99 protein-coding genes, 2 tRNA genes and 1 riboswitch are annotated in these 93,758 nt (G+C 69.1%); of the genes, 41 read left to right on the plus strand and 60 right to left on the minus strand.

The window, feature by feature from the left end:
* Positions 1-25: 25 nt before the first annotated feature.
* From ACYVO6_RS43105 to ACYVO6_RS43120, 4 genes are all read right to left on the minus strand, one after another.
* A complete protein-coding gene (locus ACYVO6_RS43105) occupies positions 26-589 on the minus strand; it encodes a Clp protease N-terminal domain-containing protein (protein ID WP_461071338.1) in 564 nt (187 codons plus the stop codon).
* Positions 589-798: a helix-turn-helix domain-containing protein gene (locus ACYVO6_RS43110; protein WP_010984411.1), complete on the minus strand. Its 210-nt coding sequence runs from the start codon at positions 796-798 to the stop codon at positions 589-591. The genes ACYVO6_RS43105 and ACYVO6_RS43110 overlap by 1 nt, the downstream gene beginning before the upstream one ends.
* A gap of 86 nt (positions 799-884) precedes the next feature.
* Positions 885-1,850 (minus strand): zinc-binding dehydrogenase, encoded by a 966-nt coding sequence (locus ACYVO6_RS43115; RefSeq protein ID WP_461071340.1) that lies wholly within the window; start codon positions 1,848-1,850, stop codon positions 885-887.
* A 443-nt stretch (positions 1,851-2,293) separates the two neighbouring features.
* Positions 2,294-3,517, minus strand: a complete 1,224-nt coding sequence (locus tag ACYVO6_RS43120; RefSeq protein WP_461071342.1) for an NAD(P)-dependent malic enzyme — start codon at positions 3,515-3,517, stop codon at positions 2,294-2,296.
* Positions 3,518-4,066: 549 nt separating this feature from the next.
* Between ACYVO6_RS43120 and ACYVO6_RS43125 the strand changes: the two genes are divergently transcribed.
* From ACYVO6_RS43125 to ACYVO6_RS43135, 3 genes are read left to right on the plus strand one after another with little or no spacing between them, the layout of a single operon-like run.
* Positions 4,067-5,029, plus strand: a complete 963-nt coding sequence (locus ACYVO6_RS43125) for an ABC transporter substrate-binding protein (RefSeq protein WP_461071344.1) — start codon at positions 4,067-4,069, stop codon at positions 5,027-5,029.
* Positions 5,030-5,063: 34 nt separating this feature from the next.
* Positions 5,064-6,008, plus strand: coding sequence for an amino acid ABC transporter permease (locus ACYVO6_RS43130; protein ID WP_461071346.1), 945 nt, complete (start codon positions 5,064-5,066; stop codon positions 6,006-6,008).
* Positions 6,005-6,766: an amino acid ABC transporter ATP-binding protein gene (locus ACYVO6_RS43135; protein ID WP_461071348.1), complete on the plus strand. Its 762-nt coding sequence runs from the start codon at positions 6,005-6,007 to the stop codon at positions 6,764-6,766. Before ACYVO6_RS43130 ends, ACYVO6_RS43135 begins: the two co-directional genes overlap by 4 nt.
* A 58-nt stretch (positions 6,767-6,824) precedes the next feature.
* On the opposite strand, the gene ACYVO6_RS43140 is transcribed toward ACYVO6_RS43135, so the two are convergent.
* Entirely contained in the window at positions 6,825-7,583 is a 759-nt protein-coding gene (locus tag ACYVO6_RS43140; RefSeq protein ID WP_461071350.1) for a class I SAM-dependent methyltransferase, read from the minus strand.
* 95 nt (positions 7,584-7,678) lie between these two features.
* Between ACYVO6_RS43140 and ACYVO6_RS43145 the strand changes: the two genes are divergently transcribed.
* Positions 7,679-8,308, plus strand: a complete 630-nt coding sequence (locus tag ACYVO6_RS43145; protein ID WP_461071352.1) for a CGNR zinc finger domain-containing protein — start codon at positions 7,679-7,681, stop codon at positions 8,306-8,308.
* Here the strand turns inward: ACYVO6_RS43145 and sodX are convergent.
* Both sodX and ACYVO6_RS43155 read right to left on the minus strand, forming a co-directional pair.
* Positions 8,212-8,646, minus strand: coding sequence for a nickel-type superoxide dismutase maturation protease (gene sodX / locus ACYVO6_RS43150; RefSeq protein WP_461071519.1), 435 nt, complete (start codon positions 8,644-8,646; stop codon positions 8,212-8,214). The two genes, ACYVO6_RS43145 and sodX, sit on opposite strands and share 97 nt — an antisense overlap.
* Before the next feature lie 50 nt (positions 8,647-8,696).
* Positions 8,697-10,358, minus strand: a complete 1,662-nt coding sequence (locus tag ACYVO6_RS43155) for an IS200/IS605 family accessory protein TnpB-related protein (RefSeq protein WP_461071354.1) — start codon at positions 10,356-10,358, stop codon at positions 8,697-8,699.
* A 288-nt stretch (positions 10,359-10,646) separates the two neighbouring features.
* Between ACYVO6_RS43155 and sodN the strand changes: the two genes are divergently transcribed.
* On the plus strand, positions 10,647-11,042 hold the full coding sequence (gene sodN, locus ACYVO6_RS43160; protein ID WP_461071356.1) for a superoxide dismutase, Ni: 396 nt from the start codon (positions 10,647-10,649) through the stop codon (positions 11,040-11,042).
* A 242-nt stretch (positions 11,043-11,284) separates the two neighbouring features.
* Here the strand turns inward: sodN and ACYVO6_RS43165 are convergent, their stop codons facing one another.
* From ACYVO6_RS43165 to ACYVO6_RS43215, 11 genes are all read right to left on the minus strand, one after another.
* Positions 11,285-12,130, minus strand: a complete 846-nt coding sequence (locus tag ACYVO6_RS43165; RefSeq protein ID WP_461071358.1) for a GNAT family N-acetyltransferase — start codon at positions 12,128-12,130, stop codon at positions 11,285-11,287.
* Positions 12,131-12,385: 255 nt separating this feature from the next.
* Entirely contained in the window at positions 12,386-13,189 is an 804-nt protein-coding gene (locus tag ACYVO6_RS43170) for a phosphatidate cytidylyltransferase (RefSeq protein WP_461071360.1), read from the minus strand.
* Positions 13,186-14,964: an aminotransferase class I/II-fold pyridoxal phosphate-dependent enzyme gene (locus tag ACYVO6_RS43175; RefSeq protein ID WP_461071362.1), complete on the minus strand. Its 1,779-nt coding sequence runs from the start codon at positions 14,962-14,964 to the stop codon at positions 13,186-13,188. The genes ACYVO6_RS43170 and ACYVO6_RS43175 overlap by 4 nt, the downstream gene beginning before the upstream one ends.
* A gap of 460 nt (positions 14,965-15,424) precedes the next feature.
* Positions 15,425-15,775, minus strand: coding sequence for a gas vesicle protein K (locus ACYVO6_RS43180; protein WP_461071364.1), 351 nt, complete (start codon positions 15,773-15,775; stop codon positions 15,425-15,427).
* Positions 15,735-15,929, minus strand: coding sequence for a gas vesicle protein GvpJ (gene gvpJ / locus ACYVO6_RS43185; RefSeq protein WP_461071366.1), 195 nt, complete (start codon positions 15,927-15,929; stop codon positions 15,735-15,737). The genes ACYVO6_RS43180 and gvpJ (ACYVO6_RS43185) overlap by 41 nt, the downstream gene beginning before the upstream one ends.
* Positions 15,926-16,894: a GvpL/GvpF family gas vesicle protein gene (locus tag ACYVO6_RS43190; protein ID WP_461071368.1), complete on the minus strand. Its 969-nt coding sequence runs from the start codon at positions 16,892-16,894 to the stop codon at positions 15,926-15,928. Before ACYVO6_RS43190 ends, gvpJ (ACYVO6_RS43185) begins: the two co-directional genes overlap by 4 nt.
* Positions 16,891-17,331 carry a gas vesicle protein gene (locus ACYVO6_RS43195; RefSeq protein WP_461071521.1) on the minus strand — a complete coding sequence of 147 codons (441 nt, stop codon included), beginning with the start codon at positions 17,329-17,331 and terminating at the stop codon, positions 16,891-16,893. Before ACYVO6_RS43195 ends, ACYVO6_RS43190 begins: the two co-directional genes overlap by 4 nt.
* Before the next feature lie 10 nt (positions 17,332-17,341).
* The gene (locus ACYVO6_RS43200) at positions 17,342-17,593 is read right to left on the minus strand and encodes a gas vesicle protein GvpG (protein WP_461071370.1); all 252 of its coding nucleotides are present in this window, start codon (positions 17,591-17,593) and stop codon (positions 17,342-17,344) included.
* A 3-nt stretch (positions 17,594-17,596) separates the two neighbouring features.
* Positions 17,597-18,373: a GvpL/GvpF family gas vesicle protein gene (locus ACYVO6_RS43205; RefSeq protein WP_461071372.1), complete on the minus strand. Its 777-nt coding sequence runs from the start codon at positions 18,371-18,373 to the stop codon at positions 17,597-17,599.
* A 28-nt stretch (positions 18,374-18,401) separates the two neighbouring features.
* Positions 18,402-18,794 (minus strand): gas vesicle protein GvpJ, encoded by a 393-nt coding sequence (gene gvpJ, locus ACYVO6_RS43210; protein WP_461071374.1) that lies wholly within the window; start codon positions 18,792-18,794, stop codon positions 18,402-18,404.
* A gap of 137 nt (positions 18,795-18,931) precedes the next feature.
* Complete coding sequence (locus ACYVO6_RS43215) at positions 18,932-19,294, minus strand: gas vesicle protein GvpO (protein WP_461071376.1); 363 nt, start codon at positions 19,292-19,294, stop codon at positions 18,932-18,934.
* Between the two features lie 269 nt (positions 19,295-19,563).
* Between ACYVO6_RS43215 and ACYVO6_RS43220 the strand changes: the two genes are divergently transcribed.
* Positions 19,564-20,313 carry a VOC family protein gene (locus ACYVO6_RS43220; protein ID WP_461071378.1) on the plus strand — a complete coding sequence of 250 codons (750 nt, stop codon included), beginning with the start codon at positions 19,564-19,566 and terminating at the stop codon, positions 20,311-20,313.
* A gap of 1 nt (position 20,314) precedes the next feature.
* Here ACYVO6_RS43220 and ACYVO6_RS43225 read toward each other — a convergent pair whose 3' ends face one another.
* From ACYVO6_RS43225 to ACYVO6_RS43245, 5 genes are all read right to left on the minus strand, one after another.
* On the minus strand, positions 20,315-20,644 hold the full coding sequence (locus ACYVO6_RS43225; RefSeq protein WP_461071380.1) for a DUF952 domain-containing protein: 330 nt from the start codon (positions 20,642-20,644) through the stop codon (positions 20,315-20,317).
* Between the two features lie 10 nt (positions 20,645-20,654).
* A complete protein-coding gene (locus tag ACYVO6_RS43230; RefSeq protein WP_461071382.1) occupies positions 20,655-21,887 on the minus strand; it encodes an RNA polymerase sigma factor in 1,233 nt (410 codons plus the stop codon).
* A gap of 13 nt (positions 21,888-21,900) precedes the next feature.
* On the minus strand, positions 21,901-22,314 hold the full coding sequence (locus tag ACYVO6_RS43235) for a YciI family protein (protein WP_461071384.1): 414 nt from the start codon (positions 22,312-22,314) through the stop codon (positions 21,901-21,903).
* Between the two features lie 117 nt (positions 22,315-22,431).
* Positions 22,432-22,659 (minus strand): hypothetical protein, encoded by a 228-nt coding sequence (locus tag ACYVO6_RS43240; RefSeq protein WP_461071386.1) that lies wholly within the window; start codon positions 22,657-22,659, stop codon positions 22,432-22,434.
* Between the two features lie 54 nt (positions 22,660-22,713).
* Positions 22,714-23,298: a dihydrofolate reductase family protein gene (locus ACYVO6_RS43245; RefSeq protein WP_461071388.1), complete on the minus strand. Its 585-nt coding sequence runs from the start codon at positions 23,296-23,298 to the stop codon at positions 22,714-22,716.
* 109 nt (positions 23,299-23,407) lie between these two features.
* Here ACYVO6_RS43245 and ACYVO6_RS43250 point away from each other — a divergent pair, with 109 nt between their 5' ends.
* Positions 23,408-24,019 (plus strand): TetR/AcrR family transcriptional regulator, encoded by a 612-nt coding sequence (locus ACYVO6_RS43250; RefSeq protein ID WP_461071390.1) that lies wholly within the window; start codon positions 23,408-23,410, stop codon positions 24,017-24,019.
* Between the two features lie 24 nt (positions 24,020-24,043).
* On the opposite strand, the gene ACYVO6_RS43255 is transcribed toward ACYVO6_RS43250, so the two are convergent.
* The gene (locus tag ACYVO6_RS43255) at positions 24,044-24,646 is read right to left on the minus strand and encodes a GNAT family N-acetyltransferase (RefSeq protein WP_461071392.1); all 603 of its coding nucleotides are present in this window, start codon (positions 24,644-24,646) and stop codon (positions 24,044-24,046) included.
* A 243-nt stretch (positions 24,647-24,889) separates the two neighbouring features.
* On the opposite strand from ACYVO6_RS43255, the gene ACYVO6_RS43260 reads away from it, so the two are divergent.
* The 3 genes from ACYVO6_RS43260 (at position 24,890) to ACYVO6_RS43270 (ending at position 26,924) form a co-directional block, all read left to right on the plus strand.
* Entirely contained in the window at positions 24,890-25,123 is a 234-nt protein-coding gene (locus ACYVO6_RS43260; protein WP_461071394.1) for a hypothetical protein, read from the plus strand.
* A gap of 192 nt (positions 25,124-25,315) precedes the next feature.
* On the plus strand, positions 25,316-25,906 hold the full coding sequence (locus ACYVO6_RS43265; RefSeq protein ID WP_461071396.1) for an N-acetylmuramoyl-L-alanine amidase: 591 nt from the start codon (positions 25,316-25,318) through the stop codon (positions 25,904-25,906).
* Between the two features lie 82 nt (positions 25,907-25,988).
* Positions 25,989-26,924, plus strand: coding sequence for a 1-aminocyclopropane-1-carboxylate deaminase/D-cysteine desulfhydrase (locus tag ACYVO6_RS43270; protein WP_461071523.1), 936 nt, complete (start codon positions 25,989-25,991; stop codon positions 26,922-26,924).
* A 14-nt stretch (positions 26,925-26,938) separates the two neighbouring features.
* On the opposite strand, the gene ACYVO6_RS43275 is transcribed toward ACYVO6_RS43270, so the two are convergent.
* The 5 genes from ACYVO6_RS43275 to ACYVO6_RS43295 form a co-directional block, all read right to left on the minus strand.
* Positions 26,939-28,195: a glucarate dehydratase family protein gene (locus tag ACYVO6_RS43275; protein ID WP_461071397.1), complete on the minus strand. Its 1,257-nt coding sequence runs from the start codon at positions 28,193-28,195 to the stop codon at positions 26,939-26,941.
* Positions 28,192-29,109 carry a 5-dehydro-4-deoxyglucarate dehydratase gene (locus ACYVO6_RS43280; protein WP_461071399.1) on the minus strand — a complete coding sequence of 306 codons (918 nt, stop codon included), beginning with the start codon at positions 29,107-29,109 and terminating at the stop codon, positions 28,192-28,194. Before ACYVO6_RS43280 ends, ACYVO6_RS43275 begins: the two co-directional genes overlap by 4 nt.
* 177 nt (positions 29,110-29,286) lie before the next feature.
* Positions 29,287-30,234 (minus strand): carbohydrate ABC transporter permease, encoded by a 948-nt coding sequence (locus tag ACYVO6_RS43285; protein ID WP_165341777.1) that lies wholly within the window; start codon positions 30,232-30,234, stop codon positions 29,287-29,289.
* On the minus strand, positions 30,231-31,181 hold the full coding sequence (locus tag ACYVO6_RS43290) for a carbohydrate ABC transporter permease (protein ID WP_461071401.1): 951 nt from the start codon (positions 31,179-31,181) through the stop codon (positions 30,231-30,233). The genes ACYVO6_RS43285 and ACYVO6_RS43290 overlap by 4 nt, the downstream gene beginning before the upstream one ends.
* The gene (locus ACYVO6_RS43295) at positions 31,178-32,515 is read right to left on the minus strand and encodes a sugar ABC transporter substrate-binding protein (RefSeq protein ID WP_461071403.1); all 1,338 of its coding nucleotides are present in this window, start codon (positions 32,513-32,515) and stop codon (positions 31,178-31,180) included. The genes ACYVO6_RS43290 and ACYVO6_RS43295 overlap by 4 nt, the downstream gene beginning before the upstream one ends.
* Before the next feature lie 166 nt (positions 32,516-32,681).
* On the opposite strand from ACYVO6_RS43295, the gene ACYVO6_RS43300 reads away from it, so the two are divergent.
* Complete coding sequence (locus ACYVO6_RS43300) at positions 32,682-33,467, plus strand: IclR family transcriptional regulator (RefSeq protein ID WP_461071405.1); 786 nt, start codon at positions 32,682-32,684, stop codon at positions 33,465-33,467.
* Positions 33,468-33,486: 19 nt separating this feature from the next.
* On the opposite strand, the gene ACYVO6_RS43305 is transcribed toward ACYVO6_RS43300, so the two are convergent.
* On the minus strand, positions 33,487-35,085 hold the full coding sequence (locus tag ACYVO6_RS43305; RefSeq protein ID WP_461071407.1) for a Na+/H+ antiporter: 1,599 nt from the start codon (positions 35,083-35,085) through the stop codon (positions 33,487-33,489).
* A 61-nt stretch (positions 35,086-35,146) separates the two neighbouring features.
* Between ACYVO6_RS43305 and ACYVO6_RS43310 the strand changes: the two genes are divergently transcribed.
* From ACYVO6_RS43310 to ACYVO6_RS43320, 3 genes are all read left to right on the plus strand, one after another.
* Positions 35,147-35,407 carry a UBP-type zinc finger domain-containing protein gene (locus ACYVO6_RS43310; protein WP_165341782.1) on the plus strand — a complete coding sequence of 87 codons (261 nt, stop codon included), beginning with the start codon at positions 35,147-35,149 and terminating at the stop codon, positions 35,405-35,407.
* Between the two features lie 251 nt (positions 35,408-35,658).
* Positions 35,659-36,072, plus strand: a complete 414-nt coding sequence (locus ACYVO6_RS43315) for an ATP-binding protein (RefSeq protein ID WP_328768733.1) — start codon at positions 35,659-35,661, stop codon at positions 36,070-36,072.
* Positions 36,069-37,160 (plus strand): RNA polymerase sigma factor SigF, encoded by a 1,092-nt coding sequence (locus ACYVO6_RS43320; RefSeq protein WP_461071410.1) that lies wholly within the window; start codon positions 36,069-36,071, stop codon positions 37,158-37,160. Before ACYVO6_RS43315 ends, ACYVO6_RS43320 begins: the two co-directional genes overlap by 4 nt.
* Positions 37,161-37,387: 227 nt before the next feature.
* Here ACYVO6_RS43320 and ACYVO6_RS43325 read toward each other — a convergent pair whose 3' ends face one another.
* Positions 37,388-37,837 (minus strand): hypothetical protein, encoded by a 450-nt coding sequence (locus ACYVO6_RS43325; protein ID WP_461071412.1) that lies wholly within the window; start codon positions 37,835-37,837, stop codon positions 37,388-37,390.
* 91 nt (positions 37,838-37,928) lie between these two features.
* Here ACYVO6_RS43325 and ACYVO6_RS43330 point away from each other — a divergent pair, with 91 nt between their 5' ends.
* Both ACYVO6_RS43330 and ACYVO6_RS43335 read left to right on the plus strand, forming a co-directional pair.
* Positions 37,929-38,897, plus strand: coding sequence for a diacylglycerol/lipid kinase family protein (locus tag ACYVO6_RS43330; protein ID WP_461071414.1), 969 nt, complete (start codon positions 37,929-37,931; stop codon positions 38,895-38,897).
* 317 nt (positions 38,898-39,214) lie between these two features.
* Positions 39,215-39,472, plus strand: coding sequence for a WhiB family transcriptional regulator (locus tag ACYVO6_RS43335; RefSeq protein WP_016639615.1), 258 nt, complete (start codon positions 39,215-39,217; stop codon positions 39,470-39,472).
* A 191-nt stretch (positions 39,473-39,663) separates the two neighbouring features.
* On the opposite strand, the gene ACYVO6_RS43340 is transcribed toward ACYVO6_RS43335, so the two are convergent.
* Positions 39,664-41,130, minus strand: coding sequence for a sensor histidine kinase (locus ACYVO6_RS43340; RefSeq protein WP_461071525.1), 1,467 nt, complete (start codon positions 41,128-41,130; stop codon positions 39,664-39,666).
* A 512-nt stretch (positions 41,131-41,642) separates the two neighbouring features.
* Here ACYVO6_RS43340 and nagB point away from each other — a divergent pair.
* Positions 41,643-42,428 (plus strand): glucosamine-6-phosphate deaminase, encoded by a 786-nt coding sequence (nagB, locus tag ACYVO6_RS43345; protein WP_461071416.1) that lies wholly within the window; start codon positions 41,643-41,645, stop codon positions 42,426-42,428.
* A 98-nt stretch (positions 42,429-42,526) separates the two neighbouring features.
* Here nagB and ACYVO6_RS43350 read toward each other — a convergent pair whose 3' ends face one another.
* The 4 genes from ACYVO6_RS43350 to ACYVO6_RS43365 form a co-directional block, all read right to left on the minus strand.
* On the minus strand, positions 42,527-44,026 hold the full coding sequence (locus tag ACYVO6_RS43350; RefSeq protein WP_461071418.1) for a glycoside hydrolase family 3 protein: 1,500 nt from the start codon (positions 44,024-44,026) through the stop codon (positions 42,527-42,529).
* An 8-nt stretch (positions 44,027-44,034) separates the two neighbouring features.
* Positions 44,035-44,949 carry a carbohydrate ABC transporter permease gene (locus tag ACYVO6_RS43355; protein WP_461071420.1) on the minus strand — a complete coding sequence of 305 codons (915 nt, stop codon included), beginning with the start codon at positions 44,947-44,949 and terminating at the stop codon, positions 44,035-44,037.
* Positions 44,946-45,941: a carbohydrate ABC transporter permease gene (locus ACYVO6_RS43360; protein WP_461071422.1), complete on the minus strand. Its 996-nt coding sequence runs from the start codon at positions 45,939-45,941 to the stop codon at positions 44,946-44,948. Before ACYVO6_RS43360 ends, ACYVO6_RS43355 begins: the two co-directional genes overlap by 4 nt.
* A gap of 88 nt (positions 45,942-46,029) precedes the next feature.
* Complete coding sequence (locus ACYVO6_RS43365; protein ID WP_461071424.1) at positions 46,030-47,331, minus strand: sugar ABC transporter substrate-binding protein; 1,302 nt, start codon at positions 47,329-47,331, stop codon at positions 46,030-46,032.
* A 342-nt stretch (positions 47,332-47,673) separates the two neighbouring features.
* Between ACYVO6_RS43365 and ACYVO6_RS43370 the strand changes: the two genes are divergently transcribed.
* The 9 genes from ACYVO6_RS43370 to ACYVO6_RS43410 all read left to right on the plus strand — a co-directional run bounded on the left by ACYVO6_RS43370 (position 47,674) and on the right by ACYVO6_RS43410 (position 58,597).
* Positions 47,674-48,438 carry a GntR family transcriptional regulator gene (locus ACYVO6_RS43370; protein ID WP_461071426.1) on the plus strand — a complete coding sequence of 255 codons (765 nt, stop codon included), beginning with the start codon at positions 47,674-47,676 and terminating at the stop codon, positions 48,436-48,438.
* 128 nt (positions 48,439-48,566) lie between these two features.
* A complete protein-coding gene (locus ACYVO6_RS43375; RefSeq protein ID WP_461071428.1) occupies positions 48,567-50,705 on the plus strand; it encodes a carbon starvation CstA family protein in 2,139 nt (712 codons plus the stop codon).
* Complete coding sequence (locus ACYVO6_RS43380; RefSeq protein ID WP_461071430.1) at positions 50,677-50,877, plus strand: CstA-like transporter-associated (seleno)protein; 201 nt, start codon at positions 50,677-50,679, stop codon at positions 50,875-50,877. Before ACYVO6_RS43375 ends, ACYVO6_RS43380 begins: the two co-directional genes overlap by 29 nt.
* A gap of 129 nt (positions 50,878-51,006) precedes the next feature.
* Positions 51,007-51,306 (plus strand): DUF3311 domain-containing protein, encoded by a 300-nt coding sequence (locus tag ACYVO6_RS43385; protein ID WP_461071432.1) that lies wholly within the window; start codon positions 51,007-51,009, stop codon positions 51,304-51,306.
* Complete coding sequence (gene mctP, locus ACYVO6_RS43390; protein ID WP_461071434.1) at positions 51,303-52,913, plus strand: monocarboxylate uptake permease MctP; 1,611 nt, start codon at positions 51,303-51,305, stop codon at positions 52,911-52,913. The genes ACYVO6_RS43385 and mctP overlap by 4 nt, the downstream gene beginning before the upstream one ends.
* Positions 52,914-52,982: 69 nt before the next feature.
* Positions 52,983-53,972 carry a nucleoside hydrolase gene (locus ACYVO6_RS43395; protein WP_461071436.1) on the plus strand — a complete coding sequence of 330 codons (990 nt, stop codon included), beginning with the start codon at positions 52,983-52,985 and terminating at the stop codon, positions 53,970-53,972.
* A 395-nt stretch (positions 53,973-54,367) separates the two neighbouring features.
* Complete coding sequence (locus tag ACYVO6_RS43400; RefSeq protein ID WP_461071438.1) at positions 54,368-54,865, plus strand: GNAT family N-acetyltransferase; 498 nt, start codon at positions 54,368-54,370, stop codon at positions 54,863-54,865.
* A gap of 65 nt (positions 54,866-54,930) precedes the next feature.
* Positions 54,931-55,071, plus strand: a riboswitch (cobalamin riboswitch).
* Between the two features lie 143 nt (positions 55,072-55,214).
* Positions 55,215-57,587, plus strand: coding sequence for a ribonucleoside-diphosphate reductase subunit alpha (locus ACYVO6_RS43405; RefSeq protein ID WP_461071440.1), 2,373 nt, complete (start codon positions 55,215-55,217; stop codon positions 57,585-57,587).
* Between the two features lie 2 nt (positions 57,588-57,589).
* Complete coding sequence (locus tag ACYVO6_RS43410) at positions 57,590-58,597, plus strand: ribonucleotide-diphosphate reductase subunit beta (RefSeq protein ID WP_461071442.1); 1,008 nt, start codon at positions 57,590-57,592, stop codon at positions 58,595-58,597.
* Here the strand turns inward: ACYVO6_RS43410 and ACYVO6_RS43415 are convergent.
* Positions 58,510-58,746 (minus strand): hypothetical protein, encoded by a 237-nt coding sequence (locus ACYVO6_RS43415; RefSeq protein WP_352373982.1) that lies wholly within the window; start codon positions 58,744-58,746, stop codon positions 58,510-58,512. The genes ACYVO6_RS43410 and ACYVO6_RS43415 overlap by 88 nt on opposite strands.
* A gap of 200 nt (positions 58,747-58,946) precedes the next feature.
* Between ACYVO6_RS43415 and ACYVO6_RS43420 the strand changes: the two genes are divergently transcribed.
* Complete coding sequence (locus ACYVO6_RS43420; protein ID WP_461071445.1) at positions 58,947-59,924, plus strand: GlxA family transcriptional regulator; 978 nt, start codon at positions 58,947-58,949, stop codon at positions 59,922-59,924.
* 30 nt (positions 59,925-59,954) lie between these two features.
* On the opposite strand, the gene ACYVO6_RS43425 is transcribed toward ACYVO6_RS43420, so the two are convergent.
* From ACYVO6_RS43425 to ACYVO6_RS43455, 7 genes are all read right to left on the minus strand, one after another.
* A complete protein-coding gene (locus ACYVO6_RS43425; protein WP_461071447.1) occupies positions 59,955-61,328 on the minus strand; it encodes a bifunctional albaflavenone monooxygenase/terpene synthase in 1,374 nt (457 codons plus the stop codon).
* Positions 61,325-62,410 (minus strand): epi-isozizaene synthase, encoded by a 1,086-nt coding sequence (gene cyc1 / locus ACYVO6_RS43430; protein ID WP_461071449.1) that lies wholly within the window; start codon positions 62,408-62,410, stop codon positions 61,325-61,327. The genes ACYVO6_RS43425 and cyc1 overlap by 4 nt, the downstream gene beginning before the upstream one ends.
* A 358-nt stretch (positions 62,411-62,768) precedes the next feature.
* Positions 62,769-63,419: a peptide deformylase gene (gene def, locus ACYVO6_RS43435; RefSeq protein ID WP_461071451.1), complete on the minus strand. Its 651-nt coding sequence runs from the start codon at positions 63,417-63,419 to the stop codon at positions 62,769-62,771.
* Between the two features lie 125 nt (positions 63,420-63,544).
* Complete coding sequence (locus ACYVO6_RS43440; protein ID WP_461071453.1) at positions 63,545-64,525, minus strand: tetratricopeptide repeat protein; 981 nt, start codon at positions 64,523-64,525, stop codon at positions 63,545-63,547.
* 218 nt (positions 64,526-64,743) lie between these two features.
* Positions 64,744-65,133: a roadblock/LC7 domain-containing protein gene (locus ACYVO6_RS43445; protein WP_461071455.1), complete on the minus strand. Its 390-nt coding sequence runs from the start codon at positions 65,131-65,133 to the stop codon at positions 64,744-64,746.
* A gap of 474 nt (positions 65,134-65,607) precedes the next feature.
* A complete protein-coding gene (locus ACYVO6_RS43450) occupies positions 65,608-66,468 on the minus strand; it encodes a DUF4388 domain-containing protein (RefSeq protein ID WP_461071457.1) in 861 nt (286 codons plus the stop codon).
* On the minus strand, positions 66,465-66,623 hold the full coding sequence (locus ACYVO6_RS43455; RefSeq protein WP_461071459.1) for a hypothetical protein: 159 nt from the start codon (positions 66,621-66,623) through the stop codon (positions 66,465-66,467). The genes ACYVO6_RS43450 and ACYVO6_RS43455 overlap by 4 nt, the downstream gene beginning before the upstream one ends.
* A 368-nt stretch (positions 66,624-66,991) precedes the next feature.
* On the opposite strand from ACYVO6_RS43455, the gene ACYVO6_RS43460 reads away from it, so the two are divergent.
* Entirely contained in the window at positions 66,992-67,357 is a 366-nt protein-coding gene (locus ACYVO6_RS43460) for a hypothetical protein (protein ID WP_461071461.1), read from the plus strand.
* Between the two features lie 106 nt (positions 67,358-67,463).
* Here the strand turns inward: ACYVO6_RS43460 and rsrA are convergent, their stop codons facing one another.
* The 4 genes from rsrA to ACYVO6_RS43480 form a co-directional block, all read right to left on the minus strand.
* Positions 67,464-67,778: a mycothiol system anti-sigma-R factor gene (gene rsrA, locus ACYVO6_RS43465; protein WP_461071463.1), complete on the minus strand. Its 315-nt coding sequence runs from the start codon at positions 67,776-67,778 to the stop codon at positions 67,464-67,466.
* Entirely contained in the window at positions 67,775-68,458 is a 684-nt protein-coding gene (sigR, locus tag ACYVO6_RS43470; RefSeq protein ID WP_461071465.1) for an RNA polymerase sigma factor SigR, read from the minus strand. The genes rsrA and sigR overlap by 4 nt, the downstream gene beginning before the upstream one ends.
* A gap of 290 nt (positions 68,459-68,748) precedes the next feature.
* Entirely contained in the window at positions 68,749-69,390 is a 642-nt protein-coding gene (locus ACYVO6_RS43475; protein WP_461071467.1) for an alpha/beta hydrolase family protein, read from the minus strand.
* Position 69,391: 1 nt separating this feature from the next.
* Complete coding sequence (locus tag ACYVO6_RS43480; RefSeq protein ID WP_461071469.1) at positions 69,392-70,207, minus strand: SOS response-associated peptidase; 816 nt, start codon at positions 70,205-70,207, stop codon at positions 69,392-69,394.
* A 51-nt stretch (positions 70,208-70,258) separates the two neighbouring features.
* Between ACYVO6_RS43480 and ACYVO6_RS43485 the strand changes: the two genes are divergently transcribed.
* The 4 genes from ACYVO6_RS43485 (at position 70,259) to ACYVO6_RS43500 (ending at position 73,952) form a co-directional block, all read left to right on the plus strand.
* Positions 70,259-70,981: a M50 family metallopeptidase gene (locus ACYVO6_RS43485; RefSeq protein WP_461071471.1), complete on the plus strand. Its 723-nt coding sequence runs from the start codon at positions 70,259-70,261 to the stop codon at positions 70,979-70,981.
* 192 nt (positions 70,982-71,173) lie between these two features.
* The gene (gene aroA / locus ACYVO6_RS43490; protein ID WP_461071473.1) at positions 71,174-72,490 is read left to right on the plus strand and encodes a 3-phosphoshikimate 1-carboxyvinyltransferase; all 1,317 of its coding nucleotides are present in this window, start codon (positions 71,174-71,176) and stop codon (positions 72,488-72,490) included.
* Positions 72,491-72,506: 16 nt separating this feature from the next.
* Positions 72,507-73,517, plus strand: a complete 1,011-nt coding sequence (gene rsgA, locus ACYVO6_RS43495; RefSeq protein WP_461071475.1) for a ribosome small subunit-dependent GTPase A — start codon at positions 72,507-72,509, stop codon at positions 73,515-73,517.
* A gap of 111 nt (positions 73,518-73,628) precedes the next feature.
* Positions 73,629-73,952, plus strand: a complete 324-nt coding sequence (locus ACYVO6_RS43500; RefSeq protein ID WP_461071477.1) for a DMT family transporter — start codon at positions 73,629-73,631, stop codon at positions 73,950-73,952.
* Between the two features lie 7 nt (positions 73,953-73,959).
* On the opposite strand, the gene ACYVO6_RS43505 is transcribed toward ACYVO6_RS43500, so the two are convergent.
* A complete protein-coding gene (locus ACYVO6_RS43505; protein WP_461071479.1) occupies positions 73,960-74,571 on the minus strand; it encodes a TetR/AcrR family transcriptional regulator in 612 nt (203 codons plus the stop codon).
* Between the two features lie 197 nt (positions 74,572-74,768).
* On the opposite strand from ACYVO6_RS43505, the gene hisN reads away from it, so the two are divergent.
* The 6 genes from hisN (at position 74,769) to ACYVO6_RS43535 (ending at position 79,584) form a co-directional block, all read left to right on the plus strand.
* On the plus strand, positions 74,769-75,569 hold the full coding sequence (gene hisN / locus ACYVO6_RS43510; protein ID WP_461071481.1) for a histidinol-phosphatase: 801 nt from the start codon (positions 74,769-74,771) through the stop codon (positions 75,567-75,569).
* A 153-nt stretch (positions 75,570-75,722) separates the two neighbouring features.
* On the plus strand, positions 75,723-76,115 hold the full coding sequence (locus tag ACYVO6_RS43515; RefSeq protein ID WP_461071483.1) for a CBS domain-containing protein: 393 nt from the start codon (positions 75,723-75,725) through the stop codon (positions 76,113-76,115).
* 145 nt (positions 76,116-76,260) lie between these two features.
* Positions 76,261-76,677 carry a Fur family transcriptional regulator gene (locus ACYVO6_RS43520; RefSeq protein WP_461071485.1) on the plus strand — a complete coding sequence of 139 codons (417 nt, stop codon included), beginning with the start codon at positions 76,261-76,263 and terminating at the stop codon, positions 76,675-76,677.
* Positions 76,678-76,817: 140 nt separating this feature from the next.
* A complete protein-coding gene (locus tag ACYVO6_RS43525) occupies positions 76,818-77,585 on the plus strand; it encodes an ABC transporter ATP-binding protein (RefSeq protein WP_461071487.1) in 768 nt (255 codons plus the stop codon).
* Positions 77,582-78,454 carry an ABC transporter permease gene (locus ACYVO6_RS43530; RefSeq protein ID WP_461071489.1) on the plus strand — a complete coding sequence of 291 codons (873 nt, stop codon included), beginning with the start codon at positions 77,582-77,584 and terminating at the stop codon, positions 78,452-78,454. The genes ACYVO6_RS43525 and ACYVO6_RS43530 overlap by 4 nt, the downstream gene beginning before the upstream one ends.
* On the plus strand, positions 78,451-79,584 hold the full coding sequence (locus ACYVO6_RS43535) for an ABC transporter substrate-binding protein (protein ID WP_461071491.1): 1,134 nt from the start codon (positions 78,451-78,453) through the stop codon (positions 79,582-79,584). The genes ACYVO6_RS43530 and ACYVO6_RS43535 overlap by 4 nt, the downstream gene beginning before the upstream one ends.
* A gap of 60 nt (positions 79,585-79,644) precedes the next feature.
* On the opposite strand, the gene ACYVO6_RS43540 is transcribed toward ACYVO6_RS43535, so the two are convergent.
* From ACYVO6_RS43540 to ACYVO6_RS43555, 4 genes are all read right to left on the minus strand, one after another.
* Positions 79,645-79,718 (minus strand) — tRNA-Met (locus ACYVO6_RS43540).
* A 70-nt stretch (positions 79,719-79,788) separates the two neighbouring features.
* Positions 79,789-81,612, minus strand: a complete 1,824-nt coding sequence (locus ACYVO6_RS43545; RefSeq protein WP_461071493.1) for a tetratricopeptide repeat protein — start codon at positions 81,610-81,612, stop codon at positions 79,789-79,791.
* 229 nt (positions 81,613-81,841) lie between these two features.
* Positions 81,842-81,915 (minus strand) — tRNA-Met (locus tag ACYVO6_RS43550).
* 65 nt (positions 81,916-81,980) lie between these two features.
* Entirely contained in the window at positions 81,981-84,911 is a 2,931-nt protein-coding gene (locus tag ACYVO6_RS43555) for a UPF0182 family membrane protein (RefSeq protein ID WP_461071527.1), read from the minus strand.
* A gap of 137 nt (positions 84,912-85,048) precedes the next feature.
* Between ACYVO6_RS43555 and ACYVO6_RS43560 the strand changes: the two genes are divergently transcribed.
* Positions 85,049-85,606 (plus strand): PPA1309 family protein, encoded by a 558-nt coding sequence (locus ACYVO6_RS43560; RefSeq protein WP_461071495.1) that lies wholly within the window; start codon positions 85,049-85,051, stop codon positions 85,604-85,606.
* Positions 85,607-85,622: 16 nt separating this feature from the next.
* On the opposite strand, the gene ACYVO6_RS43565 is transcribed toward ACYVO6_RS43560, so the two are convergent.
* The 4 genes from ACYVO6_RS43565 to ACYVO6_RS43580 form a co-directional block, all read right to left on the minus strand.
* Positions 85,623-86,717: a YlbL family protein gene (locus ACYVO6_RS43565; protein WP_461071497.1), complete on the minus strand. Its 1,095-nt coding sequence runs from the start codon at positions 86,715-86,717 to the stop codon at positions 85,623-85,625.
* 106 nt (positions 86,718-86,823) lie between these two features.
* A complete protein-coding gene (locus ACYVO6_RS43570) occupies positions 86,824-87,018 on the minus strand; it encodes a hypothetical protein (RefSeq protein WP_461071499.1) in 195 nt (64 codons plus the stop codon).
* Between the two features lie 176 nt (positions 87,019-87,194).
* Positions 87,195-87,653: a molybdenum cofactor biosynthesis protein MoaE gene (locus tag ACYVO6_RS43575; RefSeq protein WP_461071501.1), complete on the minus strand. Its 459-nt coding sequence runs from the start codon at positions 87,651-87,653 to the stop codon at positions 87,195-87,197.
* 128 nt (positions 87,654-87,781) lie between these two features.
* A complete protein-coding gene (locus ACYVO6_RS43580; protein ID WP_461071503.1) occupies positions 87,782-88,945 on the minus strand; it encodes an SDR family oxidoreductase in 1,164 nt (387 codons plus the stop codon).
* 192 nt (positions 88,946-89,137) lie between these two features.
* Between ACYVO6_RS43580 and ACYVO6_RS43585 the strand changes: the two genes are divergently transcribed.
* Together ACYVO6_RS43585 and ACYVO6_RS43590 are read left to right on the plus strand one after the other, a co-directional pair.
* The gene (locus tag ACYVO6_RS43585) at positions 89,138-90,583 is read left to right on the plus strand and encodes a zinc-dependent metalloprotease (RefSeq protein WP_461071505.1); all 1,446 of its coding nucleotides are present in this window, start codon (positions 89,138-89,140) and stop codon (positions 90,581-90,583) included.
* Positions 90,580-91,101: an NUDIX hydrolase gene (locus ACYVO6_RS43590; protein WP_461071507.1), complete on the plus strand. Its 522-nt coding sequence runs from the start codon at positions 90,580-90,582 to the stop codon at positions 91,099-91,101. Before ACYVO6_RS43585 ends, ACYVO6_RS43590 begins: the two co-directional genes overlap by 4 nt.
* A 56-nt stretch (positions 91,102-91,157) precedes the next feature.
* On the opposite strand, the gene ACYVO6_RS43595 is transcribed toward ACYVO6_RS43590, so the two are convergent.
* From ACYVO6_RS43595 to ACYVO6_RS43605, 3 genes are all read right to left on the minus strand, one after another.
* Positions 91,158-91,913, minus strand: coding sequence for an AIM24 family protein (locus tag ACYVO6_RS43595; protein WP_461071509.1), 756 nt, complete (start codon positions 91,911-91,913; stop codon positions 91,158-91,160).
* A gap of 16 nt (positions 91,914-91,929) precedes the next feature.
* Positions 91,930-92,610: an AIM24 family protein gene (locus tag ACYVO6_RS43600; protein ID WP_461071511.1), complete on the minus strand. Its 681-nt coding sequence runs from the start codon at positions 92,608-92,610 to the stop codon at positions 91,930-91,932.
* 13 nt (positions 92,611-92,623) lie between these two features.
* Positions 92,624-93,758 (minus strand): AIM24 family protein (locus tag ACYVO6_RS43605; protein ID WP_461071513.1); only part of this gene is annotated, 1,135 nt, incomplete at its 5' end.

Raw genomic sequence — 93,758 nt, forward strand, 5'->3', positions numbered from 1 at the left:
GCCGCACCCCAGTTGGCCCTTCGCCTCAGCCGGCCTTCGCCTCGCCGCCGCCGTAGAGCACGCGCGTCACGGTCTCGTACGTCACGCCGTGGTCGGCAAGGGCCTCGGCAGCGACTCCGGGGAGGGCGGTGAGGGCGAGGAGGATGTGTTCGTCGCCGATGTGCCGGTCGCGTCGGCCCACGGCGATGCGCAGGGACTTCTCCAGGGTGTCCTTGGCGCCGCGGGTGAAAGTGCGGTGGCCTGACCACCACCGCTTGTCCTTCTTGTCGCCGCCCAGTGCGCCCACGCCATGGGCCTCCTCAACCCGGGAGACGATCTCCGCGACATCGATGCCAAGACCGGACAGCGCGTCGGCGTCGGCGCGCGACAGACCCCCGCGGCGCCGCACCTCGGCCAGAGCTTCCTTCACCGACTCCTTCTGACGGTCGAGCCCCAGAGAGGCGAGAGCGAACGACCCACGACTGCCCTCACGGTCGAGCAAGGAAAGCAGCAGGTGCCCCTCCTCAACCGTCTCCGCGCCCATCCGCTCGGCGTGGTCGACCGCGCCCAGCACCACCGCGCGGGCGTCCTTGGTGAACCGTTCGAACATCACTGCCTCCCGTACTTCTTGTGGACGGCCTGCCTACTGACTCCCAGTTCCGCGGCGATCTCCTGCCACGACCAACCCTGATTGCGCGCACTGCGCACCTGCACCGCTTCGAGCTGCTCCAGCAGCCGCCGCAAGGCGGAGACGGCCCGCAGCCCGATCCGCGGATCGCGGTCGCCCGCGCGCTCGGCGAGATCTGTTGCTTCGGTCATGACGTCAACGTACGTTGACACACCCCGCGATGTCAACCCAAGTTGACATCGCGGGGTGTGCAAGAGACAGGCGTGAGGCAAACACCTCAGGAGGCAGTGAGGACGATCTTCCCGAACTGCTCGCCCGACTCCATCCGCTCGAAGCCCTCGCGGGCACGATCCAACGGCAGGACTTCATCGACGACAGGACGCACACCGGTGGCGGCACAGAAGGACAACAGGTCCTCAAGCTCGTCCTTCGTGCCCATCGTGGAGCCGACGACCTTGAGTTCGAGGAAGAAGATGCGGGTCAGTTCGGCGTGCGAGGGACGGTCGCCGCTTGTGGCGCCCGAGATGACGAGGGTGCCGCCGGGCTTGAGGGACTTGACGGAGTGGGACCAGGTGGCGGCACCGACGGTCTCGATGACCGCGTCCACGCGCTCCGGCAGCCGGGCACCCGACTCCACGGCCTCCACAGCGCCCAGGTCCACGGCCCGCTTGCGCTTCGCCTCGTCACGGCTGGTGGCGAAGACCCGTAGCCCCGCCGCCTTCCCCAGCACGATCGCGGCGGTGGCCACACCGCCTCCGGCACCCTGTACGAGAACCGAGTCGCCAGGGCGTACGCCGGCGTTGGTGAAGAGCATGCGGTACGCCGTCAGCCAGGCGGTGGGCAGACAGGCGGCCTCCTCGAAGGAGAGCTCCTTGGGCTTCGGCAGTACATTCCATGCAGGCACGGAGACCTGCTCGGCGAACGTCCCCTGATACCGCTCCGTGAGGATGGAACGCGGCTCCTTCGGCCCGACCCCATGCCCCGTCTGCCCGATCACGGAGTGCAGCACGACCTCATTGCCGTCCTCGTCGACACCCGCGGCGTCGCACCCCAGAATCATCGGCAACCGGTCCTCCGCGAGGCCCACGCCCCGCAGCGACCACAGGTCATGGTGGTTCAGGGAGGCGGCCCTGACGTCCACGGTCGTCCAGCCGTCCCGAGCCTCGGGAGCGGGCCGCTCCCCCAACTCCAGCCCGTTCAACGGCTGATCCCGATCAATACGTGCAGCATATGCAGCGAACATGTCCCTGACCCTAGCCGTCGACGGTCGAGCAGGGCGCCTATGGGGGTGGTGGGTTCGGTTCATGGGCGGGTGCGGGCCCGCTATGGCTGGTCGCGCAGTTCCCCGCGCCCCTAGAAAGCCTGCGGCTCCACTCAGCCAAAGCCACAACGAACCCGCAGCTTCCCGCCGGCGGGAGGGGCCGTGGGCCGGTGCGTCGTATGCCCGTCGCGTAGGTTCTGTCTCAGGCCACCTTCGCCGTGTACCAGCAAAGGGCCGTATGCCCGGCCTGCGACGGGCTGACGCACCGGCCCACGGCCCCGACCCACCACCCACCCAGGGGCGCGGGGAACGGCGCGAGCAACCACAAACAACCCGCACCCGCCCAACCGCCGGAGGCACCCGCGGGGAACGGCGCGACCAGCCACAACGCACCCGCAGCCGAAAACGAACCCCCCTGCCGGAGGTCAGCGCCTAGCGACACCCTCCGCCCGAGCCGCCGCAGCCACCGCCGCCGTAACCGCCGGAGCAACCCGCTCATCGAACGGCGACGGAATCACGTAATCCGCGGCAAGGTCGTCCCCGACGACCGCAGCCAACGCCTCGGCCGCAGCGATCTTCATCCCCTCAGTGATCCGAGAGGCCCGCACCTGAAGCGCCCCCGCGAAGATCCCGGGGAACGCCAGCACGTTGTTGATCTGGTTGGGGTAGTCGGACCGCCCGGTCGCCACAACGGCCGCGTACTTGTGCGCGACGTCAGGATGCACCTCGGGGTTCGGGTTGGCCATGGCGAACACGAACGCCCCCTCGGCCATGGAAGCGACGGCCGACTCCGGAACCGTACCGCCGGACACCCCGATGAACACGTCGGCACCGGCGAGCGCGGCCTCCAACGACCCGGACAACCCCGCCTTGTTGGTCAGCACGGCGAGCTCCCGCTTAACCGGAGTCAGATCGTCCCGGTCCTCGGACACGACACCCTTGCGGTCCGCGACAGCGACATCCCCGATCCCCGCCTCGAGCAGGAACTTGGCGATGGCAACGCCGGCCGCCCCCGCACCCGAGATCACCGCACGCAGATCGCCCAGCGACCGCCCCGTCAGCCGAGCCGCGTTCCGAAGGGCGGCCAGCGTGACGACAGCGGTCCCGTGCTGGTCGTCGTGGAAGACCGGGATATCGAGCCGTTCCTGCAGCCGCCGCTCGATCTCGAAGCACCGAGGCGCCGAGATGTCCTCGAGGTTGACCCCGCCGAAGGACGGCGCGAGCCGCACCACGGTCTCGACGATCTCGTCGGTGTCCGTCGTGCCCAGAGCGATCGGCACGGCGTCGACCCCACCGAACTGCTTGAACAGGATCGCCTTGCCCTCCATCACGGGGAGGGAGGCCTCAGGGCCGATGTCCCCGAGCCCGAGCACCGCCGTACCGTCCGTCACCACGGCCACCACGGACGACTTCCACGTGTAGTCGTGGACGAGCTCCGGCTGCTCGGCGATGGCGCTGCACACCTTCGCGACGCCGGGTGTGTACGCCAGGGACAGGTCGTCCTTGTCGCGGACCGGCACGGTTGCCTGCACGGCCATCTTGCCGCCGCGGTGCAGCGCGAACGCCGGATCGAAGGAATCGAGGGGCTCGGCCCCGGCCTCCTGATCCGTACTGCTGTCGCTGCGAGGATTGACGATCTCCGCTGCCACTTTGTTTTACCCCTTAAGTCTTGAACGGTTGAGGGTGTCCACTCCGGGTGAGGGGTGGGCAGGCACCGCGTATGCCCCTGATGTGACGGCCACGTACGGGTACGTACGGGCACATACGCGACGGGCGCGCCGCACACGCGCCCTGAGCCCCGGATGAGGGGTGTAAGGAACCTTCTTACCGGACGGACGGTATCGCCGACGAGTCCATAACACGAAGGTCACATGACGCTGACATGATTTGTACCCGAATGCCTGGACATATCTTGACAGGTCAGAAGGGCGCCGCAAGTGCGGAGATGCGGTCGTTCGCATCGCGCGAAGCACCGAAGATCTTCCGGCCGGAAGGAGAAAAATCCGTACATGATCCGGTCAAGTTGGGCCGGTCCGGCACGGTTCGGGGGTCACCCGTTATCCGATTTTGACATGGCGGGCACCCTGGGGGCATCCGTCCGAATGGCAAGATTGCCGTCATCACACGAGGTCGCGACACCCAAAGGTGTGTGTTCTCTCGACCCATCGGCACTCCACCCTTCCGCCGGAGGAATCACCATGACCGCAAGCTCCACCCGTCGTACGACCGCCGCGCACTCCCGTATAGCCGCGGTCGGTGCGATCGCGGTCGCCGGCGCCCTGCTGCTCACGGGCTGCGGTGACCAGACCGAGAGCGGCAGCTCGGAAAGCACCGACACCCCCTCGGCGAGTGCGGCCCCGCTGGCCGACAAGCTGCCGAAGGAGATCCGTGACGCAGGCGTCGTCAAGGTCGGTTCCGACATCGCGTACGCGCCGGTCGAGTTCAAGGACAGCTCCGGCAAGACGGTCGGCATCGACCCCGACCTCGCGGCCGCGATGGGCAAGCAGCTCGGCGTGAAGTTCGAGTTCGAGAACGGCACCTTCGACACGCTGATCACCGGTCTGCGCTCCGACCGGTACGACATCGCCATGTCCGCGATGACCGACACCAAGGACCGCCAGGAGGGCATCGACTCCGACACCGGCAAGAAGGTCGGTGAGGGCGTCGACTTCGTGGACTACTTCACCGCCGGTGTCTCGATCTACACCAAGAAGGGCGACGACCAGGGCATCAAGACCTGGTCCGACCTGTGCGGCAAGAAGATCGTGCTGCAGCGCGGCACGGTCTCCGAGGACCTCGCCAAGGCCGAGGCGAAGAAGTGCACCGGCGGCCAGACGATCACCATCGAGGCCTTCGACAACGACCAGCAGGCCCAGACCCGCCTGCGCGCGGGCGGCGCGGACGCCGGCTCCTCCGACTTCCCGGTCGCCGCGTACGCCGTGAAGACCTCCGGTGGCGGCAATGACTTCCAGCTGGTCGGCGAGCAGGTCGAGGCGGCGCCGTACGGTATCGCGGTCGCCAAGGACCAGACCCAGCTCCGGGACGCGCTGAAGGCCGCGCTCGACGCGCTCATCGCGAACGGCGAGTACGACAAGATCATCAAGAAGTGGGGCGTCGAGGACGGCGCAGTCAAGGAAGCCACCATCAACGGCGGCAAGTGACCGCGCGGTCGGCGGGCACTGAAAGGCAACACCCGTGACTGTTGACATCGACAAGACGGACGGGCCGGCGGACACCCCGCCGGCCGGCCCGGAGGCCATCAAGGCCATCCCGGTCCGTCACTACGGACGGTACGTCTCCGCCGTCATCGCCCTCGCCCTGCTGGGCGGGGTCATCTACGCGTTCTCCCAGGGCAGGATCAACTGGGACGCGATCCCGGACTACTTCTTCAACGACCGCATCCTCAGCGGCGTGGGCAAGACGCTTCTGCTCACGGTGCTGTGCATGCTCATCGGCGTCGTCGGCGGCATCCTGCTGGCGGTGATGCGCCTGTCGAAGAACCCGGTCACCTCGTCCATCGCGTGGTTCTACATCTGGTTCTTCCGCGGCACCCCGGTCCTGGTCCAGCTGATCGTCTGGTTCAACCTGGGCCTGGTCTTCGAGTACATCAACCTCGGGCCGTTCTACAAGGACGAGTGGTCGCAGTTCATGACCCCGTTCCTGACAGCGCTGCTGGGCCTCGGCCTCAACGAGGCCGCGTACATGGCGGAGATCTGCCGCGCCGGTCTGCTCTCGGTCGACGAGGGCCAGACCGAGGCCTCGCACGCGCTGGGCATGAGCCACGGCAAGACGCTGCGCCGGATCGTCGTCCCGCAGGCGATGCGCGTGATCGTGCCGCCCACGGGCAACGAGGTCATCAACATGCTGAAGACGACCTCGCTGGTGTCCGTGGTCCAGTACTCGGAGCTGCTCCGCGTCGCCCAGGACATCGGCCAGACCTCCGGTGCCCCGGCCGAGATGCTGTTCCTCGCCGCGGCCTGGTACCTGGTGCTGACCTCGGTCTTCAGCGTCGGCCAGTACTACCTGGAGCGGTACTACGCCCGCGGTTCCAGCCGCACACTCCCGGACACGCCGTTCCAGAAGATCAAGGCGAACGTGCTGTCCCTGTCGAACCGTCCGTCGGCGGGAGGTGCCGCATGACCGCCATGGTGAAGGCCGAGGGCGTCCACAAGTCCTTCGGGCTCGTCGAGGTCCTCAAGGGCATCGACCTGGAAGTGCAGTCCGGCGAGGTCTTCTGCCTCATCGGCCCCTCCGGCTCCGGCAAGTCGACCTTCCTCAGGTGCATCAACCACCTCGAGAAGATCAACGCCGGCCGTCTGTACGTCGACGGAGAGCTGGTCGGCTACCGCCAGAAGGGCGACAAGCTGTACGAGCTCAGGGACAGCGAGGTCGCCCTGAAGCGCCGGGACATCGGCATGGTCTTCCAGCGCTTCAACCTGTTCCCGCACATGACGGCGCTCGAGAACATCATGGAAGCCCCGGTCCAGGTCAAGGGCACCAGTAAGGCCCAGGCGCGGGAGCGCGCGGGCCAGTTGCTCGAACGCGTCGGCCTCGCCGACAAGGCGGGCAGCTACCCCTCGCAGCTCTCCGGCGGCCAGCAGCAGCGCGTGGCGATCGCCCGTGCGCTGGCCATGGAGCCGAAGCTGATGCTCTTCGACGAGCCGACCTCGGCCCTCGACCCGGAGCTGGTCGGCGACGTCCTCGACGTCATGCGCGACCTCGCCGAGTCCGGCATGACGATGATCGTCGTCACCCACGAGATGGGCTTCGCCCGCGAGGTCGGCGACAGTCTGGTGTTCATGGACGGCGGCGTGGTGGTCGAGTCGGGCCACCCCCGCGACGTACTGACGGATCCGCAGCACGAGCGGACGAAGTCGTTCCTGTCCAAGGTGCTCTGACAGTACGTACGAGAAGGGGCGATACGGATGTCCGTACCGCCCCTTCCTCATGCCCTCGTCACTTGAGCGCGAGGACCAGCGCGTCCGACGGTGACCGCCACACGGCCCGGGCCTCGGCGAAGCCCTTTTCGCGCAGCACGCGCGCGTGCCACTCGGCGGACGGGGTGTCGCCGTCGGCGTGCTCCCCGTAGATCTCGAAACGGCGGGCGGTCGGCTCGGCGAGTACCGGGTCCTGGGCGGCGAGCTGCCACCACTCGGTCCAGCCGAGTACGTCGGCCTCCTTGGCCCGGTTCATGCGCTCCTGCCGCTGTGCGCTCTCCGCGGCGTTGATCCTCGGCGTCGACTCGTCGATCATATGGTCCGCGTTCATGAACACACCGCCGTCGCGGACCAGTTCCGCGATCTGACCGTAGAGGGCCGCGAGGGGTTCGAGGTGCAGCCAGTGGAGGGCGGTCGCGGTGAGGACGGCATCGTACGAGTCGTACGGCAGCTTTGTCGTCCAGTCGGGGTCCTTCAGGTCGGCCGTGACGAACGTGACGCGGTCGTCGGCCGCGAAGGTGCCCTCGGCGATGGCCAGGAGCGCGGGGTCGAGGTCGACCCCGGTACTGACGGCCTCCGGGAACCTTTTGAAGAGCCGGGCCGTGATACTTCCCGTACCGCACGCGAGGTCGAGTACGCGCGGTGCGGGGCCCACCAGGGCCTCGACCATGTCAAGCATGACCCGGAAGCGTTCCTCACGATCCGGGAGGTACCACTCCTGCTGCGCATCCCAGCTCTCCTGCCATGCAGGCCAGTCGGCTCCGGTCACGGTGGTCATGGAAGCCCCTCCCCTCCAGGAGTAATACCCTGGAATCACAGTCAGCCATTACGCGCTCGCACCACGACCATAGAGCGCCCTCGTAAGGACTACAAGTGGAACTGGCCTATTACTCGGACTACGCCGTACGTCTCGTCAACAGCGAGGAACCGGCCCGGGGCAAGGACTCACTCACCTCGGTCGAGGCCGTCCGCGACCTCTTCGGGGGCAACGCCTCGGCGGCCCGCCGGGCCACGGACGCGGACGTCACCCGCTTCAGGGGCGTACGGGCGCGGCTGCGGGCGGTCTTCGAGGCGGCGGACGGCGGCGACGAAACACTCGCCGTGGACCTGCTGAACTCGCTCCTCCTCGAATTCCCCGTCAGCCCGCAGATCTCCGGGCACGACTTCCGGGACGACGACGGCCGCCCCCTGTGGCACATGCACCTGGCGGACCACCCCTCGAACGCGACCGCCGGCTATGCCGCGATCGCCGCGATGGGCCTGGCCTTCCACCTCACCGAGTACGGCGTGGACCGCCTCGGCCTGTGCGAGGCCGCGCCGTGCCGCAACGCCTACCTCGACACCTCGACGAACCGTTCCCGCCGCTACTGCTCGGACCGCTGCGCGACCCGCGCAAACGTCGCCGCCTACCGCGCCCGCAAGCGTCTGGAGGCCGACCGGTCGGGGAACACCGGCCGCGCGGCCGAGAGCGCCCAGCGCGCGACCGCGAGCGGCGAACGCTGACCCTCCTTCAGGGGCCGGTACCGGAACCACGCCTTCCCGAGGACGAATTCCTCGGGCACGGTCCCGTAGTCCGTGCTGTCTCCGCCCGCGTACGCGTTGTCCCCGAGCACCCACCAGCCGCCCTCGCGCCGCTCCACGGCACGCTTGACGACCAGCAGGTCCTGCTGGAACGGATGACGCAGAACGACCACGTCACCGGGCCTGATCCGCGCCCCGTACTGCACCACGAGCAGATCCCCGTGATACAGCGTGGGCACCATGGACGGCCCGGTCACTTCGGCCACCCCGAAAGGCAAGACAGCCCTCCCGCGCTCGGTCTCCTGCGACAGCTCCGGCATCCCCGGCACCTCCCCGGTCCGATCCTCCACCAGTCTCAGTCTGACCGTTCCTAAAGACCGAGCGGTAGTGAGTCCTGGTGCCAGAACCCGTGCTCAGTCGCGTGCCCCGAACGGTGTTGGGCACGCTGGTCGCCCGCTTTCGCTCCACCACCGGGCGGCGCGCATCCGGTGCGCGGTCCGGGCAGGTGGGGGCGGGGTTCCTCACGCCTTCGGGTCTCCGGTCCGGCCTGGACGGTCCGATGCCCCGCAGCATCACTCCGGTGCTGCGGGGGCGGTGCCGTCCTCCCCCAGCTACCGCTGGGAGGTGCCCCCAGCCGGACCGGGTGCCCGAGGGCGCGTCGCCCGACCGCGATGCTCGCCGCATCGTGCCGGGACATCTCACGTTGTGGGGTGGTCAGGGGCTTCTGCCAGTGCTGGGCACCCCACCGGCTGGTGTAGGCCGGGTCGACCGCGACGACGGCGATGTCCTGCTCGGCGGCCATCGCCACCAGCCGGGCCTTGAGGCGGGCGGTGGGGAAGCGGGAGATCAGGCGGCGGAAGCGTTTGCTGCGGCCGTGCTTCTCCCGGCCCTTCTCCGCCGCGAAGTCGAGGTCCTCGAGGGCTATCGCGGCGGCCCCGCAACGTTCGGTGTAGTGCAGCAGTCGGCTCAGCGCGTGCCGGATCTGCGCATCGCGATGATCGGCACTGCCGCTCAGGTCGTAGAAGTAGCGCTGCGGTTCGCCGACCGGGTTGCCGTGCACGTCGAGCTGCCAGGCGGCCACGTGGTCGTCGTTCATGTCCACCCCGACCACCCCGCGAGCCAGGGCCGCCTGAAGCGGGAGGACGGGGGTGGCGGCGCGCTGCCAGGACGCGGTCACATACCAGCGGCCGCGCGCCACATCGTGGTGGATGCGGTAGGCCACCGCCCGGTTCGCGGTGATCCGGTCGCGCCACTCCTGGCCCCGGTGCTGGAAGCGTACGGTGGCGTCCAGCACGTACCGGCCGTGCGGTGCGTTGGCCCGGTGGGCAAGCGGCGCCGGGAGCTTGAGGGAGATCTGGCCGGTGTCGGTGACGCGGAGAGTCTCGTTGCCGAACGGTTTGCCGGACTCCCCGTCCGCAGCCAGGAACATCCGCGCCGCCTGCCACCGCTGTCGCCACTGCTGCTCGCTCAGCCCGGCCGCCTCCAGGTTGTGGCGGGTGTTGGCGAGGCGCTTGCCGCCGCGCACCACGCGCACCCGGCCCGCCGACCAGTCCGCTTCGACCGCCTCCAGCCGCGCCTTCAAGGCCTGCAGGCGGCGTGCCTTGGCGTGCCACTCACCTCGCGAGGCACAGCCGCGCGGCAGCCCTTGCCGCTTGTCCGCCTTGGCGCCCAGCGGGCGGGCCAGCCGCGCCTCGATCGCTGCGACTTGAGCGCGCAGCCAGTCGAGGTGAGCGGCCTGCCCGCGCCTCGCCAGCGCCCACTGATCATGCGTGGCCTTGGTGATACTGCCCGCCCAGCGCGCCGACGACTTCCCCGTCAGCTCCCGCTTGCGCACCGCCCACGAGGCCGCGTCGTGCGCCACACCCTGCCGGGACCGCTCCGCCAGATCACCCGCGGCCAGCGAACCCAGGAACATCCCGACCTCAAGCAGCACAGCCGCATCCGCCTCGGACACCCGCAGCCGGTCCCGGATGGCCACCCCGGCGGGACCGGACACCACGTACGACGCTGCCAATTCCCGCAGCCCGCCCACCCATTCACCCCCGCCCGGCCGAAGATCCCGTCACGGCAGTCAACGAGCCCCGCCCCCAAAGGTCACCCATTCGACCCAAGAACTCCAGTTCCCCTCCCGGGCGCACAGCGAACACGCGTCCAGCCCCGGCGCTCACTCACAGTCACCGGAAGCCACTGCTGCTTAGTACATCGGCAGCAGTTCCCAACCCGGGACTTTTGTCCTAAGCCCATGGGGGCACTCGCGAAATCCCGTCCAGCACGGAGTAATGTCCCACCTGAGAAGACGATCACGAGGAAGGACAGCTCAATGCTCTCCCGCCTGTTTGCCCCCAAGGTCAAGGTCAGCGCACACTGCGACCTGCCCTGCGGTGTGTACGACCCGGCCCAGGCCCGCATCGAGGCGGAGTCGGTGAAGGCCATCCAGGAAAAGATGGCCGGCAACGACGACCCTCACTTCCAGGCCCGGGCCACGACCATCAAGGAGCAGCGCGCCGAGCTCGCCAAGCACCACGTCTCGGTGCTGTGGAGCGACTACTTCAAGCCGCCGCACTTCGAGAAGTACCCGGAGCTCCACCAGCTGATCAACGACACCCTGAAGTCCCTCTCCGCCGCCAAGGCCTCCACGGACCCGGCGACCGGCCAGAAGGCGCTCGACTACATCGCCCAGGTCGACAAGATCTTCTGGGAGACCAAGAAGGCCTGATCTTCGATCATGCCCTCTGACCTGCGATTACGTTGGTTGCAGCGTCTCCCTTTCCGCACCCGGTCCTCGGGGCGCCCAGAACGGCGGCCTTGATGGATCGGGTGCGGTCTTCTTTGTCTGGCCAGGTATGTCGATGGCGCCGACGTCCTGGGTGGACTTGTACGCGACGGTCCGCTGGGGACTGCGGGCCGGGCTGACAGCCGGGTGCCCCCAACGAGGCCGTCTCTTTCCAGCTTGCGAGCCTACGATCGTGCGGGTTGGTTGGCGATCAGAAGGGTGCTGCCAGCGGGGCGGAAGCCCAGGCGTGAGTAGATGCGAGCGACGGCGTCCTCCGCATAGGCGAGGAAGACGGTGTTCACTCCCTGGTCGCGTGCGTGGGTGACCAGGGCCGCCGTGACGGCGGCGGCCAGGCCCTGGCGGCGGGCGATGGGAAGGGTGCCGATGCCACCGATCTCGGTGGTGCCGTTCGCCGGGTGGTAGTGGCCGACGGCCAGCGGAGTCCCATCCGAGGCGAGGGCGGCGATGAGCGTTTTGTGCCCGGCGCGGATTGTGGGGCGGGTCGTTGCCACGGTGCCGTCCTCGGTCAGCTCCTCGGTCACCGCCGACAGCTCCTTACGGCCCGCAGAGCCCAGCGCGTTGCCTTCCTCCGCGAAGGCCAGGCGGGGCAGGGCGAGGGCTGCGGGCAACGCAGGGTCGTCGCCTTTCAGCGCACGTAGCGTCACGCCCTCGGGCAACGGTTGCGGGCTGATCCGGTGGTGTGCATCCAGAGCCATCAGCGGGCGTTCCGCCACGGGCAGGCCGACGGCCTCGATAGAGGAACGCAGCGTCGGCGCCGCCTCGGCCAGCCACTCGAAAGCCTCTGGCACGCCGAGTTCGCGCTGCCGGGCCCGTACCCGGGCGATGTCCGCAGCGGTAACGGACAAGGCCCCCTCCGCGGTGGGTTGGGCATGGCCGGGGCCGCCGTAGTACGGGGCACCTGGCTTCCTTCGCACGAACAGCCGTAAGGAACCGAACTCTTCGGCGTCAGCGAACAGCAACGGCACGGTGGCGTAGTACTGCTCGATGCGGGCACGCAGCGAGTCGCTCATGCGGCGCATCCCACCACGGGACGGTGCCGCACCGCATCCGAGATTTGCGGCCGGCTGCCGTTAACGCCGCGGAGGAAGACAGTCCAGCCGCCATGTGTTGCTGCCTCACACAGACGCAACCCCCGGCCACCAGTGCAGATCTGATCGCCCACAGCAGCCGATCCTTCGTCGGTGTGAGCGCGGCCTTCCTTACAGAGGTTCGCATCGGCGCAAGTCTTCGTCACCGTGTCCGCTGCCCGGCCAGGGCCGGTGGGGTCAGCGCAGGACAAGCAGGACGGCCAGCGCGATGAGCAGCGAGTCGATCCGGTCCAGCAGGCCGCCGGAGCCGGGTAGCCAACGGCCGGCGTCCTTTGCCTGGGCACCTCTTTTGATCATGGATTCGAGAAGGTCGCCGGCCGGGCCGCCGACCGCCACCGCGACCGCCATCGGCCAGGTCAGCGCGGACAGCACGACGAGCACGCCGAGGCCGGCCACGGCCCCGGCCAGGGTCCCGCTCCACCGCTTGGCCGGTGACAGCGGCGACAGCCGCGGCCCGCCCAGCCGTTGACCGGCGAAGTACGCCACGATGTCGGCGACCGAGACCGCCACGAACAGCGCGAGCGCGCTCGCCCCGAGCGGCACCAGCGCGGCCAGCACACTCAGCCAGACCAGCCCGAGCAGACCGGCGCAGAGCCGGTGCATGCCATGGTCGGCGTCGCCAGACAGGAGCGGCACCGCGGCCACCGCGAGCGCCCCGATCGCAACCGCCCGGAGCTCCTGTCCGGGCGCCAGCCAGGCGGCCAGCACCACGCCTGCCACCGCCGCGGCCAGTACCGCCCGGTCTGCCCAGCCCAGCTGCATCAGCCCGCCGAACTCCATCACCGCAATCACCCCGACGGCGATGGCGATGGCCGCGGCGCCCGGGCTGCCCCACCAGAACGCACCGGTGACCAGTGGCACTCCGACCGCCCAGGCGCACCACCGGATCAGCAGCTCGCGGCGCCGGGACGCCGCCACCGCGAGGCCGCCCAGCGCCAGCGCTCCACCGAGGTAGGGCGCCAGCGAGGCCACAGTGATCACCGGGCGGATCCGGCGGCGGGAACACCCGCAGACATCGAAACGAGCGAGGACGAACCAGGCCGCAGTACATCCAGGGCGACCTGAAAGCCGCCCACAATGCGCGCGTTCTCGGCAGTGTCCTTGACCGCGAGGCGCACCGTGCGTCCCTGGTACGCCGACGACAACGGCGACAGGTCGCGCAGGTAGACGTCGCGGCGGCGGCATTCGTTCACCACCTGTGCGGCACTCGGCCCGCCGGACGGCAGGGTCACGGTGAGGAAGTTCGCCACACCCTCCTCGACCACCACGGCCTCATCCAGCCCGGCCAGGTCGGCGGCCAGCTGCCGGCGCAGCGCGTGGGTCCGAAGCCAGCGGTCGCTGTAGTACGCCGGGTCGCGCAGGGCTGCCACGGCGGCCAGCTGCGCCGGGAGGCTGACCGGCCAGGGCGGTGTTCGCAGGCGTAGCTGCGCTGCAGTGGCCGGCTCGGCCACCAGGTACGCGGCGCGCATACCGGACAGCGCATACATCTTGGACAGTGAGCTGCAGACCACTACCCGCGGGTCCGTCGCGGCGAGGCCGGCGAGCGACTCGGTCAGGTCGACATAGCCCAGGTACGCCTCGTCGATCCACCAGCGGGTCCGGGCCGGCGCGGCGGCGATCACCGAGCGCAGCTCCGCGGCCGGTGCGTGGCGTCCGGTCGGGTTGTTCGGGTTGACCACCACCACGAGGTCGTAGCGGCTGGAGGCGACGGCAGCGGACAGCCGGGCCGGATCGATCCGCCAGCCGTCTTCGCGGCGCAACCGGAACCGGTCCACCCGGCATCCGATCACCCGCTCCGTGACGTGGGCGTACTCGCCGTAGCCCGGGTCCATCAGAAGCACCCTGCTCTGCGGGGTCAGCCATTGGCTGAACGCCCGGAAAATCAAGTCGGATGAACCGGCGCCGACCGCGAGCGTCTGAGCCGGCAGCGCCCGGGCCGCGGCGATTTCCGCCAGCAGGCCCTCGGCGCCGGTCGGCGGCGAGGTCCGGGCGGCCCAGGCTGGATCTTCCGCGAGCGCCGCCCGCACGCCGGGGGCCGGCGGGAACCAGGCGTCCAGTACGTCGGCCGCGACGACCTGATGGCGCCGGTGCAGGCTGCGGAAGTCCGTGCCAATGGCGGTGAACGATGCGCCGCCGTGTTCGCAGCCGTCCGGCCGGGGTGCGAACGGCATGTCCAGCCGCCAGTCCACTTCTGACCGCAGACGCTCCAACATGGTGCCGTAACGGTCCATCGTGACCTTCGTCAGCTCGGTCACGCTGCCGGTCAGCACCTCGAACGTCAACGCACCGCTGTGGACGGTACGGCCGACCGGGCGCAGGCCGGCGGCCAGGTACATGGTGAGCAGCTCGGTACGCCCCATCGCCACCACCCGGCGACCGCCCCGGGCGGCGATCCAGCGCAGCGCCGCGTACATCAGCAGCGGTGCCGCGGCGGTGGCCCGCCAGCGCGGCTCAACGGTGAGGATGCGTACCTCGAAGAGATCGTCCTCGGTCAGCAGCGGCAGTTCGTCGCGGGTCAGGTACTTGTCCAGCGCGTACCGCCCCAACCAGGGCGGAGTCAGGCTGACAAAACCGATCCGGTCCGCGCCTCGCGCCGCGACCAGGTAGACGTTGTGGCCGTCCAGCCCGTCGCGAAGCCGGCCGGACGGATCCGGCACATGCTGGCCCAGCTCCCGTGCGTAGACCCGGTGGCGCAGTTCGTGGATCCACTCCAGATCCTCCGGAGTGGCAGCGCGCAGCTGCAGGTCACGTCCCATGAGCACCTCTTTCGACGCGGGGTGGGGCCGTCCCATCGTGGGGAACGCAGACCGGCCGCGACAGCGCCAAGCGACACAGTCGGTCTGAGTACGCGTACTCAGGCGCAGTCGCCCCCCGCGTGCTCCGTCCACGGAGGTCAGTGGCAGGCGATTTGGGGGGCGTGATCGGCTGCGGTGCGTCCCAGTGCAGCAGCAGGTAGGCAAGCAGCGACTCCGCACGAGCGGAGTCCAGCGGCCCCAGCCGCCGTTCTCCGTTGCGCAGATCCATGCCGCCCAGCAGGCGCGCGCGCAGAGCTGTCCCGTCCATCAGCCGACTCCCGAGCACACAGCCCGGCATCCGGGTACCGTCCGCCACCCCACGGGCCGGCCGAGGATCCCGGTCACCGGTACGGCGTCCACGGTTTCCAGGCTGCGGTCTCCGGTCGGGTCCCGCGAGCCGTCCGGGAATCTGCTGTGGCCTTCAGTCGGCCGGTGGCAGCAGAGTTCCCAGGGGCCCCAGGTCCAGGTTGAGGTCCTCCAGGCGGAGGTCGTAGCGGGCGCAGAGGTCCTGCATGCGGTCGTGGAGAAGCATCAGAGTCAGGCCGATGCGTTCTTCCTGGTCCTCCGTGAGGTCGTTGTTGTCGACTCGGTGGAGGGCTTGGCGTTCCATGAGCTGGCGGAGGAGTTCGACGACGGTCAGGACGAGTTTGACCAGGTCGCGTTCGACGGTGCCCGGGTCGGTGGACAGGCGGTGGGCTCCGGAAGGTGGGGGCGGCGGGGGCATGGCGGCCTCACAACGGCTGGGTGGCGGCGTCGACGGCTGCGGCGGCAACGGGAGCGATGACGGCGCGCAGGTCGATGCGTACGAGATCGACGTCGGCGATGGACAGGACGAGGTCGCCGGTGATGACGACACCGCCCTGGAGGAGGCGGTCGAGGAGGTCGATCAGGGCGACCGGACGGTCGGCGACAGGGGCTGCGGTCACGAGACGGGCTCCGCGGGGAGGGAGAAGGAGTACGGGGCCCAGGGCCCTGTCACTTCCACATGGACGCCGGGGAGGCCCTCGGCCGCTGCCAGGACGCGGGCGCGGAAGTCCTCGACGTGGTCTTCGGGAACGAGGTAGGCGTCGTTGCTGACGTTGGGGCCGGGGACCTGGCCGGCGAGCTCGCCGCGTTGCGGCCGGAAGGCCACGCGGTCGACGGCGAGGGTGCCGGCGAGTTCCGTGAGGCGGGCGGCCGTGTCGATGGCCGCCTCCCAGGCGTCCTCCGTCGAGCGCCTACGGCGGCGGCGTCCGGCCAGATAGGCGCGGCCGACGCCCAGGCCCTTGGCCGGCTCGGGGTCGGGTGACTCGGTGTCGGGAGCCGCGTAGATCTTGACGCCCAGTTCCACGTGGCCCGTGACGCGGTCCAGCAGGGGCAGGAAGTCGTCGCGGCGCGCCTCCAGAGTCTGCCGTACGCGGTCCTCGTCGCGGTAGACGGTGACCAGGCGCAGCGGCAGCACGGCGATGCCGCGCCCGGTGAGCGCGGCGACCACGGCGTGGTGGGCCCGGGCCGTGGCTTCCAGCCAGCCCAGGTCCTCCAGTCCGGCCTTGAGGGACGCTTCGTCGAAGTCCGCGGCAGGGACGGGGCCGACGGCCGCGGCGAGCGCCGGGGGGCGGCGGTCCGGTGCGTCGTCCGTATCCGGGGTGCCATCCGGTGCGTCGTCCCCGAACTCCAGCAGGCGTATCGGCTCACCGGCGACCCCGCGCAGGTCCGCGACCGCACGGGCGGCCTCCGGGGTGCGGCGCAGCACGGCGTAGGCGTAGACGATGTCGGTCTTGGCGGCCTTGTCGACGTCGGTCTTGACGTCGTTGCTCATCTCGGTGCCGATGTCGGACTTGGCGTCGTTGTTGATCTCGGCGTCGATGTCGATGTCGGTGTCGATGGCGGTCTTGATATCGGTGTCGGTCATGGGGCAGGACTCCTGTCGGCGGATCGCAGCGCGGCGATCTCCGCGCGCAGGCGTTCGTTCTCCTCGGCGAGGGAGCGGACGGGATCTTCAGCGAGGGACCCCCGGTCCGGCTGCTCCGCGAGCGCCCCGTCCGGCGGCTGCTCCTCGCGGGACCGGTCCGCGGACCTGGCCCGCGAGGAGAGGGACGGGTCGTGTTCCCACCAGTCGATGCCCATCTCCTTCGCCTTGTCGACGGAGGCGACGATGAGCCGCAACTTGATGGTGAGCAGTTCGATGTCGAGCAGGTTGATCCGGATGTCGCCCGCGATGACCACGCCCTTGTCGAGGACCCGTTCGAGGATGTCGGCGAGGTTGGCGCCCTGGCCGCCGGGCCCCTGGTCGTAGGGGGACGGAAGGCGGGGCGATCCGCCGAGTGCGCCTGCTACCGGTTGCGTCATGGTCATCGCCTCATGGTCGGGCGGCTCGTCTCCAAGCGGTGATCTCGTCGAGTCGGTCCAGCAGTTCGTCCTCGCGGCGGTCGTACTCGTCCTCGTCGATCCGTCCGTCCAGCAGGGCGCGTTCCAGTTCGGTGAGGGCCTGTTGGACGGGGGCCGGGTCGTAGTACTCCGCTTCGGCGGCGTCCCGTACCTGCTCGGCGACCCAGATGGTGGTGCGCAGGGGCGCGAGCGGGAGGCTGAGGATGCCGGTCAGCAGGCCCATGGGTCAGGCCGCGAAGCTGTACGGGGGTAACGGGCCGCGCAGCCGGAAGTCGTAACCGTCGCCGAAGTCGCGCGCCAGCCGCTGTCCCGCTTCGGTGAACTCGTGGGCGTGGGTGCGTGCGACGAGGAACGAGACGTTCAGGAAGTCGTCCTTTGCCGGGGCGCCCTCGACCCTGGCGCGGGCCAGCCCGGACAGCTGCTGGACGACCTGTTCGGCCAGCAGCCGCTGCCGGGCGTCGACCTGCCGGGCCAGCAGCTCGCCGAGGGCTACGCGATCCTCGTAGGTGCCGTTGCCGTCCCGGGTGAGCTGGTTGAGCCGGCGGGCCTCTTCGGACTCGCTCAGCACTTCGCGCAACAGGTCGTCCTGGGCGCGTGCGGCCTTGAGGTTGAACTCGGTGGTGCCGTGCAGTTCGGTGAGCCTGCGGCTGTACTCCTCGCTCTTCTCCTCCAGGGCCCTTCTGACGGTCGCACTGTCGGGGGCGAGCATCCCGAACCGCATGGGCAGGACCGCCCCGTCCGCCATCAGCCGCTCCTGCAGCTCCTGGTGGGCGGTGAGGTCACGGCGCTTGGGGCGCAGCTCGGGGGGTGCGGGGCTGACGACGGCGGCGAGCCCGCCGCGGACCACCGCGCTCAGGGAACCGCCGATGCCGCCGACGGTCCGTAAGCCGTCAAGTCGCAGGGGATGGTCGGAGCTGGTGATGGCGTAGATGTACAGGGGCGAGTCCGGCGCCGGCTCCGAGGCTGCTTGTGCCGGCGATGGGTTCGTCGGGGCGTCACTCACCGCTCTTCCTCTTCCTTCTCTTCCTTGCTCACCGCTTCTCCTCCTCGTCGTCGCCGCCGAAGAGGTCGCCGATCGCGTCGACCGCGCCGCTGATCGCGCCGCCGGTCGTGCCCCTGGCTCCGCTCTCGACCACGTCGCCGACGATGTCGGTGAGCCTGGCGGGCGCCTTGCGGCCCGACTCCAGGTCGAGTCGGTTGCAGGCCTCGGCGAAGCGCAGATACGTGTCCACGCTGGCGATGACGATGCGTATGTCGATCTTGATGAGCTCGATGCCGACGATCGAGACACGGACGAACACGTCGATGACGAGCCCGCGGTCCAGGATGAGTTCGAGAATGTCGTAGAGCCCGGCGGTCCCCGAACCGCTGGAACTGGAGGCGGCAACGGGTTGCGTTCCGCTTGCTTGGGTCATGACGGTCACGGGTTCGGGTTCCCTTCGCTGCGCTCCGCACGGGGCCGTTCCACTGGTACGTACGGGAGTCGCAGCGGCCGTGTTCACGGGCGAGGCCGAAAACCGCCGCCGGAAAGCGGAAGTTGGAGCAGAAGCCGGTCGGGGTCTCAACGCTCCCGGTCGAGCTGGCCGCGGGCGTAGCGGCGCACCCGTTCGTAGCCGAGGAGTTGGCCCCGCGCGTCCAGCGTGACCCGGTAGGTGGCCATGACGGTCATGGTGTCGGGGACCCGTACCAGCTCCACGACCTCCACGTCGGCCGTCCAGCCGTCCTGCGCCGGCCGGAGGGCGGAGACGGAATCCGGGTCGGTGCCGAGCAGCTCGGCGAGCTGAACCGCCGCGCCGCGCATGGCCTGAGCGGCCGTCACACGGCCGGAACTCCCTGCCGTGTCGTCTCCGGAACCCGCTGTCGTGGCGCCTGTCGTGGCGGGGGTCTGCGGTGCGTCGGGGTCGTCCGATTCGGTACTTGCCATGCCCCTACCGTGCCAAGTACGCCACCCGTGTGGGGAGAGGATCTGCCGAAGATCCTGTGTGGGTCGGCTGACCACCAGGAGCCGCCACCCCGACTGGCCTGCGCGAAGGCCCACGGTTTCACCGGCCGCCCTGAATCCACCCTGAAGCCAGCTGAATCCGCCGCCCCGCACTGTCCCCATGACTACTGCAGCAGATCAGCCAGCCCTCCGGCCAGGGACGTTGTCATTGGACCCTGGGTAGGGCGAGCCCTCTGACCTACGATCGCCCGATGACCATCCGCTGGACGTACTCCTTCGTCGACCGTCCCACCGAGTCCTTCGGCAGGGCCTGCGACTTCTGGACGGCGGTCACCAGGACACGCCTGTCACCGCCCCGGGGCGAGCGGGCCGAGTTCGTGACCCTGCTGCCGGAGGACGGCGCCGACGCCTGTGTGAAGGCACAGGGCGTCGCGTCGGGTGACGGAGGCGCCCATCTGGACCTGTGCCCCGAGGACGTTCCAGCGCTGGTGGAGTCGGCGCTGCGGCTCGGGGCGGAGGTGATCTCCGACAACCCGGGCTGGGCCGTACTGCGCTCCCCCGGCGGCCAGTTGTTCTGCGTGGTGCCCTGGCACGGCGAGTCGGCCCGGCCGCCGGTGACCGAGGGCCCCGACGGCTCGACGAGCCGCCTCGACCAGGTGTGCGTCGACCTGGCCCCGACGGCGTACGACCGTGACGTGGCGTTCTGGCCCGCGCTCACCGGCTGGGACTCGCACCCGGGCTCGCGCCCGGAGTTCCACATCGTCCAGTCCCCCGCCGGCCTCCCCGTACGCATCCTCCTCCAGCGCCTCGACGAGGACCGCCCCACCGCCGCCCACCTCGACCTGTCCTGCTCGGACATCGAGACGACCCGCACCTGGCACGAGAAGCTGGGCGCCTCGTTTGTGAGCCGCGGCGCCCGGTGGACGGTGATGCGGGACCCGGCGGGCGGCACGTACTGCCTGACGGGCCGGGATCCCGCGACCGGAGGCCTGCCCGCCTAGCTCACGCGCGTTCCCAGGCCTCCACCGCGATCACCGCGGCCTCCGGTATCGGCCCGTAGATGTGCGGGAACTCCTCGCCGCCCGGCTCCGGGGCCTCGTACTTCACCGGTACGCCGAGCCGTTCGGAGTCGATGACCAGGACCACGAGGTCGTCCGGACCCTCGTACGAGCCGTACAAGAAGGCGGCGATGCGCGGGAGTTGGGCGCGGGTCGAGCAGTGGATGAAGCCCTCCTCCTGGAGGGTGCGGCCGCGCGTCGACATCTCGTACGTGCCGGTCTTGCGGGCCGCGTCCCAGAGGGAGCGTTCGGTGAGATGCAGAAGTTCGGGCATGGGCGACACGCTAAGTGATGTCCTGGAGGCGGGCCGCGCGGGCCCGGAGGTAGCGCTGTTCGGGGAGGCTCAGGGTCTTGGTGGCGGCCGACTCGTAGGCGGCGCGGGCCGCTTCCGGGTCGCCGGCGCGTTCCAGGAGGTGGGCGCGGACCGCGTCGAGGCGGTGGCCTGTCGCCAACTCCGGGGTGAGCGCGTCCAGTTCGGCCAGACCGGCCTTCGGTCCGTGGACCATCGCGAGGGCCACGGCACGGTTGAGGCGTTCGACGGGGCTGGGGACGAGATGGACGAGGACGTCGTAGAGGCCGAGGATCTCGTGCCAGTCGGTGCCGTCGGGCGAGTCCGCCTCGTCGTGGATGGCGGCGATCGCGGCCCTCAACTGGTAGGGCCCCGGGCGGCGTTGGGACAGGGCCCGGGTCACCAGGGCCACACCCTCCTCGATCGCCGCCTTGTCCCACAGCTCGCGGTCCTGCTCGTCAAGCGGGATCAGTTCGCCGTGCGGGCCGGTACGCGCGGCGCGACGCGCGTCAGTGAGGAGCATCAGGGCCAGCAGACCGGTCACCTCGCAGTCGCCGGGCAGCAGGCGGTGCACCGTACGGGCCAGCCGGATGGCCTCCCCCGCGAGTTCGGCCCGCTGGAGGGAGGCTCCGGAGGTGGCCGTGTAGCCCTCGTTGAAGATCAGGTAGAGCGTGTGGAGGACGGCGGGCAGCCGCTCCTCCCAGTGCTCGGGGCGGCCGAAACGCGTGCCCTTCACTCGCTGCTTGGCCCGGCTGATCCGCTGCGCCATCGTCGCCTCCGGCACCAGATGCGCACGGGCGATCTCGGCCGTCGTCAGACCGCCGACGGCCCGGAGCGTCAGCGCGATCTGGGCGGGCGGTGGCAGATCCGGGTGGCAGCAGAGGAAGAGCAGGGTGAGCGTGTCGTCCTCGGAGGGCGCGCGGTCGGGTCCGGGCGGCGGCGCCGTGAAGGCGTCGCGCGGTGTGAGCGCCGCCGCCTTCTCCTCACGCAGCCGCCGCGCCTGATCACTGCGCAGCGCGTCCGTGAGCCGCCGCGAGGCGACCTTGATCAACCAGCCCCGCGGATTGTCCGGCACCCCCGACTCGGGCCACTGCCCGGCCGCGGCCAGCAACGCCTCCTGTACGGCGTCCTCGGCGGCGTCGAAGTGCCCGTACCGGCGGACGAGCGCGCCGAGGACCTGCGGCGCGTGCAGGCGCAGCAGGTCCTCGGTCTCGGTCGTACGTCTCACACGTCTCCCCTGGTCACGCATCGCCTCCGCCGTCGCCAACCGGCCGGATGACGACGGGGTACTCGTTCGCGCCCTCGGGGACGGGGCACGAGATGACGCGCTCGGCGATCTCCGTGACCCGCTCCAGGCTCGCGCACTCCAGGAGCCAGTAACCGGCGATCACTTCCTTGGTCTCGCCGTACGGCCCGTCGGTGATCACGGGCTTGCCATCCGCGCCCCGGCTGACGAGGCGGGTCTTGGCGGGCTCCACGAGCCCCTGGGCGTCGATGAACTCACCGGTCTCGGCGAGGTCGTTGTTGATCGCCCCCATGTGCGCGTACATGGCCTGAATGTCTTCCTTGCTCCAGACCGGGACACCGGCGGTGGGCTTGCCCGCCTGGGCCTCGTAGTCCGCCTGCGTGCCCTGCACCATCACCAGGTACTTCATGAGTCCGCTCCTTCGGCTCGGGCCGCCCGTGGTGGGCGGTTCTCACAGGGGACGTCGGAGCCGGCCCGCGCTTCTCTACACGCTCGCGGAAGTTTTTTCAGGCTCGCGGGAAGAGCGTCAGGAGTCCCGCTCCTCGGCCCTCTCGACCGCCGGTCCGCTCTCCGTCGTGAGGACGGGCTCCGACTTGGCCTCTTCCGCCTCTGCCGCCGCGTACGCCTGGCACTCGGGGTTCTTGCACGGGCCGGGGCGCCACAGGGGCACGAACACGCCCAGGGTCTTGTGCCGGCGCACGACCTGCTCGACGGGGTGGCCGCAAACGGGACAGACGTACTCATCACTGGCCATGTCTCCAGGGTATTGCGGGATGGGCCGGGCCGACAGACGAGCGACGTGACCGGGTCAGCGCTTGCGCTGATACGTGCGGACGAGGACCCCGTTCTTGAAGGTGCGCACCGTGTCGAGCGTGAACTCGGTGAGCGCGAAGCCCGAGCCGAACATCGGCATGCCGGAGCCCAGGACCAGCGGATACGTCTTGATGACGAGCTCGTCCACTTCGTCGATCAGCTCGCCCGCGATCTTCGAGCCTCCGCAGAGGTAGATGCCGAACTCGCTGTCCTCCTGCTTGAGTTCGCGGATCTTCCCGACCACGTCTTCCGAGATGATCTCGACGTTCGGGTCGGGCGACTCCTTGAGGGTGCGCGAGGCGACGTACTCCCTCATGTGTGCGTACGGGCTGGTGACATCGATCGCCAGGGCCAGGTCGTAGCTGGCTCGGCCCTGGATGACCGTGTCGAACTTCTTGTTCTCGCGGTCGTCGATGCCGAGCGCACGGCGGACGTGGGTCGGCAGGGCCTCCGGGTACTCGTCCCAGAACCACGCCGTGTACTCCTCGTCGGCGATCCGCGTGAAGAACTCCGCCTCGCCGCTCGGGTCGCCGATGAAGCCGTCGATCGAGCAGGCGATGAAGTAACTGAGCTTTCGCATGCCGGCCTCTTTCCGTAGGCTGTGTGAACCACTCCATTCATAGTGCTTCACTTGTAGTGGTTGCAACAGTGTTTCCGGTACGAGGACCAAGTGGGAGAGGGGCTTCCGGATGGTCAGGAACCCGGAGCGCAGAGCCGCCCTGGTCGACGCCGGTGTGGAGGTGCTGGCGCGCGAGGGGGCGCGCGGGCTGACGTTCCGCGCGGTGGATGCCGAGGCCGGGGTGCCAGTGGGCACCGCCTCGAACTACTTCACCGGCCGCGACGACCTGCTGCGCCAGATCGACGCACGGCTGCACGAGCGGCTCGCGCCGGATCCGGAGGTCCTGGCCGAGCTGATGAAAGCGCCGAAGGACCGCTCCTTGGTCACGGCGTTCATGCACGACCTCATGGCGCGGGCGCAAGGAGACCGTACGGGTTATCTGGCCCTCATGGAGATGCGCCTTGAGGCCACGCGGCGCCCGGAGGTGCGGGCCTCATTCACGAAGACGGTCCGCGCGGACCTCGAGTACGCCATGGAGTTCCACCGCGACGCCGGGCTCCCCGGCGGCGACGAGACCGTGACGGTGCTGTATCTCGCCATGCTCGGCCTACTCCTGGAGCACCTGACCCTGCCGGGGGTACTGGAGGGCGTACTCCCCGGAGTGAGCGTGCCGGACGGCCTGGTGGAACGGATTGCGGAGACGATCGTGCCGGAGTCCGGCGCCGGGTCCGGGCAGCTCTGAGGGTGGGCGTGCCGGACGCACCCGTCAGGCGCGCGGGGCCGGATCACGCCACATCGGCCACATGGGCGGACCGTCGGGCAGGTCGAGCGTGCGGCCCATGAAGGTGAAGCCGAGGCGTTCGTACAGGGCGCGGCTGCGGGCGCTGCTCGCCTCCAGGTACGCGGGCAGGTGCTCGCGGTCGCAGCGGTCGAGTACGTGCTGGATCAGCGCCGTACCGAGGCCCTCGCTCTGCCGCTCCGGAGCCACACCGATCATCCACAGGTACTCGTGGGCCCTGCCCGTCGGGTGCACCTGGCCCGTCAATTGGCCAATCTGCTCGATCCGTCCGTTGTCCGGATCGACGGCCTCGCGCACCTTCGCACCCCCGTCCTCGTCCTCCTCCTCGTGAGCCTCCGCGGGCACCGGCAGCCACAGCGCACAGGCCGAACCGTCCTCGGTGACATCCACGTAGCCCGCTTCGAGCACGATGCCGAGGAAGGCTCCCATCAACAGGGGATGCGTACGGCGACGATCCTCGGCGTCGGGAAAGACCCAACTGCTCACCGGGTCGTTCTGAAAAGCGTCGTCCAGAAGCCGCGTCACGGCCTCTCGATCGCCTTCCCCGGCTCTGCGAATCGCCACGCCCATGCCCGATACCTCCGCCTCAACTACCCGTCGTCACTTGGCCGTTGCAGCTTATGCGAGCCGCATCGACACCCTCACTCGCAGGGGTCATCCGAAAGGGCAGGATTGGATCTTCGATAAAGGGGGACAACGTAGGACTTGCCGGGCAGGGCCGCCGCCTACCGGGTTCACGGACATTTCCGGCCGGGAACACCAAGATCGAGCCAGGCGTTGGACCAGCGACGGACGAATGACGAGGAGACAGCAATGGCAGGCTTCCTGGACCGCGCCAAGGAACAAGCACAGCGCGGCCTCACACAGGGCAAGCACAAGCTCGACGAGGTGCAGGCGCAGCGAGCGGGCAGCGACCTGCTCAAGAGTCTCGGCGCGGCCTACTACGCCGAGCGGCACGGCACCGGCTCCCCCGACGCGACGCAGCGCGCCCTCCAGGCCCTGGAGAGCCACATCGCGACGCACGGCGACGGGGTGCTCCGCTCCTGACGCGCCCCGCCCGTACCGCCGGCCAAGAACCGCCGATCACTGAATGCTGATTATCCCTCACCGATCAAGCTGACCGAATCGGCTCGCACGCTGTGCGAACAAGTGGTCCCCGCCGTGGAGTTCCGGGTAAAAGCGGCGGTACGAGGCGGCCGCGACCGGTGGCCGTCGCGCCCCCCATGTAAGGAGGCGGCCATGGCCTCACCCATGTCCGCGGGCAGATTCCTGGAGCGGCTGCGGGACGAAGGTTGCACCGTCGTCGAAGTAGGCGACTGGGAGCATCACAACCGCAATCACAAGGGCCCTTGGGGCCCCGTCCACGGCGTGATGATCCACCACACGGTGACATCGGGCAGCAAGCGGACGGTGGAGATCTGCCGCGACGGCTACAGCGGCCTGCCGGGCCCGTTGTGCCACGGTGTCATCACCAAGGACGGCCGAGTCCACCTCGTCGGCTACGGCCGCGCCAACCACGCCGGGTACGGCGACGACGACGTACTGCGCGCGGTCATCGCCGAGAAGGGCCTCCCGCGGGACAACGAGGCGAACACCGACGGCAACCGCCACTTCTACGGCTTCGAGTGCGAGAACCTCGGCGACGGCGAGGATCCCTGGCCCGCGGCCCAGCTGGAGGCGATCGAGCGGGCCGCGGCGGCGATCTGCCGCCACCACGGCTGGACGGAACGCTCGGTGATCGGCCACCTCGAATGGCAGCCGGGCAAGGTCGACCCCCGCGGCTTCACCATGGCCTCCATGCGGGGCCGCATCCGCGACCGCCTGAAGTGACGTACGGGGCGTCCGGGCGTCCCGGCAGCGCCGCCCCGGACACCTGTCCGACAATGGTCGCGTGACCAGCCCAGACGACCCGGTGGCCCCCAAGGCCTCCGACGCCCCCCACGTCCCCGAAGCGCTCGACCCCGCCGTCCTGCGGCCGCGACTGCCGTCGCCGCTGCGGGACGTCGCGGACGAGCGCTTCGCGCGTCACGGCGTACGGCTGCTGCTCAAGCGGGACGACCTGATCCACCCGGACCTGGTGGGCAACAAGTGGCGCAAACTGGCCCCGAACCTGCGCGCCGCGGCGGGCCGTACGGTCCTCACCTTCGGCGGCGCGTACTCGAACCACCTGCGTGCCACCGCCGCCGCGGGCCGCCTCCTGGGCCTGCCCACCATCGGCGTGATCCGCGGCCAGGAACTGGCCGAACGCCCCCTCAACCCCTCCCTCGCCCGGTGCGCGGCCGACGGCATGCGGCTGCGCTTCATCGACAGATCGACCTACCGTCGCAAGAGCGAGCCGGAAACGCTGGCCGCCATCCTCCGGGAGGCCGGCGCCGAGGACGCGTACGTCATCCCCGAGGGCGGCAGCAACTCCCTTGCCGTACGCGGCTGCCGCGCCCTCGGCGAGGAGCTGCGCGGCCACGCCGACGTCATCGCGCTCGCCTGCGGCACCGGCGGCACACTCGCGGGCCTGGCAGCGGGAATCGGCCCCACTCAGCGTGCCCTGGGCATCCCCGTCCTCAAGGGCGGCTTCCTCGACGCGGAGATACGCACACTCCAGCGCCAGGCCTTCGGCGGCCCTCGCGGCGACTGGTCCCTCGACGACCGCTTCCACTGCGGCGGTTACGCCCGCACCACCCCCGAACTCGACGCCTTCGCCACCGACTTCGAGCAGCGTCACGGCCTGCCCGTCGAGCGCCTCTATGTCGCCAAGGCGCTGTACGGACTTCTCGCCCTCACAGAAGAAGGGGCCTTCCCACGCGGGACGAGGCTCGCAGCCGTGATCACAGGAGCGCCCCTCACCCGATAAGTCCGTTCACCCGGTCACCACCGGGGCAGCTTCCGCTCGTACTCCGGCTGAATCCGCTGCATATAACCCGTGTCGTCGCGGTCCTTGATCCCCGAGTCGACGTAGCGGCGGTGTGCCCGCTCCAGGGCTTCCGGGTCGAGTTCGACGCCGAGACCGGGACCGGTGGGGACCTTGACGCAGCCGTCGCTCAGTTCCAGGGCTCCCGGGACGATGATGTCGTCGGCCGAGTTCCAGGGGTAGTGGGTGTCGCAGGAGGTGTCGAGGTTGGGGATGGCCGCGGCGACATGGGTCATGGCGGCGAGGCTGATGCCCAGGTGCGAGTTGGAGTGCATGGACAGGCCGAGTCCGAAGGCCTCGCAGACGGCGGCGAGTTCGCGGGTGCGGCGCAGGCCGCCCCAGTAGTGGTGGTCGGTGAGCAGGACCTGGATCGCGCCCTGCTCGATGGCGGGGCGCAGATGCTCCCAGGCGATGACGCACATGTTGGTGGCCAACGGCATGGGGGCGCTCCGCGCGACCTCGGCCATGCCGGGGATGGTCGGGGTGGGGTCCTCCAGGTATTCGAGGACGCCGTCCAGTTCCTGGGCGACGTGGCGCGAAGTCTCCACGGTCCACGCCGTGTTGGGGTCGAGGCGGAGCGGCCTGCCGGGGAAGGCCTCGGCGAGGGCGCGGATCGCGGCGATCTCCTCGTCGGGCGGGAAGACACCGCCCTTGAGCTTGAAGGAACGGAAGCCGTACCGCTCCTGCATCAGCCGGGCCTGCTCGACGATGCCGGCCGGATCGAGTGCCTCGCCCCAGTCGTCACCGATGGCCGGGCGGCCGTCGAGGGCGGGATGTCCGGCCCACTTGTAGAAGAGGTACGCGGCGAAGGGGACGGCGTCGCGGACGGTGCCCCCGAGCAGGTCGGAGACGGAACGACCGGTCAGCTTGCCCTGCGCGTCGAGGCAGGCGACCTCGACGGCGGAGGTGGTCCAGCCGCGTTCATGGGAGCTGGGGACGGTCGGCAGCAGCGCGGCGTCGATCGCGGCGGCGATGGCGGTGGTGTCGAAGACGTCCATGCCGGGGACGACGCGGGCGGCGATCTGGAACCGTTCGAGGCGGTCGGTGCCGCCCGGAGACTCGCCCAGGCCGACGGTGGTGCCGTCCTCCAGGGCGAGTTGCAGGACGCAGCGCAGGGCGAGCGGCTCGTGCACCCCGCTGGAGTTGAGGAGCGGCGGGTCGCTGAACGCGATGGGCGTGATGGTCAGTTCGCGGATCCGGGTGCCGAGGGTCATGCCTTTACCGCCTCCAGGCCGTGGTCGATCAACTGCGTGAGCCGGGCGAGGTGCTCCGGCGTGGGGTCGAGCAGCGGGGGCCGTACTCCGCCGACGTCCAGCCCCCGGATCCGTACCCCTGCCTTGACCAGCGAGACCGCGTATCCGGGCACCTCGTCGCGGAGCTCGACGAGTGGGGCGTAGAACTCGGTGAGGAGGGTGGCGACCAGGGTCTGGTCGTCCTGCGCCAGGGCCTGATGGAAGGCCAGCGCGATCTCCGGGGCGAAGGCGAAGACGGCCGAGGAGTAGAGCTCGACTCCGATGCCCTGATAGGCCGGTACGGTCATCTCGGCCGTCGGCAGGCCGTTGAAGAACTGGAAGTCGCCGCTGTCGGGCAGGGAGCGCACCGCGCGCACGATGCGGTGCATCAGCTCGATGTCGCCGATGCCGTCCTTGAGCCCGACCACCCCGGGCAGGGCGGCGATCGCGGCCGCAGTCGCGGCGGTGAGCCGGGCGGTGCCGCGCTGGTAGAAGACGACGGGCAGCGCGGTGGCCGCGGTCACGGTTTCGACGTAGCGCAGCAGGCCTTCCTGCGGGGCCGTCACCAGGTACGGCGGCAGCAGCAGGATGCCGTCGGCGCCGGCCCGCTCGATGCGTGCCACCTGGTCGAGGACCGTGGGGACCGGCCCGCCGGCCGCGGACAGGACGGGGACGCGGCCCGCGGTCGTCTCGACGGCCACGCGCGTCGCACGCTCGATCTCCGTCGGCGACAGCGCGTGGAACTCGCCGGTGCCGCAGGCGACGAAGACGCCGCCCGCACCGGCGCGTACGCCGGAGTCGATGTGCTGGGCGAGCAGATCCCCGGTCAGGGCCCCGTCCGTGCCGAACGGGGTGACCGGGAAGAACTGCACGCCTTTGAGCTTGGGGAACTTCATCTCTTCCTCTGGGAGTGGGGCCTAAGCGGACTTGCTGAAGTCCGGTGCGATACCGCGCCCCTATGGAGGCCGCAGGCCTCCATAGGGGCGCGGGGTTGTGTCTATTTGCGGCTCCGCCGCGCGGGCGCGACCAGCCACGACGAACCCGCAGCTTCAAACCGCCCCCTAGCGGAGCGCCTAGCCCTTGGTGGCGCCGGCCGCGATGCCGCTGACCAGCGAGCGTTGGAGCAGCAGATAGACGACGAGGCTGGGTACGAGCGCGATGACGGAACCGGCCAGTACCACGCCCGAGCCGATCTCGGGGTCGTTGCGGAGGACGGACAGAGCGACGGTGACGGTGTAGTCGGTGGGGTCCTTGGCGGCGATCAGCGGCAGCAGGTACTGGTCCCAGATCATGATGAAGCCGAGCACCCCGGCGACGCCGAGTGCGGGCTTGCACAGCGGCAGCACGATCTGCCACAGCATCCGGAACTCGCCGACGCCGTCGATCCGCGCGGCCTCCTCGATCTCCGTCGGTATCTCCCGCATGAACTCGGCCAGCAGCATCACCGAGAAACCCCAGGCCCCGACCGGCAGGATCACGCCGAAGGCGGTGCCCTTCAGGTCGATGCCGACCACCGGCACATCGCCCAGGACGAGCGAGAGCGGGATGGCGATGACCTCTTCGGGGAGCATCATCGTCAGCATGAAGAGGGTCATGACGAGGGCCTGTCCGCGGAACCTGTGCCGGGCCAGCGCGTAGGCCGCCAGCACGGACACGGTCAGCTGGAGCAGGAGCCCGCCGCCCGCGATCACGAGGGAATTCGTGAAGTAGTCCCAGATGCCCCTGTCGCCCGCCACCCTCATGTTGGTGAGCGTGGCGTGGTGCGGATAGAACGACAGCACCGAGCCCCGCGCGTTCTCGTCGAAGGCGCCGGAGATGATCGTCAGGAACGGCGCCGCGAAGACGGCGAGGGCGAGCAGGCAGAGCAGGATCCGCAGCGCCATGCCGAGGCCGGGCCGGTCGCTCCAGCCGAGCGCGGTGTCGAACCGCGCGGGCGTGGTGTGGCGGGGTTCCTTGGCGGTACGTCGTACGGAAGGCCGAGCGGCGGCCGGGGCGGGATCGACGGTGGTGGGGGCGCTCATCGGCGGGCCTCCCCTCTCGTGCGGAGCCGATAGACCGTCACCGTGAGCAGCAGCGTCACGGCGAGCAGCACGGCGGAGGCCGCGGAGGCGCCGCCGATGTCGTTGCGGGTGAAGCCGAGGGTGTAGGCGCGGGTCATCCAGACCTCGGTGGAGCCTGCCGGGCCGCCGCCGGTGAGGACGTACACCTCGGTGAAGACACGCAGGCTGCGGATCACAGCGAGCGTGACGACGATGGCGAGCGCGGGGCGGATGGCGGGCAGGGTGACATGGCGCAGCCGCTGCCAGAGTGAGACGCCGTCCATCGCGGCGGCCTCGTACAGCGTCCGGTCGACGCCCGCGAGACCGGCGAGGATGATCACCATGTTGTACGGGGCGCCGATCCATACGCCCATGGCCATCACGGACCACAGGGCGGTGTCGGGGTTGTCCAGGAAGGGCACAGGGCCGAGGCCCACCACACCCAGCACGCTGTTGAGGAAACCGTCGGAGGTCGGGTAGTACAGCAGCCGCCACATCTCGCCGACCACGGCCGTCGCGGTGACGACGGGCAGGAAGACGGCGGTGCGGAGGAACTTCAGGGAGCGGGTCTGACCTTCGAGCAGCAGGGCGAGCACGAAGCCGACGAGGATCGCGCCGGCCGCCTGACCGATGCCCAGGATCAGGGTGTTGTTGATGGCGTCCAGGAAGCGGTGGTCGGTCAGGACCCGGGTGTAGTTGTCGAGGCCGACCCATTTGTCGCCGAGGAAGGGCCGTACTTCGAAGAGGCTGAGCCAGAGGCCCTTGCCCATCGGGACGAACTTGAAGACGAGGGCGAGGAGGAGACCGGGGGCGAGGAACAGCCAGGGGAGCGCGGCCCGCCGAAAGCCGCCCCGGCGACGGGACTTGGGCGCCTCGGACTTGGGCACCGGGGACTTGGGTACGCCCGCGGGGGTCAGGGTTGCGGTCATGAGATCAGGTCCTGGTCCTTGAGATCACCGGTCAGCGTCTCGTTGAGCTCCTGCAGACCGGCGCGGACGTCGCTGCCGCAGTAGGTGAACACCGCGTTGAGGCTGTCGGCGGTGTCCTGTCTGATCGGGGCGAAGTCCAGAGCGGAGGGGAACTGCTTCGAGGCGTCGCGGTACGCCTTCTGCACGGTGGCCCAGCGTTCGTCGTCCCGTACCTGCGCCGCGTCGAGCGTGGTGTTGACGGGGATGCGGACGACGGGCTGGTTCTCACCGGTCATCGCGAGCTGCTGCGCCTCGGGCGTGATGAGGAACTCGGCGAGGGCCTTCTCCTGCTCGGCCTTGCCGGTCTTCGCGCCGAAGTAGATGTTCTCGCCCTCGGCCAGCGCGGTGGCGCCGTCGGGTCCGGCCGGGGCCTGGACGACCTCGTACTTGTCCTTGCCGGGCGTCGCGTCGAAGGTGGCGATGTTGTACGGGCCGGTGAGGTACATCCCGGCGGTGCCGTCCTGGAAGTTGGTGGCGTTGCCCGTGGTGGAGGTCAGGGCGCTGGGCTGGACGATGTTCTTCGCGCCACAGAAGAGGTTGTCCTTCAGCCAGGTCACGGTGCGTACGGCGGCTTCGGAGTCGGCGACCGCGCGGTACTTGCCAACGTTGTCAGGGTCCGGCTCGACGAGTGAGGCGCCGCCCTGCCAGAGGAAGGTGGCGGCCCACCAGGCGGCGTACCCGTTCTGGGCACTGCCGGGGACGACCATGCCGTATGTGTCGTTCTTGCCGTTGTCGTCCGGGTCACGGGTGGCGAAGGCCTTGGCGAGGGTGAGCAGGTCCTGCCAGGTCCTGGGCTGCGGCAGGCCGACCCTTTCGCGCCAGTCCTTGCGGACCATGAGGGTCATGGCCTGGCGGGAGTACGGGATTCCGTACGTACGTCCGTCAAGTCCGCGAGCCGTGCCCCAGGTCTTGCCGTCGATCTGCTCGTGACCGGTGATCGCGTCGGGGTCGATGGGCTTCAGCAGGCCCTGGCGCTGGTAACTGCCCAGCGAGCCGCTGTCGTTGATCATGACGTCGGGCAGGTCCTTGGTGGAGGCGCGGCTCTGGAGCTGCTGGTCGAAGTTGACGATCGGCTGGTAGTCGACCTTGATGCCGGTCTTCTTGGTGAAGGCGGCGAAGACCCGTTCGTAGGTGGCGGCGGCGTCCGGATTGCTCCGGGTCCAGACCTCCAGGGTGTTCGGATCACCGGAGTCCGCGGTGTCCGATCCGGATCCGCAGGCGGCGGCCGAGAAGACGAGTGCCGTGGCGGCGAGTGTGGCGGCTGTGCGGCGGCCCCGTTGCTGTCGCTGAGCCATGCGCCACCTCCATTCACATACGCGAAAGCGATTCATGAATCTAAAAGGTTGCTGCAACGTAGAATGGTTTCGGCCACGTGTCAAGGAATGTACGGTTCCGTATCAGTCGTCAATCAGTCGTCAATTCAGCCGTCACTACTGACCGCACATCTCGGGAGGAGCGCACATGTCCGCCGTCGCGGAGGAGCCGAGGATGGTGAAGTCGGCGCAACGAGCCCTGGTGGTCCTGGAGGTGCTGGCCGACGCGAAGGGACTCATCCCCGTCACCGAGCTGCACCGGCGCACCGGCTTTCCGCGCTCCAGCCTGCACCAGCTGCTGCACACGATGATCGCGATGCACTGGGTCGAGCCGTCCGCCGACGGTACGTCGGTCCGGCTGGCCAGCAGGGCGCTGCTCGTCGGCACCTCGTACCTCGATGCCGACCAGGCGTTGCCGTACGCCGTCCACACCCTGGAGGAGATCCGCGAGGACACCGGCTACACCGTGCACTACGCCCGGCTGGACGGCTCCCACGTCCTCTACCTCGCGACCCGCGAGACCACCGAACCGCACCGGGCCACTTCACGCGTGGGCCGCCGCCTCCCCGCGTACGCCACAGCCCTCGGCAAGGCCCTGCTCGCCGAACTGACGGCGGCCGAGGCGGACGCCCTGCTGCCGTCGGGCCCCCTCACCGCCCTCACCGAACGCACGGTCACCGACCGGGACACCCTCGCCCGCGAACTGCGGGAGACCCGGGAGCGCGGGTACGCCGTCGAACACGAGCAGAACACCCGGGGCATCGGCTGCGTCAGCGTCACCGTCCCCTACCGCATCCCGGCCACCGACGCGATCAGCTGCTCCATGCCCATCGCCGACGCCGAAACCACCGAGGCGACGGCCAAGGTCGCCACGGTCCTCCAGGAGCACGCCCGGCGCCTGGCGGCCCGGCTGCGCGCGGAAGGCATCCGCTGACCGGCACCCGAGAGCCCCCTCAGGTCGCCGACTCCCGGTAGGCAGCCGCCTCTTCGAGGTCCAGCCGCCGCAGCAACGTCCGCAGCATCTCGTCGTCGATGAAACGACCGTCGCGCAGCTTCACGAACACCTCCCGCTCGGCGCCGATCATCTCGCGCGACAGGCGGCGGTATGTGTCGTCCACGGTCTCCCCGGTCACGGGGTTCACCGAGCCGAGCCGCTCCCACACGGCGTTGCGGCGCCGCTCCAGAACCGAGCGGAGGCGCTCGGCGAGCGGGGGCGGCAGGGCGTTGCGCTCGTCCTCGAGGAGCTCGTCCAGGTGCCGCTCGGCGGCCCGGGACGCCTGCGCCTGGGCGTTCGCCTCCGCGAGTGTCTCCGCCTGTGCGTCGCGCCCGGGCAGCTTCAGCATCCTGATCAGCGGGGGCAGCGACAGCCCCTGCACGACCAGCGTCCCGATGACCGTCGTGAAGGTCAGGAACAGGATGAGGTTGCGTCCGGGAAAGTCCTCGCCGCCGTGCATCGTCAGCGGGACCGAGAACGCGATGGCGAGCGAGACGACACCCCGCATCCCGGCCCAGCCGACGATGAACGGCCCCTTCCAGGTGGGGTTCTCCTCCCGCTCCCGGATCCGCGGGGACAGCATGCGCGGCAGGAACGTCGCGGGATACACCCACATGAAGCGGGCGGCGACGACCACCAGGAAGAGGGCCACCGCATACCAGACGGCACTGACTCCCTCGTACTCCCCGAGCCCCCTCAGGACGACGGGCAGTTGCAGGCCGATCAGCGCGAAGACCGCCGATTCCAGGATGAACGCGACCATCTTCCACACCGCCTCCTCCTGGAGCCGGGTGGCGAAATCGACCTGCCAGGAGCGGTGCCCGAGATAGAGGGCGACGACGACCACGGCGAGCACTCCGGAGGCGTGCACCTGCTCGGCGACCGCGTACGCGAAGAAGGGGATCAGCAAGGAGAGGGTGTTCTGCAGCAGCGCCTCCTTCAGGTGCGTACGCAGCCAGTGGATCGGCACCATCAGCAGGAGCCCGATCCCGATGCCGCCGACCGCCGCGATCAGGAACTCGCCGATGCCGCCCGCCCAGGTCGCGCCCTCCCCTACGGCGGCGGCGAGCGCCACCTTGAAAGCGGTGATCGCAGTCGCGTCGTTCACCAGGGACTCGCCCTGCAGGATCGTGGTGAGCCGCGAGGGCAGCCCGACCCGGCGGGCGACCGCCGTCGCCGCCACCGCGTCCGGCGGCGCCACCACCGCGCCGAGCACCAGGGCCGCGGTGAGCGGCAGGTCCGGCACGATCAGATACGCGGCCCAGCCGACGACGAGCGTCGCGAACAGCACGTACCCCACCGACAGCAGCGCCACGGGCCGTATGGACGCCCTCAGATCGAGATACGAGCTGTCCGTGGCCGCCGTGTACAGCAGCGGGGGCAGCAGCAGCGGCAGCACCACTTCGGGGTCGAGGGCGTACTCGGGCACCCCTGGGACGTACGAGACGGCCAGGCCCACCGTGACGAGCAGCAGGGGCGGCGGGACCGGGGTGCGGCGGGCCACGCCGGCGATCGCGGCGCAGCCCGCGATCAGCAGAAGCAGGGGCATCACATGCATCGGTTCCGGCCCGCCTTCGTTCTTGAAATGTTTTCACCGCGCCCGTCGTAACCTGGCCATCATGAAACAGTGCACGCACACCGCCTCGCTGCCGCGTCCGGAACCCGGACCGCTGAGCGAGACCTGCCTCGAGTGCCGTGCCGCGGGCACGCACCCGGTGCAGCTCCGGCTGTGCCTGGACTGCGGTCACGTAGGCTGCTGCGACACATCGCCGATGCGGCACGCGACAGAGCACCACAAGGAGACGGGACATCCGATGATGCGCTCACTAGAGCCCGGCGAGAGCTGGCGATGGTGCTTCGTCGATCACGTCATCGTGTGACCCTGGATCCGTAAGATTCGACGGTCTGACGCCTGGGTACGTCAACCCGGCGCGCGCTCTTCCCAATTGGGCCCGCAGACCCCTAGCCACTGTGCGTATAACTATGTTTACTATGAGTGACAACAACGGGTTGGGGTCCCGGGGACAGAAAAGCTGAGAGCGCGATAGCGTCACCGCTGAACCAAGTAGCGCGTTACCCCGAGGGGCGACCCTCGGCCCCCGATAGAGCTTGTACCACCTTGGAGGTGAGGGTGTCCCAGTTCGCAGGCGAGCCCGCGACCCAGGACTTCGTGGAAGTCCGGCTGCCGGCTGCGGGTGCCTACCTGTCGGTGCTGCGTACGGCCACGGCCGGCCTCGCGGCGCGTTTGGACTTCACCCTCGACGAGATCGAGGACCTGCGCATCGCGGTCGACGAGGCGTGCGCGATTCTGCTGCAGCAGGCCGTGCCCGGTTCGGTGCTCAGCTGTGTCTTCCGCCTGATCGACGACTCGCTGGAGGTGACGGTCTCGGCCCCGACCACCGACGGCCACGCCCCTTCGCGGGACACGTTCGCCTGGACCGTGCTGTCGGCCCTCGCGGGCAAGGTGTCCTCCTCGGTCGCCGACGACAAGACCGTTTCGATCAGCCTCTACAAACAGCGCGGCGCGGGACCCGGGCCGGCGTGAGGAACGGGGACGGGCCGGTGCGGGACGAAGAGCGCGGCACAAGGGAACTTCCCGCTGAGGGCGTCGGCAGCCCCAGCGGGCCCCGACGCATGGCGTCGGAGGGTGTCGACGGCATCCCCGAGCAGCAGGCCCGGCCGCATCCGGAGGACGACTCCTCGGCGGCCGGGGCCCCTCTGCTCGGGGGTCCAGGGGGATCTCCCGGGACGGAGTCTGGGGGAGCGCCCCCGGAAGGGCGGCTGCGGGTGACGGGCGGGACTATGAGCGAGCAGCACGAGCAGCACGAGCGACATTCGGGCAACGGCACCGAGGGTGCCTCGGTCGTACAGCACGGCCACCAGGACCGCAGCGGGGCGCGGGCCAAGTTCATCGAGCTGCGCAAGCTGCCGGACGGCAGCCCGGAGTACGCGGAGCTGCGCAACCAACTGGTCCGGATGCATCTCCCGCTCGTCGAGCATCTCGCGCGCCGCTTCCGCAACCGCGGCGAGCCGCTGGACGACCTCACGCAGGTCGCCACCATCGGCCTGATCAAGTCGGTAGACCGCTTCGACCCGGAGCGCGGCGTCGAGTTCTCGACATACGCGACGCCGACGGTCGTCGGCGAGATCAAACGGCACTTCCGCGACAAGGGCTGGGCGGTGCGCGTCCCGCGCCGGCTCCAGGAGCTGCGCCTGTCGCTCACCACGGCCACCGCGGAGCTCTCGCAGCAGCACGGCCGCTCCCCCACCGTGCATGAGCTGGCCGAGAAGCTGGCCATCTCGGAGGAGGAGGTCCTGGAGGGCCTGGAGTCGGCCAACGCGTACTCCACGCTCTCCCTGGACGTTCCCGACACGGACGACGAGTCCCCGGCAGTCGCGGACACGCTGGGCTCCGAGGACGAGGCCCTGGAGGGCGTCGAGTACCGAGAGTCCCTGAAGCCGCTCCTGGAGGATCTGCCGCCGCGCGAGAAGCGGATCCTGCTGCTGCGCTTCTTCGCCAACATGACCCAGTCGCAGATCGCCCAGGAGGTCGGCATCTCCCAGATGCACGTCTCGCGCCTCCTGGCCCGGACACTGGCCCAGCTGCGGGAGAAGCTGCTCGTCGAGGAGTAGGCGCCAAGCGCTCCGCTGGTTGGGCAGGTCGGCATCTGCGGATCCGTCGTGGCTGGTCGCTCCCCCACTCTCGGCTTCGCTCGAGCGGGGGGACCCCCATCGCGGCGGAGCCGCACATTGATACAGCCCCGCGCCCCTGAAGGGGCGCGATGGCTCACCGGACTTCGGCAAGTCCGCTCAGTAAGGGCTGTTACGAGCCTGATCTCGTACGAGGCTGAATGCGCCGGTTACTTCTGGCCCTGCACGTTCCCGGGTCCGCGGATCCCGAGGGCCCGGGTCGTCTCCGGGTTCAGCAGGAGCACCAGCGCCGCGACCGCGACGACGGCCAGGGCGATGCCGCCCGGGATGGCCAGACTGTCGGCCTGGAGGAGCGTCCAGGCCACCGGCAGCGCCATGATCTGCGTGATGATCGCGGGACCCCGGCTCCAGCTGCGCTGCCTGAGCAGACCGCGCGCGGCCAGCAGCGGCAGCAGCGCGAGCACGACCAGCGTGATCCCGCCCGTGACGGCCTGCTGCCGGTCGTCCGGGTCACCGGCCAGCCCCATCACCAGGATGTAGACACCCGCCGCGACCAGGGCGAGGCCCTCAAGGGCGGCCAGCGCCGCCGCGGCGGTCAGCCGTCCGGGGCGGGGGCCTGTCTCGGGGGCGTCCGGGCTGGGGGTCTGCGCAGAGCTCACCCCTGAAGCGTAGCCCCAGGGTGCTTTCCCCCGTCCGCCCGATCCCACCTCGGTATGGGCCGAGTACACCCAGGTAGGTACGCTGCATCGCATGCGTGCACTTCTCGTGGTCAATCCGGCAGCTACTACCACCAGCGCACGCACGCGTGACGTCTTGATCCACGCCCTGGCGAGCGAGATGAAACTCGAGGCGGTCACCACCGAGTACCGCGGGCACGCCAAGGACCTCGGCCGGCAGGCGGCGGAGAGCAAGGACATCGAGCTGGTCGTGGCCCTCGGCGGCGACGGCACGGTCAACGAGGTCGTGAACGGCCTGCTGCACCAGGGCCCCGCCCCCGACCGCCTGCCCCGCCTCGCCGTGGTCCCCGGCGGCTCCACCAACGTCTTCGCCCGCGCCCTGGGACTGCCCAACGAGCCCGTGGAGGCCACCGGCGCCCTGCTCGACGCGCTGCGCGAGGGCCGGGAACGCACGGTCGGCCTCGGTATCGCGGCCGGCACCGCGGGCACCGAGGACGAGGCGGTCCCGTCCCGCTGGTTCACCTTCTGCGCGGGCTTCGGCTTCGACGCGGGCGTCATAGGCCGGGTCGAGCAGCAGCGCGAGCGCGGCAAGCGCTCCACGCACGCTCTTTATCTGCGCCAGGCGGTACGCCAGTTCCTGGACGAGCCCCATCGCCGGCACGGCATGATCACCCTGGAGCGGGCCGGTGAGGACCCGGTGTCCGATCTGGTGATGTCCATCGTCTGTAACACCTCTCCGTGGACGTATCTCGGCAATCGCCCGGTGTATGCGTCACCTAAAGCCTCGTTCGAAACTGGCCTGGACGTACTGGGTCTCCGCCGGATGTCCACGCCGGCGGTCGCCCGATATGCCACGCAGTTGCTCACTTCGTCCCCCGAGAAGGGCCCCCATGGCAAGCACGCCCTCTCCCTGCACGACCTGACGGACTTCACCTTGCATTCGAAGGTGCCACTCCCCCTTCAGATGGACGGCGACCATCTGGGACTGCGTACGAGCGTGACGTTCACAGGCGTTCGCCGTGCACTGCGTGTGATTGTGTGAGCAGAAGGGGCTAAAGTCCTTTCACTCGAACGTTTAGGCCAGGATCCACCCCATGGAAGTACGGCTGTGACCTAGTCGACACCGAGGAATCAAAAAAAACTTTCCAGAAGGGGTTGTATCCGCCGCTGAGGTTTGCGAGTCTCTACGTGGCGCTCGGGGCGGCCCGCAGAATCGGCCCCACAGAGAGCCAGAACCCCTCCTCACATCAAGGACGACGCCAGTCCGTCTGGTAGTCGACCCTTCACTTGTTGAGGGATTCGTGAAAGCGTTCACATTCACAAGCAACCTGTATGTAATACCAAGGAGAGGTAGCAGCCATGGACTGGCGTCACAACGCCGTTTGCCGCGAGGAAGACCCCGAGCTCTTCTTCCCCATCGGCAACACCGGTCCTGCGCTGCTGCAGATCGAGGAAGCCAAGGCCGTCTGCCGCCGCTGCCCCGTCATGGAGCAGTGCCTGCAGTGGGCGCTCGAGTCCGGCCAGGACTCCGGCGTCTGGGGTGGTCTCAGCGAGGACGAGCGCCGCGCTATGAAGCGCCGCGCCGCCCGCAACCGGGCGCGTCAGGCCTCCGCCTGACAACCCACCCCGCAACAGCCTGAGCTTGGCGGCGCGTACGGCGAGTACGCTTCTCCCGCCCCCGAGCCGCAGCGCGCAGTACCCCGCCGATGCGCAAGCGCATAGCACACGAGCACTAGCCCCGGATCACTCAGTGATCCGGGGCTCATTGCTGTGTGTGACCACTGGTGTGACTTCTGCGTCCGCGTGCGTTACTTACGCACCCGCACCGGGATGTCCAGGATCACCCGCGTACCGCGCTCGGGTGCCGGAACCATGTCGAACGTACCGCCCAACTCGCCCTCCACCAGGGTCCGTACGATCTGCAGGCCGAGGTTGCCCGAGCGCTGCGGGTCGAAGCCCTGTGGGAGGCCGATGCCGTCGTCCTGGACGGTGACCAGGAGCCGGGTCTCCGCGGTGGTGCCGCCGCGGACCGCCGAGACCTCGACGGTGCCGCGGTCGCCCTCGCGGAAGCCATGCTCGAGCGCGTTCTGCAGAATTTCCGTGAGGACCATGGAGAGCGGGGTGGCGACCTCGGCGTCGAGGATGCCGAAGCGGCCGGTGCGCCGGCCCGTGACCTTGCCCGGCGAGATCTCGGCCACCATGGCGAGTACACGGTCGGCGATCTCGTCGAACTCGACGCGCTCGTCCAGGTTCTGAGAGAGCGTCTCATGCACGATCGCGATCGATCCGACGCGGCGTACGGCCTCTTCGAGGGCTTCGCGGCCCGTGTCGGAGTCGATACGGCGGGCCTGGAGCCGCAGCAGGGCCGCGACCGTCTGGAGGTTGTTCTTCACCCGGTGGTGGATCTCCCGGATGGTCGCGTCCTTCGTGATCAACTCGCGCTCGCGGCGCCGGAGTTCGGTGACATCCCGCAGGAGTACGAGTGAACCGACCCGCGTGCCCTTGGGTTTGAGCGGGATCGCGCGGAGCTGGATCACGCCGTCGTCGCTCTCGATCTCGAACTCACGGGGCGCCCAGCCGCTGGCGACCTTGGCCAGGGCCTCGTCCACCGGGCCGCGGGACGGGGCGAGTTCGGCGGTGGTCCTGCCGAGGTGGTGGCCGACGAGGTCGGAGGCGAGGCCCAGGCGGTGGTACGCGGACAGCGCGTTCGGCGACGCGTACTGGACGAGGCCGTCCGCGTCCAGCCGGATCAGGCCGTCGCCCACCCGGGGCGAGGCGTCCATGTCGACCTGCTGGTTCGGGAACGGGAAGGAACCCGCCGCGATCATCTGGGCGAGGTCGGACGCGCTCTGGAGATAGGTCAGTTCGAGCCGCGAGGGCGTGCGCACGGTGAGCAGGTTGGTGTTGCGGGCGATGACGCCCAGGACACGGCCCTCCCTGCTTACAGGGATGGACTCGACCCGTACGGGGACCTCCTCGCGCCACTCCGGGTCGCCCTCGCGCACGATCCGGCCCTCGTCCAGGGCGGCGTCCAGCATGGGGCGACGGCCGCGGGGGACGAGGTGGCCGACCATGTCGTCCTGGTACGAGGTGGGGCCGGTGTTGGGGCGCATCTGGGCGACCGAGACATAGCGGGTGCCGTCGCGCGTGGGGACCCACAGGACGAGGTCGGCGAAGGAGAGGTCGGAGAGGAGCTGCCACTCCGAGACCAGCAGGTGGAGCCACTCGAGATCGGAGTCACCGAGGGCGGTGTGCTGGCGGACGAGGTCGTTCATGGAGGGCACGAGTGCGAGCGTACCCGTCGTGTACGACAAGACCCGAAATCAGCCGGCCGCACGCCCCCGGAAACACCCGCGGGCCGCGGCGCCTGAGAGGGACCCTCAACCCTCCCGGCACCGCAGCCCGGAGCAGCAACGGCCGTGGGGTGTGCGGTCCCGGTCGGCCGAAGGATGAGGAGCCGGCGCAGTCAGGGCAGAGAGCCCCGGTTCCTCGGTCCGCCTTCCTGTGCGGGGAAGACGGAGGCTTGGTCGGTCAGACTGCTTGATCGTTCCGTTGCGCTTTCAAGCTTTGTCTCCGCAATTGTGGACTAGACCACTCCGCCCTGTCCATGCGTTGATGGATGTTTGTTGTTGTCTCTTTATCCAACAACCTCGCGCTCAGTATCCACCACGCACCCTAACCCCGGACGGTTCAGGAGCGGGAGCAGATTGCGGTTCTGCTAGATTGGTCTAAACCACAGATGTCGTTGAGTTCGTTGAGTCCCCTCCTTCAGAACGGCAGGCCCAGCGTGGAAGTTGTCATCGTTCCGGACGCCGCGGCAGGTGGCGAGCTCATCGCCGAGGCCATGGCGGCGCTGCTCCGGCGTAAGCCCGACGCCCTGCTCGGTGTGGCGACCGGCTCGACTCCGCTGCCCGTTTATGAGGCGTTGGCGGCGAAGGTGAGTGCCGGGACCGTGGATGTCTCGCGGGCCCGGATCGCACAGCTCGACGAGTACGTGGGGCTGCCGGCCGAGCATCCCGAGTCGTACCGTTCCGTACTGCGGCGTCAGGTGCTGGAGCCGCTGGGGCTGGCAGCCGGGGCGTTCATGGGCCCGGACGGGACGGCTTCGGATGTGCAGGCGGCGTGCGAGGCGTACGACAAGACGCTCGCGGAGGCCGGCGGGGTCGATCTCCAGTTGCTCGGCATAGGGACCGACGGGCACATCGGGTTCAACGAGCCCTGCTCGTCACTCGCCTCGCGTACGCGGATCAAGACGCTGACCGAGCAGACCAGGGTCGACAACGCCCGGTTTTTCGACGGGGACATCAAGCAGGTTCCGCATCACGTCATCACTCAGGGGATCGGGACGATTCTGGAGGCGCGGCATCTGGTGCTGCTCGCCACGGGTGAGGGCAAGGCGGATGCCGTCGCGGCGACGGTCGAGGGGCCCGTGGCCGCGGTGTGTCCCGCCTCGGCGCTCCAGCTGCATCCGCATGCCACGGTCGTCGTGGACGAGGCGGCGGCGTCCGAGCTGAAGCACGCCGACTACTTCCGGCACACGTACGCCAACAAGCCGGACTGGCAGGGTATTTAGGGTTCGCCTCCGAGCGTACGAAGGTGCCGGGTCCCTGGAGTGCAGGACCCGGCACCTCGCTTGTCGCTCGCCTCGCTCGGGGGAGCGTGGCCGTCGGCTCACGTCCCGGCGATGACCTCCGCCGCTGCCAGACCGCAGACACGGGCCGCCCCGTGCGTGGCGATGTGCAGCGCGCCCCGCGGCGGGGACTGGGGTACGCCCATCTCGACCACGATCGTGTCGGGTCGGGCGGCGAGGAGGGTGTCCAGGGCGTCGGCCATCCAGGCGTGGCGGTGGACGTCACGCACCACGGCGACGATCCGCCGGCCCTCCGCGGCCGCGAGCACCTCGGCCCCGGCCCGCTCCCCCGCGAAACGCCCCGTCTCCGTGCCCGGCAGCATCCGCCGAAGCTCGGCGGCGACTCCCCACGGCGTCTCATCACCGACGGCGATATTGGCGACGGGCGTGAAGGCGGCGACGTACGGCGCCTCGGCGAGCGGCACGAAGTGCTCCGCACGTGTCACGGTCAGCGCACGCCGCGCCGCGACCAGGCCCACGTCGACACGGGGCGCCTTCCCGGAGTGCCCGGCCGAAACGGCCTCCGGCACCGAAGCCGTCCAGGCCGCCAGCTCCCGTACTCGCCCCGCCGCGTCCGCCAGGCGTTCCTCCGGCAGTTCGCCCGCGCGTACCGCTGAGACCAGTGCGTCCCTGAGGCGCAGTACCGTCGCGTCGTCCGCGAGCCCTCCGCCCACGCAGATGGCGTCCGCGCCCGCGGCGATCGCGAGGACGCTGCCCCGTTCGATGCCGTATGTGGCGGAGATGGCCTGCATTTCCATGCCGTCGGTGACGATGAGGCCGTCGTAGCCCAATTCCTTGCGGAGCAGGCCCGTGAGGATGCGGTGGGAGAGGGTCGCGGGATGCGTCGGGTCCAGGGACGGGACCAGGATGTGGGCGCTCATCACCGCGCGTGCGCCCGCCTCGATGGCCGCGCGGAACGGGGTCAGCTCCCTGGAGTGCAGGACCGACAGCTCCGCGTCGATGCGTGGCAGCGCGTGGTGCGAGTCGACCGCGGTGTCGCCGTGGCCCGGGAAGTGCTTCGTGCAGGCCGCCACGCCCGCGGACTGAAGTCCCGATACGTACGCGGCCGTGTGCCGGGCCACCAGGGACGCGTCGGCGCCGAAGGAGCGTACGCCGATGACCGGGTTGCCGGGGTTGGAGTTGATGTCGGCGGAGGGGGCCCAGTTGAGGTTGACGCCACAGGCGGCCAGGCGGCGGCCGAGTTCGGCAGCGACCTCCCGGGTCAATGCGACGTCGTCCACCGCGCCCAGCGCGTGGTTGCCCGGGAACGACGATCCCGTACGCACCTCCAGGCGCGTGACGTCGCCGCCCTCCTCGTCGATGGCGACCAGGACGTCGTCGCGCTCGGCGCGCAACTGGGCGGTCAGGACGGAGAGTTGCGCGGGCGAGGCGATGTTCCGGCCGAAGAGGCCGACCGAGGCCAGGCCCTCTCCCAGCCGCCGCAGCAGCCAGGAGGGAGCCGAGGTCCCGGTGAAGCCGGGCTGCAGGACGGCGAGGGCATCGCGGGTCAGGGTGGAGGTTCCATCGGTGAGTGTCGTCATCGGTGGCGTTATCCCTTCACGGCGCCGGAGGTGAGGCCCGAGGCCATCTTCTTCTGAACGAGCATGAAGAAGACGACAACCGGGAGGGCGATGAGTGTCGAGGCGGCCATCAGCGCGCCGTAGTCGACGCCTCGGGACGTGGTGAAGTTCATCAGCCACACGTTCAGGGTGTACTTGTCGTTGTCCTGGAGCACCACGTAGGCGAGCAGGTACTCGTTCCACGCGTTGATGAGCGAGAAGATCGAGGCCGCGGCGAGGCCCGGAGCGAGCAGGGGGAAGATGACGCGCCAGAAGGCGCCCATCCGGCTACAGCCGTCGACCATCGCCGACTCCTCCAGTTCCTTGGGGATGTTGATCACGAAGCCGCGGATCATCCAGGTGGCGAAGGGCAGCGCGGAGACCAGGTAGATGACGATGACGCCCCAGTACTCGTTGAGCGCGCCCAGGCCGTTGAGCTGGATGTAGATGGGGATGAGCATCGCGGTCGGCGGCAGCAGCTGGATCACCAGAAGGGTGATCATGAACGCCTTGCGGCCGGTGAAGTGGAACCGTCCGATCGCGAAGGCGGCGATCGTCGACAGCACCATCGCCCCGACCACGGCGGTGACGCAGATGATCAGGCTCGACTGGATCGCCGAGCCGAAGTTCGGAGCGTCGATCGCCCGCTTGAAGTTGTCGAAGGAGACCGAGGACGGCCACAGCGTCTGGTCGTAGCTGCGGATCTCGTGGTTGGGCCGCAGCGCGCTGACCACCAGCCAGTAGACCGGGAAGGCCATCACGATCAGGGCGACGAGGCCGACGAGGTTGTAGACGTGCCGGCTCTTCTTCTTGCGGTCCGGACGCGATGCGGGGCGGGACCCTGGGCGGGCGGGCGATCCCGGGCGGGCAAGCCGCCCTGGGCGCGTGGACGTCGTGGCGCTCACTCGACCTCTCCGATCTTGAGCAGTTGGCGCAGGTAGTACACGGCCACACCGGAGAGCAGCAGCACCGTGATGAGCGAGATGGCCGCGCCCTGGCTGAAGGAGTTGGACTCGAAGGCTTTCTCGAACGAGTAGATGCCCAGGAGGCTGTACTCGGGTTCCGGTTCGTTGCCGCGCATCAGGAAGACCTGGCCGAAGACGTTGAAGTCCCAGATCACCGAGAGCGTGGCGACCATCTGGAAAACCGGCTTGATGACGGGCCAGGTGACGTAGCGGAACACGCCGAACGCGCCCGCGCCGTCCAGCGCCGCCGCCTCCTCCAGTTCCCTGGGTACCTGGGTGAGGGCGGCGTAGAGGGTGATGGTGACGAACGGGATGGCGCCCCAGATGACGACGGCGGCGATGATCAGGAAGCCCTGCTTGGGGTCGAGCCACCAGTTGTGGCCGCGGAAGTCCAGCCCCAGATACTTCGTCAGCGCCATGTTCACGACGCCGTAGTCGGAGTCGGCGAACCAGCGGAAGATCGACGTCGCCACGAGCAGCGGCATGGCCCAGGCGGCGACCAGCGCCGCGGTCAGGGCCAGCCGGATCCATGTGCTCATGCGCTGCATGGCCTGGGCGAGGAGCAGCCCGACGCCCATGGTGGCGACGACGCAGGCGACCATGAACAGCACCGTGCGCCACACGACGTCCCAGAACTCGCCGTCGCCGAGGATGTTGGTGAACTGCTCGAAGCCGACCCACTCGGCAGCCTGGCCCGTCCAGAGCTCCCGGCGGCCCACGTCCTGGAAGGACATGATCACCGTCTTGACGAGCGGCCAGACGAACACCGCGGCGATCGCCACGACGGTCGGGGCTATCAGGGCGTACGGCAGATAGGCGCCCACTCGCCTCCTCGGCGCTCTCCCGGCCGCCGCCCGCGGGGTGTCGTGGTGCGCGGGCGGCGGCGGGACGGACACCGGAGGGGCGGGTGCTTTCGTTTCGGCGGCACTCACTGTGCTGGCCTTCCGTTCGAACCGGTAACCGGGGTGCGGGGACAGCGGGCCCAGGGGGTTGGCCCGCCGTCCCCGACGGATCAAGGCGTCAGGAGGCCTCGTTGATCAGCTCGTCGATCTCCGCGTCGGCGGCCTTGGTGGCCTCCTCGACCGACGTGCCCTTGAGGATGTCGAGCAGCATCAGCTCGAGCGTTTCCTTCTTCTCGACCGCGGCCCAGCCCGGCGCGATGGGCGTGAACCAGGCGTCCGGCACAGCGTTCGCGATCGGAGCCGTCTCCGGCTTCGTCTTCAGCGGCTCCAGCTGCTTGGTGTTGTTCGGCAGGATGTCCTTCTCGGCGAGCGCGGCCTCCGACTTCTCGCTGGTGAAGATCGAGATCCAGTCCTGTGCGAGGTCCTGGTTCTCGGACTTGGAGACGGTGGCCAGGTCGGAGCCGCCGATGAAGCTGGGCAGCGCCTTGCCGTTCGGGCCGGGCATGCCGGCGGTGACGATCTTGTCCTTCAGCTTGGGGTTACCGTTGGCCGCCGGGTCGATGACGCTGCCGGACTCCCAGCCGTTGCCGTAGATCAGGGCCGTCTTCTGGTTGGCCATGACGTTGGCGTGGTCCTGCTCGTCCTTGGTCTGGTCGCCGTTGTTGTACTTCTTGACCAGGTCGACGTAGTGCTGGATGCCCTGCTGCGCCTCGGGCGAGGAGAGCGTGGCCTTCCACTTCTTGCTGCCCTCGTCGTACTCGGCGATCTGGCCGCCGTAGGCGGCGACGTACGACATGGCGGCGTACCAGTAGCGTCCCGGCAGGTAGAGCGGGGAGAACGCCTTGTCCTTCTTGCCGTACTCGGCCTCGATCTGCCCGAGCGCCTCGGTCAGATCGGCCTCGGTCTCGGGGATGGTGTCCTTGCCGGTGGCGGCCTTGAACATGTCCTTGTTGTAGATGGCCACACGCGCACCGGCGTAGTAGGGCACGCAGTACATCTTGCCCTCGTAGGAGCAGGTGTCCTTCAGGCCGTCGATCCAGGTGTCGGAGTTGTCGTACTTCTTCTCGTCGATCTCGCCGAGGGCCCCGTTGAGGATGTACGTCATGGTCTCGGTGTTGCCGAGCTCGACCACGTCGGGGAACTTGTCGCCGGACAGGGCGGCGTCGAGCTTCTTGGTCTTGTCGCCCCACTGCTGGTACTGGACGTTGACCTTGACGCCCGGGTACTTCTCGCTGAACTCGGCATTGGCCTGCTTGACCAGCTCCGGCCAGCTCGTCTGAGCGTCCACCATCAGCCAGACCGTCAACTCGCCCTTGCGGTCCTTGGGATCCTCGGCTGCCTCGCTGCCGCCGCCTCCGCACGCCGCGATGGAGACCATCATGCCCGCGACACCGACGGCCGCGATGAGCTTGCGCTTCATGTCACCCCTCCTCGCCTGGCCACCAGTGGTGTAGACCAGTAGCGGAAGATTGGCCTAGACCTAGGAGGGTGTCAATGGAGAGCAGGGCCGTCCGGACGTCCGTTATGAGAACTACATATTCAAGAACCTTTAAGCAGGAAAGTGGCAAAAAGAGCAGGTGAGTTCACTGGAACCGGGTGGACCACTTCAAGGTGGTGGACTAGACCAGAGGGAACAGCGAAAGATATACAGGGGAGATCACGGAGCGTACGAGGGACACTCGCACGACAGGCCGTGCCACGATGTGAGCCGTGCCGACGCGCACGTCGGCCGCATCGGCACCAGGAGCCGGGAAGGCAGAGCATGAGCACCGACGTCAGCAGTGCGGAGAACGAGGGTGGGTCCCCCATCCGTACCGCGCGTGTGCCCAAGTACTACCGCCTCAAGAAGCACCTGCTCGACATGACGGAGACGCTGCCGCCCGGAACGTCCGTACCCCCCGAGCGCACCCTGGCCGCCGAGTTCGACACCTCGCGCACCACCGTCCGCCAGGCCCTCCAGGAACTCGTCGTCGAGGGGCGGCTCGAACGCATCCAGGGCAAGGGCACCTTCGTCGCCAAGCCGAAGGTCTCGCAGGCGCTCCAACTCACCTCGTACACCGAGGACATGAGGGCCCAGGGCCTTGAACCCACCTCGCAGCTCCTGGACATCGGCTACATCACGGCAGACGACACCCTTGCCGAGCTCCTCGACATCTCGGCGGGCGGCCGTGTGCTGCGCATCGAGCGGCTGCGCATGGCCAATGGCGAGCCGATGGCGATCGAGACGACGCATCTGTCCGCGAAGCGCTTCCCCGCGCTGCGCAGGTCCCTCGTCAAGTACACGTCTCTGTATACGGCGTTGGCCGAGGTGTACGACGTCCGTCTCGCCGAGGCCGAGGAGACCATCGAGACCTCCCTGGCCACCCCGCGCGAGGCCGGCCTGCTCGGCACGGACGTGGGCCTGCCCATGCTGATGCTGTCGCGGCACTCGCTGGACAAGGACGGGCAGCCGGTGGAGTGGGTGCGGTCGGTGTACCGGGGGGATCGGTACAAGTTCGTGGCGCGGCTGAAGCGGCCTCAGGAGTAGGTCCCTCAAAGTCCCTGTGGGGCACGCCAGTTCGTATAGCGCAAAACTACTGGTGCACGCGGTGTGGCGCTGTCCCCTCACCTGCTTTACGGTCCTCCCCGTCATCGCATGGACGGGAGGACGACCCGGTGCGCACTGCGAACACTCGATCCATCGTCATCTGGACCCTCGTCGCGCTGGTGGGCGCGGCGGGCTGGGCCGTACTGGCACTCTCGCGCGGCGAGGAGGTGTCGGCCGCCTGGATGGTGGCGGCGGCTCTCGGCTCGTACGCCATCGCCTATCGCTTCTACGCGAAGTTCATCGCGAACAAGGTCCTCAAGGTCGACAAGACCCGGGCCACGCCCGCCGAGCGGCTCAACAACGGCATCGACTTCCATCCGACCGACCGGCGCGTGCTGCTCGGCCACCACTTCGCGGCGATCGCGGGCGCGGGACCGCTGGTGGGGCCCGTACTGGCCGCGCAGATGGGGTACTTGCCGGGCACCATCTGGATCATCGCCGGCGTGATCTTCGCGGGCGCCGTACAGGACATGGTGGTGCTGTTCTTCTCGACGCGCCGCGACGGCAGGTCGCTCGGGCAGATGGCGCGCGAGGAGATCGGGCCGTTCGGCGGGGCCGCGGCCCTGCTCGCCGCCTTCGCCATCATGATCATCCTGCTCGGTGTGCTGGCGCTGGTCATCGTCAACGCCCTCGCCGAGTCGCCCTGGGGCACCTTCTCCATCGCGATGACGATCCCGATCGCCCTACTGATGGGCTTCTACCTGCGGGTCCTGAGGCCAGGACGGGTCACCGAGGTCTCGCTGATCGGCATCGCGCTGCTGCTGCTCGCGCTGGTCTCCGGGCGGTGGGTCGCGGAGTCGTCGTGGGCCGACACCTTCACGCTGGCGCCCTCGACGCTGGTGATCTGGCTGGTGGCGTACGGCTTCATCGCCTCGATCCTGCCCGTGTGGATGCTGCTGGCGCCGCGCGACTACCTCTCCACGTTCATGAAGATCGGCACCATCTTCCTGCTCGCGCTCGGCGTCGTGATCGCCCTGCCGACGCTGAAGATGGACGCGGTCACGGACTTCGCCTCCCGCGGTGACGGCCCGGTCTTCGCGGGCTCGCTCTTCCCGTTCGTCTTCATCACCATCGCCTGCGGGGCGCTGTCCGGCTTCCATTCACTGATCTCGTCCGGTACGACGCCGAAGATGATCCAGAAGGAGACGCAGGTCCGGATGATCGGGTACGGCTCCATGCTCATGGAGTCGTCGGTCGCGGTCATGGCGCTGATCGCGGCGTCGATCATCGACCCTGGCCTGTACTTCGCGATGAACGCGCCGGCGGGCGTCATCGGCGACACGGTCCAGAACGCCTCGCAGGTGGTGGGGAGTTGGGGCTACCAGATATCCTCCGCGGACCTGGCGGCGGCGGCACAGAAGGTCGAGGAGGCGTCCCTGCTGTCGCGGACCGGCGGCGCTCCCACGCTCGCGATCGGCATCTCGGACATCTTCTCCCAGATCACCGGGGACAGTCTGCGCGCGTTCTGGTACCACTTCGCGATCATGTTCGAGGCACTGTTCATCCTGACCGCGCTCGACGCGGGCACCCGCGTGGGCCGCTTCATGCTCCAGGACACGCTGGGAAACATCTACAAGCCCTTCAAGAACGTGAGCTGGAAGCCCGGGCTCGTCATCACCAGCGCCATCGTCTGCGCTCTGTGGGGCTACTTCCTGTGGGTGGGCGTCCATGAACCGCTCGGCGGCATCAACCAGCTGTTCCCGATCTTCGGCATCTCCAACCAGCTGCTCGCGGCGGTCGCACTGGCCGTCTGTACGACGCTGCTGGTGAAGTCCGGGCGCCTCAAGTGGGCCTGGGTCACCGGGATTCCGCTCGCCTGGGACGCCACGGTGACGCTGACGGCAAGCTGGCAGAAGGTGTTCTCCAGCGATCCCCGCGTCGGCTTCTTCAAGCAGCGCTCGGTGTACCAGGACGCCATCGACCGGGGTGAGGTGCTCGCGCCCGCCCAGAACATGGACGACATGCGTACCGTCGTCACCAACTCCACGGTGGACGGCGTCCTTTCGGCGGTCCTCGCACTGCTCATCGTGGTCGTGATCGTGGACGCGGCCAGGGTATGCGTCAGGCATGTACGCCGCCCCGCGCTGTCCACGCTCAGCGAGGCACCGTACGTGGAGTCGAAGATCGTCGCCCCGGCCGGGCTGATCCCGACCCGGCAGGAGAAGGAGGAGGAGCGCGATGCTGTCGGGGCTGCTCCGGGTTCTTAGGTCCGTGCGGTGGTACGTACGCGAGTTGACCGACGAGTCCGCGTACGACCGTTACGTCACCCATGTCCGTACGGCACATCCGGACGCGCTCGTACCGTCCCGCCGCGAGTTCGAGCGGGAGCGTACGGAGCGTCAGGAGTCGGATTCCCGGCAGGGGTTCCGCTGCTGCTGATCACACACGGTCGCCACGGAATGCGCACATTTACTTCCGTATTCCGGACGGGGGTTCCATAAGGCGGAACTGTCCCTTAGATTTCCTGCGCGTTGCAACAGGTGATCAGTGAGGGGACGGAGTCGCCGTATGTCAGAAACATCCGAGGCGCCAAGAGCGTCTGAAGTGAAACCACCGGTGGTGACGCCGGTCCGCGTGGTGATCGCCCTCTGCCTGTTCGCGCCGTTCGTGGCGATGCTCTGGGTGGGCTCCTACGCGAAGGTCGACCCGGCCTTCATCGGCATCCCGTTCTTCTACTGGTACCAGATGCTGTGGGTGCTCATCTCCACGGCGCTCACGATGATCGCGTACCAGCTGTGGCAGCGTGACCAGCGCGCCCGCAAGGCCGACCGGTCCCAGGACTCCCAGGGCGGGGGTGCGTCGGCATGAACGACGGCGTGAACGGCGTCGCACTCGCCGTCTTCATCTTCTTCTTCCTGGCCGTCACGGTCATGGGCTTCCTGGCCTCGCGCTGGCGCAGAGCCGAGAACGAGAACAGCCTCGACGAATGGGGCCTGGGCGGGCGGTCGTTCGGCACCTGGGTCACCTGGTTCCTGCTCGGCGGCGACCTCTACACGGCGTACACCTTCGTGGCGGTCCCGGCGGCGATCTACGCGGCGGGCGCGGCCGGCTTCTTCGCCGTGCCCTACACGATCCTCATCTACCCCCTGATCTTCACCTTCCTGCCGCGGCTCTGGTCGGTGTCGCACAAGCACGGCTACGTGACGACCTCGGACTTCGTACGCGGACGGTTCGGCTCGAAGAGCCTGTCGCTGGCGGTGGCCGTGACCGGCATCCTCGCCACGATGCCGTACATCGCGCTCCAACTGGTCGGCATCCAGGCGGTCCTTGACGTGATGGGCGTCGGCGGCGGCGAGAACACGAACTGGTTCATCAAGGACCTGCCGCTGCTCATCGCCTTCGGCGTGCTGGCCGCGTACACGTACTCGTCGGGACTTCGCGCCCCCGCGCTGATCGCGTTCGTGAAGGACACCCTGATCTACATCGTGATCGCGGTGGCCATCATCTACATCCCGATCAAGCTGGGCGGGTTCGACGAGATCTTCGCCGCGGCGGACAAGAAGTACACGGAGGCCGGCGCGGGCGGACTGATCCCGGCTCCGGCGGGCCAATGGACGTACGCCACCCTGGCATTCGGCTCGGCGCTGGCGCTCTTCATGTACCCCCACTCGATCACGGCGACGCTGTCCTCGCGCAGCCGCGAGGTGATCCGCCGCAACACGACGATCCTGCCGCTGTACTCCCTCATGCTCGGCATGCTGGCGCTGCTCGGCTTCATGGCCATCGCGGCCGGAGTCACCGTCGACAACGGCCAGTTGGCGATCCCGCAGCTGTTCGAGAACATGTTCCCCGACTGGTTCGCGGGCGTGGCCTTCGCGGCGATCGGCATCGGTGCCCTCGTCCCCGCGGCCATCATGTCCATCGCGGCGGCGAACCTCTTCACCCGCAACATCTACAAGGACTTCATCAAGCCCGATGCGACTCCGGCCCAGGAGACCAAGGTCTCCAAGCTGGTCTCGCTGCTGGTGAAGGTGGGCGCGCTGGCCTTCGTCCTGACCATGGACAAGACGGTCGCGATCAACTTCCAGCTCCTGGGCGGCATCTGGATCCTGCAGACCTTCCCGGCCCTGGTCGGCGGCCTGTTCACCCGATGGTTCCACCGCTGGGCACTGCTCGCGGGCTGGGCGGTCGGCATGGTGTACGGGACGGTGGCCGCGTACGGGGTCGCCTCGCCGACCCAGAAGCACTTCGGCGGCTCCAACGCGGAGATTCCGGGGCTCGGGGAGATGGGCTACATCGGTCTGACGGCGTTCGTGCTGAACGTGGTGGTGACGGTGGTGCTGACCTTCGTGCTGAAGGCGGCGAAGGCGCCGGACGGCATCGACGAGACGTCTCCGGGGGACTACACGGCGGACGCGGGGGATGAGGGAGTGCAGGTGGAGCTGCCTCCGGCTACGGCTGGGGCCGGGCACTAGGCGCCGGGGCCGCCAGGGGGAGTTCGCCACCCCCTGGCGGCCCAGCTGGTCACGGCTACGCTGGCCGCTGTGACCCTTCGCTCACCGATCGTCCTCGACAGTGACCCCGGCATCGACGACGCCCTGGCTCTGCAGTACCTGCTCGGTACAGGGCTGTGGGACCTGAAGGCCTACACCTCCGTGGGCGGCAACCTCCCCGCCGAGCAGACCTACCTCAACGCCCGGGCCCTGGCCCGAGCAATGCGCATCGACGCCGACATACCGGTCCACCGGGGCGCGGGCCGCCCCCTGACCCGCCTCCCGTACACGTCCGCGTCCGCCTTCCACGGCAAGGCGGGCCTCGGCAACGAGACACTGCCCGACTCCACGGCCGCCCACCTGCCGGAATCCTCCGCGCAGGCCCTGCTCCGGCTCTCCCGCGAGTACGAGGGAGAGCTCACCGTGTGCGCCACGGGCCCGCTCACCAACGTGGCGATCGCGCTCCTGGAGGACCCGGCGTTCGCCCACCGCGTCAAGAAGTTCGTGTTCATGGGCGGTGCCGCGCAGGTGCCCGGGAACATCACGCCGGTCGCCGAGTTCAACATCTGGGCCGACCCGGACGCCGCCGAGGTGGTCGTCTCCTCCGGGATCCCGTTCACGATGGTCGACTTGGACGCCTCGCACCGCTGCCTGCTCGGTTCCGCCGACCTGGCCGTCCTGGAGGCGGCGGGCACGGGCACGGCGCTCGCCGTCCGGCTGCTACGGGTGTACATGGACGCGTACCGCCGCCACGGCGGGGGCGACGCCTGCCCGTTGCACGATCCGCTCGCGGTGGGGGTGTGCGCGGACGAGTCGTTCATCACCGCCGCGGAGGGCGCCGTCATCGTCGAGTCCGCGAGCGAACTGACCCGCGGCAAGACCGTGTTCATCCCCTCGTCCGCACAGCGCGTCTACTACGCCGACTCCCCTGTCCTCACGGCCCGTACGGCCCTCACGGGCCGCGTGGCCCTGGGGCCGGGGCCTCGCGACTTCGTGAAGGACTTCGTGGCGACGGTGCCGCAGTGGCCGGGGGTGGGCTGAGATCCCCGTACTGAGATCCAGTACGGGGGAAAACCACAGGCCGTTGTCGTACCCCTGATGCACACTGCACCACATGGACATCTTGAACCCTCCCCCAGCTGAAGCAGGGGGATTTCTGGCTCAGGAAGCCCCACAGACCAGCGGCCTGAAAGGTCTTACTCCCTCAACACCAGCCGGGACGGAACCTGCCCGGTTTGTTGAGCAAAGCTCGGCAGTGCCGTCTTGGTTCTCGATCGGCACGGTGTGCGCGCTTGGCTCTCGCAACGCACGACAGGCAGGCTACCCGATCGCGTGGCGGTCTTTCGCCCTGGAGGCGAAACCCCGTCCCCTGCCCTACTCCGCAGGAGTTCGATTCCTCCCCCGCCTGAAGGCGGGGCATCCTCGAAGGAGACCAGGTGATCAGGCGGGCAACCCCGGAGGAGTACGAGACCCTCGGCGAGATCACCGCACAGGCCTATCTCGGGGACGGCCTGCTCGACTTCGGAGAGAGCGACGAGTACCTGGGCGAGCTGCGGGACGTCGCCAAGCGGGCCGCCGCGGCCGAGGTGCTGGTCGCCGTCGAGCACGACCGCGTGCTGGGCGGCGTGACCTTCGTACCGTCCGGCGGACCGATGGCCGACATCGCGGAACCCGGTGAGGCCGAGATACGGATGCTCGCCGTCGCCCCGGAGGCCCGTGGCCGGGGTGTCGGAGAGGCGCTCGTACGCGCCTGCGTCGACCGCGCACGGCCCACCGAAGGCTGCGTACGCATCGTCCTGTCGACCCAGCGCACCATGCACTCAGCCCACCGCATCTACGAACGCGTTGGCTTCACCCGCACTCCGGAACGCGACTGGAACCCGATCCCGCACCTCGACGACATCACTCTGCTCACCTATGAGCTGACACTCTGACACCCTCCAAAGCCGACGCTCGACACAACATGTGGTGTGCGCTTCCCAAGCCCAACACAAGATGTATGCTCATGCTCGCTGTCGCCGCAGGGGAATCCGGTGCGAATCCGGAACTGTCCCGCAACGGTGTACTTGTGCATGTCTGTCCCTGGGATGGGCCGTGCGCGAGCGTCAGTCCGAGGACCTGCCGACAGCGTGCCCAGGCCAATCCGGTCCGGGCGACCATGACGTCCGGGCCTCGCGGAGTGGGCCGGTGGACGCGGCGTCCCGCTGTCGCAGAGCGCGTACGCCCGTGTGCCCCGAACCCCCTCTCCCCGCAGGCCCCTTACCGAGTGAGGGAGAGCCCCACGTGACCATCGCGCCAGCCGATCCGGTTTCAGCAGCCCTGGAGACCGGCAGTCCCGGAACTGCGCTGTTGCGGACCCTGACCGACCTCACCGCCGACCTCCCCGACACCGACCCCGGCCGGGTCGCCGCCGCCGCGTTGCGCGGCCGGTCCGCGCACGCGGACGAGGCGGAGTTGCGCGAGCTGGCCACCGAGGCGGCGGCCGGCCTCATCTCCGAGGATCCCGCCTACTCGCGGCTGGCCGCCCGCCTGTTGACCATCGGCATCCGCGCCGAGGCCGCCTCGCAAGGCGTCACGTCCTTCACCGAGTCCGTCTCGGTGGGGCACCGGGAAGGGCTCATCGCCGACCGGACCGCCGAGTTCGTACGCATCCACGCCGAGCGGCTCGACTCGCTCATCGCCCCCCAAGCCGACGACCGTTTCGGCTACTTCGGACTGCGTACGCTCCACAGCCGGTACCTCCTCCGGCACCCGATCACCCGCAAGGTCATCGAGACGCCCCAGCACTTCATGTTGCGCGTCGCCTCTGGGCTCGCCGAGGACGACAGCACCCGTTCCGTCGACGAAGTCGCCGCGCTCTACCGCCTGATGAGCCGCCTCGACTACCTGCCCTCCTCCCCCACCCTCTTCAACTCCGGTACACGGCACCCCCAGATGTCGTCCTGCTACCTCCTCGACTCCCCGAAGGACGAGCTGGACTCCATCTACGAGCGCTACCACCAGGTCGCCCGGCTCTCGAAGCACGCGGGCGGCATCGGCATCGCGTACTCCCGGATCCGTTCCCGCGGTGCGCTGATCCGCGGCACGAACGGGCACTCCAACGGCATCGTCCCGTTCCTCAAAACCCTGGACGCCTCGGTCGCCGCCGTGAACCAGGGCGGCCGGCGCAAGGGTGCCGCAGCCGTCTACCTGGAGACCTGGCACTCCGACATCGAGGAGTTCCTGGAGCTGCGCGACAACACCGGTGAGGACGCCCGGCGTACGCACAACCTGAACCTCGCGCACTGGATCCCGGACGAGTTCATGCGCCGGGTCGACGAGGACGGCCTGTGGTCCCTCTTCTCCCCCTCCGACGTGCCCGAACTGATCGACCTGTGGGGCGAGGAGTTCGACGCCGCGTACCGCAAGGCGGAGGCTGACGGCCTCGCCAGGAAGACCATCCCGGCCCGCGATCTGTACGGCCGCATGATGCGCACCCTCGCGCAGACCGGCAACGGCTGGATGACCTTCAAGGACACCGCCAACCGCACCGCCAACCAGACCGCCCTGCCCGGCCACACGGTCCACTCCTCCAACCTCTGCACGGAGATCCTGGAGGTGACGGACGACGGGGAGACGGCGGTCTGCAATCTGGGGTCCGTGAATCTGGGTGCCTTTGTCGACATGACGACCGGCGATCTCGACTGGGAACGGCTCGACGCCACCGTCCGTACCGCCGTCACCTTCCTCGACCGCGTCGTCGACATCAACTTCTACCCGACCGAGCAGGCGGGTAGGTCGAATGCGCGCTGGCGCCCTGTCGGTCTGGGCGCGATGGGTCTCCAGGACGTGTTCTTCAAGTTGCGGCTTCCCTTCGACTCCCCGGAGGCCAAGGCCCTCTCCACCCGCATCGCCGAGCGCATCATGCTCGCCGCGTACGAGGCCTCCGCCGACCTCGCCGAGCGCAGCGGCCCGCTCCCGGCCTGGGAGAAGACCCGTACGGCCCGGGGGGTGCTGCACCCCGACCACTTCCCGGGCGTCCGCCTGACCTGGCCCGAGCGCTGGGCGGCCTTGCGCGAGCGCATCGCCACCACCGGCATGCGCAACTCGCTCCTGCTCGCCATCGCGCCCACCGCCACGATCGCCTCCATCGCAGGCGTCTACGAGTGCATCGAGCCGCAGGTCTCCAACCTCTTCAAGCGCGAGACCCTGTCGGGCGAGTTCCTCCAGGTCAACTCGTACCTGGTGAACGAGCTGAAGGAGCTGGGCGTCTGGGACGCCCGCACCCGCGAGGCGCTGCGCGAGGCGAACGGTTCGGTGCAGGACTTCGCCTGGATCCCCGAGGACGTACGACGGCTCTACCGCACGGCGTGGGAGATCCCGCAGCGCGGGCTGATCGACATGGCCGCGGCCCGCACCCCGTTCCTGGACCAGTCCCAGTCCGTGAACCTCTTCATGGAGACGCCGACCATCGGCAAGCTCTCCTCGATGTACGCGTACGCCTGGAAGTCGGGCCTGAAGACGACGTACTACCTGCGCTCGCGCCCGGCGACCCGCATCGCCCGCGCGGCCGGTTCCTCCTCGGCCGCCGCCCCCGTCCCCGTACAGCAAGCCGCCGACCCCGACGCGGTCGCCTGCTCCCTGGAAAACCCCGAGTCCTGCGAGGCCTGCCAGTAATCATGAGTGACAAGAACCTGCTCGACCCGGGCTTCGAGCTGACCCTCCGCCCCATGCGCTACCCCGACTTCTACGAGCGCTACCGGGACGCGATCAAGAACACCTGGACCGTGGAGGAAGTGGACCTCCACTCGGATGTGACAGATCTCGCGAAACTGTCACCCGGCGAGCAGCACCTCATCGGCCGGCTCGTCGCATTCTTCGCGACCGGCGACTCGATCGTCGCCAACAACCTGGTGCTCACCCTCTACAAGCACATCAACTCCCCCGAGGCAAGGCTCTACTTGAGCCGTCAGCTCTTCGAGGAGGCCGTGCACGTCCAGTTCTATCTGACGCTCCTGGACACCTACCTCCCCGACCCGGAGGACCGCGCCGCCGCATTCGACGCGGTCGAGAACATCCCGTCCATCCGCGAGAAGGCCGAGTTCTGCTTCAAGTGGATGGACTCGGTGGAGAAGATCGACCGGCTGGAGAGCAAAGCCGACCGCCGCCGATTCCTCCTCAATCTCATCTGCTTCGCCGCGTGCATCGAGGGCCTGTTCTTCTACGGCGCCTTCGCGTACGTCTACTGGTTCCGCAGCCGCGGCCTGCTGCACGGCCTGGCGACCGGCACCAACTGGGTTTTCCGGGACGAGACTTGCCACATGGACGCCGCGTTCGCCGTGGTCGACACCGTCCGCAAGGAAGAGCCGGATCTCTTCGACGAGGAGCTGGACCGGCAGATCACCGACATGCTCCGGGAGGCCGTCGAGGCCGAGCTGCAGTTCGCGCGCGACCTGTGCGGTGACGGTCTCCCGGGCATGAACACCGACTCGATGCGCCAGTACCTGGAGTGCGTCGCCGACCAGCGACTCGCACGCCTCGGCCTGGCACCCGTCTACGGCTCCGAGAACCCCTTCTCCTTCATGGAGTTGCAGGGCGTTCAGGAGCTGACCAACTTCTTCGAGCGCCGGCCTTCGGCGTACCAGGTGGCGGTGGAGGGTTCGGTCGGCTTCGACGAGGACTTCTGATCCTCCGGGTGCCCCTGCTCGGCCTCCCTGAGCTGACGGTCGATGCGCCGGTCGCGCACGATGCCGATCACTGCGGGGAGGACGAGCAGGACCAGGATTCCGAGGACGGTGAGCATTCCGATCAGTGCTTCCATGCGTGTCGTATCCATGGACACTACTGTCGCGCCGATTGCTCCTTACGGTCAGTGGCAGGACTGCCGCACACCCTCGAATTCCTGCCATCTCTCAGGCATACTGGCGGCATGCTGCTGTGCCATCCCGGGGGACGCGGCATCCGACAGCGGCTCCGCCGCGGGCCGGACCCCCGGCCGAAGTCCCTGTTGACCTGCGCATCCATGCGAGGTGGGTCATGCTGAGCAACGTGGCCGCCGTCCTGCTCGACGGTGTGCATCCCTTTGAACTCGGCGTCCTCTGCGAGGTGTTCGGCCTCGACCGCAGCGACGAGGGCCTGCCCGGGTACGACTTCGCGGTCGTCTCCGCGGAGGGCCCGTCGCTCAGCACCCATGTCGCCGGGTTCACGGTCTCCACGCCGTACGGCCTCGACCGGCTCGAAGAGGCCGACCTGATCGCCGTACCGGCCGGGAGCGACTACATCGGGCGCGACTATCCGCCCGAGATGCTCGACGCCCTGCGCCGGGCCGCCGACCGCGGGGCCCGCGTGCTCAGCGTCTGCTCCGGTGTCTTCGTGCTGGGCGCGGCCGGGCTCCTCGACGGACGGCGCTGCGCGGTGCACTGGCGGCAGGCTGACGAACTCGCTCTCCGCTATCCGCGGGCGATCGTCGAACCCGATGTGCTGTACGTCGACGAGGACCCGGTGATCACCTCGGCCGGCACCGCCTCCGGTATCGACGCCTGTCTGCACATCGTCCGCAAGGAACAGGGCACGGAGGTGGCCAACAAGATCGCCCGTCGGATGATCGTGCCGCCGCACCGCGACGGCGGCCAGGCGCAGTACGTCGAGCGCCCGCTGCCCCTCTCCTCGTGCGACACGGTCGGCGAGGTCCTGGTGTGGATGGAGCGCCACCTCGACGAGGAGATGACCGTCGAGCAGCTCGCCGCCCGTGCGCATATGTCCCCGCGCACCTTCGCGCGCCGTTTCCAGCAGGAGACCGGCACCACGCCGTACCGCTGGATCCTGCGCCAACGGGTGCTGCTGGCCCAGCAGTTGCTGGAGGCGACGGACGAGACGATGGACGCGATCGCGGGCCGCACGGGGTTCGGTACGGCGGCGGCGCTGCGGCATCAGTTCGTACGGGCGCTGGGGACCACGCCGAACGCCTACCGGCGCACGTTCAGGGGCCCACAGGCCGAGCCCGAGGTCGCCTGAACGTGCGCCGCCCGCGGATCGGTACGCGGTTCAGCGCGGTATGGCCTTCAGCAGCAGCCGGGTGGGCTGGAGCGTGAGGCCGACATGGGTCGAGCGGTCTGCCTCGGGCAGGAACTCGAAGCGCCATTTCGGGATCACCGTCGCCAGGATGATGGCGAGTTCGGCCATCGAGAAGTGGTCGCCGGGGCACTTGCGATTGCCCACGCTGAACGGAACCATCGCGTGCTTCGGGACGTCCTTGGCGCGTTCCGGAAGCCAGCGGTCGGGGTCGAACTCCAGATGCCGCTCGTACGACCTCGGATCGCGCTGGACGGCCATCGGGCTGTAGACGACATCCGCACCGGCCGGAATGCGATACCCGCCGAGTTCGGTTTCGGCGAATGCCCGCCGGGTCAGTATCCACACCGCCGGGCGCAGTCGAAGTGCCTCGGTGATGACATTGTTCGTGTGCGTGAGCTTCCTGACGTCACCGATCGTGATCGTCCGGTCACCCACAACGGATTCGACTTCTTCGCGCAGCCGCTCCGCGTGTTCCGGGTGTTCGGTGAGCAGGTCCAAGATCCACATCAGCTGGACGCCGGTCGTTTCACTGCTCGCCGTCAGAAACGAAATGACCTGATCGTGCAACTCCTGGTCGCTGATCGGCTCGCCATTCTCGTCCTTCGCCTCGAACAGGACCGACAGCAAATCGTCGGGGCCGTCCATGGGGGCGCGGCGGCGCTCGGCGATGAGTTCGTCGGTGAGCCGGTGCATTTCGGCCAGCGCGCGGTCGAATTCGCGGTGGGAGGGGAGCGGCAGCCGGTAGAACGGCCCGAACGACAGGCACATCCGCCGGAACAGTCGTGTGATCACGATGTGGAGTGCGGCGTTCAGCCGGTCGGAGAGTTCGTCGATGTTCTTGGTCCTGAGCAGGCAGCGGGCCATGACGCGGATGGCGATACGGAAGGCTTCCGCCGTGACGTCGACCGTGTCACCGGGCTTCCAGCGCTCGGCGAGGGCGCGCGCCTCCTCGACCATCACCGACTCGTACCGCTGGATCGCGTCCATGCGCAGCGGGGGCTGGATCGTCCGCCGCTGGCGCCGGTGCGTGGCGCCGTTACTGGTCACGACTCCCTTGCCGAGGAGGACTTCCACGGTGTCCCACAGCGGTCCGCCGATCCCGAAGTCGGGGCTCAGGCCCAGGGCTCCGGTGTGTTCCGGACTGTTGATGGCGTACACCGTCTTCGGTCCCAGCCTGATCCGGACGATGTCGCCGTGGTCGCGCAGCCGGGTGAGGAAGTCCACCGGGTCGCGCGCCATCTTCCAGCTGTGGCCGAGGACGGGCAGTGCGCCCCCGGCGAATTCGGGTTCGAGCGGCTTCGAGGCGGCCTCGGTCGCCTCGGGTTGTGCGGACTCGACGGTCATTTCTCACCTGCCGCTTCATTGTTGACGTAGGGGGGTGTGGAGCGGTCGTCCCAGCTGTCGACCCGGTACCGGCCGGACTCGTGGTGGAACCAGTACACGGAACTGAACCAGTTCCGCATATTGAACAGACACGCCCGTACGGCAGCCGCTAATGCCGCGTCGCGAACGGATCCGTTGTCGAGCCTGTCTGCGTACCGCAATACCTTCTCTTCCACGAGGAGGAATTCGGTGATGGTGCCCTGGACTCGACGCCGTACTTCCGTGATGGCCTCGTTCAGCGTCAGCCCCTCGTGGTGAATGAGGCTGATACCGAGATTGTGGACCTCATCTCCCGCGATTTCCTTGGGGAGTGAGCACAGATCGTTGTACCAGGCGGCGAAATCCTGGCACAGAAGGGCCGCCCGCCGGTATGCGGGATTCTTCAGTACGGCGGTGGGGAGTTCGTACTCCGCGCTCGGCTCCAGCAGATCGAGCCAGATCCAGTGCGCGAACGTCAGCCGCCGCAGTACGAGATAGTCCTCGACGGTGGGCACGATTCCCGACGTACGGTTGCGGAATTCCCGGTCGTACGCCTCGATGACCGCGTGGAAATGCCGCGCGAAGCGGGCGTTCCACCGCTTGCTCAGGTACGAGTACAGCCGCACCATGCTGTCCGCGAACCCCGCGACCAAGGGGTCCCTGTGGTGCAGATGGTCCCAGGGAGAGTCGAGGGCCGCGTGCAGCTGGTGTTTGAGTCGTCGCCAGGCCACCGGCCTTCTGTGGATCACGTCACGGTCGTGCCGGTCGTCCCAGACGAAGAACCACGCGCTGTAGTCCGCGATCGCCTGGAGGACGTCGTCCGGTGCACCGATGTAGTAGCCGGCCATCAGGTCCGTGTAGCACAGCTCATCGGCGTAAGCCGCGACCTTGTCGGGCGACATCAGGTGCTTTTCCAGTAGCCAGGCTCGGGTGTTCTCCTGAAGCCTGGGCCAGTACGGGTGGAGTTGTCGGGGAAACTCGGTCTCGATCACCGGAAGAGTGAGCGCCGGTGGAACCACGACCCGGGTGTGCGTTGTTGCGGTGCTCTGTGAGAAAGCAGGCACGAACAAACCCCTCTCAGCCGCCTGTTGACATATGCCCCTCTTGTTCCGCTGGGCATGTGTCGCTTGCGTATCCCCGCCCCTCCATGAAGCACCACAACCGACTGGTAGGGAACAGATCTGCTCCTCGCACTACCCCATGGTGCCGAGAACGCCCTCTTGCGTGACTTGTTTTGGTTCTATGATGAACAAAAAGGATCGAACGTCCGACGGACACACGAACGACGCCTGGTCGGGAGGGATTTCCGACCAGGCGTGATTCGTATCGAGATGCGTGGGCCCCAACTGTCGTTTTCTGTCCCTGCCGTTCAGCAGTAGTTCAGAAGGCGGTCGCCACGGGGTCGACAGCGGACGCGGAGGGTCAGTCGTTGGCCACGACCGGGTAGCGCGGTTCGTTCTCGGCCATCTGCCGCAGCGCATCCTTGCGTTCGCGCTTGGAGAGCCGGTCGATGTAGAGGTAGCCGTACAGGTGGTCCGTCTCGTGCTGGAGGCAGCGCGCGAAGTAGCCCGTGCCGCGCACCTTGATCGGGTTTCCCTTCTCGTCCTGTCCGGTGACCTCGGCGTAGTCGGGGCGGGCCAGCGGCGCGTACGCGGTCGGCACGGACAGACAGCCTTCGTTGCTCTCGTCCAACTGGCGCCGGTCGGCGGGCAGTTCCACCAGCTTCGGGTTGCAGACCACGCCGACGTGGCGCTTGCCCTCGTCGTCCCCGCAGTCGTAGACGAAGACCTTCAGATCGACGCCGACCTGGTTGGCGGCCAGGCCCACGCCCTCGGCGGTGCGCTGGCTGGCGAACATGTCATCGACCAGCTTGGCCAGCTCGTCGCCGAAGTCGGTGACGTCCTTGCACTCCTTGTGCAGCACGGGATTCCCGACGACCGTGATGGGCCGCGAGGTGCCGCGCTCGCGATACGCCGCCTCGCGCTCCTCGCAGTCCTCCGTGTCGATGACGAAGCCTTCGTCGTCCACGGGGAGCACGCCCGCGTGCTGCTGATCGGTGTCCTGCTGCGCCATGACCGACGTTTGCCTTCCTGGGATCCTCAAGAAAAAGTTCGGGTACAGCCTACGGCGATGGCTGAGCGGCTTTCCGCGCCCCGTGAGGAGCACAGCCGTCCGGCCCCCGTAAGGTGCGCAGCCGTCTAACAGACTTCTTCCAGATCCCGCCAGTCACGGGTGTCCGGGCTGTCCGCGACCCAGCCGTCGAGCAGACCACGCACCAGCGAGGCAGGGGCCGCGAGGCCACACTCGCGCTCCGGCATCCACAGCGACCCGTCGGTGCGATGGCCGAGCGGCCCGGGATGCCCGGGCTCGCTGTGGTCGTGCGGGTCGAGATGCTCGCCGTCGCCCTCGTCGGACGGCATGCGGGACTCCGAGCACATACGGCACAGCAGCCGCACCGAGGACGACCAGTCCTCGGCTGCGAAGCCGGCGTCGGCCGCGAGCCGCTCCAGGGCGTCCCGGTCGTCCTCGGTCTCCGCTTCCAGGAGTACGACCCAGGTGGGGACCGGTGAGGGCGCCCACAGCTCGATCTCGTCGAACACGGGATACGCGTGCCCGGCGGCCGTGGTCCGCTCGCCGTGCGGTACGCCGTCGTGCAAGACGACCTCGCCCCAGCGCCGCCCGGAGGACGGCAGCGGAATGGACAGCACCTCGATCCGGGCCGGGTCCAGCCGGCGCCCCCATACGACCTCGGCCTCGCCCTCGGGCGACAGCCGTACGGCCGCGCTGCCCAGCTCCATCCCGACCGGTTCTCCGGAGGCGGTGGCACCGCCGGGTACCTTCAGCCCGTACGCCTGCCAGGCCCGGCGGGCGAGGGGCCAGTCCTGCAGAGCGGTGGCCGCGATGCCCACGTTCCACCAGTCGGGCGCCCCGGTCTCCCGGTCGAGCAGCGCCACGGCCCTGAGGCCTGCGGCTCGCGCCTGCTCCCAGTCGTGCCGGAACTTGTGCAGCAGGGCGAGGTTGAACCAGGACTCGGACAGCCAGGGCTCCAGGTCCGCCGCGCGCGTCAGCAGCGCCCCCGCGTCCTCGTACCGGCCGTCGCCGATCAGCGTGAACGCGCGGTCGGTGGCCTGCCGCCATGAGGCGGAGGGCCGGTGCCGTCCCTTGCCGAAGATCCTCACGATTCCCGCCTGCCAGTTCGTCGAAGAGCGTGCAGCCTCGGGCTGGACTGTGCCCCCTGTTGTCCTCTTCCTCGCATCCAACCACGTACGGCCGGACGGGCGCTCATTACCCAGGGGTTACCCAGCTTGGACCGGGGTCAGACCGCCTGACCTCCTCCCTCCCCTCCCTCCCTGGGTCCATGCCGGTCCGGCGGTCGACGGGGCCGCCGAGGGACGGTTCAGTGCGCCACGTCGGAGGCGAGTGCCTTGGCCAACTGTTCCACCGTGGCCGGTGACTCGCGCTGGAACGCGGCGAGATCGAGGCCGTCGTCGCCCTTGACGGTGAGCAGGGCACGGTCGCCGACGGCGACGACGATGACGTGACCCGAACCGCAGCGGGCCACCACCTCGCGAAGCGCACCCACCCCGGCGGTTTCGGCCATGCGACGTCCCACGCCGAGGGTCGCGGCGGCGAGGGCGGCGACCGACTCGGGGTGAACGGTGTCGGTGTCCGCGACGACAAGGAGGCCGTCCACGGTGGACAGGACGCTCTCGGAGACCCCCATCACCCGTTCACGCAGCGAGGTCAGAATGCCGGTCAGGGAATCGGGCGGTGGGATTTCGGTCATGGATCGTGCTCCTAGGGTTCTGGCATATGCGGTGCTGATATGTTCGATAGGGGCTCGACGGAGTCAGCCGGAGGAGTCAGCCGTTGCATTTAGTCGTTGCAGTAAGCCGTTGCAGTCAGTCGGAATCCGGGAGATCGCGCAGCGCCCGGCGGACGCGCCGCAGCATTTCGATCGAGGGCGCCTCGGCGGCCAGTTCCTCGGCCGACAGCATCGACAAGAGAGCGGGCGGGAGTGCGGACGCGACCGCGGGCGGGTTCGCGCTACAGGGCTCCGGGGGCGCACCACGTCGGGGCAACGGCCGGCGTACGGGCAACGGTGTCCGCGCGGGTAAGGAAGCGGGTTCGGCATCCGGCGGAGGGCGGGCGTCCGTCGTGGCGCTTTCCCGCTTGTGTTCCTGCTCTTGGTCTTGTTCTTGCGAGGGCGCGGCTACTTCGCGTTCCCGGGGCTGTGCCGCTCGGTCGTCGTCGGTGCTCACTACCCTCCCTTCTTCTGCTGTCCGACGTCCTGTGCGGGGGACACGCCGCCGGGTCTGCGCTTCGGCAGCGGCGCGGCCTTGGGTGCCTGTACGGGGGTGGGTGCCGATGCGGCGGTGGTCGCGCCGGCCTGCGGTACACGAGGCGCGGTGCTCGGCCGGCCGTCGGCGGTGGTCCCGGTCTCCCACTGGACGAGGTGGAGGGCCTCCATGCGGATCAGGTCCAGCATGACCGCGTACAGTCCGCGGCCCAGCGCGAAGGCGATGTCACGTGGCGTACGACGTCCGTTGACACTGTCCAGGACGTCCCGGTGGCGACGTGCGAGCCATCCGTCGGAGCCACGGGGCCCCTCCCCGGCGACCGGAGCGGGCCGGACACGTGTCAGCTCGCCCGGCGGCCCCCACAAACGTGACAGCAGCGCCATACGCCGGGAGGTCTCCTCGGTCAGCTGCCGCGGCTCGACTCCCGGCTCCGCGACGAGCGCGGGCTCCCGGTCGCTCAGCTCCCAACTGCCCGGAGGGCTCAGCGCCATGGCGAACGCAGCGTCGAACACGGCCGCGGTGCAGACGACTTCGAGTTCGGCGGCGCCGATCAGGCCCTCGGCCACCAGGTGTCCGCCCAGCCGGTCCGCGTTGGGCTCCGCGGCGCACGCGGCCAGCCAGTCCTCGTCACCGATCCGCCCCGAGGTGAGGAGCGCCGATGTGGCGGTCGGCGACCCGGGCGTCTCGATCGCGCCCACCAGCCCGTTCCGCAGGTGAATCGCTCCGCCCGGTAAGCCGGAGACGCGCACCGTTCCACTGAAGCCCTCTGCGCGTAGCCCCTGCAGCAGCGCGGGCACATTGCGTGCCGTGGGCGCCATCACGCCAGTACCTCTGAGGCCTGGTCGCCCAGACTGCGCAGGGCCAGTGCCACATTGACCCGGTCCCGGTCGAGGCCGGCCGCCAGTATCAGCGGATCGCCCCCCGGTCGCGCCACGGAGAACAGCACATGGTGGCGTTTCGTGGTGGTGGTGACCACGCTCTCCAACTCCCCGTCGGCACCTGCCGCGCCCAGCCGTTCGGCGATGAGGGCGGCGAACTCGGAGACCTCCGGTCCGTCCCCGCCTCGGCGATGTCTCCCGCGACGGCGTAGGTCAGGCCGGTGACCGCGTCGACGAGAGCGACGCCGGTGACTCCCGGGGAATCGAGGAGCCGGTCCAGGGAAGCCTGGAGCGCCGTAGTCATTCCCCCATTCGCCCTCCACCTCCCTGGGTCGCACAGTACTTTGAACGTCAACTTTCATAACTCACAACAAAGTTGACCACTTGCAACCCACAAGCACTTGCATCCGATCGTAGATGGCCGGACATCGACCGGTCAGCAGCACCGAGGAATTGGGGCAAGACCATGAACATCGACACCGCGCTCAAGGAAGCCATGGCGGTGGAGGGCGCGATCGGCATCGCCCTCGTCGACTACGAAAGCGGCATGTCGCTCGGCACGCTCGGTGGCGGCCAGGGCCTCGACCTGGAACTCGCGGCAGCAGGCAACACCGAAGTCGTACGCGCCAAGATGCGCACCCTGGCCTCGCTGGCCATGGACGACGTGATCGAGGACATCCTGATCACGCTGGGCAAGCAGTACCACCTGATCCGGCCGCTCACCAGCAGCAAGGGGACGCTCTTCCTCTACCTGGCACTCGACCGGTCCCGCAGCAACCTGGCGCTGGCCCGGCATGCCCTGAAGCGGATCGAGAGCGGCCTGGAGGTCTGAACAGGCCCTCGACCGAACCCGCTGACGTACATACACGTAGACCGTGATCCTGGTGGGATCACGGTCTACGTGTATGTACGTCACGCATGTACGGCACGTCTGGAGATCAGGACTCCTGCGGCGTCGCCTGGGGCGAGGCCGTCACGTCGTGGTCGGGCACGGTCTCGCCGGAGCGGATCATCTCGATACGGCCCAGGACCTTCGACCGCAGATCGGTCGGCACGTCATCATGGCCGCAGCACCGCTTGACCAGCTTCTTCACGGCCTCTTCGAGCCCGTACTTCTCCAGGCACGGCGAGCACTCCCGGAAGTGCTGCTTGTACTTGTCGCGATCAGCGGACGGAATCTCACTGTCGAGGAACTCGTAGAGATGATCGAGTACCTCACTGCAGTCCGTCTCGTGCGGCTCTCCGCAGCTCATGACCCCGAGCCTTTCGTTCCGTCCGACTCTCCGGCGCCAGCCGGGACCAGGCCACGGTCCTTGGCGTAGTCCTCGAGCATGCCGCGCAGTTGGCGGCGGCCCCGGTGCAGCCGGGACATCACCGTACCGATGGGTGTCCCCATGATGTCCGCGATCTCCTTGTACGCAAAGCCCTCTACGTCCGCGAGATAGACGGCGATGCGGAACTCCTCGGGGATCGCCTGGAGCGCTTCCTTGACGTCCGAGTCGGGCAGGTGGTCGAGTGCCTGCGACTCGGCGGAGCGCAGACCGGTGGACATGTGCGACTCGGCGCGCGCCAGCTGCCAGTCCTCGATCTCCTCGGCCGCACTGCGCTGGGGTTCGCGCTGCTTCTTGCGGTACGAGTTGATGAAGGTGTTCGTGAGAATCCGGTACAGCCAGGCCTTGAGGTTGGTGCCCTCGCGGAACTGGTGGAAGGACGCGTAAGCCTTCGCGTACGTCTCCTGCACCAGGTCCTCGGCGTCGGCCGGATTGCGCGTCATCCGCAGCGCGGCCGAGTACATCTGGTCGAGGAATTCCATCGCGTCCCGCTCGAAGCGCGCGTTGCGCTCGGCGGTCGACTCCGTACGGCTGCCCTGGCCCTCGGGCTGCTCCGCCTGGCCGTATTCGGTCCCTGCGTCGGTCCCAGTGACCGGACCCACCTCCTCAAACGATGTCGTAGAACCGAAACCGGTCCCACTCGAATCGGAGGATAGACGACCTGCGGTCGGGGCGGGGCGCCGATTGGGTCCACCCGCTGCCCGTACGGGGCCGGTCTTTGCCGCATGCAGGACGGACCAGTCCAGGTCAGTTGCACTGCTGCGGTTCGGGCAGATGGTCGAACCCATGCGGCGGACTTCCTCTCGTACGAACGGTAAGTACTCGGTGTGAGTACTTCTGCCGCTCTCAACAGAGGCCGTGACCGCGGCATTCCCATCCCTGTGACACCGGCTCACGCGAGTGACGTAATCCACTTCACGACCCCGTCGGTGAGGATCTTCAGCGCCTGTTCCTGCCCGATCTCCGCCCGCTTGGGCACGGCGAAACCGTGATCTCCGTACGGCACCTCCACGAGGTCGTAAGCACCTTCCGGGAACTCCTCCGGCTTCCCGAACGGATCGTTGCCGCCCTGAACGACGAGGGTGGGCACACCGGCCCCGAGCAGCTCGTCGGCGCGCGACTTCTCCGGCTTGCCCGGCGGGTGGAGGGGGAAGCTGAGCGCGAGGACGGCGTGGGCGTCCAGTTCCTTCGCCGTACGACAGGCCACGCGGGCGCCCGCGCTACGACCGCCCGCCACGACCGGCAGACCGGGCCCGGCGAGCGTCGGCCAGATCCCGCGCCAGCCGGTGTCGAGCGTCTTCGGCGGGGGCGCCAGCTTCTTGCCCGCCACCCGCCAGGGCTGCTCGACGAGGGCCACGGTCACGCCGTGCGCGGGGAGCCCGGCAGCGAGGGCGCGCAGATCCCGCGCCTCGATGCCGCCGCCGGCCCCGTGGCTCACGGCGAGCACCAGCCGCGCCCGCTGCGCCCGGTGCCAGGTGACGCGGGCCGTACCCGCGTCCGTCTCCACAAGTTCGCTTTCGTTGCTTTGTGTCACATCAGAAGAGTGTGCCTTCCTCGGGCCCTTCCAGCTCCTCCAGCAGCTCCGGGCCGTTGTTGCGTACGTTGCTGACCGCCGTGGAGACCGGGTACGCGCGCATCAGCCCCGGCGGGGGCAGCTCGAGCAGGGAGCGCAGGTCCTCGACGTCCGTGCGGGACGGATCGAGCCAGGAGTCCCAGCGGTCGGGGGTGAGCATCAGGGGCATACGGGGATGGATGTCGGCCAGCGTGTACGGGCCCTCGGCCGGGGCCACCGCGAGGGGCGACTTCTCCGCCTCGGTCGTGATGACGGAGCAGGTCACCCACCAGGACTGCGGATGGTCGTCGGGCAGCGTCTTGTCCCGCCAGAACTCGTACAGCCCGGCCATCGCGAAGACGGAACCATCGGCGGGCAGCACGAAGTACGGCTGCTTGCGCGGCCGTTTCTTCTTGCCCTCGGCCTCCAGGTCGCGCTCGGCCTTGCCGGTCACCCACTCGTAGTAGCCGTCCGCGGGGATGATGCAGCGCCGGGTGGAGAAGGCCCGCCGGTACGAGGGCTTCTCGTGCACGGTCTCCGCCCGGGCGTTGATCATCCGGGCACCGCCCTCGGGGGTCTTCGACCAGGACGGCACCAGGCCCCACTTGAGCCGGCGCAGTTGCCGAACCGGTTTCGGGTCCTCGGCGTCCTTAAGAGGACGGTCGAGTACCGCGTAGACGTCCTTGGTGGGAGCCACGTTGTAGTCGGGTTCGAACTCTTCCTCCGGCTCCCACTTCTCGACTTCAAAGATTCCTGCGAGATCCTCAGGCCTACGACTTGACGCAAAACGTCCGCACATACTTGCCACACTGCCATGCTTGGCGCGACGACGAGGAGACTCCCGCACACAATGGAAGCCACCGCAGCCACCTCGCTGGCCACCCTCTGGGACGAGGTGTTCGGCAGCCAGCCCGACCCCGACATCTGGGTGGTCGGCGCCACCATGGTCGCCGCTCTCGCCGTGATCGTCCCGCACGGCCTGTGGCGGCTCTCGCGCAACGCCATCACCATCGCCCACGAGGGTGGCCACGGTCTGGTCGCGCTGCTCACCGGCCGCAGCCTCAGCGGTATACGGCTGCACTCCGACACCAGCGGCCTCACGGTCAGCCGCGGCAAGCCGACCGGTCTCGGCATGATCCTCACCGCGGCGGCGGGCTACACCGCTCCCCCGCTGCTGGGCCTCGGCGGCGCCGCGCTCCTCGCCGCGGGCCGCATCACCGCGCTCCTGTGGCTGGCAACGCTGCTCCTCGTCGCGATGCTGGTGATGATCCGCAACGCGTACGGCGCCCTCACGGTGCTCCTCACCGGCGGCACGTTCGTGGTGGTGTCCTGGCTGACGGGGCCCCAGGTCCAGGCGGCGTTCGCGTACGCGGGGGTCTGGTTCCTGCTGCTGGGCGGTGTACGCCCGGCCTTCGAACTCCAGGCCAAGCGCAGCCGAGGCGGCGCGGGCGACTCGGACGCGGACCAACTGTCGCGACTCACGCACGTCCCGGCCGGGATGTGGCTGTTCCTGTTCCACGCGGTGTCGCTGTGCTCCCTGATAGGCGGAGGCCGCTGGCTGCTGCAGGTCTGAAGGGCTCCGATGGGGCGCAGCCCCCATCAGGGGCACGGGGCTGTGTCGATATGCGGCTCCGCCGCGATGGTGGTCCCCCCGCTCATGGTGGTCCCCCCGCTCGAGCGAAGCCGAGAGTGGGGGAACGACCAGCCACAACGCACCCGCAGTCGGCAGACGACCTCCCCAACCCCCTCCTTATAGAGTGGGGCCATGGCCCCGAACCCCGAGAACACCGCCCTCTGGCCCGCCCCGCACGCGAGCGGAGCCGTCGACGCGACGGTCCACGTACCCGGGTCCAAGTCGGTCACCAACCGGGCCCTGGTGCTGGCCGCCCTCGCGGCCGAGCCCGGCTGGCTGCGCCGCCCCCTGCGCTCCCGCGACACCGTGCTGATGGCCGACGCCCTGCGTGCCATGGGCGTCGGCATCGAGGAGGGCGTGGGCCCGGACGGCTCCGGCGAGGCCTGGCGTGTCATCCCCTCGGGCCTGCACGGCCCGGCCACGGTCGACGTCGGCAACGCCGGCACGGTGATGCGCTTCCTGCCGCCGGTCGCCACGCTCGCCGACGGCCCCATCCGCTTCGACGGCGACCCGCGTTCGTACGAGCGCCCCCTGAACGGCGTGATCGACGCCCTGCGCGCCCTCGGCGCCCGTATCGACGACGACGGCCGCGGCGCGCTGCCGCTGACCGTGCACGGCGGCGGGGCCCTGGAGGGCGGGCCGGTGGAGATCGACGCGTCCTCGTCCAGCCAGTTCGTGAGCGCGCTGCTGCTGTCCGGGCCGCGCTTCAACCAGGGCGTCGAGGTACGGCACACCGGCTCGACGCTGCCCTCCATGCCGCACATCCGGATGACCGTCGACATGCTGCGGTCGGTCGGCGCCCAGGTGGACACCCCGGAGTCGGGCGGCGAGCCGAACGTCTGGCGGGTCACCGCCGGTGCACTGCTCGGCCGCGATCTGACGGTCGAGCCCGACCTGTCGAACGCCCAGCCGTTCCTGGCGGCCGCCCTGGTCACCGGCGGCCGGGTCGTCGTCCCCGACTGGCCCGCGCACACCACCCAGCCCGGTGACAGGCTGCGGGAGATCTTCACCGAGATGGGCGGTTCCTGCGAACTGACCGACCGGGGCCTGGAGTTCACCGGCTCCGGCACGGTCCACGGCATCGAGGTGGACCTCGGCGAGGTCGGCGAGCTGACCCCCGGCATCGCGGCGGTGGCGGCCCTCGCCGACTCGCCCTCCACCCTGCGGGGCGTGGCCCATCTGCGCCTGCACGAGACGGACCGGCTTGCCGCGCTCACCAAGGAGATCAACGAGCTGGGCGGCGACGTCACCGAGACCGCCGACGGACTGCACATCCGCCCGCGTCCGCTGCACGGCGGCGTCTTCCACACGTACGACGACCACCGCATGGCCACCGCGGGCGCGGTCATCGGTCTCGCCGTACCGGACGTACAGATCGAGAACGTGGCGACGACGGCGAAGACCCTGCCGGACTTCCCCGACCTGTGGACCGGAATGCTCGGGAACTGACGGGCGGACACGGACCATGCGCCGCTACGGCAAGCACACCGACGAGGACGACATCCGCACCCGCCCGGGCCGCAAGGGCAGCAGGCCGCGTACGAACATCCGGCCCAAGCACGAGGACGCGGCGGAGGGCATGGTCCTCACGGTCGACCGGGGCCGGCTGACGTGTCTCGTCGAGGACCGCGTGGTGTACGCCATGAAGGCCCGCGAACTGGGCCGCAAGGCCGCGGTCGTCGGCGACCGGGTGGCCATCGTCGGCGACCTCACCGGCAAGAAGGACACCCTGGCCCGTATCGTCCGCATCGAACCGCGCACCTCAGTCCTGCGCCGCACGGCCGACGACGACGATCCGTACGAGCGTGTGGTCGTCGCCAACGCCGACCAGCTGGCGATCGTCACCGCCCTCGCCGACCCGGAGCCGCGCCCCCGCCTGATCGACCGCTGCCTGGTCGCCGCGTACGACGGCGGTCTCGACCCGCTCCTCGTGCTCACCAAGTCGGACCTCGCCCCGCCGGACGAACTCCTTGAGCTGTACGGGGCGTTGGGTGTTCCGTATGTCGTGACCAGCCGTGCGGAACTGGAGAGCGGGGAGGCGGTGGACCGGGTGCGCAAGCAGTTGGACGGCAAGATCACGGCGTTCGTGGGGCATTCGGGCGTCGGCAAGACGACGCTGGTCAACGCGCTCGTGGCCAAGGAGCGGCGGCGTACGACGGGGGTCGTGAACGCGGTGACGGGCCGCGGGCGGCACACGACGACATCGGCGCTCGCGCTGCCGTTGCCGGACGATGACGGCTGGTTGATCGACACTCCGGGCCTGCGGTCCTTCGGGCTGCACCACGTGGACCCGTCCCGTGTCATCCACGCCTTCCCGGACCTGGAGCCGGGGACGGAGGGCTGCCCGCGGGCGTGCAGCCACGACGAGCCGGACTGCGCGCTGGACGAGTGGGTGGCCGAGGGTCACGCGGATCCGGCCCGGCTCTACTCGCTGCGCCGGCTGCTCGCTACGCGTGAGCGGCGCGAGGGCGACTGATCGCCGGTGACCTCAGCTTTGTTTGCATCCCCGCCACGACGGTAAAGGCATAATCGCACCAAGCGGGACCCAAGCCAGATGAAGCGGTCACGGAGCGTGGGAGGGCATCACATGGCGTGGCTGCTGGTTGTCGTGGCCGGACTCTTGGAGACCGGCTTCGCGGTTTGTTTGAAACTCTCGCACGGCTTCACCAGGCTCTGGCCGACGATCGCCTTCGCGATCTTCGCCCTGGGCAGCTTCGGCCTCCTCACCCTCTCCCTGAAGAAGCTCGACGTCGGCCCCGCGTACGCGGTCTGGACGGGCATCGGCGCGGCCGGCACCGCGATCTACGGCATGGTCTTCCTGGGCGACCTGGTCTCCACTTTGAAGATCGTCTCGATCACGCTGGTGATCGTGGGAGTGATCGGCTTGCAGCTGTCGGGCTCGTCGCACTGAGCGCCACTCAACTCACCACCCGCACAGTCGCCAACGCGTCCCGGACCAGCCCCGCCGTACCGCCCTCCCCGGCAGGGGCCAGCACGCACGACAAGCCCAGCCGCACCACCAGCTCACAGGCCCTCGCCAATTCCGCCGACTCCGATTTCGTGGCCCCCGGCGCCGTAAGCGCCGCGACCGCCCGGTCCCGTACCAGTTGCACGAAGTCCCCCGGCGACGGCAACGGCCCGTCGGCCCTCCGCTGCGCCGGCACTGCGGAGGAGGACGGCACGGCGGACAGCGTCGGCGACGGCAGCCGCTCGCTCCAGCACCCGGTGAGCACGGCCCGCACCAAGGGGTTCCCGCGAGCCGCCGAAGCGGTCCACTCCGCGATCGCCGCCAACCGCTCACGCGGCTCGCCATGGCTCACCAGAGCGCGCTCCACGCCCGCGAGATACGCGTCGGCCTCCCGCCGTACGAGGGCCCGCGCGAGCCCCTCCTTGCTGCCGAACTCGTTGTAGAGGGTCTGCCGCGAGACCCCGGCCACGGCGGCCACATCGACCATCCGCACCGTGGACCACGAGCGGCGCGCAAGCGACGTATAGGCGGCATCGAGAAGGGATTCCCGGGCTGCAGGCATCGTCGCCTCCCTGGGGCGATCGGCTCTGCGCTCAGAGTTGACGCGGACAGGGGCACTGTCAAGGGTTCGCGACGGCATCAAGGGGGCGTACGTCGACATCTGCGCGGACGAAGTGATCACGACTTCGGCGGGGAGGTCCTGTAGCGACCACCCGGACGGTATGGCCCTGGGCCGAACGGGGCAGATACGGTGCGGGCATGCCCGACTATCGCGATGACCTGCGCCTCGCCCATGTCCTGGCGGACGCCGCCGACGCCGCGACCATGGACCGCTTCAAGGCGCTCGACCTCAAGGTCGAGACCAAGCCGGACCTGACGCCGGTGAGCGAGGCCGACAAGTCCGCCGAGGAGCTGATCCGCGGCCACCTCCAGCGGGCCCGGCCGCGGGACGCGGTCCTCGGCGAGGAGTACGGCGTCGAGGGCACGGGCCCGCGCCGCTGGGTGATCGACCCGATCGACGGCACCAAGAACTACGTACGCGGGGTGCCGGTATGGGCCACTCTGATCGCGCTGATGGAGGCGAGCGAAGGCGGTTACCAGCCGGTCGTCGGCGTCGTTTCGGCGCCCGCGCTCGGCCGCCGCTGGTGGGCCGCGAAGGGCCACGGCGCGTTCAGCGGGCGCAGCCTGTCCTCGGCGACCCGGCTGCATGTCTCACGGGTCTCGCGCATATCGGACGCCTCCTTCGCGTACTCCTCGCTGGGCGGCTGGGAGGAGCGGAGCCTGCTGGACGGCTTCCTGGACCTGACCCGCGAGGTGTGGCGCACGCGCGCGTACGGCGACTTCTGGCCGTACATGATGGTCGCCGAGGGCTCGGTCGACATCTGCGCGGAGCCCGAGCTGTCGCTGTGGGACATGGCGGCGAACGCGATCATCGTGACCGAGGCGGGCGGCAGCTTCACCGGACTCGACGGCCGCCCGGGCCCGCACAGCGGCAACGCCGCCGCGTCGAACGGCATCCTCCACGACGAGCTGCTGGGCTATCTGAACCACCGCTACTGAGACACCTGTGGCGCTAACCGGAAGACAGCGCGTCCCAAAGCGTCCGTACGCGCCCTCTTGTTGACCCACCTTTTAACTGCGACTCTGAGAGTCCCCACACTTGTGAACTTGTGAATCCGTTAACGAACGGATTCGTAGGAGGTGGCTCTGTCCATGCTCGTCCGCGACGCCATGAGCACGGTGGTCCTCACCATCGGACCCGATCACACCCTCCGGCAGGCCGCCGCGCTGATGTCCGCACGACGCGTCGGCGCGGCCGTGGTCCTCGACCCCGACGACAGCGGGCTCGGCATCCTCACCGAGCGCGACATCCTCAACTCCGTCGGCCTGGGCCAGAGCCCGGACGCCGAGCGGGCACACGCCCACACCACCACCGACGTCGTGTTCGCCGCACCGTCCTGGACGCTGGAGGAGGCGGCGCACGCCATGGCGCACGGCGGCTTCCGGCATCTGATCGTCCTCGACCACGGCGAGCCCATCGGCATCGTCTCGGTCCGCGACATCATCCGCTGCTGGGCCCCGCTACGGCAGCACGCACCGGCTTGAGCGGCGCAGCGGGCCGGAGCCGTGCCCTGACCTGCGCAGGGATCCGGCCCGTTTGCGCCGTCACTCTGGATAAAGTCCAAATCGAGTAGTGCTCCAAAATCACACCCGTTCGGGATTGGCTTCACCTGCTGTTAGACTGCGCTTTATGAGTGACCTGTTGGAACGACTGCGCGGACGTGGCTGGCGCATGACCGCGCAGCGGCGCGTCGTGGCCGAGGTCCTCGACGGCGACCATGTCCACCTGACGGCCGACGAGGTCCATGCGCGCGCCGTCGCCAAGCTGCCCGAGATCTCCCGCGCGACCGTCTACAACACGCTGGGTGAGCTGGTCTCGCTCGGCGAGGTGCTCGAGGTCGCCACGGACAAGCGCGCCAAGCGGTACGACCCGAACGCGCACCGCCCGCACCACCACCTGGTCTGCGCCCAGTGCGGCGCGATCCGCGATGTCCACCCGAGCGGCGACCCGCTGACCGACCTCCCCGACTCCGAGCGCTTCGGCTTCACGGTCTCGGCGGTCGAGGTGACGTACCGGGGCGTGTGCCCGAACTGCGCGGCGGCCTGATCCGCAGGTACGACTCCTTCAAGCCCCGGCACCCCATGGGAGCCGGGGCTTTCTGCTGCGCGCGGACTTCCCGAATCTGACGGGCCGTCATATCGTCGACGTCGCCCACCAGTCCGTACCGCACTCCGCGAGGAGACACCGTGGGAGAGCCGCACCCGAAACTCCAAGCCACTGATCTGAGCCGGACCTTCGGCCGGGGCCCCTCGGCCGTGGACGCCCTGGGCCCACTGGACCTGACCGTCGCTCCCGGCGAGTTCGTCTGCATCGTCGGCCCGTCCGGCTGCGGAAAGTCCACACTCCTCCGCATCGCCTCAGGCCTGTTGCGCCCCAGCACAGGAGAGTTGGCGATCCGCACCACCAGCTCCCGCCCAGCCGCCATGATCTTCCAGGACTACGGCATCTACGACTGGAAGACCGTCCTGGCGAACGTCCGCTTCGGCCTGGACATCCAGCGCCTCCCGCGCCGCGAGGCGAACGCCCGGGCCCGCGACTGGCTCGCGCGCCTGGGCCTCGCGGACTTCGCCTCCGCGTATCCGGCCACGCTCTCCGGCGGGATGCGCCAGCGCGTGGCGATCGCCCGTGCGCTGGCGGTGGAGCCCGAGATTCTGCTGATGGACGAGCCGTTCGCCGCGCTCGACGCCCAACTGCGCATGATCCTCCAGGACGAGCTTCTGGAGCTCACCCAGACGACCCGCACGACGACCCTCTTCATCACGCACAGCCTGGAGGAGGCGATCGTCCTCGGCGACCGCGTCCTGGTGATGTCCGCGCGCCCGGGCCGGTTCATCGCCGAACGCCGCCCGCCGTTCCCGCGCCCACGCTCCGGCGAGGTCCGCTCGGCCCCCGAATTCACCGCCCTGAAGAGCGAGTTGTGGCAACTGCTGCGCCCGGAGGCGGTGCCCGCATGAACACGGCCGTACGCAAGGAACGTACCGATTCGGCAGCCGTACTGGTCCGCCGCCCGGGCCCACGGGAGCTGCACCCCGTACGCACCCACCGCAGGCGCCGCACCCTGGAGCTGTCCCTCGCCATCGCCGTGCCCCTGGCGCTGGTCCTGCTGTGGCAACTGGCCGCCGCCCAGGCCTGGATCGACGACCGCGTCTACCCGGCACCCACCACGATCCTGGCCGACGGCTGGGACCGCGCGGCGGCCGGCGACCTGTGGCCGGACGTGTGGGCCACCCTCAAGCGCGTACTGGCCGGATACGCGATCGGCACGGCCTCGGGCTATGCGCTGGGCCTGCTGATGGGCTCGCTCTCCCTCGTACGCGCGGCACTCGAGCCGCTTCTGGACGCGCTGTACGTCGTACCGAAGCTCGCCCTGCTGCCGGTCTTCCTGAACATGTTCGGGCTCGGCGAGGGCCCGCAGGTGGCACTGGTGGCGGCCACCGTCTTCTTCTTCGTGTGGATCTCCACGATGTCGGCCGTGATGGCGATCCCTTCCGGGTATCGCGACGCGGGACAGGTCTTCGGAGCGTCGTCCTGGCAGATGTTCCGGCATGTGCTGCTGCCGGCCTCACTGCCGGCGGTCCTGGTGGGCGCGCGGATCGCGGCGGGGGTGGCGGTGCTGGTCATCGTCGCCTCGGAGCAGATCGCCGCGGCGAACGGTCTGGGCCATCTGATCTTCGACTCACGGGCGCTCTTCCAGAACGACGTGATGTTCGTCGGGATCGTCTGCGTCGCCATGCTCGGCGTCGTGTTTTCCGAACTGGTACGGGTGCTGGGGCGGTTGCTCACTCCGTGGGCGCCGCGCGACCGGGGACGGGGGCAGTCATGAGGCGTTTCGCATGCGGTGCCGTGCTGGCTGTGGGTGCGCTGCTGGTTTCGGCGGGGTGTGCCGCCCAGGAGTCCGGGGATGGTGCGGGGGCGTCCGAGCCGCGCACCATCAAGGCGGTGTCCGGCTGCGGGGACGGGGGCTGGACGGATCCGGCCGACCTGGCGGCGGACCGTGCCCCCGCGCGCTGCGCCGAGGGCACCCCGGCCCCACAGCCTCTGACCGAGCGCCGGAAGCTGACGATCGCGACGGGCACGCTCAGTGCGGAGTACGTGGCTCCGCTTCAAGCGGCGGTGGCGAAGGGCGAGTTCAAGAAGGAGGGCCTCGACGTCACGCTGAAGGTGCTGCCGACGCCGGACGCGCTGCCGCTGCTCGCGAAGGGCGACGTCGATGCCCAGTGGGCCGCTCCTGAGGCCGCCGTGATCAACGGCGTCAACAGCGGCTTCGACATCAAGTGGGTCGCCGGGAACTTCTCGCCCGACCCGAAGTCGAAGAGCGGCCTGTGGGTGCGCTTGAAGGACGGTGAGAGCGCGTCGCGCGTCCCCATGGCCGACCGCAAGCTCGGCACGATGATCGGCAAGGGCTCGGTCATCGCGTACCCCATGAACACGGCCCTGAAGAAGCACGGCGGCGGCCTCGACAAGGTCCAGTTCCAGGCGCTCGGCTCGGCCGACGTCCTCACCGCCCTGCAGAACGGAGGCGTCGACTCCGCCTGGCTCCTCGACCCGGTCTGGCGCAAGGTCGACGGCGACGACCGCTACGCCTTCCTCGGCGGCCAGCCCGCGGGCGAACCGCTGGGCGGCATGCTGTTCGGCCCGAACCTGCTGAAGGACGACGTGGACGCGGGGGTCGCGCTGCTGCGGGCGTACATCCGCACGATCAACACGTACTTCGCCGACGACTACAAGAAGGACCCGGCCTTCGTGGCCGAGCTGGCCAAGCTCATGAAGACGGACCGTACGGTCCTGGAGTCGACGCCCTCGCTCCGCATGGACTGGGAGATCCGCGCGGGGACGACGAACCGCCTCCAGTCCGCGTACCGCGCGGCGGGCGTCTCGGAGGGCGACCCGCTGCCGGAGTCCCGCCTGGTCGACCGCGCGCTGTACGGGGAGGCAGTGGGCCACCGGCCCTGAACGGACTCTTGAACACACCGAAGGCCCGGAACCGATCGGTTCCGGGCCTTCGGCCTTCAGTAGCGGGGACAGGATTTGAACCTGCGACCTCTGGGTTATGAGCCCAGCGAGCTACCGAGCTGCTCCACCCCGCGGCGATGAACTGAACGTTACGTCAACAGGGTCGACCAGTGCAAATCGCTGTGCGGGCGGCCTGCGGGCGGGTCAGGCGGACAGCTCCTCGCCCAGCGCATCGCGCAGCCGAGCCGCCCGCTCGGAAACCTCCTCAGGGCCCAGCGACACGGCCCGGTCAGCCCACCGCTGCCCCTCCGCAAGCTCGCCCCGACGCGCGTAGACGAGGGCAAGCCGCAAAGCCGCCCGCCCATGCCCCGCATCGGCGGCCCGAGTCCACCACAGGGCAGCCTCCGGCTCACTGCCCTCGCGGGCGAGCAACAGCCCAAGGTTGAACGCACCGTTCCGGGAACCGGCCTCGGCAGCCTCCCGATACCACCGAGCCGCTTCGACCACGTCCCCACGGGCGGAGGCCAGCATTCCGACCCGCACCTGGGCCCGTCGATGTCCCTGAGAGGCAGCTCGCTCGTACCACTCCTCGCACTCGCTCTTCTCGGTCGCCGGCTCTCCCAGTTCATGCGTGGACGCGGGCGGCCGACGGGCGTCGAGCACGGCAGCCAGCCGGTATGCCGCCTCCGGGCTGCCCCCGCCGGCGGCGCAGCGCAGATGCCGCTCGGCCTCCCGCTCGTCCCCGTCCCGCAGCCGGGCGATCCCGACCTGGAGCGCGGCCTCGGTGTGCCCGGCGGCAGCGGCCCGCTCGTACCACCGCAGCGCCGCGGCGTCCTCGCACCGGCTCGCGTGCAGGATCCCGAGGTTGAACGCGGCGTCGACGCTGCCGGCCTCCGCGGCTTTGGAGAACCAGGGCTCGGCCCCGGCCGCGTCGCCGACCTGGAGCAGCAGGATCGCCAGCGCGTTGGCCGCCTCGCGGTGTCCCGCGTACGCCGCACGCCGGTACCACTGCTCGGCCTGCCCGGTCCGCCCCTGCTCGGCGCAGAGCAGGGCGAGGTTGTACGCGCCGTTCACATCGCCGGCGTCCATCGCGGCGCGGTACCAGCGCTCGGCGGTCTGTGTCTCGCCGCGCTCGGCGTGCAGCGCGCCCAGGGCGTTGGCGGCGTTCCCGTCGCCGTCCTGGGCGGCGCGCAGCCACCACACGGCGGCGCTGTCGGTGTCGCCCGCGTCCCGCAGCAGGAACCCGAGCGCGCAGGCGGCGCGTGCCTCGCCGTCCTTGGCGGACGTCAGATACCAGCGCCCGGCCTCCTTGAGCTTCCCGCGCTTCTCCAGGATGACGCCGAGGTGCAGCGCGGCCCTGCGGTGCCCGCGCGCGGCGGCCTGCCGGTACCACTGCTCGGCCTCGGCCATCACGGACAGCCCGGCACTCTTGTCGGCGCCGCCCTGCTCTCCGGACTTTGCGGGCTCGCCTGCGGCAGCCCGCCGGTCCAGCGCGCGGGCGAGCCGGTACGCCGCCTCGCGGTGGCCACGCTCGGCGGCGACCCGCATCCATGTCTCGGCGCCGGCGTCACCGCGGTGCTCGAGGAGGTCGGCGAGCGCGTACGCACCGAGGGTGTGGCCCTGCTCGGCGGACTGGCGCAGCCAGTACTCGGCGGCGGGCTCGTCGCCGCGCTCACGGTGGTGGCGGCCGAGCGCGTGCGCGGCGGCAGCCGATCCGGCGACGGCGGCGATCCGCCACCAGCCGGCGGCCTCGTCGGCGTATCCGCGCTGGTGCAGGAGGACACCCAGGTTGTTGGCGGCGGCACGGTCACCGGCGGCGGTGGCAGCACGCAGCTGAGGCTCGGCTCCGTCGAGATCGCCGCGGCGCAGCAGCAGGCTTCCGAGGACGCTCATCGCCTCGACGTCGCCGGCTTCGGCGGCGAGCCGATGGCGTGCCTCCTCCGCAGCCTCGCCGGCCTCGTCCCGGTCGGAGGGCTGCACAAATCGCCCTGTCTCCAACAGAGTTGCCTTGTCCCCCATAACGTCCATCGTCGCACCACCTGCAACCTGGGTACACCTGGTATACCGCAGCCAGTGAGGTCACTTCAGCGTTTTGTCGACATGCCCACAGAGAGACAAGTCAAACACAGATTTCTCAACTCTCCCCGCATGGAGCGGCCTTTGTTGGGGCAACTCTGCTCGGATGAGGAACACACACACGATCCACACACGCCGAAGGGCCCGAATCCCCTTGAGAATTCGGGCCCTTCGTCTTCAGTAGCGGGGACAGGATTTGAACCTGCGACCTCTGGGTTATGAGCCCAGCGAGCTACCGAGCTGCTCCACCCCGCGCCGTTGTTCGGCAACCGTATCACGGCGCGGGACGGGCCTTTCACTCAGTCGCTGACAGCCGCTGGTCAGCCGCTTCCGCTGCTCCCTTCGGGGTTGTCGCCGCCGTTGCCCGCGCCCTCACCACCGGTGTTGTCGGGCTGGGCCTGGGCCTCCTCGGCCCGTTGCAGCGCTTCCTCGAGGTCCTTCTGCGCCCGGCCGTACGCCTCCCAGTCGCCGTTCTTGAGGGCTTCCTGGCCGGCTTCGTAGGCCTCCTGGGCGTCGTCGAGCGCCTGTTGGACCGTTGTGTCACCCGTCGCCGGTGGTGGCTCGGTGGTGTCCTCGCCCTCGTCCGGTGGCGGGGGCGTGGCCTCCGTGGCGAAGACCTTGTCGAGCGCCTCGCTGAGCGTGTCCTCGAAGGCGGTGGTGCCTCCGTACGACACCGCGACCTTCTTCAGCAGCGGATACTCGGCGTTGCTGCCCTGTACATAGATCGGTTCGACGTACAGGAATCCGGCGTCCATGGGCACCGCGAGCAGATTTCCGAAGATCATGTTCGACTTCGACGTCTCCGCGTTACGCGTGAACTCCTGGACCGCCGGCATCGAACTCAACTTGCTCTGCCACTGCACCGGTCCGTCCACCTCGGACTCGCCGGTGACTCTGAGCAGCCGCATCGTGCCGTACTGGTCGCTGCTCGCATCCGCGTCCACCGCCATGTACGCGGCCAGGTTCGGCCGTCCGCTCGGGGTGAACGTGGTCGTCAGCGAGAACCGCTGCTGGTCGTCGCCGGGCATCCTCAGCGACAGGTAGTACGGCGGTACGGCGACGCTGTCCTTTCGGCTCGTCGGGTCGTTCGGCACCTGCCACACGTCACTCGCGTTGTAGAACTGGTCGGCGTTGGTGACGTGGTAGATGCCCAGTTGCTCGCGCTGCACCTTGAACAGGTCCTGCGGGTAGCGCAGATGCTCCTTCAGCTCGGCCGGGATGTCGGCCTTCGCCTTGACCGTGCCCGGATACGCCTTCTTCCACGTCTTCAGGACCGGGTCCTTCTCGTCCCACGTGTAGAGGTTGACGCTGCCGTCGTACGCGTCGACGGTCGCCTTCACCGAGTTGCGGATGTAGTTGACCTGGTTCTGCTGGGCGACCACCGTGCGTTGGCTGTCCTCGTCCGTAAGCGCGTCCGTGGTGGTGTCGCCGAGGGTCGTGCGCGACGCGTACGGATAGCCGTTCGTGGTGGTGTACGCGTCGACGACCCACACGACCCGCTTGCCGATGACGGTCGGATAGGCGTCACCGTCGATGGTCAGCCAAGGCGCGACCGCCTCGACGCGCTCCTTCGGCGTGCGGTTGTAGAGGATCTTCGACCCCTCGCCGATGGCGCCTGAGTACAGCATCTGCGGCTCGCTGAAGGCGGCCGCGTACGCGGCGCGGTTCAGCGGGTTCGACAGATCGATACCGCCGTCGCCCTTGTACTGGTACGTCTTCTGGCCGCCAGCCTCCTCGTAGTCGAGCTCCTTCTGGGGGCCGCCCACGATCGAGTACTGGGTGGTCTTCTCGCCGAAGTAGATGCGCTGCTCGTAGCCCTTGTTGAAGGCGCCGGTGCCAGTGGTGGGCAGGCCCTGCTCGGTGAAGGCCGGGGAGCCCTCGGAACCCGGCTGGATCTCGGTGCCCTTGGCCGCGATGGCGCCGTACCCGTGCGTGTAGATGAAGTGCTGGTTGATCCAGTTCTTCTTGTCGACTCGGTCGAGGTTCAGCTCACGCAGACCGATGATCGTGTCCTGGCCGTTGTACCGGTCGATGTCCAGCGTGGTCGGGAACTGGTAGTACTTCCGCTCCTGCTCCAACTGTTGGAACGTCGGCGAGACCACGTTCGGGTCGTTCAGCCGGTAGCTCGCGACCGAATCGGCCTGATCGCGCTGCTGCTTGGCGTCACCGCCGTTCCCTGTGCCCGAGATCTCGTCGATCTTGACGCCGTCGATGCCGTACGCCTTGCGCGTTGCCTCGATGTTCTTCTCGATGTACGAGGTCTCCTTGGCCTGCTCGTTCGGCTTGACCTGGAACTGCTGCACGATCGCCGGGTACAGCCCGCCGATCAGCAGCGCCGAGAGAACCAGCAGACCGAAGCCGATCAGCGGCAGTTGCCAGGTGCGCCGCCACAGCGTGGCGAAGAACAGGAGAGCGCAGATCACGGCGATGCAGAACAGGATGGTCTTGGCCGGCAGGTACGCGTTGGCGTCGACGTACCTGAGGCCCGTCCAGTTGTCCGTCGCCTTGAAGTCGCTGGATTTCACGGCGAGTCCGTACCGGTCGAGCCAGTACGCGACCGCCTTCAACGCGACGAACAGGCCGAGCAGCACGGAGAGATGACCGGTGGCCGCGGCCGTGGCACGCGCTCCGGGGCTGGTGATCCGCAGTCCGCCGTACAGGTAGTGGGTCAGGGCGGCGGCGATCACCGACAGGATCGTGGCGGCGAAGCCGAAGCCCACCAGGAAGCGGTACCAGGGCAGGTCGAAGGCGTAGAAGGAGACGTCGAGGTGGAACTGGGGGTCCTTCTGGTTGAAGGACACTCCGTTCACCCACATCAGCCACGTACGCCACTGGCCTGACGCGGAGGCGCCCGCGATCAGCCCGATGAGGGCGGTGATCCCGAACAGGATCCACTTCTTGTACGGGGCCACGCCCATGCGGTAGCGGTCGAGGCTCTGTTGCTCCATCGACATGGCGCTCAGTGGCGGCCTGAGCCGGTGGGCCAGCCAGATGTTCACGCCGACGGCCAGGGCCATCAGCAGTCCGAAGACGAAGAACAGGCCGATCTTGGTCCACAGGGTGGTCGTGAAGACTGAGGAGTACTTGACCGATCGGTACCAGAGCAAGTCCGTCCAGAACCCCGCGAACATGACGAACGCCATGGCCAGCACGGCCAGTACGCCCAGTGTCATGAGCAGGGTCCGGACGCGCCGGGACGGTCGGCCCACTCTGATCCGTGGCCCCGTCGGGCCTCCGCCGCGGTCCGGCATCTGGAAAGCCAAGGTGTGCACCTCGAAGTTCGGTCTGGGTCTTTTTGGGCCCGGCGAACGCAGGGCCACATCTATGCAACTTACTGACGCTTTACTCGGTTCCCGGTTCCGGGTCCCAACGAGGCAGGATTGTGACCATGTCCAACACCGCCTCCACAGGCACCCCCATGGCGGCCGGTCCCCTGACCCGTGCCGTCCTCGAAATCGACGAGTACGTCTCCGGGCTCGGCTGGGACCAGCCCGCACGGCTCTTCGCGCTGGTCGACACCGCTCAACTGCGCTCCGAGGAGCCCGGTCTCGCGGCACGTCTCGGTCTCGCCGACGACGCTCCCGCCGGCGCTCTTACCCCCATCGAACAGGAGGAACTCCCCGCGGGCAGCCCCCTTGACGAGTTTCTCGGCACCATCGCCTGGCCGGACGCGGTGGCCGGCTGCGCGCTGTCCGTGGAGCGGCTGATGCTGCCGCCGTCCGCGGAGGCGTCGGTTCCGGACGGTCTCGACGAGAAGCGTCTGGCGCAGTGGGTCGCCGAGCACCCCGAGCGCCAGGAGGTCCGGATGACCGTCGGGGTGCTGCGCGGCGGGAAGCGCGAGTCGGCACTGCGGCTGCGCGAGAAGGACGCGGCGACCGAGGTCCTCACCGGCTCCGATCTGGTGCCGGGGCTGGCGGAGGCGCTGGCGGCGACGTTCGCGGAGTAGTACTTCACGAGCCGGCTCAGCTCTTCGTGCACTGGGGCAGGTCGTCGGTGTTGCCGCCCCGGATGTCCTTGAGGGCGTTCATCGCGTCGTCGAGGGTGTCGACCTTGACGAGAGTGAGCCCGTCGGGGATGTCCCGGGCGGCTGCCGCGCAGTTGTCCTTGGGCGTCAGGAAGTACTCGGCACCCTGTGCGCGAGCGCCGACCGTCTTCATCTCGATGCCGCCGATGGGGCCGACCTTGCCGTCGTCGTCGATGGTGCCGGTGCCGGCCACGAACTTGCCGCCGGTGAGGTCGCCCGGGGTGAGCTTGTCGACGATACCGAGGGCGAACATCAGGCCGGCGCTCGGGCCACCGACGTCGGCGAGCTTGATGTCGATGGTGAACGGGAACGTGTGATCGGTCCCGGCCGCGATGCCGACTATCGCGCGCTCCTCACCGTCGTCGTCCGACTTCGTCGTGGTGATGGTGATGTCCTCGGTCTTCGTCGCCGTCCTGTTCTCCTTCTCGGCGGCGGCCTGCTCCTTGGCGGGCACGATGGTGAAGACGACCTTCTCGCCGGGCTTGTGCTTGGTGACCAGCTCCGCCACCTCGTCGTACGCCTTGACCGGTGTACCGTCCACGGCCTTGATCACATCGCCCGCGTGCAGCTTGCCCTCGGCCGGGCTGTCCTTGAGCACGGAGGAGACGATGGTCCAGGACTTCACCGGGATGTTCCGCTCCTTGAGTGCGGCGACCTTGGCGGTCTCCTGGGACTGGCTGAACTCCTCGGCGTTCTCCTGCGTCGACTGCTCCTCCGTCTTGCCGTCGGGGTAGAGCGTGTCGTGCGGGACCACCTTGTTGTCGTGCGCCAGCCAGCCGTAGACGGCCTCGACGAGGTTCATCTTGTAGTCGGCGCTCGTGACGCGGACCGTCGTCATGTTGAGGTGGCCGCTCGCCGGGTAGGTCTTGCGGCCGGAGATCTGGAGCACCGGCTCGCCGTCGTGCTCGCCGAGCGTGTTCACCGTCGGACCCGGTGACATCTCCGAGTACGGCACATTGATGAAGACCCCTGCGCACAGGAGCGCGATCAGCATCAGGGTGGAGGCGAGCATCGTCGCGGTGCGGCGTGGCATGGAACGACAGTACGGGACCACCCTGTCAGTGCACCGTCGGGGCCGCCCGTACGGGACCTCCAGGCGGCCGGGGCGCAGACGTCTCAGGCGGCTTCGGCGCCGGTGGTCAGGCGTCCGTGTGCGACTTCTCGATGGGCTGCTTCTCCGTGTGCTGTTTCTCCATGGCCTCGCGGAAGCGCATATAGCCCGCGAGTTCGGCGCCGTCCCCGATGGTCTTGCGGTTCCGGCTGGCCCAAGTGCCCCACAGTCCGGCACCGATCGCAGCCAAAAGCGGAATCAGCAACCAGGCGAGCGCCGCCATGCCGACCTCCCAACCCCGTGAAGCCACCGCAACTGACTGATCAGCAGATTAACCATGCCCGTGTCCAACGCTCACGGCAGGGGTGGGGTTACGCAACCGGAAGGCGCGTATGCGCGCGGATCAGCAGGAGCCCACCCACCCACCCGTCGCCCGACCACCACCCCTCAACAACGACGCTACGCGCCGACCCAATCTTCTGTACCGTCCGAGAACTTCTGATGCTTCCAGATCGGCACTTCGTGCTTCAGGTCGTCGATCAGCTTGCGGCAGGCTTCGAAGGCCTCGCCACGGTGGGGGCAGGAGACGGCGACCACGACAGCAAGATCCCCGACCCTGAGATCCCCCACCCGGTGAACGGCCGCAAGCGCCCGCACCGGATACTCGGCGACCACCTTCTCGGCTATGCGCCGCATCTCCGCCTCGGCACTGGGATGGCAGGAGTACCCGAGCGCGTCGACGTCCGCTCCCCCGTCGTGATTCCTGACGGTCCCGACGAACAGCGCGGTCCCTCCGGAGGCATCGTCCCCGACGGCGCGGAAAACCTCGTCTACGGAGAGGGCGGTTTCCCGAATGGCCAGGAGCTTGATCGGATCCTGCGCCGCCTGCTCACCGGGGTGATCGTTCGTAGGTGCCATACGCCCATCGTGCACTACGCCACTGACAACGCGGAATGGCGTTTTCTCCGGGCACGCGCGCGGGGGCGTTCACTTGCCACGCGCGCGTGGGGCGGCGGGAGCGCAACAAACCCGGCACACCGGCCGCGTCAGATCCGCCGCCGGGCCTTCCTCGCCCGGCGGACCAGCGCGGCCGTACCCAGAAGCGCGACCGTCGCGCCCGCGGCGCCCGCGGCGGTGGCGTCCTTGCGGCCGAGGCGGCGGCCGGCCACCGTGTGCCGCCCGGCGACCTCCTCCAAGAGCTCGGCGAGGACCTCCTCGTTGGTCCACTGCGGGCGCCACCCGGCGTCATGGAGCCGGCTCCCGCTGACGACCCAGGGGTACATCGTGTAGGCGAGGTCTCCGGCCGGCGACGGCGTGAGCCCGATCCGGTGGAGCCGGGCCGCGGCCCCCAGGGCGACGGCCGAGGGCAGTTCCATCCGCCGGATCCCGCTGAGTTCTTCGACCTCCTCCTGCTCCAGCCACCCGTCGCAGCCCACGGCCAGTTCCCCGTCGGCCTTCTCCAGGACGGCGTACTCCAGGGCACTGCACAGGTCCTCGACGTGGCAGAACTGCCAGGCGGGCCGGGACCCGGCGACGACCAGCAGCCGGGGCGACTCGAAGTAGCGCGTGAGGGCCGTGTCGGTGCCTCCGACGAGCACGGCGGGCCGTACGACGGTGACATTGAGCCCGGGATGCGCGCGAGGCGCCCGCCGGGCGAGCCGCTCGATCTCCAGGAGATCGCCGACGCCCGTGGCCTCCGCGGTGGCGCGCAGTTCAGCGTCTTCGGAGAGGGGCAGTTCATTGTCGGGCAGCGCTCCGTAGACCATCGCCGAGGTGCACAGCACCACCCGGTGCACTCCGGCGGCGGCCGCGGCGGTGAGCACGGTCTGGGTGCCCCGCACGTTGTACGCGGTGCGCGCCGCGGGATCGGTCTCCAGGTCGAGGTCGAGCGCCAGATGGACCACGACGTCCGCGCCGCGCAGCTTCTCGGCGATCGCCGGGTCGCGTACGTCGAGGATGTGCCAGTGGGCGTCCGCGCACTCACCGCGCCGCTCGTCGATGGCGATGACCTGCTTGATCTCGTCGCTGGCGGCGAGCCGCTCGGTGAGCAGAGCGCCGATGCCGTCGGCGGCGCCGGTGACCGCGACTACGGGGCCACGTACGGCAGACGACTCGCCGGCGCGCAGCGCCGTCGTTGAGGGGCGGTGGTCGGGCGACGGGTGGGCTGAAGGGTTTCGCGCTGCGCGAACCTGTGGATCTGGGGAACTCACCGGGCGTCTCCAGCGGTTGTCTTCAGTAAGAACGCGCGTGATGCGTACGTACCAGGTGGCATCCATCCTGCCGCAGCCCAGGAGTCGGCGAAGCATCGAGGCCCGAACCGGCCGCGGTGTCTACGCTGGGTGGTGTTGTCGGGCAACCGTGCCGTCGGAGAGAACCGGCGGCCTTACCAGCCGAGGAATCCCGTGAGTGACACCCCATTCGGATTCGGCCTTCCGCCGGAGGAGCCGGACGACGGCGACGAGGGCAAGAAGAAGGACCAGCAGAGCGGTGGTGGCCAGGGACCGGCCAACCCGTTCGGTTTCGGGTTCCCCGGAGCCGGCGGACCCGGCGCCGACAACCCGTTCGCCGCGATGTTCGGTTCCATGAACCCCAACGATCTGGGCGCCGCGTTCCAGCAGCTGGGCCAGATGCTCTCGTACGAGGGCGGCCCGGTGAACTGGGACATGGCCAAGCAGATCGCCCGCCAGACGGTGTCCCAGGGCGCCCCTGACGGAACGAAGGACTCAAGTGTCGGCCCCGCCGAGCGCTCCGCGGTCGAGGAGGCCGTGCGCCTGGCCGACCTGTGGCTGGACGACGCGACGTCCCTGCCGTCCGGCGCCGGCTCCGCGGTGGCGTGGAGCCGCGCGGAGTGGGTCGAGGCGACCCTTCCGGTGTGGAAGGAGCTCGTCGACCCGGTCGCCGAGCGCGTCGGCGCGGCCATGGGCGACGTGCTTCCCGAAGAGATGCAGGCCATGGCGGGCCCGCTGATCGGGATGATGCGCTCCATGGGCGGCGCCATGTTCGGTACGCAGATCGGTCAGGCCGTGGGCGTGCTCGCGGGCGAGGTCTTCGGCTCGACCGACATCGGACTGCCGCTGGGCCCGGCCGGCCGGGCCGCGCTGCTTCCGGTGAACGTCGAGGCGTTCGGCAAGGATCTCGGCGTACCGAAGGAGGAGGTGCGGCTGTACCTCGCCCTGCGCGAGGCCGCCCACCAGCGTCTGTTCGCGCATGTGCCGTGGCTGCGCTCGCACCTGTTCGGGGCGGTCGAGGGCTACGCGCGCGGGATCAAGGTCGACACGGCCAAGCTGGAGGACGTGGTCGGCCAGCTCGACCCGTCCAACCCGGAGCAGCTTCAGGACGCGCTCCAGCAGGGCATGTTCCAGCCGGAGGACACGCCGGCCCAGAAGGCGGCGCTGGCCCGCCTGGAGACGGCGCTGGCGCTCGTCGAGGGCTGGGTGGACGCGGTCGTGCACGCGGCGGCAAAGCCGCGTCTGTCGTCCGCGGACGCGCTGCGTGAGACGCTGCGCCGCCGCCGTGCGTCGGGCGGTCCTGCCGAGCAGACCTTCGCCACGCTGATCGGCCTGGAGCTGCGCCCGCGCCGGCTGCGGGACGCCTCGCGGCTGTGGGCCTCGCTCACGGACGCGCGCGGTGTCGACGGCCGGGACGCCCTGTGGGCGCACCCGGACATGCTGCCCACCGCCTCCGACCTGGACGACCCGGACGGCTTCGTGCACCGCGAGCAGCTGGACTTCTCCGAGCTGGACAAGATGCTCGGGGAGGCCGCGGGCAGCTCCGCCGAGAAGCCGAACCTCAAGAAGGATGGCAACGACGACAAGAAGGACGACGGCAAGGGCGACGGCGCCGAGTGAGCCTCCATGACGACGCGGTCCTCGTACTGAAGAGCTACGAGGACCAGGAAGAGCTGCGACAGGCGTATCTGGACCATCTTCAGGCCCATCCGGACGGCATGTGGAAGGCCTGCGAGGCCGGGCACATCACGGCGAGTGCCCTGGTCATCGACCCGGAGAAGGGGCGCGTGCTGCTGACGCTTCACAAGAAGCTGCGCATGTGGCTTCAGATGGGCGGCCATTGCGAGCCTCAGGACGCGACTGTGAAGGCTGCGGCCCTGCGTGAGGCCACGGAGGAGTCGGGCATCGCTGGTCTGACGCTGCTCCCGGGCGGGCCCGTACGGCTCGACCGGCACCCGATCCCGCCGCCGTGCCACTGTCACTTCGACGTGCAGTACGCAGTGCTGGCGCCGGTCGCCGCGGTCCAGGAGATCAGCGACGAGTCCCTCGACCTGCGGTGGTTCGCGTACGACGAGGTGGCGGACGTGGCGGACGACTCCGTGGTGCGACTGCTCGCAGCCACGCGGGCCAGGCTCTGAACCGGTAAGGGGCGGCCGCCAAGGCGGCCGCCCCTTACAACTGCCTCCTGGGAGGCTCAACTCCAGACGTTCCCCTGGTTCTGCCCCCGGGCTCCCTGCTGGCCCACCCCGTACTGGGCGGCGACGCCGGAGCCGATCGTCGCGTTCTGCGGCGGCAGCAGCTCGCTGGGCTGGACGAGCACGTAGCCCTGGCCCATGAAGCTGAGCTCCCAGCCCTCACCGGTGTTGCCGCGGCGTCGGAACACTCCGGAGGAGTGCGTCTGGGCCTGCATTTGTACACGCAGACTCGTCGACCAGGCGACGATCGCGTCGGCGTCGCAGTTGACGAAGCGGTCGGGGGTGACCTGCATCATCAGTGGCATCCCCGAGGTCATCAGGGCGGCCTTGCCCCGTCCGGAGATGTTGAGCTGGTACTTGCCGGAGCCGGAGATGCCGTACTGGCTGTCCACGGCGATCACCTCGTGGTGCAGCGAGGAGTCCATGGCCAGGACGTAGCTGCTGTCCACGGTGAGGCCGTCCTGGTCGACGTCCACCACATGGATGTGCTGGGCGAGGTTGGCCAGGTAGACGGTGCCCTGCCCGTGGCAGCGCATCAGGTCGAGGCCCTCTCCGGTGTGCGCGCGGGAGCGCCGCTGACCGGAACTCTGGTACTCGGCGTCGAACTCCACCAGCCCCTGATAGGCGACCATGGTGCCCTTGCGGGCGAGCATGTCGTCGTGGCCCTCCAGGGCGACGCGCAGCATCTGCTTGTTCTGCAGGCTGTAGCGCTCCTGGGACTGCTGCTCGTTGTAGGCGAAAAGCGGGCTCTGCATGATGTGTGGCTCCCCCTCAGCCCCGGAGTCGGAGGCGGTCGGTGCTGTCCTCGCTGGGCTGGACGACGACGATGCCCTGTCCGGAGAAGGCCATCTGGTACGCCTCTCCGCTGCCCCGCCCGATCAGCGACCCCGCCTTGAAGGTGCGCTTGCCCTTCACCTTGAGGTTCGGGGACCAGGCGACGAGCGCGTCCGGGTCGACGTACGTCTCGTCGTCCCCGCCGCCGCAGTCGACGACGATGGGCTTGCCCCGGGAGGTCAGCGCGACCCAGCCCTGCCCGGTGATCTTGGTGTTCCACAGGCCCTGTCCGGCGAATTTCGCCAGTCCCTTGACGCGTTCGACGCCCCACTGGAGGTGTGCGTCGAAGGCGAGCAGGTTGGTGGCGTTGACGGAGATTCCGTCGCCGTTGAGGTTGATGACGACCACGTTCGCTCCGTAGTCGGCCAGGTAGAGCAGGCCGTCTCCGGAGCACTTCATGAGGGGCGCGCCCTCGCCGGTGGCCCAGTCGCGTGCGATCTGGCGCACGGCCGGCGGGTTCGGCTCGTACTGGACGAAGCCTTCGTAGGCGACCATCGACCCCACGCGTGCGAGGAGGTCGCTTCCGGTCTGCATGGCGACCTTGAGCATGTGGTTGCCGTGGTTCTCCATGCGTGCGGCAACGGGTGCCGGGGCGAAGCCCGCGAGCTGCTGGTTCATGTGACGGGCTCCCTCAGACCTCGTACGGCTGGATGACGATGAAATTGCCGGGCGCGCCGCGGAACTGCAGGTTCACGCTCTCCCCGGTGTCGCCCGGGTAGGCGTTGCGGCGCATACGCACCTGGCTGGAGACGATCACCTGGGACGCGGCGGACCAGGCGACGACGGCGTTGCAGTCGGCGAACGTCGTCGGCGTGACCGGCAGCACCACGGGCGCTCCCTGCGTCTTGACGATGATCGTGCCGGTCCCCTGGAACTGCATCGTGAACAGCGCGCCTCCGGGGATGCCGTGTCCTTCGACGCGGCGGACCTCGTACTGGAGTGTCTCGTCGAACGCGAGAACGTTCTCCGCGGAGACGCAGATGGCGTCGCCCTGCAGCTCGATGGGGTGCAGCATGGCGGACTTCTCGGCGAGGAACACCTGGCCCTTGCCCGAACAGCGCATCAGCTGCATCTCCTGGCCGGTCGCGTTGCCCACGATCCGGCCGGAGAATCCGGCGCCCTTGTAGCTGAAGTCGACCTTGCCCTGGTAGAGCACCATGCTGCCCTGGCGGGCGAGCACTGCCTGCTCACCGCCCATGCCGAGGTCGACACGGACCATCTTTTTGTTCTGCTGGGTCCAGCGCTGCCCGGTGGGCGCCTCCTTGTACGGCTGAAGCGCCGCGGCGACACCGGCACCGCCCTGGGGAGCACCCTGCGGTACGGCGTACCCGGCAGACGCGGCCGGAGCACCGGGCTGCTGGCCGGGGACCTGGCCGAACGGCGGCTGCTGCCCGTACCCGGGAGGCGGGGTCGGCTGACCATAGCCGGGCGGCGGGGCGGGGGCCTGAGGCGCTTGGGGTGCCTGAGGCTGTCCATAGCCGGGCGGCAGAGGTGCGCTCGGGGCGGGGGGCTGGCCGTACGGAGGCTGCTGCTGGTCCGGCGGCTGCCCGTAGGGCGCGGGAGCAGGTGCCGGAGGCGGTACGGGACCGCCGCCGGGCGGTGTCATGGGCGCCGCGATGGTCGGTGCGGCGTGCATGGGGGGTGTGGGCTCCGGAGGTGCGGGTGCCTGCGGCGGGGTGGCTGCCGGGGGCGGCGCGAAGCCCTGGGCGGGCTGCGGCGCGGGGGCCGGAGCCGGCGTTGCGGGGCCCGACGGGGCGCCGAACGCG

This window comes from Streptomyces pseudoechinosporeus, from assembly GCF_054783935.1.

Coding starts and splice junctions, on each gene's coding strand:
- ACYVO6_RS43105 (WP_461071338.1), bottom strand. CDS start 589: ATGTTCGAACGGTTCACCAAGGACGCCCGCGCGGTGGTGCTGGGCGCG.
- ACYVO6_RS43110 (WP_010984411.1), bottom strand. CDS start 798: ATGACCGAAGCAACAGATCTCGCCGAGCGCGCGGGCGACCGCGATCCG.
- ACYVO6_RS43115 (WP_461071340.1), bottom strand. CDS start 1,850: ATGTTCGCTGCATATGCTGCACGTATTGATCGGGATCAGCCGTTGAAC.
- ACYVO6_RS43125 (WP_461071344.1), top strand. CDS start 4,067: ATGACCGCAAGCTCCACCCGTCGTACGACCGCCGCGCACTCCCGTATA.
- ACYVO6_RS43135 (WP_461071348.1), top strand. CDS start 6,005: ATGACCGCCATGGTGAAGGCCGAGGGCGTCCACAAGTCCTTCGGGCTC.
- ACYVO6_RS43140 (WP_461071350.1), bottom strand. CDS start 7,583: ATGACCACCGTGACCGGAGCCGACTGGCCTGCATGGCAGGAGAGCTGG.
- sodX (WP_461071519.1), bottom strand. CDS start 8,646: ATGCCGGAGCTGTCGCAGGAGACCGAGCGCGGGAGGGCTGTCTTGCCT.
- sodN (WP_461071356.1), top strand. CDS start 10,647: ATGCTCTCCCGCCTGTTTGCCCCCAAGGTCAAGGTCAGCGCACACTGC.
- ACYVO6_RS43165 (WP_461071358.1), bottom strand. CDS start 12,130: ATGAGCGACTCGCTGCGTGCCCGCATCGAGCAGTACTACGCCACCGTG.
- ACYVO6_RS43175 (WP_461071362.1), bottom strand. CDS start 14,964: ATGGGACGTGACCTGCAGCTGCGCGCTGCCACTCCGGAGGATCTGGAG.
- ACYVO6_RS43190 (WP_461071368.1), bottom strand. CDS start 16,894: ATGACCGACACCGATATCAAGACCGCCATCGACACCGACATCGACATC.
- ACYVO6_RS43195 (WP_461071521.1), bottom strand. CDS start 17,331: ATGACGCAACCGGTAGCAGGCGCACTCGGCGGATCGCCCCGCCTTCCG.
- ACYVO6_RS43200 (WP_461071370.1), bottom strand. CDS start 17,593: ATGGGCCTGCTGACCGGCATCCTCAGCCTCCCGCTCGCGCCCCTGCGC.
- ACYVO6_RS43215 (WP_461071376.1), bottom strand. CDS start 19,294: ATGGCAAGTACCGAATCGGACGACCCCGACGCACCGCAGACCCCCGCC.
- ACYVO6_RS43220 (WP_461071378.1), top strand. CDS start 19,564: ATGACCATCCGCTGGACGTACTCCTTCGTCGACCGTCCCACCGAGTCC.
- ACYVO6_RS43225 (WP_461071380.1), bottom strand. CDS start 20,644: ATGCCCGAACTTCTGCATCTCACCGAACGCTCCCTCTGGGACGCGGCC.
- ACYVO6_RS43235 (WP_461071384.1), bottom strand. CDS start 22,314: ATGAAGTACCTGGTGATGGTGCAGGGCACGCAGGCGGACTACGAGGCC.
- ACYVO6_RS43240 (WP_461071386.1), bottom strand. CDS start 22,659: ATGGCCAGTGATGAGTACGTCTGTCCCGTTTGCGGCCACCCCGTCGAG.
- ACYVO6_RS43245 (WP_461071388.1), bottom strand. CDS start 23,298: ATGCGAAAGCTCAGTTACTTCATCGCCTGCTCGATCGACGGCTTCATC.
- ACYVO6_RS43250 (WP_461071390.1), top strand. CDS start 23,408: ATGGTCAGGAACCCGGAGCGCAGAGCCGCCCTGGTCGACGCCGGTGTG.
- ACYVO6_RS43255 (WP_461071392.1), bottom strand. CDS start 24,646: ATGGGCGTGGCGATTCGCAGAGCCGGGGAAGGCGATCGAGAGGCCGTG.
- ACYVO6_RS43260 (WP_461071394.1), top strand. CDS start 24,890: ATGGCAGGCTTCCTGGACCGCGCCAAGGAACAAGCACAGCGCGGCCTC.
- ACYVO6_RS43265 (WP_461071396.1), top strand. CDS start 25,316: ATGGCCTCACCCATGTCCGCGGGCAGATTCCTGGAGCGGCTGCGGGAC.
- ACYVO6_RS43275 (WP_461071397.1), bottom strand. CDS start 28,195: ATGACCCTCGGCACCCGGATCCGCGAACTGACCATCACGCCCATCGCG.
- ACYVO6_RS43280 (WP_461071399.1), bottom strand. CDS start 29,109: ATGAAGTTCCCCAAGCTCAAAGGCGTGCAGTTCTTCCCGGTCACCCCG.
- ACYVO6_RS43285 (WP_165341777.1), bottom strand. CDS start 30,234: ATGAGCGCCCCCACCACCGTCGATCCCGCCCCGGCCGCCGCTCGGCCT.
- ACYVO6_RS43290 (WP_461071401.1), bottom strand. CDS start 31,181: ATGACCGCAACCCTGACCCCCGCGGGCGTACCCAAGTCCCCGGTGCCC.
- ACYVO6_RS43295 (WP_461071403.1), bottom strand. CDS start 32,515: ATGGCTCAGCGACAGCAACGGGGCCGCCGCACAGCCGCCACACTCGCC.
- ACYVO6_RS43300 (WP_461071405.1), top strand. CDS start 32,682: ATGTCCGCCGTCGCGGAGGAGCCGAGGATGGTGAAGTCGGCGCAACGA.
- ACYVO6_RS43305 (WP_461071407.1), bottom strand. CDS start 35,085: ATGCATGTGATGCCCCTGCTTCTGCTGATCGCGGGCTGCGCCGCGATC.
- ACYVO6_RS43310 (WP_165341782.1), top strand. CDS start 35,147: ATGAAACAGTGCACGCACACCGCCTCGCTGCCGCGTCCGGAACCCGGA.
- ACYVO6_RS43330 (WP_461071414.1), top strand. CDS start 37,929: ATGCGTGCACTTCTCGTGGTCAATCCGGCAGCTACTACCACCAGCGCA.
- ACYVO6_RS43335 (WP_016639615.1), top strand. CDS start 39,215: ATGGACTGGCGTCACAACGCCGTTTGCCGCGAGGAAGACCCCGAGCTC.
- ACYVO6_RS43340 (WP_461071525.1), bottom strand. CDS start 41,130: ATGAACGACCTCGTCCGCCAGCACACCGCCCTCGGTGACTCCGATCTC.
- ACYVO6_RS43350 (WP_461071418.1), bottom strand. CDS start 44,026: ATGACGACACTCACCGATGGAACCTCCACCCTGACCCGCGATGCCCTC.
- ACYVO6_RS43365 (WP_461071424.1), bottom strand. CDS start 47,331: ATGAAGCGCAAGCTCATCGCGGCCGTCGGTGTCGCGGGCATGATGGTC.
- ACYVO6_RS43370 (WP_461071426.1), top strand. CDS start 47,674: ATGAGCACCGACGTCAGCAGTGCGGAGAACGAGGGTGGGTCCCCCATC.
- ACYVO6_RS43380 (WP_461071430.1), top strand. CDS start 50,677: ATGCTGTCGGGGCTGCTCCGGGTTCTTAGGTCCGTGCGGTGGTACGTA.
- ACYVO6_RS43385 (WP_461071432.1), top strand. CDS start 51,007: ATGTCAGAAACATCCGAGGCGCCAAGAGCGTCTGAAGTGAAACCACCG.
- mctP (WP_461071434.1), top strand. CDS start 51,303: ATGAACGACGGCGTGAACGGCGTCGCACTCGCCGTCTTCATCTTCTTC.
- ACYVO6_RS43410 (WP_461071442.1), top strand. CDS start 57,590: ATGAGTGACAAGAACCTGCTCGACCCGGGCTTCGAGCTGACCCTCCGC.
- ACYVO6_RS43415 (WP_352373982.1), bottom strand. CDS start 58,746: ATGGATACGACACGCATGGAAGCACTGATCGGAATGCTCACCGTCCTC.
- ACYVO6_RS43420 (WP_461071445.1), top strand. CDS start 58,947: ATGCTGAGCAACGTGGCCGCCGTCCTGCTCGACGGTGTGCATCCCTTT.
- ACYVO6_RS43425 (WP_461071447.1), bottom strand. CDS start 61,328: ATGACCGTCGAGTCCGCACAACCCGAGGCGACCGAGGCCGCCTCGAAG.
- def (WP_461071451.1), bottom strand. CDS start 63,419: ATGGCGCAGCAGGACACCGATCAGCAGCACGCGGGCGTGCTCCCCGTG.
- ACYVO6_RS43445 (WP_461071455.1), bottom strand. CDS start 65,133: ATGACCGAAATCCCACCGCCCGATTCCCTGACCGGCATTCTGACCTCG.
- ACYVO6_RS43460 (WP_461071461.1), top strand. CDS start 66,992: ATGAACATCGACACCGCGCTCAAGGAAGCCATGGCGGTGGAGGGCGCG.
- rsrA (WP_461071463.1), bottom strand. CDS start 67,778: ATGAGCTGCGGAGAGCCGCACGAGACGGACTGCAGTGAGGTACTCGAT.
- ACYVO6_RS43480 (WP_461071469.1), bottom strand. CDS start 70,207: ATGTGCGGACGTTTTGCGTCAAGTCGTAGGCCTGAGGATCTCGCAGGA.
- ACYVO6_RS43485 (WP_461071471.1), top strand. CDS start 70,259: ATGGAAGCCACCGCAGCCACCTCGCTGGCCACCCTCTGGGACGAGGTG.
- aroA (WP_461071473.1), top strand. CDS start 71,174: ATGGCCCCGAACCCCGAGAACACCGCCCTCTGGCCCGCCCCGCACGCG.
- rsgA (WP_461071475.1), top strand. CDS start 72,507: ATGCGCCGCTACGGCAAGCACACCGACGAGGACGACATCCGCACCCGC.
- ACYVO6_RS43500 (WP_461071477.1), top strand. CDS start 73,629: ATGGCGTGGCTGCTGGTTGTCGTGGCCGGACTCTTGGAGACCGGCTTC.
- ACYVO6_RS43505 (WP_461071479.1), bottom strand. CDS start 74,571: ATGCCTGCAGCCCGGGAATCCCTTCTCGATGCCGCCTATACGTCGCTT.
- hisN (WP_461071481.1), top strand. CDS start 74,769: ATGCCCGACTATCGCGATGACCTGCGCCTCGCCCATGTCCTGGCGGAC.
- ACYVO6_RS43515 (WP_461071483.1), top strand. CDS start 75,723: ATGCTCGTCCGCGACGCCATGAGCACGGTGGTCCTCACCATCGGACCC.
- ACYVO6_RS43520 (WP_461071485.1), top strand. CDS start 76,261: ATGAGTGACCTGTTGGAACGACTGCGCGGACGTGGCTGGCGCATGACC.
- ACYVO6_RS43530 (WP_461071489.1), top strand. CDS start 77,582: ATGAACACGGCCGTACGCAAGGAACGTACCGATTCGGCAGCCGTACTG.
- ACYVO6_RS43535 (WP_461071491.1), top strand. CDS start 78,451: ATGAGGCGTTTCGCATGCGGTGCCGTGCTGGCTGTGGGTGCGCTGCTG.
- ACYVO6_RS43545 (WP_461071493.1), bottom strand. CDS start 81,612: ATGGACGTTATGGGGGACAAGGCAACTCTGTTGGAGACAGGGCGATTT.
- ACYVO6_RS43555 (WP_461071527.1), bottom strand. CDS start 84,911: ATGCCGGACCGCGGCGGAGGCCCGACGGGGCCACGGATCAGAGTGGGC.
- ACYVO6_RS43560 (WP_461071495.1), top strand. CDS start 85,049: ATGTCCAACACCGCCTCCACAGGCACCCCCATGGCGGCCGGTCCCCTG.
- ACYVO6_RS43565 (WP_461071497.1), bottom strand. CDS start 86,717: ATGCCACGCCGCACCGCGACGATGCTCGCCTCCACCCTGATGCTGATC.
- ACYVO6_RS43570 (WP_461071499.1), bottom strand. CDS start 87,018: ATGGCGGCGCTCGCCTGGTTGCTGATTCCGCTTTTGGCTGCGATCGGT.
- ACYVO6_RS43575 (WP_461071501.1), bottom strand. CDS start 87,653: ATGGCACCTACGAACGATCACCCCGGTGAGCAGGCGGCGCAGGATCCG.
- ACYVO6_RS43595 (WP_461071509.1), bottom strand. CDS start 91,913: ATGCAGAGCCCGCTTTTCGCCTACAACGAGCAGCAGTCCCAGGAGCGC.
- ACYVO6_RS43600 (WP_461071511.1), bottom strand. CDS start 92,610: ATGAACCAGCAGCTCGCGGGCTTCGCCCCGGCACCCGTTGCCGCACGC.